Source organism: Natrinema sp. CGMCC1.2065, from assembly GCF_051225675.1.
Lineage (GTDB): Archaea > Halobacteriota > Halobacteria > Halobacteriales > Natrialbaceae > Natrinema > Natrinema thermotolerans.
The window spans coordinates 1-109858 of the sequence record NZ_JBPJSJ010000007.1 but is presented as its reverse complement, the minus strand read 5'-3'; the positions used below and the strand labels follow the sequence as shown (position 1 = coordinate 109858).

Genomic DNA, 109858 nt, shown 5'->3' with positions numbered 1-109858 from the left:
CATGAAGGCCAGCAGGTTGTCGGGTCCGAGCGGATCGACGTCCGGACCCTGGTCGAAGACGTACTTTACCCCAAGCCCCCGCGCACCGATATACTGCTTTGCATCTTCGTCGTCGATCGACTCGTATGCGACTTCCCCGTCCGAGAGATCGATGCGGGCGACCCTGTCTTGAAATCCGCCGAGTTCAGTCATGGTAACCGTTCCGTGTTAGCTACGACGCCCAGCACGTTAGTTGTTGACAGTCAAACGTAACCGGGTTCGGTTATCCGATCTCCGACACCGATCGCGAGCCGCCAACTCGCGAGCGGGGGCCGATTCGAAGGCGGACTCTCTCGAGACGGAACGGGGACTCCGACACCGTAACCGATACCGGACGGTCGGCCTCGAGCGGGGGTCAGTCGCCCGTCCCGTGGCCAGCGTCCGGGGTCGTCGGGAGCGAGGTCCCGGCGATCCGGGTCCGGCGAGCGCGGCGGAACACCGCGTCCGGACAGAGGCCGAACGCGAGGTTCCGTACTCGACAGCCGATCCTCGAGCGGATCGTCGCGATCGTGCCGAGGCGATGTGACTCGGAGCGAACCCGCTCGGCTCTCGGCATCCGCTCGGCGACGTACGCGTCGATGGCCGCGGACGGCTCCTCGCGGGCGGCAAGCGAGTGGGCCAGGGCGAGTGCATCCTCGATCGCCTGTGCCGCCCCCTGCCCGGCGAACGGATACATCCCGTGTGCCGCGTCGCCGGCGAGGACGACCGAGCCGTGAGACCACCGCTCGAGCGGCGGAACGTCTTCCAGGGCGGTGACGACGACATCGTCCGACTCGAGCGAGTTGACAACGGACGGCATCGGCTCAGGATAATCGGCGAGCCGGTTCCGAAGCGGCGACAGTTGGTCTCGAGTCGTCGCCGCGGACTCGGCCTGTCGTCCGGCCACAGTCGCGAACCAGTAGAACCGGTCGTCGCCGATCGGCGCGCCGCCCGCGTACGTGCCGTCGCCCCACACCTCGAACCCCAGCGCACGGTGTGCCGGCGGCAGTTCGATCTCGGCGACCGCCCGGTAGACGACGCTGTCGAGCGTCCGCAATTCGACGTCGGGCACGACCGCGTCGCGGACGGTCGAATGGATGCCGTCCGCGCCGACGACCACGTCCGGCCGAACGCGGGTGCCGTCGTCGAACCGAACGGTCGGCGTTTCCCCCGCGTCGACCGCTGTGCATGCCGTCCCGGTTTCGACCGTGCCGTCGAGTTCGTCGAGCAGGATCCGCTGTAGGTCGGCGCGGTAGATCGCGACCGCTCCGTACCCGAACGCGGACCGTTCGACGCCGTTCAGGTCGAACCGCGACAGGACCCGCCCGGCGGGCGAGCGGATCCGGACGTCCTCGAGCGGCTTCCCGGCCGCTCGGACCCGATCGACGATGCCGAGTCGGTCGAAGACGAGAAGCGCGTTCGCCTGCAGGAGGATGCCGGCACCGACGGGTCGGTAATCGGATGCCGCCTCGTAGACGGTCGGTTCGATGCCGCGTTGCTCGAGTGCGATCGCCGTCGTCAGGCCACAGATACCGCCGCCGACGACGGCGACGTCGAGTGTCGCTTGCATCCGGGTCATATCCAGTCTTCGAGCGCCACAGCGAAGCGCGAACTGCAGCGTATGCATTGTGCTTTAAGTTCGAGCGACGGCGATGGGCGGGTATGCGCTATCTCACCGTTCTCGTTCGCCCGACGGAGAGCGGTGCGTTCCACCCGGTCGGGGAGGCGCTCTCGGCGGCCCCCTCGATCGGTCGGGAAGCCATCCATCAGGTCGAACGACTCGCCGACGGGACGGTGCTGTTGCTCGCGGAGGGGAGCGGCGATCGAGATCGGTACGCGGAGATCATGCGGGACTCGCCACACGTGGTCGATCACATGGTCTCCGGCGAGCGGACCGGGCGGTGGATGGCGGTGAGTCAGTTCGAGCCGACGGCTCCGATGCGCCGGCTCCTCGAACTCGAGCGCGACTCGGACATCGTCATCGAAATGCCGATCCGCATTACCGACGACGGCTCGCTCCGAGTCACCCATCTCGGAAGCGAGTCGGCCCTCCGGACCCTGTTCCGGGAGGTGATGTCGGAACTCCCGCTCACCTTCGAGGTCGTCAAGACGGGGACGTACGAACCCGACGAAAGAGCGTTCACGCGACTGCTAACGGCCCGCCAGCGGGAGGTCCTCGAGGCGGCAGTCGAGGTCGGCTACTACGCCGCACCGCGGCAGGCGACCCACGAGGACGTGGCGGCCGCCGTCGGGATCGCACCGGTGACCGCGGGCGAACATCTCCGCAAGATCGAGCAGCGAGTGTTCGAGGCGCTGGTCCGCTGATCGGGGCCGGGCCGCCCGCGAGACCGCGGCTATAACAGGAGCGCGACCACGGCGAGGATGATGAAAATCAGCACGAAGATCCGTGCGATCTCCATCGAGATGCCGGCGACCCCGCGGGCGCCGACGGCGGCGGCGACGATCGCGAGGACGAAGAAGATGATCGCCCAGTACAGGAACCCACCACCCGTCTGCAGCGGCACGTTCTGCAGCGGCATCGTGAACGAGAACATGCTCATCGCTCCCACGACTGCTCACATAAACCTCCGCGACCGTCCACGACCGTTCTGGGTCCTAAGCCGTGGCTACAGGTCACGAGCGAAGACAGTCCGGGCCGGGGGTTACGCGTCCCCGAAGAACGCGCGACAGAGCTTCGCCTCCGCCGTCCGCAGGTGTTCGTGGAACGTCGGCCGCGAAACACCCATCGACTGGGCGAGTTCCTCGCCGGTCGTCGGCCGGGGCCACTCGAAGTAGCCGCCGAGATAGGCCCGCTGTAGGGCCCCGAACTGGCGGTCGGTCAACGCCTCCTCGAGCCGGGCGGCGAACTCCTGGCGGGTCTCGCCCTCGCGTTCGCGTTGCTGGAACGAACGGACGTCGGTGCCGTCGTAGCGGTCCTCTATGGCCTCGACGATCGAGCGGACGTTCGCCGAGCGGGGGATCTCGAGGGTGACCCGTGCCCGGCCGTCCTCGGCCTCGATCGCCTGCGTTCGGGCGCCCCGTTCCGAGAGCCAGCCGACGAGGCCGGAGTCGCCGGTCAGTTCGACCAGACACTCGTCGTCGTGTTCGACGACGACCCGGCAATCGACCCCCTCGAGGTCCGCGACTGCCGCGGTGAGATCCTCGCCGGTTGCACCGGCGACGGTAAACAGCGATGCCGTCTCGTCGCCGGTGCGATGAACTGACCGGCGGTACTCCAGCCGACAGTCAGCCGCCGACGAGAGTGCTGCCGGCGCGAACGACCGGTCGGCCAGCTCGAGTTCGACGGCGACGACGGCGTCGGTCGCGAGGACCCGGCTCGTTTCGCGGGCATTGACACCGCTTGCGATCGATCGGGCCAGCGCGGAGAGGATGACCGTCTCCCGCTCGTCGACGTCCCGGTCCCGGTCGGCCCGAACCGTCAACACGCCGTACTCGATGCCGTTGTACGACAGCGGCAGGGCGACACAGGTGCGGCCCTCGACCGTGCCGACGGTGGATTCGGTCGTCTCGAGGGTCTCGACGGCGGGATGGTCCGCCCCGGTCTCGAGCTGCTGGCGGTCCGCTCCGCTGCCCGCACTCGAGCGAACGTCGATCGTGCCGGTCGCGGGGTTCCGTTCTCCGATCCAGGCCCCGTCGTAGCCGTCTTCGGCGGCGATCCGCTCACAGACTTCGCTCTCGAGCTCCGATCGATCCGTCGAGCCCGCCACGACCGCGGTCACGTCCTGGATCAGCCCTTCGACGCGATCGAGGATGTACTCGAGTTCCTCGGTCCGTTCCTCGAGTGCGAGTTCGGCCTCCTTGCGCGCGGTGACGTCGTTCTGGAAGCCGACGTAGTTGGTCACCGCGCCGTCCTCGTCGCGGACGGGCGCGATGGTCACCTCGTTCCAGAACTCGGTCCCATCTTTCCGGTAGTTTTTGAGTTCGACGGTCACCGGGTAGTCCTCCGCGACGGCCGCCGCCATCTCCGCGATGGCCGCCTCGCTGGAGTCTTCGCCCTGGAGGAACCGGCAGTTCCGACCGACCACCTCGTCGTACTCGTAGCCGGTCATCTCCTCGTAGGCCTCGTTGACGTACACCAGCGGGTTGTCCTCCATGTCGGGATCGGAGATGGTGATCCCGACCGGCGCCTCCTCGAGCGCGCGGTCCTTGACGAGTCGGTCCCGAGTGCCGGCCAGTGCCCCCTCGTCGTCGGCGCCGGTCGCCCCGCGGTCGAACGTGATCGTCGCGCCGTCGACCCCGCGGTGGATCCGCGCGCCCTGCCGATCGTCGTCGAAATCGACCCGGCGAACGGTGCCGACCGTCGTCTCGTCGATCGCCGTCGCGAGCCGGTCCCAGTAGCCCGGGAGTGCGGTCGCGGCGTCGCGGTCGGCCTCGCCGATCCCGAAGGCGTCGCGCGCGGCCTCGTTCGCGTACGTGATCGTTCCGTCAGCGACCGCCACGAGCGGATCGACGACGTGTTCGAGGGCACGTGCTGCGGCCGCGGGGTCGCCGACGTTACCACGCCGGTCCGCATCCACATCGTCCATACCTCCGTATACGGACGGATCCCTAAGAACCGTTGCGATCGGACGAACAATCCCAGCCGCGTCGCAGGCTAGAGTGTTAAATACTACCACGGTGTAGTGTAACACATGCCAGCGTATCGATCACCGTTCGAGCGGCTCCGGGAGAAGTTCGACGAGGCCGAGCGTCGCTGTCCGGAGTGTGGCTACGTCGACACCGAGGGCGGCTGGCGCGTGACCACGTCCGGCGGCCGGGTCCGCTACCAGTTCGTCTGTCCCACCTGCGACGCCGTCGAAACCCGGGAACTCCGCCTCGAGTGATCGCTCGCCGGGACTCGGGCGACCGCAGCCGTTCGCGAGCGGCGACGCCGACCGTCGTGCGCCCAGTTTCGGACGGAAACCCGCCTTTTTCCGCAGGAGCCGTCGGTAACGAGGAACTGAGACCGACTGGATGGCGCAGAATCGTCGGTTTCAGTCGTCGCGGCGTCGATCCGGCGGGCACTGCCGATCGCTTGCGGTCGGTCGCAGCCGACGCAGTCGAACGGGGGTCGGATGACCGCGATCGATCGGTTCCGGGCTCGAAAGGGCTGTTTTCCCCGGTCTAATCCCGTAACAGTCGACCGGTTTTAGCCGGGGATCGCTCCTACGTCGGTCCGTATGGTTTCACGACCACGAACACTCGGTGTCGCGTTCGTCGCCGTGCTGGTCGCGCTCTCGGGGGGTCCCGCCCTCGCAGGGGCAACCGCACCGGCCGCGAACGACGACGCCGGAGACATGAGCGACACGAGCGCAACGCTACAGAACGTCCAGGTCGGGACGCTGGAACTCGAGAACGTCACGGTTCGAAACGCCACGATCGAAGAACTCAGCGTCCAGCAGTTGGACATCCAGAACAGCGAGGGGCTCCAAGACGCACTGAACGAGTCCGCGGACGACCAGTCCGCCGGCAACGACACCGCGGCCGGCAACGAGTCCGCGGGCGACGAGGTCACGATCTCGAACGTCGCGTTCGAGTCGCTCGCGCTCGAGAACGTCTCGATCGAGGACCTCGGCGGAACCGATGGCGCCAACGCGACCGACAACGAGAGCGCCGCCGGCGAGAACGACTCGTCGGCCGGCATCGCGCAGGCGATCGACGAAGAAACCACGAACGTCACCGTCGGGAACATGACGATCGAGTCGATGACCACGGAGCAACTGACCGTCGAGGACCTGACTGTCGAGGACGACGGTGGCGGCATCCTCTCGGGCATCTCCGACTTCATCGGCGGCCTGTTCGGCGGTGACGGCGACGGCGAGGCCAACGAGAGCGAGAACGCCAGCACACAGGATATCGAGGAACTGACCGTCGAGGAGTTCGACGTCGACGAGATCACGGTCACCTCGATGACCGTCGGCAGCCTCGAGACACAGGCCGACGGGAACGAGACGGCGGGCAACGAGACCGGCGGAAACGAAACGACGGCGAACGAGACTGGAGAGAACGAAACCGCCGGCAACGAGACGGCTGGCAACGAAACGGAACCGACCGGTACCGACGACGAGATGGCGGGCGAGACGATCCCGTCGCTCGAGGCCGGATCGATGACGATCGACGACGTCGCCGCGAGCAGTGTCACCCTCGGTGAAACCGACGGATTACAGGCCGCCCTCGAGCAGCCACAGAGCGAGAACGGGACGGCCACAAACGAGAGCGGAAACGAGACAGCAGCCAACGAAACCGGGTGACGCGGGACGGCGGTTGCCCCGGTCCCCGTAGCCGCTCCGCGGCCTTTCATCGCTGCTCTCCGGCCGACTATGCTTCGCCCGAGTCCCGGTCCGGCCCGAACAGTCGGTAGTACGAGAGTGCGAGGACGGTCCGACCGTCGCGGACCTCGCCGTCGGCCACCGCATCGGTCAGCGCCTCGAGCGACCGGGTTCGGACGCGAATGCTCTCGTTGTGATCGAGGCGCTGTTCGGCGGTCGGCCGACAGCCCCGGGCGACGAAGAGGTGCAATACGGCGTCGGCGATCCCGTTTGCCGGTTCGACGGTCACCAGCGGCTCCAGCTCGTCGGCCTCGTGGCCGGTCTCCTCGGCGAGTTCGCGGCGCGCCGCCGCCTCGAGGTCGTCGTCCTCGGGTTCGGTGCCGCCGACGGGGAGCCCGTGGCTGACCCGGGAGACCGCCTGTCGCCACTCGTCGATACAGACGACGTCACCCTCTGGCGTCAACGGCAGCACACAGACGCTGGCCGGCTCCGAGAGGTAATCGAAGTCGGTTTCGGTCCCGTCGGGGAGTCGAACGGACTCGTTAACGACGTCGAACCCCGGACAGGAGTAGGCTACGCGACGGTCGCGGGTCTCCCACTCGAGCGAATCGGTTGGCACAACGGCGGCTACGGCCGTCCGGGTCAAAAACGCCGCGTCGTGTCCGCGGTCGCGCTCGGGGTGCAGGCAAGCGCCGTTTGCGGCCGGTACCGATCCTACGCGGTCCGTTCCGGTTCGGTCGGCCGACGTACCCGCTCTATAACAAAGCCACAGCGAGGTGAACGTCGTCACTCAGAGGGTGATCCATGGACCAGCTAACTGGCTTCCAACGTGACCTGTTGTACGTGATCGCAGGGAAAGATCGGCCGTCCGGACAGGCCATTCTCGACGATATCAACGACTACATCGAGCAGCCGGTGACACACGGTCGGCTGTATCCGAACCTCGATACGCTCGTCGAGAAAGACCTCGTGGAAAAGGGGCAACTCGATCGCCGGACGAACTACTACGCGCTGACGCCCAAGGGCCGACGCGCACTGCAACGCCGTCAGGAGTGGGTCGACCAGTACGTCGACGTGTGACTTCTGACGCCGTGGCCGTTTTGACCCAGCCCGGGAGCCACGCCTCTCGTCGGTAGACCGATCGGCGGCCGCTGGGCGGCGATCACCGTGCGTCGTCGAGATCGACGACCGTCTCGAGATCCGCCGCGAGCCAGGCATTGAGCTTCGCCTCGGTCGACCCGTCGCGTGGCACGAGCGTACAGCGATCGCATTCCGACTCGTAGCGGACCACGACGGCCTCGAACAGGGCCGCATCGGCGGGTCCGGCTCGGTCGTTGGTCGCGTCCTCGTTGCCAGTTCCCCCGTCGGTCCCGTCAGTAGCGCCGTCCATGGTGATCTCGGCGAGCGTCGTCGCCACCGGTAGTAGGGGCTGGGCGGTAAAAACGGCTACTAGTTGGAGTATAGAGGGGTCACGTGAACTCGGTACCGTTCGAAAACGGCCTCGAGCGCGCCGGCCGTTCGCCAGCCTTCGACACGGCGACACCCCGGCGGCGGGCTCACTTCGACTCGAACGCGACCGTCTCGAGGTCGGCCTCGAGATCCCGCACGTGGTCGTTGAACGCGGTGACGAACGCGGGGACGTCGTCGACCAGTCGGCGAACTTCGGGGGCCGGCGGCGGCCCGTACTGCGAGAGGAGGTAGATCCCGTCCTCGCCGCCGACGCGCAGATAGGAGACTGCGTCGCCGTCCCACTTCAGCTCCCAGCGGGTCCCGTCGATCGTCGTCGCGTAGGTGCCGTAGTCGCCGTCGTAGCGGTGGAGTTGGCCAGCCATCGCGGTACAGACCTCGCGGATCCGCTCGAGGGTTCGATCCCGCTGGGCGGCCAGCTCCGCGGTCGATTCGACCTCGGGGAACGTCTCCGGTACGTCCGCAAAGAGGTCCTCGAACGACCGGACGTACTCGTTGAAGGCCGCGACGAAGGCGTCGTAGTCGGTCATCGCCCGCTCGAGCGCGTCGGGCTCGGGCGGCTGCTTGCTCGAGACGGCGTAGATCTCCGACCCCGACTGGGGCTCGTATCGCAGGTACTGCACGTCGCCGGCCTCGTACTTGAGCGTCCAGCTGCCGGCGTCGGTGGTGAACGTCTTCTGGCCGTAGTCGCCGCCCTGTAAAACGGCCAACTCCCGTGCGATCCGGCCGGCGTGGGTCCGCACCCGGGTCGCCAGCTCGTCGCGCTGCTGGGCGACGTCGTCCGCCCCTTCGACGTCCGCCTCGAGTCCGTCGGTCATCACTCGATCGAGGGGCCGGGGGCCGGTAACGGTTTCGCCACGGGGTGTTGGCAGGACGGTGCGACGCGGGCGGATGAGTTACTCGCTCTCGGTGGTCGTGTTCTCACTCTCGTTATCGCCGCCCGTTTCGTTGGTCGCGTTTTCGGTTTCATTGCCGGCGGTTTCATTGGGGCCGTCGTCCGTACTCGGTTCCTCGTCCTCCTCGATGTCCTGTCCGTTGCCCGTCCCCTCTTCGGCCTCGGTCTCGTCGTCGCTCTCGTTGTCGCCACCGCCGGGTCCGCCACAGCCGGCGAGGAGGGCCGTCGAAGCGACCGCTCCGGTCAGTTGCAGTACGCGTCGCCGAGTCGGGGGCCGGTCGTCGGTCATACGCAACGGGTCGGGAGCGACCCGGATAAGCCGTCAGGCGGCACGTGCGTGGTCGTCTCCGCACGCGGCCGGAACGGGCCAGTCAGGCCGTCGCCGGTCGGTAACGCCTTGATCCCGGTCGATGTAGGCATCACACCCAAGAACGGGGCCGGTGAACCGAGGCCCATGGCCTCGATCCCCGAAGAGTTTCACGACCTGTTCGAGAAGGAAACGTTCGCCCACGTCGCGACGCTGACCGACGAGGGACTACCCCACGTCACGCCGGTCTGGATCGACTACGACGCGGCCGACGACCGCCTGCTGATCAACACCGAGCGGGGCCGCCAGAAGGAGCGCAACGTCCGGAACAACCCGGGCGTCGGCGTCAGCATGACCGATCCCGACGATCCCTACCGATTCCTCTCGGTAATCGGCGAGGTCGAGGAGATCACGACCGACGGCGCTCGAGCCCACATCGACGAACTGGCCCGGCGCTATCAGGACGTCGACGAGTACCAGCCGACGATCGAAACCGAGCGCGTGATTTTGCGGATTCGGCCGGATCGGGTCCTGTGACCCGCCATGGGACGTCGCTCTCGAACGCCAGCGGCCGTCCCGCTGCGAGTCCCCGGTCGAAAATGTGAGCAGCGGAACAGCTATGTTCCTCAGTTTTTAAATATCCCGTATGACGGTGCCGGGAGCGATCGCCGACCCACAGTGGCGCGCGCCGATTATCGCGGGGCTCGCATCGGTTCCGGTCACGCTCGTTCTCCAGTGGCGGTCCGCCGGCAGCTACGTCTTCGTGCCCGTGCTTTTCGCTGGTCTGGTCGTCGGCTATCTGTTCGCCGAGCGACCGCCTTGGAGCCGCCGTGCCGGGATGCGAGCAGGTCTGGTTGGCGGACTCGCCCTGCTTGGGGGCGGGGTTCGGTTCGTCACGGACATCCCCGAGTATTCGTTCCCGATCGGTCTCTCGGTCCTCGCGGGACTCTACACGGTCCTCGTCGTCGTCCTCTACATCGGCTACTTCGGGCTCGTCGGGGGCCTCGGAGGACTCGTCGGCGGCTGGCTGGCGAACAGGATCGGCGGGTCCCGATCGGAGCCCGTCGCGAGGTGACGCGCCACTCGGTCGCGGTCGACGGCGGCTCGAGATCCCGGGGCCGCCTGCAGGGCCGGTGATTAATGCCGACGGTGTGGACGGCCGCCTATGGCAACCACCGCGGCCCTGCTGGTCGACTGTCTCGAGGCGGAGGGCGTCGAACGGGTCTTCGGCGTGCCGGGCGAGGAGATCGAGGATCTGCTGTTCGCGCTGCGGGCGTCGACGATCCGCTTTATTCCGACGCGTCACGAACAGGGCGCGGCGTTCATGGCCGACGTCCACGGCCGGCTGACCGGCGCGGCCGGCGTCTGTCTGTCGACGCTCGGCCCCGGCGCGACGAACCTGATGACCGGCGTCGCCGACGCCCAACTGGACAAGAGCCCCGTCGTCGCGATCACGGGTCAGGGCGGCCGCGAGCGGCTGCACAAGGAGAGCCACCAGGCGCTGGACGTCGTCGACGTCTTCGAGCCGATCGTCGAGTGGAACACCCAGATCGGGGAGCCCGAGATCGCCCCCGAGTCGGTACGCAAGGCGTTCAAACTCGCCGAGTACGAGAAGCCGGGCGCGACCCACCTCGAGTTTCCCGAAGACGTCGCGGCGACCGAGATCGACGCGGAGCCGATCGACCGTCGCGATCCGGTCCGGCGGCCGGATCCGGACGACGAGTCGGCCGCGCGGGCCGCCCAATTGATCGCCGACGCCGAGCGGCCGCTCCTGCTGGCGGGCAACGGCGCGGTCCGGACCCGCGCGTCGGAGCAGGTCCGGGCGGTCGTCGACCGCGTCGGACTCCCAGTCGTCGAGACCTACATGGGAAAGGGGGCGATCTCGGACCGCGAGCCCGCCTCGCTGATGACGCTCGATTCGGGCCCGGACGAGGAGGCCGCGCGGGCGATCGAGCGGGCCGACTGCGTCGTCGCCGTCGGCTACGACATCGCCGAACACGATCCACAGGGGTGGAATCCGGACCGCGAGAAGACCATTATCCACGTCGACTACGAGCCCGCGGAGGTCTATCGCCACTACAACCCCGACGTCGAGATCGTCGCCGACGTCGGCGCGGCGCTGTCGGCCATCGCCGACGACCTCTCCGCGGCGGCCTGTTCGCTGTGGTGTGACGACCTCCACGACCGGCTGCTCGAGGGCGTGACGGAGCCGCCGACCGACGGCGACCCGGTGACGGTGCGAAACGCCCTCCCGCTCCTACGCGAGGCGATGGCCGATTCCGACGTACTAGTCTCGGACGTGGGCAGTCACAAGATGGCCATCGCCCAGTCGTTCCCGACCTACGAGCCGAACACCTGCGTGATCTCGAACGGGCTGGCGAGCATGGGGATCGCCGTCCCGGGCGCGCTGGCGGCCGATCTGGCCGTCGATGCGAACGTCGTGGCGGGCACCGGCGACGGCGGGTTCCTGATGAACGCGGCCGAACTCGAGACCGCGACCAGACTGGACTGTGGCTTTACCACCGTCGTCTTCGACGACGAGGACTACGGGCTCATTTCGGAGAAACAGGAGGCCCACCGGGACGACCACACCGGGACCGAACTGACGACGCCGGACCTGGTGACCTTCGCCGAGAGCTTCGGGATCGAGGCCTACCGCCCCGACGGGTGGGACGAACTCGAGGCGGCGTTCGCCGGGGCCGTCCCGTCGGACGAACTGGCAGTGATCCAGGTCAGACTCGAGTGAGCGACGACGGGCCGCCGGCCGTCGACGGCAGGGGCGCGTCGGCCGGCGCGGACAGAAGCTACTTGAACGATTAGGCGTATCCGGACGTATGTTCACTCGGCAGCCGCGCGGCCGCGTCCCGGGGCGGGCGGCGACGACAGACGGTGACGGTACGTGACCGACGCCGACGGGAGCAACGTGGATCGGCGAACGGTACTCGGCGCGCTCGCCGGCGTCGGCGGGGCCGCCCTCGCCGGCTGTTCGGCGTTCGAACGGGAGAGCGACGCCGAAACCGAGCAACTGGACGATGACGCGGCGCGGGAGCTGGCCGAGCGGTTCGCCCCGACGTTGTACTTCGACAGCCGAGAGCCGTGGTTCCCGACGGACCCTCGGCCCTACGAAAGCGAGCGCGACGGCGACACCGTCGTCGACGGCTTCGACGCGCTCGAGGGGTACCACGCCCGGGCGAGCGACGGGGAGCCGCCGAACCCGGCCGTCTTCTACCACGCCGTCGCGTACGAGGACTCGCCGCTGGCGGCCGTCCAGTTCTGGTCGTACTCGGCGTTCGACCAGTTCACGACCAACTTCCACTGGCACGACTGGGAGGTACTCCATGTCTTCGTCGACACCGAGACCGACGAGCCCCAACTGTACGTCGCCAGCTCCCACTCCAGAAAGGTCCCCAACAACGAGTTCCTGGATCCCGACCCCGACGCCGTCCCACGGGTCCTCTCGGAACTGGGCTCGCACTCGAGTACGCTCTCGGTCAACGATGTCCCGGATCGCTTCCAGCGGGTCGCCGTCGAGGACCTGCTGGCGGACATCACGAACACGGCAATCGAAGGGATCGAGGACCTCGCCGAGATCCCGCTGGCGTACGGGCTGCCCCGCGACGAGGGCTCGCGACTCCCCTACGTCGTTCCGGAGTACGAGGGCGCGCCGCTGTACGACCACGAGGACCTGCCGTCCGTCACCCGCGACTCGTTGATCGACGCGGCGGTGACGGTCCGCTCGTTCGACGCGCTGACATCGCCGCCGACCGATCTCCCGGCCCGCGAAACGGGGCTGGTCTTCGACCACCGCGAGCGCGCCGGCGACGCCGACGTCGCGTACGACCTCGTCCCGACCGCCGACCTCGAGCATATCACCGAGTTTTCGGGGCCGCAACTGAGCTTCGAGTTCGCCGTCCCCGACGCCGTCGAGGACGCCGTCGCCGGCCACATCACGGCGACCGGTACCCCGTGGAGCCAGCCCCGCTACGAGAACCCGGCGGCGGACATCTCCGCGCCGAACCACCGAGAAGCGCTGGCCGACCGCTACGATGCCATCGGTGACCCTGCACCGATAAACACCGTCGTCAGCGAGATCACGGCGGCGGTGACGGCCGACGACGCGCCGACCGACGAGGGGCTGACGACGACCGCGACGGGGGTCGAATCGGTCGTCCTGCTCGAGAGCGACCCCGAAGCCGTACCGACCTTCGACGGCGTGGCCGTCGTGCAGGACGTGCCGGCCGGCGACCACCGGCTGACCGCCAACGGGGCCGGGACGGCACCCCACAGCGAGCGCGTCACCGTGGCCGACGACGGCGCGACGACAGCGGCCGGCGTCGACGGCGAGATCCCGCTGGTCGCCCGCGAGCGTGCGACGAAACTCGAGGTCGGCGGCGAGGAAAGCGACGCATCCCTCTCGCGGGTGGCCCTCGAGGACGACTTCGCCGGGCGGCTCTACGAGTCGGCGGTCGAGGGCGGCGACGCGGTCTACGTCCACGACGGCGGGGCCTACACGACCGAGGTCCGGGACGCCGACGACGAGATCGGTGCCTATCGAATCAACCCCGATCCCGGCACCGAGGAACCGGTCCGAATCGACCGCCCCGAGACCGGCACGGCATCGTTGGCGTCGTTCGTCGCGGAAATCGCCGCGGAGACGCAGGCGGCGGTCGCCGCGGTCGAACCCGAGGGCGATACGGACGACAACGGTTCGTCGAACCCCGTCACCGGTCTCGAGCGCGCCCTCGCGGCCGTCGCCGACGCCGCCAGCCGGGCCGCCGAGCGGGCGCGTGCCGGCGACCGCGGGAACGCCGACAAGCAACTCGAGACCGTCCGGGACCGGCTCGAGCGGGTCGGGGAGCGTCTCGCCGCAGCGGAGGAAGACATGCCCGCGTCGCTCTCGCGAGCGACCGAGAAGCGTCTCGAACAGGCCGATCGGCGCGCCGAACAGGCCCGGGCGTCCGAGACGCTGTGAGGGCGGTCGTCGCCGACAGCGTCCAGTGCGGATGTCGTTGTGCGTAGCGATCGCGATGATCGCGACGCAATCGACCCGCTGGACGGGGTCGAGCGGGTACTCGACCGCGAAGGTTTTCCGTTTGGGTGTCGTTAACAATAAACAGAGATGGGGTCGGGTCCGTGACGAAATCCGACGACGAGCGGGAGAAAGCCGCTGGTATCTGCCGACGCTGCGGGGAACTGTTTACGGTGTGGGAATCCTGCGACGGGACCGTCCGGCCAGTGAGTCCCCACAATGCCTGTTCGTGTACGGACCCGTCGCTGCGGGTCATCGACGGGGGCGAGGTCTTCGAGGACGAAGATGCGGACTCGGACGAAAACGGAACGGCACATCCCGGGGTGTGACCGCCTCGAGCGAAGTACACCAGTCGGCGGGTATGATCCTATCGCTGGCGGTGTTCACGACAGACATCGATCGCAACCGGGAAGAGGTGAATCGACGGTTTTCGGTTCTCGTCGGGTATGATTCGAGAGTCACGTCAAGCGAGGTTATTACGGGATCCGTAAGACGAACACGGGGAACCCGACTCCCGTTCGTGGTTCGGTGTCGACAGTTCAACGAAAGCGCGATTATAACTAGTTCTATACTGCCGGGAAGGGCACCAATGGTGATGATCAGTTCCGAAATAATATGTCCTGTCGGGGGAAGGCTGTGAGACGCTCTTTACCCAACCTTTACCTTATTAGTAGATATATAGGAATAATATAAAAATACAATAATTTAATTGTTTCAGGGTAGGGTGGATGGTTGATAAAAATCACCGTTTCGGACGACGAACAGTTCTGAAATCGTTAGGCGCTTCAGTCGGCGGGATAACGCTCGGCGTTGGCGCTAGCGGAGTCGGTAGTGCAGCGCCGACTAGCACGCCATACGATCCAAACTGGGTTGAGTCCGATGTCGGGAAAGAACACGAGTCGTGGGACCGAGACGAACCCAAGCCCGACATGTACATGAGTACCTATCAGGGTGTGGCAGAAGTCGGCGTAAGTGTCCATCGCGTCCTTTCGTTAGTGGGTGTCGAACACCTCGATGATCCGTTCCGCTTAAACACGAGTCACTCCTACCTTTATGCGTTTAATTTCGCATCATTCGGGGCAGGTATTTGGAAACAATACCAAAATCTGTACCAAGGCGAAGGCGGAACGATCACCGATCCAAAGACAATCCCCTCACTATTCGAGGCTGATCATACAATGGAACTGGAGGTACAGAATACGAACCAAACGGACATGCTCAACGAGGACAATGCGAAATTCGCGGCACTTGACGGCCTACTAACCCAACATGTCGATGATGTCGGCACGGGTTCCGAGTGGCTGTCTGCCACGAGTACTGAAGATATCGATTATGATCAGATAGACGCAGTAAATGACAAATTTGCGCAGGGGGCAGGACTCGCTCTCGGGATCGGTAGCACGATCGCTAGCGGCGGGGTTGCAACCCTGCTGGGTGGGGCCGGAGTCACGCTTTCGGCCGCAAATATGATCGACGAGATGAGTGATGAGGACCTCGGAATTGACACTGCTGATAACGGCCAGCACTGGCAGATGGATTTCAACGGGAGTGGTAGCATTCCTGCATACCTAGCAGGCGTTTATTTCACACTAGAAGTCCCACCAGGTGAAGGATTCACTTTAGAGGTGAACGACGATTATAGTATCGACGAACCGCTGTATTCACAGCAGTCTAAGTATTCGGAGGCCGACGAGATGTTGTCGAGTCATGATAGCGACACGTTCCTCGTTGATATCAAGCCTAATTGGACGGAGAACGAGGATTACATCAGCGAGCCAGAGGTCCTCTAACGTCAGAATCGTCCAATTGTGAGCCATACGATGGACTGATCGCATAAACGCATACATTTCACCTTCCTTTTCTATATCCTTACCTGTACAGTAGAATTGATAGCCCTCCCGGTAGCTCACTACGAGCGGCGGAACGTTACCGACACGAATTCGAACTGGGCAAGACGGTCGCGTTCACCTCGTTCGCACGCTGCGACTTACTGGCTCGAATTCGCTTGGCGAAACGACTTCCCCGCACTCGGAGCGCTTCGCTGTCGCTCGGCGTTCGTAGAGTGCGGGAACGGTAGTGGGCCGGCGCGAATTCGAATCATGCGAGACTCGCGGTACTCGTCTCGCTTGCTCTCGTTCGCTTCGTCGCCGACCTGCGGCCGGCTTCCAGCGGGACCGCCGGTCCCGCACCGCTCACGAGAACGCAGTTACGGCCACCCGACGGTCGTCACTGGACGAACGAAAGTGGGGAAAAGTGGGCCGGCGCGAATTCGAATCGCGGTTACGGCCACCCGAAGGCCGAAGGATACCAAGCTACCCCACCGGCCCGCAATCGGAACGTACGCGGCCGGGCGTTTAACGCTTGCGAAAGCCGCCGTCCGACCGCCCGAGGGGAGTCGGCCCCCGCGAGCCTCAGCACCGCTCGTAGCCGTCGGTGTCCAGATAGTGGTGCGCGACGGTGATCGCCTGATCGGCGTGCAGGAGTTCCGGCCCCAGCCGAAGCCGCTGCTCCGCGTGCGCCTCGAGCAGCGCCGCTTCGTCGGCGGTGAAATCCCGATGGTCCGACAGCACGAAGATCCCGTCGGCGAGCGTCGTGGGGTCGACGTCGACGACGGCGTCGCCCTCCTCGTGGAGTTGGATCACCGGACCGTCGTCGGCAATTTCCTCGAGGGTCCCCTCGAACCCGCGCCGGTACAGCTCGACCCCGGGGCTGGGCTCGGCCGGGAGGGCACCGATGGCGTCCTCGCGATGCTCGAGGGCGTTGCGGACCAGCGCGGCGGTACTGCGTTCGTCAGGATTGAGCCGCTGTAGCTCGCGTCCGTCGAAGGTAATGGTGAGTTCGTCCTGTGCGACCAGGTGGACGCGGACGGCCTCCCGGATGCCGTGGGAGGTAACGAACGCGGCGGTGATCGATCGACAGAGCGCGTCGAGGCGACCGGCCCCGCCCGCGAGGTCGTCCAGCGAGAAGTCGGGCTCGGTTGGGACGTCGTGACCGAGCAACACGAACTGGCGCATACCGGTGCAACGAGGACGAACGGAATAGCTGCCACGGTTCCGGATCGGCGGTTCGGCCCGACAACTGTGAAACGATCGATAACATATATCACGGTGATTCTCTAGATTGGGAATATGTCACGCTCGGACGACGAGTTACCGATCACGGACGGTGGTGCGTCGGTTCGAATGCAGTACGAAGAGCCGACGGCGATCGTCGACACCGTCGTACGGGGCGTCGAAGCCGTCGATGAACCGCCGGCTCCCGACCGGCCACTCTACGACTGGATCGAGCCGGAGGCGATGGTCGACCTGTTCGCCCACGCCGCGGCGAAAGGCGGCGACGTGCGCCTCGAGTTCGCGGTCGGGGACTGTAGGGTCGTCGTCACGAGCGCGGGGACGGTCGCGGTCCGCAACGATCCGGTCCGCATCTGCCCGACGGAGTGAGCCGTCGTAAACGGGCCTACGCGGTCACCCACCGCTCGAGCGGGGCGGTCACGAGCCCCAGTCCCGGCATGCCGTCGCGATACCAGACGACGGCCCCGACGGCGAACAGGCCGAACTGGACCCACTCGAAGGCCCCGAGTTCGTAGTAGCTGAGGATGGCATCGAGGATGCCGGCGACCGGCTCCTCCGGTGGCGGCTCGAGGACCGGCCACAGGAGATAGGTCGCGCCGGAAAAGTCACCGCCAAACACCGCCGGCGGAACGTCGGCCAGCAGGTGCGAGCCATAGCCCACGAGAAAGCCGACGCCGAGCGGGCGACGCCGCAGTCGCGTCGCGACGGCCAGCACCGCCACCACGAGGGCGGCGAGGGCGAACACCGAGTGTGAGAGGGTCCGCCCGCCGGGCAAGATTCCGACGTTCCACGCGAGGGGCTTGTCGATCAGGTCCGGCGTCTGTGAGCCGACGGCGAGGGCGATTGCCGGCAGGGCACGCGGCGGGCGGCCGAACCGGCGGTGAACGACGGCAGTGTACAGCAGATAGGCGACGGCGAGGTGTCCCCAAGGCCACATCCAGAGAGGCTACTCCGGAAACCGGCATAGGCGCTTCGACTCGCCGCCGTCGGGCTGCATAGGCATGGCCAACCGGTTTCCCCGTCTCGAGTATGGAGTGCGTATATGGCGAAATCAGAGTCGTCGCAGTCCGGCGGTAGTCGGCGGTTGCTCGCGATCCTCGAGGGGCGGCCCTGCCCGGACTGCGCCGACGGCGAACTCGAGCGGGACAGCTACAAGGACAAGCGAGCGGTCGTCTGCGACAGCTGTGGCACGCCGCGGGCGCAGGTCTGGACCGGCTAGCGCTCGAGGGACCGAGCGAGACCCGCTCACCGCGACCGCGAGCCGGAGTAGTCGTGGCCGATGACGAGCGCGAGTGCGTGAACCGCGATGAGCCCGAGAAACATCGTGAGCCGGCCGAACGAGTCGATCCCCGCGACGATGACGGGGACGTAGACGATCGGAAGCAGGGCCCCGAGCCAGAAGCCCGCCGCGGTAACGGAGCGGTGCAGCGGCATCGGTACGATCAGCGCATCGCCTCGAGGTCGACGAATCCCTCTCCGTGGGCGGTGATCCAGGTCGTCGTCAACACGCTCCCGCTGGCGTGGCGCGGGAAGATGGCACACTCGTTGGGTGCATCATCGTTTTCGATGGTGACGTGTTCGAGTTCGACTGGCGGTTCCTCGCTGTCAGTGCGGTGGACATCGGCGTCGGTCATGCGGGATCAGGCGACGGGTACGCGCGCCGAGAGTTCCTATCCGGTCCCCTACTATTGTTATCGAGTGGGTAACGCCTCGAACGCGGACGATAGCGTTCGGTTCCGTCGGGTTCAGACGGTTCACTACCCCGGAACCGACCGCAACGAGGGCCGACGTGTACGACGCCGCTATGGCACGGATTCCGGACAGTCATCGCCGTATCAACGCAATAACTGATCGTTTCCGCCGGTCGCGTGCCGTCGAACGGCCGCCGGGACGCCGCGACTCCGACGGCCGGGCCTACGCCGAGGCGGGCTCCGGCCGGGCGTCGAGCGTGAGTCGCGTCGTCTCGGATCGCCCGTTCCGGCGGAACCGGATATCGAGCGCCTCGCCGGGACTGGTCTCGAGCGCGAGGTACGTCGAGAGGGCGTGGCGGTCGGGGATCGGCGTCCCGTCGAACGCGCGGATGACGTCGCCGCCGACGGGGATGGCCTCGCCGCGGCGCTCGACGGTCCCCGAGGCCGGCTCGAGGACGCCGTCGGCCGCCGAGCCGTCGACGACGGCGGTGACGAGGACGCCGCTGGCCTCGTCGAGGCCGTTCGCATCGGCGACGAGCCGGTCGACGGATCTGAGCCCGACCCCCATGTATGAGTGGTCGTAGGAGCGGTCCGCGAGCAACGACGGGACCACGCGCTCGGTGAGCGCGGCCGAGATGGCGAAGCCGATGTTGTCGCCGCCGCCGGAGTTGACGACGCCGACGACCTCGCCGTCGAGGTTCGCGAGCGGGCCGCCGCTGTTGCCGGGGTTGACCGCGGCGTCGGTCTGGACGACGTTCGGGAAGGAGAACTGCCGCTGCGGGACGTCGAGCGTCCGATCGACGCCGCTGACGATCCCCGCGGACATCGACCCCTCGAGGCCGTAGGGGTTGCCGACCGCGGCCACCTGCTGGCCGACGACCGGTCGGTCGTCGGTCAGCGACAGCGGCGTCGCCGAGTCGGGAACGTAATCGACCTCGAGGACGGCCAGATCGCTGTGGTAGTCGCTGCCGACGAGCGTGGTGCCGGCCCAGTCGCCGGTGACGTACTGGAGGTCCGCGGCCTCGGCACCGGCGACGACGTGGTGGTTGGTGACGACGTGGTCCTCGTCGTAGAGAAAGCCCGAACCCTGGCCTCGCCCCCGTTCGCCCGTCGACGGGTTCTCGACGCCGAAGGCACGCACCTGTGTCACCGATTCGATGATCTCGTTGTAGAGGTCGGTAAACGCCGAGCCGTCGGCGAGGTTCCCGCGGTTGTCGAACGAGGAGTCGCCCTCGATCGAACTGTCGGCTCGGGGTTCGGCACAGCCGGCGACCGCAGCGACCCCAGCACTTGCGGCCGCGAGAAAGGAACGGCGATCCAGTCGGAACTCGTTCATGTCGTGACCTTGGACCCGATCCATTTGAACGTCGGGGCTAGCGATCGGCGCGTTCGAGGGTCGCCGGCCGCCGAACCGGACGGCCCCATCGTCGACACCACGGTCGGCCTCGCGAAGGGAAAACGTGTTACCCGCGGCTCCCCGAGTCCCGAGACATGATCACGGAAGACGCCCGTGCGCTGCTGTCGACGGGTGCCGTCTGCGACTCGTGTCTCGGACGGCCCTTCGCCGATCGCAGTTTCGGGCTGACCAACGCCGAACGCGGCCGGGCGCTGCGGACGACCGTCGCGCTGGCCGACGACGAGGACTTCGAGACGACCGCACCCGCGGACTGCTGGGTCTGTGAGGGGTACTGCGGCACGTTCGACGCCGTCGCCGAGACCATCGTCGACGCCCTCGAGGGAACCGAGTTCGCCACCTATCAGGTCGGGACCCGCGTCCCGCCGCTGGTCGAGGAGAACGAGCGCCTGCTCCGGGAGGACGCTGGCCTCGAGCCCGACGTCGGCGAATCGATGAAACGCGAGATGAACCGCGAAGTCGGCCGGCGCGTCGGCGCGACGACCGAGACCGAGGTCGACTTCGACCGACCGGACGTCCTCGCGGTCGTCGATCTCGCAGGGTTCGACCCGCTCGAGGCGCTCGAGGCGGAGACGGTCACGAGCCACGCGGTCGATGTCCAGATCAACCCCGCGTTCGTCTACGGCCGCTACCGCAAGCTCGAGCGGGACATCCCCCAGACGGAGTGGCCCTGCCGGGAGTGTGGCGGCAGCGGCGTCCAGCTGGGCGACGACGGCGAGGAGCCCTGTGACTACTGCGGCGGCTCGGGCTACATGTACGACACCAGCGTCGAACAGGTCGTCCGCCCCCACGTCGTCGACGCCATGGACGGCGACGAGGGCACCTTCCACGGCGCGGGCCGCGAGGACGTCGACGCCCGCATGCTCGAGGAGGGGCGGCCGTTCGTCCTCGAGGTGAAACGCCCCGCGGTGCGCGACCCCGACCCGGCCGAGCTCGAGGCCGAGATCAACGACGCCGCCGACGGCGCGGTCGAGGTCGACGGCCTGCGGCTGGCGACCTACGAGATGGTCGAGCGCGTCAAGGAACACGACGCGAGCAAGCACTACCGGGCCGACGTGGCGTTCGCCGAACCGGTCGACGGGGACGCCTTCGAGACCGCCCTCGACGAACTCGAGGGGACGACCGTCGAGCAGTACACGCCGGAGCGAGTCGACCACCGCCGGGCGGGGCTGACCCGCGAGCGGACCGTCTACGCCATCGACGGCGACCTGCGATCGCCCACCGAGGCCGAGGTCCGACTCCACGGCGAGGGCGGCCTCTACGTCAAGGAACTGATCAGCAGCGACGGCGGCCGGACCGAACCCAGCCTCGCGGGCCTGCTCGGGACCGACGCCGAGGTGACGGCGCTTGACGTGACCGGTGTCGAAGGAGAGAACGAGCCGTTCGAGCGCGAGGCGTACTTCCTGGACGAGCCGCGCGACGGCTCCGAGCCGGCGACGGGAGACGCCTGAGCCGCCGTCGGCCGCTCGGTCGAAACGGGCGGCTCACGCCCCGGCTACTGTTCCGGAGATCCGTCGACGGACGCCTCCTCGAGTTGTCGCTTGAGGAGCCGAAAGTCCGCCGCGCGTCGCTTGCCCACCAGAGCGGTCAGTTCCTCGTACGCGATCTCGTCGTCGTAGTAGGCGGCGGCGACCTCCCCTTCGAGCGGTCCCTCCCGCGCGTTCTCGAGGTAGTCCCGAAGCGCGGCGACGAGCAGTTCGGACCGGCTCGTCCCGAGCGCGGTCGCGAGAACGTCGGCTCGCTCGAGGAGCCGATCGGGCGCGTCGACCTCGAGTCCCTCGCTGTCGGATTGCACGACGCGCCGGTTTCGAGGCCACGGACAAATATCGTGCGACACGCGACGCGGTGAATCGGGGACAGACAACGCAACCGTTTAGCGCCCGGCGACGGATCCACGTCGTATGCCATTCGGCGTCGACGAGGCCGGCAAGGGCCCCGCGCTGGGATCGATGTTCGCCGCGGCCGTCCACTGCGACGCGCCCGACGATCTCCCCGACGGGATCAGGGACTCGAAGCGGCTCTCGCCCGAGCGACGCGAGGAGCTGGCGGCGACACTGCGGGGCGACGACCGGATCGCGATCGGCGTCGCCGAGATCACGCCGGCGCGGATCGACGACCCCGAGACCGACATGAACTCGCTGGCGGTCGCGGCCCACGCGACGGCCATCGAGGGCGCGCTCGCGGACCGCGCTCGCGTCGCGAGCGCGGACGAGCAGTTCTCGGGGCTCTGTGACGCCTGTGACACCGACGCCGACCGGTTCGCCCGGCGGGTCGCCGACGCCTGCTCGCTCGAGGCCCTCACCGTCGATGCACGCCACGGTGCCGACGACGAATCGCCGCTGGTCGGCGCGGCCAGCATCGTCGCCAAAGTCGAACGGGATTCCCACGTCGCTGCGCTGGCCGACGAGTACGGCCCGGTCGGCAGCGGCTACCCGGGCGATTCGACGACCCGCGAGTTCCTCGCGGACTACGTCGACGAACACGGCAACCTCCCGCCGTTCGCGCGGGCGTCGTGGTCGACCTGCGAGGACGCGCTGGCCGCGGCCGAACAGACCGGGCTCGAGCAGTTCTGACCGGCCTGCCGTTCCGATCGGCATCTATATCGTGACCACAGTCGTCCTGTCACCGTGAGTGAAATGCGCGTTCGAACGCTCGTCTACGCCGCGGCGGCAGGTCTCGCAACGTTTCTCGTCGTCTTCGTCGCTGTGTCGGAACTCCTGCTCCCGTACCTCGAGTTCTCGGTACTCGTCGGACTGCCGGCCGGAATCGGGGCCGGCGTCCTGATCGCAGCCGTCGTTCTCGTCCAGTTCGGTCGAAACGCGGACGGCACGCCCCAACCGCTCGCGCTGGGCCTCGGGACGTTCGGCGTCACCTTCCTCACCATCTTGGTCGTCGCGCTCGTCTTGCTCCGGGCGGGCGTGATCGGTTCGATCGTGAGCGCGACCGGCATCGGTATCGTTGGGGGACTCGTCGTCGGGATTCGGGCTCGACGCGAGAAACCGCCGACTGGATAGCGCGATACGCGACGAGTATGGAACGGGTTCGTCTCGGTGACAGCCGACTCGAGCGACGCCACGAGAGGATCAAACTCCCCGCGATCAACTGCGCCAGACCGCGTAGACGTAGCAGCCGACGCCGAGAAAGACCAGCAGCGAGGAGAGCGTATCGGCGGCGCTCGAGTCCGTGAGGAGGGCCACGACATTCAACAGGCCGCCGGCGACGAGGCTGCCCGCGCCCAGGGTCAGCACCGGTTCCGACCGCGACCGCTGCCCGTATAGCATTGCTCCCACCGCGATCGCGATGATTCCGAAGCCGAATTCCGTGAGCGTCACCGCTCGCGGGTCGTTCGTGGCCGTCGCGTAGGCGAAGACGGCGAAGTAGCTCAGAATCATGGCGGTGACCGCTCGAGAGCGAGCCGGTGAGCCGGCAGTCAGATCCATAGCCGGTCGACGGACTCCCGGCCCTTAGCCTTCGAGGGTTTCGGCCCACTCGAGACCCAGCCCCTCGTGGACGACGAACTCGAAGGCGTTGATGAAGTAGTGGGCGACGACGACGACCAGCAGGCTGCCGGTGACGATATAGACGGCCGCGAGGCCGAACCCGAGCAGGCCGGTGACGACGACGCCGACCGAGCCCTGCATCCCGTGCCCGAGGGCGAAGGCGATCGAGGACCCGACCGCGAGGAGCCATGGCGAGACGCCGTAGCCGGCCGCCGGGACGCCGATCAGCGCCGCCCGGAAAAGCAGTTCCTCGAAGCCGGCGATGATCGGCAACACGCCGACCAGCAGGACGAGCCAGCCCGTCGCCGAATCCGGCGAAAGCAGTTCCCGCAACGCCTCGTCGTGATCGAACCCGAACCGGGTCGCCCCCGCCGCGGCGAGTTCGTTCCCGACGTAGAATCCGAACCCGGCGATCGTCCCCAGAAGCAGGCCGGACTCGAGGTACGAGAGGGAGAACTCGACGCCCAAGGCCGACGCCGGGATCGCCGTGTAGATCGCCGCGCCGAGCAAGAGGAGCGCGAACAGCCCCTGGGAGAACGCGACGTTGGCGAGGACCATCCCCGTCGAGAGCGAGTCCGGATCGACCCCGCGATCCGCCGGGTGGTCCGCATCGAGAGCGGACGCAGCCGGGTCGCTCGAGTCGGTGTTCGTGTCCCCATCGGGCTCGGTACCGGCATCGGTGGCGCTCGGCGGCGTCGCCGATCTCTCTACCGGGCGCTCACCGTCGCTCGAGGCGTGGGTCGCCGACCCGGGCCGGCCCCGGCCGTGAGCGTCGGGTGGCCGCGACCCGTCGTCGTCCGATGACGGCTCGCGGAAGGCGTCGGTAGACGGCGGCGACTCGCCGGCCGATGCGTCGCTTCTCGCTGTCGCCGGTCCGTCAGTGACGTCGTCGGCTCCGTCGGTAAACGCCGACTGGGTGAGATGCGATAAAACGAGCAGCAACGCGAGGACGACGCCCGTGAGACCGAGGAACGTCGCCCACTGGGGCATTTACTGCGGGCTCGGGTTCGAGCCGCCGGCGGAGCCGACGGTGCCCTGATCGAACGCGGTGCCAGTGATCGACTTGAGTCGGTCGACCAGCGAGTCCTTCTTCGGTTCGCCCATCAGGGCGACGTCCAAGACCTCGCTGATGTTCGAGCAGGGGATGATCTCGATCATGTCCTCGTACTCGTCCTCGATCATCACGTCCTGTTCGTTCGCTTCGGGGATGATGACCTTCGTACAGCCGGCCTTGGCGGCGGCCTCGATCTTGTGGGTGACCCCGCCGACCGGCAGCACGTCGCCGCGCACGGAGAGCGATCCCGTCATGGCGACCGACTGGTCGACCGGGATGTTCTCGAGCGCCGAGATGACGGCGGTCGCCACGGTGATCGAGGCGGAGTCGCCGTCGACGCCCTGTTGGCCGGCCTGGACGAACTGGATGTGGATGTCCTTCTCCGAGAGGTCGACGTCGGAGAACTTCTTGATGATCGCGGAGACGTTCTGGACCGACTCCTCGGCCATCTCCTGCAGCTTCCCGGTGGCGATGACCTGTCCACCGCCCTGTGCGGGGGCGATCTCGGCCATGACCGGAAGCATGATGCCCGAGTCTTCGCCCATGACCGCGAGGCCGTTGACACGGCCCTCGACGCCGCCTTCGTTGACCTGCAGTTCGTAGTCCTTGCGGCGCTCGATGTAGTCGTCGGCGAGCTGTTGCTCGATCGACCGGGAGCGCTGCTTGGCCTGCAAGACGTCCTCGCGGGTGGTTCGGTCCCGATCCTCGGCACGGGCGATGTCGCCGGCGACGCGGACCAGGCCACCGAGGCTCCGGAAGTGCAGCGTGAGGTGGTTCTTGCGACCCGAGCGACGCTTGGCCTCGAGGATGAGTTCCTCGACGGCATCATCGGTGAAGTGAGGGAGACGCCCGTCGCGTTCGACCTCCTGAGCGATGAAGCGGGCGTACTTGCGCCGCATTTCGGGGGTGTCCTCGATGGTGTCGTCCATGTAGACTTCGTAGCCGTACCCCTTGATCCGGTTGCGCAGCGCGGGGTGCATGTTCTCCATGGCGTCGAGGTTGCCCGCCGCGACCATGATGAAGTCACAGGGGACGGGTTCGGTCTGGACCATCGCACCCGAGGAGCGCTCGGACTGGCCCGTGATGGCGAACTCGCCCTCCTGAATGGCCGTCATCAGCTTCTGCTGGGTGCGGATGTCGAGCGTGTTGATCTCGTCGACGAACAGCACGCCCTTGTTGGACTTGTGGATCGCGCCGGGTTCGACTCGGTCGTGACTCGGCGTCTCCATCCCGCCGGACTGGAAGGGGTCGTGGCGGACGTCGCCCAGCAAGGCGCCGGCGTGGGCACCCGTCGCGTCCTCGAAGGGCGCGACGCGCTGATCGCCGTTGTTGACGATCATGTTGGGGACCATCGCGTCCGAGCCCCGAGAGGTGTAGCGGAAGATCAGCCAGATGATCCCGGCTGCGAGGATACCAAGCAGGATCGGACCCGTGAGGATCGCGTACCCGATGACGATCGCGATGATGATCCACATCAGGATCGACCGCATCTGATTGCGCTTGCGGGCTTCCTCCTTGTGGGCGTCGATGATCTGCTCGCCTTTCCCAGCAGGAACGGTTCGGACTTTCGGCTCGTTACCGTCGTCCGGGTTGTGGTAGACTAAGACGTCTTGAAGATCTTCCTTCGGGAGCAGTTGGCTCATCGCCTTGGCCAGCATCGACTTGCCGGTCCCCGGGGAACCGATCATCATGACGTGGCGGCGCTGCTTGGCCGCCTTGATGATGATATCGCGTGCTTCGTCCTGGCCGATGACCTGATCGACGAGCCGATCCGGGACCTCGATGTCCTCGGTCGAATCGATCTTCAGTCCACCGAGAAGGTCGTCCTCGGCGATCTCCTCGTCGACCTCGACGCCGGGATCGACCTCGACCGTACTGCCGAGGTCCTCGACCGTCTCGAGGTCGTCGTCCTCGTCGGACGACGGGTCGAACCCGTCGATCGGCTCATCGAGGTCGTCGCCTCGGTCGCCCTCGTCCTCGAGCGGCGGCCGGTCTCCCTGACGCTCGGGGGGCTGCTCGCGCCCGTCCTCGTCGGGAGCAGCGTCCGAAGCGTCTTCGGGAGGATCGTCAACGTTCGTATCGTTACTCATAGAACTCTGTTCGGTATCTGTTTCGAAGGGATTGCGACTGATATACTTTCTCCATGCGGAGGATGGTGTCAGTTGCTGATACCGGCGGGAACAGCGCCCGACGTGGCTAATCAGGGAGCGACCGTCCCTGTTTTAATTCGGTACATATTCAACGAATGTATCGCTCGGTGATCGGTCAGCGTGACCGGCACGGGACGAGCGGGGGGCGACGGGGCGCTGTCGGTCAGTGTCCCGCGTTCGAGACGACTCGCCACGCTTAAGCGCCGTGCCCGAGCAGTTCCCGGCATGACTCGGGGGTTCTACATCGGTCGGTTCCAGCCGTTTCACAACGGCCATCTGAACATGGTCAAGCAGATCGCCGAAGACGTCGACGAACTCGTCCTCGGGATCGGGAGCGCCGACGACTCACACACCGTACGCAACCCGTTTACCGCGGGCGAACGCATCATGATGATCACGAAGTCGCTGGTCGAGTACGATCTGGTCACCTACGCCGTCCCGATCGAGGACTTAGAACGGAACTCGGTGTGGGTGAGCCACGTCCAGAGCATGAGCCCCGACTTCGACGTCGCCTACTCGAACAATCCGCTGGTCATCCAACTCTTCCGGGAAGCCGGCATCGAGATCCGCCAGTCCCCGATGTTCAACCGCGACGTCTTGGAGGGGTCGGAGGTCCGCGAACGGATGATCACCGACGGCGACTGGCAGTCGCTCGTGCCCGACGCCGTCGTCGAGGTCGTCGAGGAGATGGACGGTATCGAACGGATTCAGATGGTCAGCGATTCGGACTCGAACGGGGACTGATTTGGCCTCGAAAGTCGTAACCGAGCCCATGATCACGCTCGCGTCCGACTTCGGCTCGCCCTATCCCGCGGCGATGAAGGGCGTGCTGTTGCAACGCACCGATTCCCGGCTGGTCGACGTCGCACACGATTTCCCCCGACAGGACGTCCGTACGGCCGCCTTCTGGCTCCGAGAAGTACTGCCCTATTTTCCGCCGGCGACCCACCTGGTCGTCGTCGACCCCGGCGTCGGAACCGACCGCGACGCGATCGTTCTCCGTGCGGGCGATCACACGTTCGTCGGCCCCGACAACGGCGTCTTGGTCCCCGCGGCGACCCGACTCGCCGGATCCGAGAACCCCGAGTGCTACACCGTCGACGAGGCGGCGCTCGAGCCGGTCGAACCGACTGTCCCCGTCGAGTCGATCGACGGTGAGAGCCCACAGCGACCGCCGGGTGGCCGGAGCAACACGTTCCACGGTCGGGATGTCTTCGCGCCCGCGGCCGCCGCCGTCCACGAGGCCGATCCAGCGGCGCTGGACTCGCTCGAGTGGCTCGAACCGACGGCGATCGACGTCGAACTGACGTTGCCGACGCCGACGCTCGAAGACGGCCGAGCGGTCGGCGAGGTACTGGTGGTCGACGGCTTCGGGAACGCGATTACGAACGTCCCGGGCACCTATCTCGCGGACCGAGCGCGGATCGTCGCGAACGGCGACTCGGTCCCGATCGGCGACACGTTCGCCGCGGTGCCGGCGGGTGAGCGACTCGCGACCGTCGGGAGCCACGGCTACGTCGAACTCGACGTCAACCGCGGCCGCGGCGACGACGCGTTCGGCCTCGCACCGGGCGATCGGGTGGTCCTCGAGCCCGAAGGCGGCGAGGAAGCGGAGTAGTCAGTCATCGGCCGGCCGCGACCGCTGTCGCGCCGGATCGATCACGACCTCGCCGTCGGCATACACCGTCACGGCACACTCCGAGAACGTAAACGACACCGAACCGTCGCCGATCCGGGGCTCGTCGCCCCGCCAGTGGACGAACAGGGCGTTGAGTGCGTCCGGATCGATACACTCCGAAAGCGCCTCGAGATCGTCGGGCTCGACGCCGAGGACCGACGAGACGGTCATGAGCAGGGCCGTACTCACCGGTTCATAGGCGCGGTCGTCACACCACGTGTGGTAGGTCCCGCGGTCCTCGTCGTAGTAGACCGTCCGACCGTCAGTGTCACCGATCGGCGTCAGGGTGTCTCGCGGAGCGGTTCCGGACATACTAGACCTAGATGGTGTTTGTTAACACTTAACAGTAATGGCCATAATCGACCGGGACCGGCAGCAAGCGACACGAAAAAACGCGAACGCGGGAAACAGCGACGTTACTCGGCGGCGATGACGTCGTCGATACGGGCGATCATCGTCGCGGCCTCGGTCGCGCTCTCGACGGCCTCACGCTTGACGTCGGCGGGGTCGACGACGCCGTACTCGAAGGGATCGTCGATCGTGACCTCGTCACCGTCGGTGATCAGGCCCGCGCGGCCCTCGGAGTCGTGGGCGGCACGGAGGTCCACGAGCGCGTCGATGGGGTCGCGGCCGGTGTTGGCCGCGAGCGTCCGCGGGACGATGTCGACCGCGTCGGCGAAGGCCGTCACGGCGAGCTGTTTACGGCCCTCGATGCCGGCGGCTTCCTCGCGGACCTTGTCCGCGATCGCGATCTCGGTCGCGCCCGCGCCGGGGACGACCTCGCCGGACTCGAGCGCCGTCGCGACGACGTCCAAGGCGTCGCCGATGGCGCGCTCGAGTTCGTCGACGACGTGTTCGGTGCCGCCGCGAACGAAGACGGTGACCGTCTCGGCGGCCGCGCCGCCCTCGACGAACGCCAGGTCGTCGTCGCCGAAGTTCTCGGTGCGGATCCGGTCGGCGGAGCCGAGATCCTCGTCCTCGAGGTCGTCGAGGTCGCCGACGCGGCGCGCGCCGGTCGCGGAGGCGACCTGTCGGGCGTCGCTGTCGCCCAGCCCTTCGAAGACGAGAACGTCCTCGTTTGCCAGCGCGTTCGCGACGCGGTCGTGGACGTCCTCGGTCGTGAAGACGACGTCGGCCCCGCTATCGGCGACGGCCTCGGCGTAGCCCTCGAGTTCGCCCTCTTCGGCGTCGATGGCGGCGTTGAGCTGGTCGATCGAGTCGATGGCGTACTCGGCGTCGACGTCGCCGGTCCGGACGTCGAGTTCGACGTCCAGAATAGCGATCGACGCGTCTTCGACCGCGCTCGGCATGCCGTCGTGGGCGGGCTCCTCGTCGACGACGATCCCGGGGACGAGTTCGGTCGCGTTCGAGGAGGCACCGATCTGGGTGTGAACGGTGACGTTGTCGCGGGCGACGCCCTCGTCGGTATCGACGTGGCGGATCGCCTCGACGACGGTCTCGGCCAGGGACGCGGCGGTGAGTCCGCCGGTGCCCTTGCCGGTCATGCACGACTCGGCGACCTGTCGGAGGATTTCGTCGTCGACGTCGGCCTCGTTGACCTGCTCGTCGATCGCCTCGAGGGCGATCTCGGCGGCCTCGTGGTAGCCCTCGACGATCGTCGTCGCGTGGACGTCCTGCTCGATCAGGTCCTCGGCCTCGCCCAGCAGGTTGCCGGCCAGTACCGCGGCGGTGGTCGTCCCGTCACCGACTTCCTCCTCCTGGGTGTCGGAGACTTCGACGATCATCTGGGCCGCGGGGTGTTCGATGTCCATCTCGTTCAGGATGGTCGCGCCGTCGTTGGTGATGACGACGTCCCCGCCGGAGTCGACGAGCATCTTGTCCATACCGCGGGGTCCGAGTGTGGTACGTACCGACTCGGCCACGGCCTTGCCGGCCATGATGTTGGACGACTGGGCGTCCCGACCCTGCGTTCGCTGACTATCCTCGCTCATAATGAACATGGGCTGCCCACCCATGCGTCGCTGTTGTGCCATCGTTGATCCTCACTACCTATGTCGTTAGCACTTCTATATAAGCGTTTCCCTCCTACCACCGCTCCGTCTTGCGATTGCCCGTGTGAACCGTCGACACGACGGGTCGGCGACGAGCCGGTAGGGAAATATGGGTCCGCTCGGAATGGCCGGACGAATGCTGGAGCTGGAACACGGGTTCCGCGTCGTCGACGTCGCGACGCGGCTGCCGCCGGCGGACGGGACGGGGGTGCCCAGCGTACCGACGATCACCGCGGATCGACTCGAGCGGGAAATGCATCAGGCGGGGATCACGGGGTCGGTCGTCTTCCCACCCGCGCTTCCCGAGACGAGCTATCTCGCGCCGAACAACGGCGTCGCCAGGCGGAGCGTCGACCGCCCGTTCGTCGCCTTCGCCCGGATCAACGGGACCGAGACGCCGGGGCGGACGACCACCGACCGACTGCGCAACGCCGTCAGCGGCCGCGAGGACCACCACACCTCGCCGAGCGACATCGAGAAGTTCGCCTACGACGACCGCTTTCACGGGTTCGTCCTCGACCCCGCCGTCGATGACTACCCCGACGAGGACGTGCTGGCGGCCCTCGAGGACGTCGGCCTCCCCGTAATCGTCCGCGGCGGCGTCGATGCGCCTCCCGAAACCCTCGCCGAAACGATACTCGATCGGTCGTTCCCCGTCGTCGTCGGCCGGTTCGGCGGCCACCCGCTGAATCGGGAGCTGATGGACGAGATGATCGACCTCCTCGACGAGTACGACGACTGCTACCTCGAGACGAGTTTCGTCCGCTACCGCGAGCAGCTCGAGCGCGCCGTCCTCGAGCATCCCGACCGCGTCTTCTTCGGCAGCGGCGCGCCGGCCTGTCACCCCAACGTCGCGGTCATGGAGATCCTCACGCTGGACGTCTCCGAGGACATGCTTCGCCGTGCGTTTTCGAAAAACGCCTGTCGCGTGATCGACGCGCTCGCACCCGAGGCGGACGCCTGGAACTGAAACCGAGCGACGGCCGCGGTCCTGCCCGTTCGCGTCGGGGGTCGCGCGGTTCTCGTCGACCGCTCGGACTCCGCCCGCCGTCCGCCGACGAACGGATTTCGCCGACCTGCCACTCGACGACCGGACAGCGGCGGGTGAGCCGGCCCGCGAGGGGGCTCGCGCTTCGGGAACGAAGTGCATCGGGTTTCGACACGAGTGGTCCTCGATCCGCCTGAATTATTTACCAAATATCTCTATTCCTACGTTTCAGGTGCAAGATATTGGCCTGAATCATATACCAGGTATCACGAATTGCGTATTGATCGATAAATTCATCATCGTTCATGAGCGGGAACCGACTACATGCTCGAAGGATTTCCACTGGTACTGTTGCTCGCCGCGGCGGTGGCCTTTATCATCGTCGCCACGGCGAAGTTGGATCTGCACGCGTTCCTCGCACTGCTGATCGCCGCCTACCTGACCGGTCTCGCTGCGGGGCTCGATCCCGCGGAGGTCGCCTCGCTCGTGACCGACGGCTTTGGCGGCATCCTCGGCTACATCGGGATCGTCATCGTCGCCGGGACGATCATCGGCACCTGCCTCGAGCGCTCGGGTGCCGCCATCGTCATCGCGGAGACGGTACTGGACTACGTCGGAGAGGAGTACACCACGCAGGTGATGGCGATCACGGGAAGCATCGTCTCGATTCCGGTGTTCTGTGACTCCGGGTTCGTCATTCTCTCGGGTCTGAACCGGTCGCTCGCCGAGCGATCGGGACTCTCGCTGTCGACGCTCGGCGTCGCGCTCGCGGGCGGGCTCTACGTCACGCACGTCTTCGTGCCGCCGACGCCGGGGCCGATCGCCGCGGCCGGGATCATCGGCGCGGACATCGGTCTCGTCATGCTCGCCGGACTCATCGTCAGTGCCCCCATCGTCTTCGTCGCCGCGACGTGGGCCGACAGGGTCGCCTCGAACTACCACATCGACCCCAACCCCGAGATGACGATCGAGGAGATCAAAGCCGAGTACGGGTCGATGCCCTCGCGTGCGGCATCGTTCGCCCCGCTGCTCGTGCCGATCGCACTGATCGCCGTCGGCTCGATCGCCGCCTACCCCGAAGCGGAGAACCCGGAACTGATCACTGGAACGCTCCAGCGCTGGCTGCTGTTCCTCGGCGATCCGGCCGTCGCGCTGATCATCGGCGCGTTCATCTCCTTCGCGATCGTGCCCGACTTCACCAGCGACGTGACCGACGAGTGGGTCTCCGACGGGATCAAAAACGCCGCCGTCATCCTCGCGGTGACCGGCGCCGGCGGCGCGTTCGGCGAGGTCCTCTCGGCGCTGCCCCTCGAGAACTTCATCACCGACACGCTGGGCGGGCTCGGTATCGGCCTACTCGCCGCGTTCGTCGTCGCCGCGGCGATGAAATCCGCGCTCGGTTCCTCGACGGTCGCGATCCTGACGACGGCGGGGCTCGTCGCACCACTGCTTGGCTCGCTGGGCCTGGACACCGAGATCGGCAAGGTCTTCACCGTTCTCGCGATCGGGGCCGGCAGCATGACCGTCAGCCACGCCAACGACTCCTACTTCTGGATCATCACGGAGTTCACCGACATGGAGACGTCGACGGCCTACCAGGCCTGGACGCTCGCGACGCTGGTACTCGGCCTCTCGAGTATCGTCTGGATCGTCGTCCTCCGAAACGTCGCGGGACTGGCCTTCTAGCGGACGACCAGTACCCGCAGGTCGTTCAGGTTCGTGCCCGTCGGCCCCGTGCAAACGAGGCTATTTCTGGACTCGAGATACGGATAGACGTCGTTGTCGGCCAGCGCCGCCCGCGCCGCATCGGGGTCCTCGACGGTTGCTCCGTCGACGAGCGCGCCGGCCGCGTCGGTCGCGCCGTCGATGCCGTCGGTATCGACCGCGGCGACCGCGGCGTCGGTTCCGCTCGCCGCGAGCGACAGCGCCGCGCTCGTCGCGAACTCCTGGTTCGGGCCGCCCGCCCCGTCGCCGCGGACCGTCACCGTCGTCTCGCCGCCGGAAAGGACCACGGCCGGCGGCTCGAAGGGCGTCCCGGTGGCCCGGATCTCCTCCGCGATCGCGACGTGGGTCGTCGCCGCCTCGCGGGCCTCGCCACGGACGCGCGAGGAGAGGGTCAACGGCTCGTACCCCCGTTCGATCGCCGCGTCCCGTGCGGCCTCGAGGACGGTCATCCCGTCGGCGACGACGTGATTCGAAACGCGCTCGAACGCCGGGTCGTCCGCCCCGGGCGTCTCGGCGATCTCGCCGGCCGCGCCGCGCTCGAGGCGCTCGCGGACCGCGTCGGGCGCGTCGATCCCGTAACGCTCGAGAACGGCGAGCGCGTCGTCGAACGTCGACGCGTCGGGGGCGACCGGGCCGCTGGCGATCACGCTCAGATCGTTCCCGACCACGTCGCTGAGGATCACGCCGGCGACCGTCGCGGGGGCGGCCCGGCGGGCCAGCCGGCCGCCCTTCAGCGCCGAGAGGTGCTTCCGGACCGCATTGATCTCGCCGATGTCGGCCCCGCTCTCGAGTAAGGCGTCGGTCGTCGACTGCAGATCGGACAGCGACACGTCGCCGGCGGGCGCGGCCATGAGCGCGCTCCCGCCGCCGGTGATCGCCGCCAGCACGAGCGTGTCCTCGCTCGCCGCGTCGGCCGCCTCGAGCAGGACCCGCGTTCCCGCGACCCCGCGCTCGCTCGGCGTCGGATGGTCGCCCTCGCGGACCGTCACCCGATCCGTCTCGACGGGGTCGTCAGTGACGACCACACCCCCGTCGAGCCGGTCGCCCAAGACGTCCTCGAGCGCCGCGGCGACGTGGGCCGCGGCGTTGCCGCCCCCGAGGACGCGGACCTCGTCGTACGCACTGAGGTCGTAGGTCGCGTCGGCGACGCGGAGGGTCTCGCCCGCGAGCGAGACGGCCTCGCGGACGACAGTGCGTGGATGGCCCGCCTCGATGCCGGCCTCGACGCAGGCGAGCGCGGCCTCGCGGGCCTCGCTCGAGGCGAGTCGGTCGCGGTCCTCGATCACGTCTGTCCACCCCGGGCGGCGCGCGGTCGCGGACCGGCGTCGGCGCTCGCGGTTCGATCGGCGGCTCCCGTCGCTGTCATGTGTGAGCAGTCAGTCGCGACGGGCTAAAACTCGCGGATTCGATGCGCTTCGTGTCAGGCCGCTCGCGGGAATCGGGCGGGCGGACGTGTCGGCCGATTGTCTTTATACGGCGGGCCGCGGACTAGTCGACCATGAGCCCCACCCTGTCCCTTCGACCGCTGCTCGAGGACGAGAGTTGGCGGGCCGGACTCGTCGGTGGCGTGGCCGCCCTCCCGTTCACGACCGCCGCCTACGTCCGGACGGGAAGCGAACTCGCGCTCGGTCCGGTGTTCGTCGCCGGCCTCATCGCCGGCTATCTCGTCGCCGACCCGTCGGCGCGCGCTCGAGCCGCGAACAGAGCGGGCGTCATCGGCGTGCTGCCGGGGCTGTGGATGGTCGCCGATGTCTTGGTCTTCATCGCGACCGAAGTGGAACCGTCGGTGCTGGCGCGCGCAGCCGCCGTCGGCTTTCTAACGCTGTTTACCGCGTTGCTGTTCGGAATAGCCGTCGTACTCGCCGCCATCGGCGCGCGGGTCGGCGGCTGGCTGCGCGCGAAGACCCACTGGCTGCGCCCGGCCGGAATCACGATGTGAGAAGTGCTGGTCGCGCTCGCGCTCAGTCGTGTTTGAACGACCGCTGGCCCGTAAACGCCATCGCGGCATCCACCTTTTTCCACTCGGGTTCACTCCCGATGGTCGCTCACCCCTCGTGCAAAAATCTGGACCAAAAAGCCGCTCACTCACTACGTTCGCTCGCGGTTCTAATCGTGCCGGAACGACCGCTGACCCGTAAACGCCATCGCGGCATCCACCTTTTTCCACTCGGGTTCACTCCCGATGGTCGCTCACCCCTCGTGCAAAAATCTGGACCAAAAAGCCGCTCACTCACTATGTTCGCTCGCGGTTCTAATCGTGCCGGAACGACCGCTGACCCGTAAACGCCATCGCCATCCCGTGTTCGTCCGCGGCCTCGATCACGTCCTCGTCGTTGACCGAGCCGCCGGGCTGAATCACCGCCTCGATGCCCGCCTCGGCGGCCTCTTCGATGCCGTCCGGGAACGGGAAGAACGCGTCCGAGGCCATCACCGCGCCCTCGGCGTCTTTCCCCTCCGCGTGTTCGTCGGCCTTCATCGCCGCCAGTCGGACCGCGTCGACGCGGGAGACCTGCCCCATGCCGATCCCGACCGTCTCCGTGCCGTCGGCGAAGAGGATGCCGTTGGACTTGACGTGTTTCAGGGTCTGCCACGCGAAGACCATCGTCTCGAGTTCCTCGTCGGTGGGCTCGCGCTCGGTGACGACCTCGAGGTCGTCGACCGAGATCGACTGGAGGTCGCGTTCCTGGACCAGTCGACCGCCGACCAGCGGCTTCTCGGTGAAGCGCTCGGTCCGCTCGCCGAGTTCGCCCACGTCCAGCACGCGCAGGTTGTCCTTCTCGAAGAGGACCTCGAGGGCGTCGTCGGTGTAACCGGGCGCGACGACGACTTCCTTGAACGAGTCGATGATCTGTTCCGCGGTGGCGGCGTCGCACTTCCGGTTGAGCGCGACGATGCCGCCAAAGGCGCTCATCGGGTCCGTCGAGAGGGCCTTCTCGTACGCGTCAGAGAGCGAGTCGGCGGTCGCACAGCCCGCCGGGTTGGTGTGTTTGATGACCGCTGCTGCGGGCTCGTCGAACTCCTTGATGAGGTTCAGGGCGCCGTCGGCGTCGTTGTAGTTGTTGTACGAGAGCCCCTTCGCACCCTCGTTCAACTGGTCGGCGTGGACGACGCTGGCCTCGTCGGTGGTGTAGTCGGTGTAGACTGCCGCATCCTGATGGGGGTTTTCCCCGTAGCGGAGCGTGTCCGCGCGATCGTCCGAGACGACGCGCCGACTCGGCAAGCCATCGTGATCGGCGTCGTCGACGCCGGCCACGTCAGCATCGACGGTGACCTCGCCCGCCTCGAGGTCGACGTCTACTGCACCTTCAGCGAACCACTTGACCGCCCGCGGGTAGGCGCGGAACTCGCCCTCGTAGAGGACTCGCTCTTTGAGGTCGGCCTCGTCGTCGCCCTCGTAGACCGGGATCGGCTCCTGCGTGACGATCGGACCGGCGTCGACATCGTCCTCGACGACCGCGCCGTCCTCGTCGGTCGCGTCCGTGACGACGTGGACCGTACAGCCCGTGACCGAGACGCCCGCCTCGAGCGCGTCGCCCCAGGCGTCCATGCCGGGGAACGACGGCAACAGGGCGGGGTGAACGTTCAGCGTGGTGGGTGCTTCCTCGAGGAACGTCTCCGAGAGGATCCGCATGTAGCCGTCCAGACAAACGAGGTCGAACTCGTAGTCCGAGAGAGCCTCGAGGACCGCCTCCTCGTGATCGCGGCGGTCCATGTCGTCCTCGAGCGGGACGACTTCGGTCGGGATCCCGCGCTCGGCCGCGCCCTCCAGCACCGGTGCGTCCGGATCGGTCGCGAGGATCACGGCGAACGCGGCCCCGCCCGGCGCTCGGTCTGCGATGTTCAACAGGTTGCGCCCTCGGTTGCCGGCCATCCCGGCGATTCGCGTCATGGTCGGATGCCCGCCCGCGAGGGGCAAAGCCGTTGCGGTCTCGATCCTCAGAATATGCACGACCGTGTATTATTCCGGTAGTATTTCCGAGTCGGGCGCGCGAGATATGCACGCTCGTGGCCCTGTGTGGGTCGCGGTTTCGATACGCTTTTGCACCGCGCTGGAAAGAGTCGCACAATGACCGATACCGACGCCCTGTACGCCGTCTCGCCGCTGGACGGTCGGTACGACGGACGGACCGCACCACTGTCGCCGTACGCGAGCGAGGCCGCCTTGATGCGGGCCCGCGTTCGCGTCGAGGTCGAGTACCTGATCGCGCTGGCCGACCTCGAGGCGACGCCGCTGGAACTCGGCCTCGAGGAACGCGAGGAGCTACGAGGACTCTACAAGCACTTCGCCGAGGAGGACGCCGAACTGATCAAGAAACTCGAGACCGAGGGCCACGCCGGCTTCGAGGCGACCAACCACGACGTCAAGGCCGTCGAGTACTTCGTGCGCCACCGACTGCCCGAGGGCAGCGACGCTTCAGCGTGGATCCACTTCGGGCTGACCAGCGAGGACGTGAACAACCTCGCCCATCGGCTGCTGGTCCGCGACGCCGTCGACGAGGTGTTGCTGCCCGAACTGTACGGCGTCCGCGACACGCTGGCCGAGATGGCTCGCGACTACCGCGACCTCCCGATGCTGGCCCGGACCCACGGCCAGCCAGCGACGCCGACGACCTTCGGCAAGGAGATGGCCGTCTACGCCTCGCGGCTGGGTCGTGCGACCGGCCGAATCCGGCAAGCGACCGACGACCTGCGCGGCAAACTCGGCGGCGCGTCGGGTACCTACGCGGCCCACGTCGCCGCCTATCCCGACGTCGACTGGCAGGACTTCGCCGAGGCGTTCGTCACGGAACTGGGCCTCGAGTTCGAACCGCTCACGACGCAGGTCAACCCCTGTGACGATCTGGCGGCGCTGTTCGACGCGTTCCGCGGGGCCAACGACGTCCTGCTCGATCTCGATCTGGACATGTGGCTCTACGTCTCCGATCGCTACCTCGGACAGGAGGCCGTCGAGGGCGAGACCGGCTCCTCGACGATGCCCCACAAGGTCAACCCGATCGACTTCGAGAACAGCGAGGGGAACCTCTCGAAAGCGAACTCGGACCTGACCTTCCTCGCGGACTACGTCACCACCTCCCGGCTCCAGCGGGACCTCTCGGACTCGACGGTCAAGCGCAACATCGGCGGGGCCTTCGCCCACTGCCTGATCGCCTACGGCAAGACCGCCGCCGGCCTCTCGAAGGTCGTGCCGAACGAGCAGGTCATGCGCGACGACCTCGAGGCCACCCCCGAGATCATCGGCGAGGCCGTCCAGACGGTCCTCCGGCGCGAGGGCCAGGAAGACGCCTACGAGCGCGTCAAGGCCGTGACTCGTGGGAAAGACGTTACCCTCGAGGACTTCCGCGAGATGTTCGACGACCTCGAGGTCGATGAGAGCGTCCGCGAGGAACTGCACGCGCTGACGCCGGCCGGGTACACGGGCGTGGCCAGCGAGTTGGTCGACGGCCTCGAGTAGGTGGCTGCCGAGTTTTAGAGATTGGGCGTGCTGGATCCAGATACTGGATATTAGAAGAGTCCTCGTCGGAAATAGACGCCGTATAGTGGTTCGTTCTCTCGTTTAACAGTTCGTTTATCGATCTTATACGGACTCTCAGACGAAGTGAGGGTTTCCCTCTCAAGTTGTCATCTGGTGTATATATAGTGGGGTGTGTGGCATAGCCGTTCTCGAGTCGCCTCGAGCCTTCGGGGGTAGGACGGTGGGTCCGATCGCCGAACGCGATGGGGCGACTACAGAGAACACGACTATGACGGAGAAGAAATTCGATCTCTCGCGGCGCAAAGTGCTCGGAAGTATCGGTCTCATCGGCGCTGGCAGCGCGGCTGCCGGCGCGGGGACGATGGCCTATTTCAGTGATACCGAGGAGAGTACGGGGAACACCGTGACTGCGGGGACGCTCGATCTTACGGTTAACGGACACAATGACATCAGCGGCTCGTACCTCGATGTCTCCGGTGTCGCCCCGGGCTGGTCCGAAGACGTTGACCTCACGCTGGCGAACGCTGGGAACGTCGGCGGAAACCTGTACATCAAGATCGACGCGTCTGGTGACCTCACGGACGACCTCGATCTGACCTACAGCATCGACGGCGGCGGGTCGGGCAGCGTCGATCTGAGCAACGTGCCAACTGATTGGATCGACACTGGACAGGATATCGGCGGGAGCGGAAGCGTCGAAGGGAACCTCGGTCTCGAGCTGCCGACCAGCGTTGGCAACGAGGCGCAGGGCGAAACCGCGGAAATCGACGTTGCCATGCAACTCGTCCAGAGCGGCGGCGATCCCTAACAGCATCCGTTCCCGCGAGGGAACGTCTAAACCATGAACGACGACAACAGTCGCGTATCAGTGACCCGACGACGCCTGCTCGGCGGCCTGTCAGCGATCGGTGCGGTTGGCGTGGCGTCGGGTGCCGGAACGTGGGCGTACTTCAGCGACACGGAGGAGAGCAGCGGAAACACCATCGAAGCCGGAACGCTCGACCTAAAAGTGGCCGACACTGACGAGGGATTCGGTGACGGGGTCTCAGGTACCTGGACGATCTCGAACGCTAAACCCGGTGACTCGGTGCTGGCGGATCTCACGCTCCAGAACGCTGGCTCGCTGGAAGCGGACCACGTGGAGATCGGCTTCTCGGTCGACGAAACCGAGGCTGATGGTTCAACCGGAACCAACGAGGCGGACACCATGCCCTCGAGCGCCGACGGCATGGCCGACCAGTTCGAGGTCACCGTGTTCACGTACAACGGCACCAACGTTCGCAGCAACCTATCCGACGCCAACAGCAACGGCATCGTGGATATCGACGATCTGGTGACCGGCAACGGCGCGGTACTCGACGACTTGAGTCCGCCCCCGAGCGCGAACGGCGGCACCGAGTCGATGACGATGGAGTTCCGGTGGGCCCACGATGACGAGTTCGACAACTCGGTGTCCGGGATCAACAACGACTACCAGGGCGACGAGTTCGATCTCACGGTCACGTACGCCCTGCATCAGGACTCCGGCCAGGACCTGTAGCGTCCGCCGCTTCCATTTCTCGGCAGTTGGAGTTGGGCCACAGGTCGCGACGGACCGAACGGCTGTTGCGGCTGATTGGAAGAGTGACAGCGACAGGAACGAGACGCTACGCCGCCAGCACAGAAATGGATCGCCGGAACGGCTACCGACGGGTCGATGAGTTCGGTGTCGTCTCGTTGGTTCCCTGTCCGTTCGATTCAGTCGTCGACGCGTTCTGAGAACTATCGGCCGTCACCGCGCCGTCATTGTCGGAATCTTCACCGCTGGCATCTCCCGTTCCCGATTGATTTCCGCTCTCGTTCGCCTCGAGTCCGGTTTCGTTGCCGCTCATCTCGTCGCTGTTCGTCTCGTTGCTATCGGATTCGATTCCGTTTTCCCGGCTGGTTTCGTTCGGTTGTTCTTCGTCGGTACTCACCGACTCGTTCCAGCTGGCTTCGACCTCGCCGAGCGTCACCTCTTCCTCGTCGGTCAAGCCACCCGTCGTCGTCGACACCGTCGCCCCTGTCAGCGCGAGCGTGATCACCGCGAGCAGAAGCACGAATCTCGTTCGTTGGTTCGGTTGCATTGGTATCAATCGTCTTCCGTCGGTTCCGGAGCGCCGTTCCCCGCCGCTCGAGCCCCCGTCGAATCGCCGTCACCGTCCCTGTCGGTGGTGTCATCGTCGCCTTCAGCGCGCTTCCACGCCCGGTACAGGTCCCACACTTCCGAGACGGCCAGCAACGCACCCGGGACGATCACGAACAGCGCGAGCCCGAGCCTCGAGCCGGCGAACAGAACTACGTGACCGATGTACGGCAGCGTGTGCGTGTGCCGGCCCTCGACGGCGCTGGCCGGGACGAGGTCGCCGTCGGGGTCGTCGTTCGCGTCACCCTGCGTCCGGAACTGTCGTTCGCCGTCACGTTCGACGACCTCGACCACACGGTGGGTCGTCCGTTCGCCGCTGCCGTCCGCATACGTGATCACATCGCCCTCCTCGATCGACGCCGGATCGACATCTTCGACGAGGATCACGTCGCCCGACTCGAACGTCGGGCTCATGCTGTCGGAGAGGACGACGTGGCTCTGGCTGGCGCCCGCCAGTTGCGGGACGCCGACGATGATGAACGGCGCGACGACGGCGAGCAGTACGAGGACGCCGACGACGTTGACAATGGTTCGTCGCTCCGAGACGGCCTCGCGTATGGACTTGATCATCGTCACTGCACCTCACGCCGGCGGGTCCCCGGCCGAGCCGAGGCGGTTCGCTCGTTCGTGATATCGATGCGCGACCGCCGATCCTACGAACAGCAGCGTGACGAGAGCGGCGAGTCCGAGCCCGGGAAGTTCTGAGAACGGGAAGAGACCAACTCCCGAAAGCGTCACCGCGACCGCACAGAGACCCCCGAGCCCGAGGTAGTACGTACTCCACGGAATCTCGTCGTGCGGGACGACGTCCAGATACACCTCGAGTTCGGACGCGTCGTCGGTCAGTTCGATAACGCCGGCCGAGGAGTCGAACTCGACGATGTCGTTCTCGTCCATTTTCGGCAGGTGAGACTGCCGAAGCGCCGTATAGACGCGCATTCGCTGCTTGTGGGTCACGGCGTCGACGTCGACATCGTTCTCCCAGGCCGCGAGCTCCCTCGATAGCTCGCGGAGCGACACTTCCCGCTGTTCCCGCATGAGATAGTGCAGGCTGTACCGCCGCCGCGGACAACTCAGCATGGTGAACGCCACGTCCTGAGTCAGTCCGTCGCTCGCGTCGTCGATCCCTTCGTCAGTCTCCTCGATCGCGGTCTCGCCGATCGATTCGACGCTCATCCGTTCGACCACCGGGGTCGGCGGCGAACGGTCCCCTGTACCGTTCTCGTTCGAAGTCTCCCCCTCATACGATAGTGCGATCCGTCCTGTGGCGACTGTGATAAATAGTTATTAACCGGTTGTCTCTCGGAGAGACTTTCTAGCCAAGATTAATAATAGAATTACGAACTCGAGGATAGACCTATTATCGAACCATGGCAAATACGGCTGTTTTAACCCCATTACTGTAGCTTTCAGATATTTCCGATAGTGTTTGATTTCGGATATCAGTACCAAACGCGAATCGGAACCCGGTCAAAAACGAGCGAGTCCGAGGGCTCACCTCGAGCCGTCCGTCTGCTTCGCGATACCGGATCGCAGTACCGGAATCGTGATAGTATTGGATGCCCTCGACCGAGGGCTCATATGGAGTATCTGCTCTGGGTGATCGTCGCTCTCCTCGCCTACGGGTTGATGGCACCGCTGACGAGTTTCGTGACGAAGGAGGTTCCGCCCGCGGTCGCGCTCTTTCTCTCGACGACGATCTTCCTCTGTCTGACGGCGGTCGTCCTCCTGGTGTCCGGGACGGGCCAGCCGGCCGACGTGACGACGCCCTCGGCGGGGATCGTCTACGTCGCCGGCCTCTTCCTCTCGACGGGGATCCTCGCGTACTATCAGGCCTTAGAGCAGGGACCGGTCAGCGTCGTCGTGCCGATTTACGGCCTCTTTATCGTCGGGAGTTCGATCGTCGGCATCGCCGCACTGGGCGAGGAACTGACCGCGACGCGGGCGGCCGGGATCGCCGTCGCGACGGCGGCGATCTACCTCGCCGCGGGAGGTGAGGAATAATGCGCCGATACCTCGAGCTATCGGTCCTCGCCTGTCTGGCCTACAGTCTGGTCGCGCCGCTGCTCTCGATCGCGATGACCGATCTGCCGAGTTCCCTCGCCGTGTTCCTCTCGAACTCGGTGATGTTCGTCACCGTCGGCCTCGTCGTCCGCTATCGTGGCCACCCCGTGCGGCCGTATCTGCACCACCCCCGCACCCCGTACATCCTCGCGATGGGCGTGTTGCTGACGATCGGATTGCTGACCTACTACCGGGCGCTCGCGCTCGGCCCGGTGAGCATCGTCGTCCCGATTTACGGCCTGTTCATCGTAGTCAGTTCCCTGATCGGGATCGTCGCCTTCGACGAGACCGTCACACCGCGTAAACTCGCCGCCATCGCACTGAGCGTGGTCGCGATCGCGCTGATGTCGGTCTGACGCCGGGGACGAGACACCGTCACGACGGGCGAACAGTTCACCGAGAAAACAGTTATTGTGCGTGCCGGGCCAATTGACACACATGCGAACCGCACTCCGCTATCACGCGTCCATGGCCATTATCGGCGGCACGCTCGGTTTCATGGGATTGTCGACGCTCGCGTCGGGGACCACCTCCATTCCGGCCGTTTTGCTCTCGATCGGCGGCGTCGGGATGGTACTGGCGACGGCCTACCAGGTCACGATCGCCGACGATCCCTCGATCCCCGACGACCGGGTAGTAACCGTCGTGACGGTCGGTGCGATCCTCACCGTTCTCGGGGGACTCCTCACGTTGCTGTCCTGACGCCGCGCAGAGAATCGAATCGTACCGCCCTATTCGACCAGTTCCGATAGCGTCGCCTCGAGCGCTCGGGCAGCCTTCCGAACGGCCTCGAGCCGCACGTACTCCCGTGGCGCGTGTGCGACGGCCCCCTCGTCGTCGGCGAGGACGCCGGGGCCGAAGACGACCGTCGGGGCGTCGGCGGCGAAGTAGGACGCTTCCGTCGCCGCGGTGAACGGCCGGACCTCGCCGCCAGCGGCGTTCGCAAGCGTTCGCGCAACCGGCGCGTCGGGATCGGTGTCCCAGGCCTCGAGGAACGGCGTCGGTCGGTCGGTAAAGCGAAAGTCGAGGTCGACATCGTCGGGGACGGCGGCCCGCAGGTGCGCGGTCAGCGCTTCGTGGAACTCGTCGGCCGTCTCCGGGGGGACGCTCCGGCGGTCGACGGTCAATGCGGCGTCTGCCGGCACCTGATTCGTCGCCTCACCGCCCTCGACGACGGTCGGGGTCAGCGTCGCCGCACCGAGTTGCGGATGGGTCGGCGGCGCGTCGGCGCGCTCGCCGAAGGTCCGGACCGCCTCGAGGACGCTCTCGAGGGCGGCGACGGCATTGGTTCCGGTCTCGGGTTCGGCGGCGTGGGCGTTGGCACCCGAAAGGTGGATCGTTCCCTGGAACCGGCCCTTGGCGGCCGTACAGACGTCGAGGTCGGTTGGTTCGCCGACGATTACGGCGTCGGCGTCCGCGGTGGGCGACGCCTCGCCGGAGACGAGCGCGTACGCGCCCGTCGAGAGGACTTCCTCGTCGGGGGTGACCGCGAGCGTGACGCGGTCATCGGTCGGCTCGACCGCGAAAAAGGCCGACAACAGCGCCGCGAGCGGTCCCTTCGCGTCACAGGAGCCCCGTCCGCGGATCACCTCGCCGCCGTCGGCCTCGGGCGCATCCGGGTCGCGCTCGTAAGGGACGTGGGGCGAGACCGTGTCGATGTGGGTGTTCAACACGACGTGGCTGTCGGCGTCGGCCGCCGGCGGTCCGCGACTCGCCAGCACGTTTCCGGCGTCGTCGACGCGGGGGTCGACCCCGTGGGTCTCGAGCGTCTCACGGAGGAACGCCCGCATCGGGCCGACGTCCTCGTGGGAGGCGTGCTGGACCGCCGTCTCGAGGAACGCGATGGGGTCGAACTCGTCGTCGCCGTCGGGGCCGCTCGCGGTCGGCTCGTCCCCGCTCATCGCTGGATCCCGTTCACAGTTCGGTCGGCGATCGGACGGCTACCTCGCCGTCGAACTCGTGTTCGACGGGGCCGGCGAGCGTCGCGTTCCCCCGGTCGTTGAAGCTCACCTGCAGGTCCCCGCCCGGCGGTCGGACCTCGACCGGATCGGCGTCGGTCAGTCCGAGCCGTCGCGCGACGACCGCGATGGCGACCGCACCGGTGCCACAGGAGTCGGTCTCGTCCTCGACACCGCGTTCGTAGGTCCGCTGGTCGAAGCCGCCCTCGCCGTCGGGGCTGGCGATCGTGACGTTCGTCCCGACGGGGAACGCGTCGGCGTAGCGGACCCGCGGCGCGACGGCCTCGAGGTCGACCGCGTCAACGTCGTCGACGAAGCTCACGGCGTGTGGGACGCCGGTGTTGACCATCGTCACCTCGAGGCCTTCGATCTCCTCCTCGAAGACCGGTTCGTCGGCCCTGACGGGGACCTCCTCGGGGTCGAACGTCGGGGTCCCCATCTCGATGATGATCCCGTCGTCGGTCCGGTCCGCGCGCAGGGTGCCGGCCTGCGTGTCGATCATGACGCTGTCGGCTCCGGTCCGATCCATGGCCCAGTCGGCCGCACAGCGCGCGCCGTTGCCACACATCGGCGCGGTCGCGCCGTCGGGCTGGACCAGCGTCATCACGACGCGGGGCGGGTTGAACCGCTCCTCGAGGGCGAGATAGAGGATCCCGTCGGCACCGACGCCGTCGTCGCGGTCGCACTCGCGTTCGGCGAGCGCACCCCGATTGGGGACGTACTCGTCAGCCTGGATGATTAGAAAGTCGTTGCCGGTGCCGTGGTACTTCTGGAATGGGACGCTCATCGTACTTGGTCGTTGTCGGTGTCGGTCGCTCGGTCGTGGTCGTTCTTTCGATCCGCCGGTGCAGTATGGCTCGCCTCGCACTCTCGTGGTGACTCGCTCACGGGTCGTTCCGCCCCGCTCCATCATCGAGGCGCTCACTTCGGTCGCGCCTCGCATCGCTCGAGGTATCCGAGACGCCCCGCGCCTCGCGTTCGGGGCGGGTCACGTCGGTGACCGTCTCGCGACGGCGGGCGAGTCGCGCCTGGCCGTCCGCGAGGACGATCGACGCGGGTCGAGGTCTGGTGTTGTACTGGTTCGCCATTTCGTAGCCGTAGGCCCCCGCATTGCCGATCGCGAGGATGTCCGCACGTTCGCTTGCCGGTAGTTCACGCTCGGCACAGAAAACGTCGCCGCTCTCGCAGATGGGGCCGGCGACGGTCTGCGGAACGATCTCGCGCCCGGCGGCGTCGGTCGCATCGCGATCGCTCGAGCCGTCGCCCGCCGTCTCGGCGGTCAGGTTCCGGATCGGGTGGTAGGCGTCGTACATCGCCGGCCGGAGCAGGGTCGTCATCCCGGCGTCGACGCCGGTAACGGTCGTCTCGCGGGCTTCCTTGACCGTGTTCACTTCGGTCAGCAACACGCCCGCGTCCGCGACGAAGTAGCGGCCGGGCTCGATCGTCAGGTCGGCGTCGACCGCGCCCAGCGCCTCGCGGGTCGCCTCGGCGACGCTCTCGAGGTCGAGCGGTTCCTCGTCCTCGCGGTAGGGCACCCCGAAGCCGCCGCCGACGTCGACGAACTCGAGGCCGCCGACGGCCTCGCGCGCCTCACGGGTCGCTTCGCTCCCCGTTCGGCTATCCGAGGCGCGTAGCGCCTCGCTCACGTCCCGCGCGAGATCACCCATCCGCGCGACGAACTCCCGGTGGGCCTCGAGTTGGTCGCTCGAGACGCCGGAGCCGACGTGGGCGTGGATCCCGACGACGTCGAAGCCGCGGTCGGCGGCGTCGGCCAGCACGTCGACGGCCCGCTCGGCGGGGACGCCGAACTTCGCGGCCGCACCGGTTTTGACCTTCTCGTGGTGGCCGGCACCGATACCCGGGTTCACCCGTAGACAGAGCCGGCCGTCGTAGCCCCGCTCCTCGAGGCGATCGATCGTGTCCGTGGAGCCGGCGGTGACGGTCAGCTCCGGCTCGTCGGCCCAGGCGTCGACGATCCAGTCGAGATCCCGCGCCGGCGGGTTGACCGCCGTGTAGTGGATCTCCGACCCGGCCGCGCCCGCCTCGAGCGCGCGCTGGACCTCGCCGGCGGAGGCACACTCGAGGCCCGCCCCCGCCTCGTGGAGCGTCGAGAGAACGTCCCCCAGCGCGTTGGCTTTCACCGCGTACAGGATCTCGGCGTCGGGAAAGGCGGTCTCGAGGCGGCGGTAGTTCTCCCGGACCCGCTCGAGATCGAGGACGTACAGCGGCGAGCCGTAGTCCTCGACGAGCGTGTGTAGTTCGGCCGCGTCCCAGTCGGAGAGGCGGCGGACGGGCACCGAAGCCGCGGCGTCAGTCATTGGTACCTCAAAGTGAGCGAGAGGATTCAAGCGTTTGGGTTCTCCGCTACTCCGATTCCCGTTCTTCTATCGCGATCCGATCGTCCGTCACGTCGTCGATCGATTCGTCCGACGAAACGATCGGATCTGCCTCCGCGTAGGCGACGTGATACGCGTCGAACGCAGTGAGACCGTCTTCTTCCATATAGTCCGCCGCCTGAAACAGGACGTCCTCGTCTTCGGGGATAGTCGCGATTTCGAGCGCGGACGTGAGCGCTTCCATCCGATCGAACTCGAACCGGTCCGAGATCACGAGCAGTTCGAGCAGCGTCGCCCGCGAGGTGTAGATTTCTCCGTCGTTCTCGAGCGCGATCTCGGCTGCCCGATCCTGCAGCCAGTCGTCGTCTTTCACCAACGCGATGAAGAAGTCGATATCGGCGTATATCATCTGACCCTAGTCACTCGCGTCGTCTATCGCGTCCGTTCGAGCGTTCTCGCGTGCCTCGCGCTTGATCTCGTCGATCGATCTGCCGTCGAAGGCGTCACCGACGGCATCGCGGAGGCCCTCGATCGGGTCGTCGTTCAACGGGATCAGTTCGATCCGATCCTCGAGTTCGACGACGCGGTATCGGTCGCCGTGTCTCTCACGGATCTCGTGGGGGATGACGATGCGACCTCGATCGTCGGCTTCGGCTCGTTTGCTCATTACGATCCACTACTGGGGGAACGACTAAAAGTCCTCCCACGATCTCCTGTGGTTTCCCCGGACCGAGTGCGATCACGGCGATTCGTCCGAGGCCGTCGGGCACGGCTCGTCTATTCCCGAAGCGCGTCCTCGCGCTCGGTCGCCTCGAGCGTTTCCGTTTCTAGGTCGGTCGCCACGACGGCGGGCTTGTACGCGCCGCCCTCGAAGAGGTCGTGGTCGCTGATCGAGGACTCGACGAACCGGGTAAAGGCGCGCCGATCCGCGGGCAGTTCGCCGTAGAGAACCTCCTCCTCGACGAGGTCGTAGACGGGGATACGCGGCGTCAACAGGGTGTTCTCGCCGACGACGCTGTTCTCGCCGACGACGAAGCCGCTGGTGACGCGACAGCCCGCACCGAGCGAGACGTTGTCCTCGACGATGACCGGCGCGTTCTCGACCGGCTCGAGGACGCCGCCGATGAGGGTGTTCGCGCCGAGCTTGACGTTATCGCCGATCTGGGCACAGGAGCCGACCGTGTCACAGGAGTCGACGAGCGTGCCGTCGCCGACGTACGCGCCGATGTTGACGAACGACGGGCTCATCATGATGCAGTCCGAGCCGATGTGAGCGCCCCGTCGGACGACGGTGCCGTCGGGCGTGTTGCGGCTCCCGCGGTCGCCGTACGCGCTCGCGTCCGCAAGCGGCAGCACGTCGTTGTACGTCGTGTCGCCGTGGTCGTACTGCTGGATCTCCCGAAGGCCGAAGTTCAGCAGGATCCCCTGCTTGACCCACTCGTTTGCCTCCCACTCGTCGCCCGACTTCTCGGCGGCCCGGACCTCGCCGGACTCGAGGGCGTCGAGGAAGGCCTCGAGGGTGGCGTATTCGTCCTCGCCGGCGGTGTCAGCGCTGACGTCGCCGTCCTGTTTGCGGTCCCACAGCTCGCCGATTTCGCGTTCGAGTGCGCTCATTCTCCGATCACGTCTGCGAAGTCGTACCACCCTGCCTTCTGTCCAGCGATCCAGACCGCCGCGTCGACCGCGCCCGCGGCGAAGACCCCGCGGTCCTCGGCGCGGTGGGTGAGCCGGACCTCCTCGTGGTTGTCCGCGAGGACGATCTCGTGTTCGCCCGTAACGTTGCCCGCACGAAGCGCGTGGACCCCGATTTCGGACTCCGATCGCGGGGCCTCGCCCTCGCGGCCGTGAACGCGTTCGCCGAAGTCACCGTTGGCCTCGATCTCCTCGAGCAGCCGGTTGGCGGTGCCGCTCGGGGCGTCGCGCTTGGCGTTGTGATGGGTCTCGACGAGTTCCACGTCGTAGCCCGGCAGGTTCCGGACTGCCTCGCCGACGACGTTGAGCAGGGCCTGCACGCCGCGGGCGAAGTTCGGCGCGTGCAGGACCGGGATCTCCTCGCTTGCGTCCTCGAGAGCTTCGTACTCGTCGTCGTCGAAGCCGGTCGTCCCAGTGACGAAGGCGACGCCGGCGTCGGCGCAGGCACGGGCGTAGTCGACGGCCGACTCCGGGCCGGTGAAGTCGATCACGGCGGCCGGTTCGCGGTCGGCGACCAGCGAGTCGAACTCGGCCGCGGGCTCGATGTCGACGCCCTCGATCGTCTCGCCGTCCGGATCGCGGTTGACTGCGAAAGCGACCTCGCAGTCCTCGCGTCCCGCCGCTGCCGCGATGACTTCCCGGCCCATTCGCCCGGTCGCGCCGGTGACGCCCAGCCGGACCGTCATCGATCACCCTCCGCCGGATCGGCGACGTCCGTCTCGTCGCGCTCGAGGTCGGCCAGCACTGCCTCGAGGTCCTCGCGATACTCGTCGGCCAGTCGGGACAGCGGCGAGCGCAGGCGGGCCGGCCCGTAGCCCCGGATCCCCATGGCCTCCTTGACCGGGATGGGGTTGGTCTCGACGAACAGTTCGCGAAACAGCGGGCCGAGTTCGTGGTGCAGTTCTCTGGCGCGTTCGTAATCGCCCTCCAGTGCCGCACCGACCATGGCACACGTGCGCTCGGGTTCGATGTTCGCGGCGACGCTGATCGTTCCAGTGCCGCCGACCGAGAGGGTCGGGAGGGTCATGCCGTCGTCGCCCGACAGCACCGCAAAGTCCTCCTCACGCGTGCGTTCGACGACCTCACTGATCTGGCCCAGATCACCGCTTGCGGCCTTGTAGCCCGCGATGTTCTCGTGGCTCGCCAGCTCGACGGCGGTGTCGGGCTCGATGTTCCGACCCGTCCGGGAGGGGACGTTGTAGACGATCTGGGGCAGGTCGACGGCGTCCGCGATCGTCCGGTAATGCTCGATCAGTCCCCGCTGCTCGGGCTTGTTGTAGTACGGCGAGATGAGCAGGAGGCCGTCGGCGCCCGCGTCGGCGGCCCGCTCGGACAGTTCCAGCGCCTCGCGGGTGTTATTCGAACCGGTGCCCGCGATGACGGGCACGTCGTCGACGGCCTCGATGACGGCCTCGACGACCTCTACGTGTTCGTCGTGGGTCAGCGTCGCCGACTCGCCGGTCGAGCCGACCGGGACGAGCCCGTCGACGCCCGCGGTCTCGAGGCGCTGGGCGTCGGTCTGGAGCGTTTCGAAGTCGATCCGTTCGTCCTCGTCGAAGGGCGTACACATCGCCGGGAAGACGCCCGAAAGGTCGATAGCAGTCATGTGTTGGTGTCGTTGAGTCGTGTGTCGGACTCCGATCGGTAGGACCTATCGGTTCCGATCGGTCAGTAGTCGGTCAGGTGCGGTCACGCGCGGTCGAAGCGTGCCCGGGACGGGGGCGCTACGCCCGCCGCGAGCACTCGCAGGCGCGTTTGCGTTTCGAAAAACGAGGGGCGACGCCGCTCACGGCGGACTCGAACCTCGAGCGAGCGACGTGACGCATACCCGGGAGACCGGACCGAACCGACTTAGCCGTTGTGTCTTCGACCGAGCCGGTCGCTGTGAGAGAGGGTTTCTGACACACGAATCCGCGTAACTTATCCCGAGTCGTTGTCTAGAGTCAGCTATGACGAATTTCGGATTGAAAGTGCGAATGGCGATCGTCGGCTCGATCCTGTTCGCGTTCTACATGCTCGTCGGTGCCTTCGGCCTGGCGATGTTCGGGGTCGGCGCGTGGCCGCTCGTCGGGCTCGGCCTGCTCGTCCTGCCGGTCATCCAGTACAAGATCGGGACCTGGTCGGCCACGAGACGCGCCGAGGAGATGCCGGAAGACGGCCAGTACCGCGAGGTCCATCAGATGACGGAGTCGCTCTGTCGGGACATGGGCATCGAAAAGCCCACGCTGATGGTCATGGACATGGGCGTCCCCAACGCCTTTGCGACCGGCCGGAAGGGCAAGGGTTACGTCGTCGTCTCGACCGAACTCATCCGCCTGCTCCAGCGCGACGAACTCGAGGGCGTCATCGCCCACGAACTCGCCCACATCAAGAACCGCGACGTCCTCGCGATGGTGCTGGGGAGTTCCATCGCGATGATGGTCGGCTGGGTCGCCTACATGGTCTACATGATGGGCGACGACCGCAGCATCGGCAGCATCTTCGTCGGGATGATCATCTCGAACATCGCCCAGATGCTCGTGATGGTGTTCGTGCTGGCGATCTCGCGGTACCGCGAGTACGTCGCCGACGACGACGCCCGTCAGTACATCGGCAGCGGCGACCCGCTCGCCCGCGCTCTCGAGAAGATCTCGAAGGGCGCGCAGGGCCGGGAGTCCGAACTCGACGACAGCGTGAGCGCGCTGTGTATCTTCAACTCGGAGAAGGGCCTGCTGCAGACGCTGTTTGCCACCCACCCGCCGACCGAAAAGCGCATTCGGAAGCTCCGGAACTAATCCGGCGGCGCCCCATCGTGACCGTCCCGAACGCCGCGATTTTTTATAGCCGCCCGCGACATGCTAGTATATGACCGAAATTCACCCCGGGCAGCGCGTCGCCGTCCTCGTCGACGCCCAGAACCTCTATCACACTGCCCAGAGCATGCACAGCCGGAACATCGACTACTCCGCCCTGCTCGAGAAGGCGGTTCAGGACCGCCAACTGACTCGCGCGATCGCGTACGTCATCCGCGCGGACTCGCCGGAGGAGGAGAGCTTCTTCGAGGCGCTGATCGACATCGGCTTCGAACCGAAGATCAAGGACATCAAGACCTTCGCCGACGGTTCGAAGAAGGCCGACTGGGACGTCGGGATGAGTCTGGACGCGGTGACGCTGGCCAACCACGTCGACACGATCGTCCTCTGTACGGGCGACGGCGACTTCTCGCGGCTGTGTTCGCACTTGCGCCACGAAGGGGTCCGCGTCGAGGTGATGGCGTTCCAGTCCTCGACGGCCGAAGAGCTCATCGACGCCGCCGACTCCTTCCTCGATCTGGGCGAACGCCACGAGACGTTCCTGCTGTAGGCGCGCCGACCCGAACCACACTCGGTTCGGGCCGAGAATCAGTTCGGCTGGCGGGTCTGCCAGAGACCGATCACCAGCGCGTAGCCGGTGACAAGCAGCGTCGCACCGGTAACGAGATAGACGAGCGGACCGGTGGCGATCGCGGCCGGCCCGATCAGTGTCAGGGTCCCGATGACCAGCAGGGCGACCCCGAGACCGATTTGCGTGACGTCCATGTAGGGCCGATACTACTGAAGCGACGATAATAACGTTCTCCATCTCGTTTCGGTCGCGTCGGTGGCTGATCGAGGGGGTCACCACGGCCTGAAGCCGCTCCGGTGGCCGAATTCAGTGCCCACACGGGCTCGATCCGAGCGAATACGCCGGAACCGCAGGTCGAAGGGCTTTCGACCCGCCGGCGCAAATTCGGCCCAATGAGCGAGTCAGCAGACGGGAGCGCGGGCCTGCCCCAGCTTCGGACCATCGCGGACTACCAGTTCGGCGCGGACGCCGGCACGGCGCTGTTCCCGCCGTCGGAATCGCTGACGGTCAAACGGACCTCCTCGGGCCGACCCCAGCAGATCCACGCCGACGCCGGCCGGATCGTCTCCTTCGGCACCGACGGCCGGTTCACGCTCGGCCTCGAGGGCGGTCGCCGGCTCGCGGCCGCGCTCGAGCCGCCGGCCTATCGAGTTGTCGTCGACGACGAGAGCGAGCCCTTCGTCCGCGAGGAGAAGAACGTCTTCGCGAAGTTCGTCCTCGAGGTCGGCGACGAGATCCGGCCGGGCGACGAGGTACTGGTGGTCCACGAACGCGGCGAGTTGCTGGCGGTCGGGACGGCCGAACTCGACGCCGACGCCATCCGGGACTTCGAGACGGGGATGGCAGTCAACGTGCGCGAGGGTGCGCCCGCAGAGACGTAGCGGGGTGACGGACCGGCAGCCGGTCCGCGAGGACCGCTAGAGCTGACACTCCCGACCGATCTCGCGCTCGTACCGTGTCTTGATCGCCTCGAAGAGTCGCTCGCCGACGGGCGTCCGGAGTCGCGGCGCGGCCGTCGCGAAGAACTCGTCGAGATTCTCGTACTCGTCGAAGGCCTCGTTGCGCTCGGTCTCGTCGTAGCGCTCCCCACGTTCGTATTTGAGCGCCTGCAAACAGTTGTCGATCAGATCCATGTCCTTGACGAACCGCGCCGTCTGAGTCTCGCGGGCCTCGTACGCCGCCCAGAGGGAGCGGAACTCGTCGCCGTCGAACGGCTCGAGTAGGTCCACGATCGCGTCCCGCTCGCGGGCGACTTTCTCGTCGCCGTCGACTCGCTGGTTGTCGTCCTCGGCGCGCGTCGCAATATCGCCGATGCGGGCCTCGCCCAGATCGTGAAGCAGCGCCATCGATACCGCGCGGTCGCGGTCGACGCCGTCGGCCCGGTCGGCATAGTACAGACACAGCGTCGCCACGCCCCACGTGTGGGCTGCGACAGACTCCGGGGCATCGATCCCGCGAAGATCCCAACCGGTCCGGCGCTCGTCTTTCAGTTCGAGAGCCTCGAGCAAGGCGTCGAGTTCGTCGGTCATTACGATTGCCCACGCGCCGATCGGGATTGAAAACGTCGATCGGCGACCCGGGAGTTTGAATGGACTATTAGGGGCGGAGTGTGTGTATAGATCACGAATGCCGCAAAAACCAGATCTGAGCGGACAGACCGCGTTTATAACGGGTACCACGCGTGGAATCGGGAAGCAACTCGCACTCGCACTCGCCGAGCAGGGCTGTGACATCGTCTCGACGGGCAAGACCGTCGACGACTCGGACTCGGACCTCGAGGGGACGATCCACAAGACCGCCGAGGCCTGCGCCGAGAAAGGCGTCGAGACGCACGCGATCCAGTTGGACGTCCGCGACGAGGACGCCATCGAGGCGGCCGTCGAGGAGGCGATCGACGAGATGGGCGAGATCAACATCGTGATCAACAACGCCTCGGCCATCCAGATGGGCGCGGTCGAGGACCTGCCGGCAAACCGGTACGACCTCCTGAACGAGGTCAACGTGCGCGGCACCTACCTCGTCTCGCGGGCGTTCATCGACCACCTCAAAGGCGTCGAGGAAGACGCCTGGATCCTGACGAACGCGCCGCCGGTCGAACTCGACCGCGCCCCGGGGTCGGCCGCCTACTCCTGGTCGAAGATGGGGATGTCGTTCGTGACGCTGTCGATGGCTCAGGAACTGGCCGACGACGGGATCGGCTGTAACACCTTCTGGCCGGTCACCGCGATCGACACGCGCGCGACCCGGTACTTCGAGATGGGGACCGAAGACGACTGGCGGACGCCCGATATCGTCTCGGATACGGTCCTCGAGATCCTGGCCCGCGATCCCGCCGAGTTCACCGGGAACCGCGTCTACGACGAGGACTTCCTCCGGGAGGCCGGCGTCGAGGACTTCTCCGAGTACAACCTCACCGAGGGCGATCCCGAACCGACGTCGGCGCAGCTGTTCGATCCGGACTACTCGCGGCCGGACGACGCCTGAGACGGGTTGCTGTCCCAGTGAGACCGCACGGCGATCGCGGTCGCGCCGACAGCGACCTGCGGGCGTCCGTCTCCCCACCCTCGAGCGAACGACAAACTAAAAGGTCGCCCGTGGCCACGTGTCGAGTATGTTCGGAGGAGGCGGCGGCGGACTCAACCCGCGCAAGATGGAACAGATGATGGAACAGATGGGCATCGACGTCGAGGACATCGACGCCGAAGAGGTCATCATCCGCACCGACGAGTACGACCTCGTCTTCGACGACGCCGAGGTCACCAAGATGGACGCCCGTGGCCAGGAGACCTACCAGGTCATCGGCTCGCCCGAGGAGGTCGAGGCCGGCTCGGCCGGCGGCAGTGCCGACACCGGGGGCGACGCCGGCTCGTCGATCCCTGACGAGGACGTCGAACTCGTCGCGACCCGTGCCGGCGTCAGCGATGACGAGGCCCGGGAGGCCCTCGAGGACGCCGACGGCGACCTCGCCGCAGCAGTCGAATCCCTCGAGTGACTCGCGTGAGCGAGGACGAGAGCGCGGACGACGCCGAAAGTGGCACGGATCGTGTCCCGGTCTTGCTCGTCCGCGGCGACCGCGAGTACCTCGTCGAACCCGGCGGCGAACAGGGGACCGACCTCGGCGTTCTCGAGGTCCCCGAGGACGTGCAGTCGGGCGACACCATCGAGACGCATCTGGGCGACGAGTTCCAGGTGCGGCGGCTGCGCGGCCCCGATCTCTTCCATCACTTCGAGCGGACGGGCGCGCCGATGGTGCCCCGCGATATCGGGCTCGTCATCGGCGAGACCGGCATCGCCGGCGGCGACCGGGTCCTCGACGCCGGCACCGGAACCGGCGTCCTCGCGGCCCTGCTGGCCCGGGCCGGGGCCGAGGTCGTGACCTACGAACAGGACGCCGAGTTCGCCGACGTGGCTCGCGAGAACATGGCACTCGGCGGCGTGGCCGACGCCGTCGACGTCCGGACCGGCGACGTGACCGAGGAGATCGACGGCCTCGAGCCGTCGTCGTTCGACGTCATGACCCTCGATACGGCCGACGCGCCCACGATGGTCGAACACGCGCCCGACCTCTTGGTCGACGGCGGGTTCGTCGCGGTCTACAGCCCCTTCATCGAGTCGACCCGCGAAGTCGCACGGACGGCCCGCGAGGTCGGCCTCGCGAACGTCACCACTCGAGAGACGATCCAGCGCGAGATGCAGTTCGACGAGCGGGGCTCGCGGCCCACGACTGCGCCAGTCGGTCACACCGGCTATCTGACGATCGCGCGCAACGAGTAGTGCGGTTTCTCCTTACTCAAATTCCGTATTCAGCTCGAGAGAGCAATGGCCGAGAGCGGGCTCCGAGCAACGCGAGGAGCCCGCGATTCGGGGGAGGGTAGGCAGTCTCCCGACACCGACCGCGAGCGAGCCCGTAGGGCGAGCGAGCGGGCCGACGACTGACCCAGAAGCCGCGTTCCGCGCGGCTGACGGGGAAGGAGGAGTGCTTTTAATCGAAATTTTGCCGAGGGACATCGCGAGCGAAGCGCTCGGCGCTTCGCTCGCGATAGACCGCAGAGCAAAATTTCGTTAGTTGTCGTCCTCGCGCCACTTGTGTTCGCACTCGGTACAGATGAAGAAGCGCGTCTCGGACTCGTCGGCCGAGCGGATCTGTTGCATGTACCAGTGGGCCCGGTCGTTGCCGCATTCGGGACAGATGGCGTCGGTCTCGGGCAGCGAAGTCTCGCCGGAGGACTCGATGATTTCGCCGACCTCCTGATCGTCGGTGACGATGTACTGGTCGGCGTCGCCTTTCGGCTCCGTGTACCCACAGCTGCCACACTCCCAGAGGCCGTCGTCGGCCTTCATCATCGAACCGCATTCGTCGCAGAATTCCATATGCCTCGGTTGTCGCTCACCCCGGTTAAGTGTGTAGAAAAGAAGTCGCCCCGCGAGAGGGACGTTGACAGGGTGATAGCGTCGGTAGCGAGGCGAAAGCAACGGATCAGCCAATGGAGACCGGGCGTGACCTCATAACACTGCCCACCTGTAGGTCCGTTGGATCGCCTCGTGGATCGCAAACACGAGACCGACGATGAGAACCACCGTCTGGTAGTCGGAAAGCGAGACGACGGTGGGGTCGATGTATTCGGTGATGAGGACCGTGGATACAACCACTACAACAGAGACCGAGTCGTGTTTATCGGCGAGGACTGCCTCACCGTCATCGGTTCGGTCGTCTCGAATCGAGTTTCCGGAGAGCGCTTCGTATAGCCGTTCGATCGTCCGATGAACACCGACCAGAACGAGTACGAGGAGAACGAACGACCAGACTATCGACAGTTCGATCACGGTCGAATTGACGTACACGAGACAACATCCAGAAATGATAACCGAGACGATATCGAGACCGGTTCGTCTTCTGCTCACCGTCGATCGTCTCTAGAATTTCGTCACTCTGTTATATTTCCAACTGTAAAGAGGCAAGATCTATAGATGGATTCCCTGTTCTGTTGTGGCGGTTCCTCGGCAGGAGCCCGGGACGTCACGTCGGGACTGACAAACGAAAAGCACGTACCGAGCGACTGCAGCGTCTCATCGGTCTAACCCTCGCCTTCGGACTGGTAGGGCTCGCCGACGGCTTCCCGCGGGAGGACGTTGTTGAGTTCCGACTGGAGGTCCTCGGTCGACTCGAAGCGGTCGCTGCCGCTTTTCGCGACGAGGTCGCCCAAGTTCCGCTGGCCGTCGGCGAGCAACAGGGTGACGTCCGCGAGTTCGGTCGCCGCCTGCTCGTTGGTGATCGGGTACTCGAGGTCGGCGAGGACGGAGTCGATCCGGCTGAGTTTGACGTCGGGCATGGACGAACGGAGGCGGGCCAGCGGCTTGTAGCTCCGCGACGCTCCCGCGGACTATCCAGTCGATCGACATTTCGGTTCGAAACTATAATCGGTCGGGATCACGCAGGTGTTGCCAATGCGGAGCGTGGTGGAACGTCTCGTCGCGCCCTTCGCCGTCGATCGACGGGTCCTCGCACTGGCGGGCGCCCGCATGGCCGACGGGATCGGCAACTCGTTTCTGATCATCGTCATCCCGCTGTACGTGACCAGCGGCGTCGTCGGCGGGACGGCCTTCGGTCTCGGCGAGTCGCTGCTCATCGGGGTGATCCTCTCGCTCTTTGGTTTTCTCAACAGCTCGAGCCGGTTACCGGCCGGCTGTCGGATCGGCTCGGCCGGCGCAAGCCGTTCATTCTGGTCGGGCTCGCGGGCCTCGCGATGACCAACGTCGCGTACGTCTTCGCGGAGACGTACCTCTCCTTGCTGGTCATCCGTGGGTTACAGGGCGTCAGCGTCGCCTTCATCATCCCGTCGTCGGTCGCGCTCGTCAACGAACTCGCGACGGCAGGCGACCGCGGCGGGAACATGGGCGTCTACAACACGTTTCGGCTGGTTGGGTTCGGTGCCGGGCCGGCGGTTGCCGGCGCGGTCGTCAGTCGCGGTCCGTACGCGCTCCCCGGCGGTCTGGCAGTCTCCGGGTTCGACGCCGCCTTCTACGTCGCGACGATCACCGCGACGATCAGCTACGTCATGGTGACGGTGCTGGTCTCGGACCCCGAGTCGACGGCCGCCAACGCCGGCGCGGACCTCTCGATCCCGATCCTCGATCGGTCGGGACCGAACCTGCTCGATCCGATCTTCACCCTCGGGATCGCGTCGTTTTTCATGGCGACCGCCATCGCGCTGTTCGCGACCATCCAGCCGCAGGTCAACGCCCGCCTCGGGCAGGGGGCGACCTGGTTCGGCCTGCAGTTCGCGGCGTTTATCATCGCGCAGGTCGCGCTCCAGACGCCGATCGGGCGGGCCTGCGATCGGTACGGCCGGCGGCCGTTCATCGTGACCGGAATGGCGCTGTTGATCCCGACGACGCTCGTGCAGGGCTTCATCCTCTCCTCGGCCCCGATGTTCGTCGCCCGCCTGCTCCAGGGTGTCGCCGCCGCGATGGTCTTTGCCCCGTCGCTGGCGCTGGCCGGCGACCTCGCCGGCGAGGGCGAGTCCGGCTCGAAGCTGTCGGTGCTGACGATGGCCTTCGGCTACGGAATCGCGGTCGGGCCGCTCTCCTCGGGCGCACTGGTTCGGTTCGGCTTCGAGACCCCGTTCGTCTTCGGCACCGCGCTCGCCGCGCTCGGAACGGTCCTCGTCTACACGCAGGTCGAAGAGACCCTCGAGACGACGGTCCCGGTTCCGGTCATCGGTGACGATTGACGATACGCCTTTGTGACGCGGCCGAGTCGGAGTGGGTATGCGCATTGGTATCGTCCACAGTGACGCAACTCGAGCCGGGGACGCGACATGACGACGGACGCCGACGACTCCGTTCGACCGTTCGAGGTGTCGGTCGATCGGGACGAGATCGACGACCTCCGGACGCGCCTCGAGCGGACCCGCTGGCCGGACCAGCTTCCCGAGACGGGCTGGGCGTACGGGACCGACCGCGAGTACCTCCGGGACCTCTGTGCGTACTGGCGCGAGGCGTTCGACTGGGCGGCGTTCGAGGACCGGTGCAACGAGTTCGACCAGTACGTGACGACGATCGACGGGCAGCGGCTGCACTTCTATCACGTCCGCTCGCCCGAACCGGACGCGACGCCGCTCGTCCTGAGCCACGGCTGGCCGGGCTCCGTCGCGGAGTTTCTCGACGTCCTCGGGCCGCTGACTGATCCGGCGGCCCACGGCGGTGATCCCGCGGACGCGTTCCACGTCGTCGCCCCGTCGCTGCCGGGCTTTGGCTTCTCCGGCCCGACCGGCGAGCGGGGGTACGACGTGCCGCGGATCGCCGACGCCGTCGCCGACCTGATGGCCCGGCTCGGCTACGACCGCTACGTCGCACAGGGCGGGGACTGGGGCGCGCTGGTCGCCGCATTACTGGGTGCGAACTACCCCGATCGCGTGGACGCGATCCATACGAACATGCTCTTTTTGAACCCTTCGTCGCTCGAGGCCGACGATCCGACCGACCTGCTCGACGAACGGGGGATGGCCGACTACCGGGAGACCGCGGCGTTCCGCGAGACCGAAACCGCCTACCACGAGATCCAGGCGACCAAACCACAGAGTCTGGCCTACGGACTCACCGACTCGCCGGCCGGGCTGGCGGCCTGGATCGTCGAGAAGTTCCGGGCCTGGAGCGACTGCGACGGCGACCTCGAGTCGTGGATCGACCGCGACCGGCTGCTCGACAACCTCAGCGTCTACTGGCTGACCAGGACCATCGGCTCTTCGATGCGGCTCTACGCCGAGACGGACGTGGGCGCGGCGACGCCGGATTCGGTCGACGTGCCGACGGGCCACGCGCGCTATCCGGCCGAAGTGTACAAGACGCCCCGCGGCTGGGCCGAGGCGGTCTACGACGTCGAGTACTGGTCCGAACAGCCCGAGGGCGGCCACTTCGCCGCGATGGAGGTGCCGGAACTGTTCGTCGAGGACCTGCGAGCGTTCGCCGGCGAGTTCGGCTGAGGACGGGGCGGAGTCGCTCGAGTCGCGGCGGGACGCAACGCAAAAGTACCGGATCCCCATACGGTTCGACGATGACGCTCTCGGAGGAGGCCCAGGACCGGTTGGCGGACGTGGTGGAGCTACAGCCGACGAAGAACGGCGAACTGCAGGAGCGATGGGGGATGGAGAGCGGCAGCGAGGTCCACCAGTACCTCGAGAACGAACTCGGCGATTACTACTTCCGGGACGACAACAGTCTGATCCGAGCGACCGCCGAAGCCGCCGAGCTGGTTGACGTCGAGCCGGGGATCGAGAGCGACCCGGACGACGAGGGGGTCCCCTCGAAGGTCCGCGTCCCGGAACTACAGGCGCGGATCGTGGCGGTGCTTTCCGGCCCGGACGAGGAGTCCGAGAGCGTCGTCTCGGTACTGCACAAACTCCGGGACGAGTACGACGTCGACGCCGAGGCCGAGGACGTCCGGTCGGGCCTCCAGAGTCTCCGGCGCAAGGGCGTCGTCGAAGTCGAGTACCGCACCGTCCCCACGTTCCGGCTGGCCGTCGAGCGTGCGGACCTCGAGGTCGCCGTCTCCGACTAAACACCGAACTTTTTCCGCCTCGGGTTCGCTCGCGCTGCTCGCTCACCACTCTCTGCTCACGGGCGCTGCGGGACGGCTGCGCCGTCCCGACAGTCGCGGCGCGTAGCGCCGCGCATTGCCCGTTCGCACGGCTCGCGGGACCGGCGATCCCGCGCTGGGCGCAAAAACGTCCTCAGAAATCGAGGATTTCTGATGGGCCCGCGAGAGCAAAGCTCTCGCGGACTTCGATGAAAAAGGCCGACGGCTCGGCCTTCGGCCTCACCGCCGGTGAACCGCTCGCTTCGCTCGCGGATGCTTGTCAGAAGCTACTGACGGGCTACAGCCCTGGTCGCCGTCGCCGCCGGCGCTCCTCGAGCAACCGCCGAAGCCGTTTTCCGGGCCCGCCCTCGATCGGCCAGCCGCGGGTGCGCCAAGCGGGCGGCTCGGGCTCGAACTCGGGACAGGAGCCGGCACACTCCGCGGCCGTCTGGCACCGCTCCTTGGCAGTGCAGTACGGCAGCGCCTGTGAGCCGTCGGGGTCCCGTAGCTCGAAGTGGCGGCAGTCGGGCCGCATCGTGTCGACGAACGAGCGCCAGCCGCGCTCGTAGGCGCGCTCGGCGATGGCGAGGCGCTTGTCGACCTTCCAGTCGGTGTCGGCGTACTCGAATCGGGCCGCCGAACCGTCCCGGTCCCCGCCGTCGGGCCGCTCGAGGATGCGGGTCCCCGGTTCCGTCACCGGGAGCGAGCGGGGATACCACGCGACCTCGGCGGTCAGGTCGTCGGGCTCGAGCGCGAGGACTCCGGCTTCGACCGGTAGGTCCTCGAAGAGGACGGGTTCGACGGGTTCGTCCGTTCGACGGGTCGCGACCCAGGCCTCGTCGGCCAGCCCGACGGCCACGTCGTACTCGAGTTGTGATCCGAGCGCGCGGGCAGCGCTGGCGTCCAAGTCAGGTTTGTTCTCGATCGCGACGAGCCGCTCGAGCCAGTCGGGGTAGGCCCACTGTCGACGGATCTCGATCCGGTTGCCCGACTTGCGGGTCTCGAGGATCCCGCGGTCGGCGGCCTCGTGGATCGACTCGCGGACGTATCGCCACGGATAGCCCGGGTCGGGAAGCGCGTCGCGGTAGTAGCACCACTCGTCGGGGGCGTTTCGGACGACGTGCAGGAGGTCGCTATCGAGCCGATCAGGGCCGAACCGGGCGCGGCGGCGCAGCCCCTCGGGGTCGCACTCGAGGACGATCGTATCCCAGCGGCGGCGGGTCGTCCCGAGTTGGCGGGCGACGAGGACGGCGGTGTCAGTACCGTCGGTTTCGCCGGGCGGCCACTCGCGTTCGGCCCACCGGCAGGTCCGGAGTTCGAACCCGAACTCGGCGGTGTATGCGTCCACGCTCCCCGTTGAATTCGGAGGCGCAAAAACGCTGCCCGATCGGCCGACGATCGGGTCGAGCGAACGATATGGGCGGTGCTATCGACCGTATTTCGAGGTCGGTCGCGATGCCCGCGTCGCACGACACGAGAGAAGTGATTTCTCACCGGCCGCGACCGGCTACTCCTCGTCGTCTTCCGCCTCGCGTTCGTCGAGGAACTCGTGGGCGTCCTCGAGAATCTCTCTGGGGCCGTCCTGCGTGACGGTGTTTACCGCCTGTTCGTAGTCGCGCCACTGGAGGTCGCGATGTTCGTTCGATAGTTCCGCGCTGGCTTCGAACGACTTCGCGATGAAGAGATGAACGGTCTTGTGGATCGTCTTGCCGTTCGCCTCGAAGACGTAGTCGTAGTCCTTGCGAAAGCCGTCGAGTAGTCGGAACTGTTCGATACCTGCCTCTTCCGTTACTTCGCGGATAGCCGTCTGCTGAAGTTCTTCGTCTCCTTCGACACCGCCCTTGGGAAACTCCCAATCGCCCGGGCGGCTCTTGAGTAGAAGATACTCGCGCCGGCCCCGCGTGTCGCGGAAGAGGATCGCGCCTGCGCTCGTAGCTTCGACTGCCATTAGGTGGGCTAACAGGTGCGACGTTAAGAGAATATCGGACTGTTCGTCCTACGGACACGGATCCGACCGGATTGTCACGCACGAAACGGGCGATCGTCTGCAGTCGTTCACTGTCGTGCCGGCGACGCGTCTCAGCAGGTTTTTACGCGCCCGTCGCAGACGTATGCGACAGCACCAGCCATGACCTTCGTCACCCGTCTCACCCTCCAGAGCGGCGATCGCGCCGCGCTCGATGGCATCGTCGAGGACATCAAAACCACCGCCGAACGGAAGGGGGCGGCACTGAAAGGTCCCCACTCCCACCCGCCGGAAAAGCTGTCGGTCCCCCAGCGTTGCCGACTCCACGCCGACGACGACCGTCACTTCGACTCCTGGGAGTACACCGTCTTCACCCGCGAACTCGAGATCCACGGCCACGACGACCTCGCGCGCAACATCGCCTCACAGAACTTCCCCGACTCGGTCCACATCGAGGCCGAGGTCGAGCAGATCCACGGGGCCGGCCGCAGCAACTGACTGGCCTCGGTCGCACTTCTGCGATCGTCGGACACCGAAACCGTCGGGAGGGCTTTTGGTCGTTCACGACGAGATGATCGTATGACCGCAGACGACCTCGTTACGCTGCGTCGAGACCTGCACCGAAAACCCGAACCAGCCTGGCGGGAGTTTTACACGACTGCACGGATCGTCGACGAACTCGAGTCCCGACTGGGCGACGACCTCGCCGAACTCCACGTCGGCCCCGAGGCGATCGCCGGCGACCACCGGCTGGCGGTCCCCGAGGAAACCGAATTCACCCACTGGTACGAACAGGCGCGGGACGCCGGCGTCGACGACGCTACCCTCGAGCGACTGGACGGCGGGTATACGGGTGCAGTGGCCGTCCTCGAGCGCGGCGAAGGACCGACCGTCGGCCTTCGGGTCGACATCGACGGCCTCCCCCAAACCGAGTCCGACGACCCAGGCCACCGGCCCGTCGCCGAGGGCTTTCGCTCCGACCACGAGGGCGCGATGCACGCCTGCGGCCACGACGCCCACGCGACGATCGGGATCGGCGTACTCGAGCGGATCGCGGAGAGCGATTTCGCGGGAACCTTCAAGGTCTTCTTCCAGCCCGCCGAGGAGGTCGTCGGCGGTGGGAAGGCGATGGCCGAGAGCGACCACCTACAGGACGTCGACTCTCTGCTCGCGGTTCACATCGGCCTCGACCACCCGACCGGCGAGATCGTCGCCGGTATCGACGGCTTCCTGGCGGTCTCGCACCTCGAGGCCGAGTTCACCGGCGCGTCGTCCCACGCGGGGGGACACCCCGAGCAGGGCCGCAACGCCGTCCAGGCGATGGCGACAGCCGTCCAGAACCTCTACGGGATTCCACGGCACAACGACGGCGCGACGCGGGTCAACGCGGGCGTCGTCGAGGGCGGGAGCGCGGCCAACGTCATCCCGGCCGAGGCCCGGATCGTCGCCGAGGTACGAGGTGAGACGACCGACCTGATGGAGTACATGAAAGGGCGGACCCGGCAGGTCCTCCGGAGCGCCGCCGCGATGCACGACTGCGAGGTCGAAATCGAGATCGGTGCGGAGGCCCCCAGTGCGACCAGCGACGAGGAACTGGTCTCGATCGTCGCCGACGTCGCCGGCGAGACGCCCGGCGTCGAGCGCGTCCTCGAGCGCGACGAACTGGGCGGCAGCGAGGACGCGACCTATCTGATGCAGGCGGTACAGGAAAACGGGGGCAGTGCCTGCTACGTCGGCGTCGGCACCGACCATCCCGGCGGTCACCACACCGCAACGTTCGACGTCGACGAGGCAAGCATCCAACACGGCATCGACACGCTCGCGGGCACGATCGAGCGACTCGGCCACGACCAGTAACCGACCGAGAACGGACCCCGAATGTTCTTGGGTATCCTACCAGTACGGATCAGTGACGGTGCAGTCCACTGATCCAGTCCCCGATTCGCGATCGACGACCCGAACGGCCGCGCTCGAGGTGGCCGGTCGGTGATCCGTCCGACGCCCCTCCACCTCGGACTCTGGGTGCGGATGGCGGTCGCCGGACTTCTCGTCGGAGCCGCACAGCTCGTGGTCCTCGCACTCGAGTTCGTCGTCGGCGGGTTCGTCGCACTGTTTCTCCTCGTGGCGCTCGAGGATTTTCTCGCTTTTTTCTTCCTCGTCTCGCTACTGTTCGCTGGTGCGTTCATTTGTTGGCTCGGCATCGCGATCGTGATCCGACGCTACTATCCCGAACAGACCCTCTCGGATCGCATCGCTCACGACGGGACCGCCAACGCAGTCGAAGCCGTCGGTGAGACGCTGCTGTCCGCGGAGGCGATCGCGAGCTGGCCGAAAATCCTCGGCCTGCTCGGCGGTGTGGCTCTCGGGTCGTTCGTCGGGTTCGCGTTCACGGAGGCGGTCGCGTGGCGTTCGATCGTCGATCCGTTGTCCGCCGCCGCTGCGGTCGGCGTCCTCGTCGTCCTCGCACACGTGGCGTGGATCGCCTACTCCGAACGAACCGATGACGCCGCTGCGCTCCGCGATATCGAAGGCGTCGTCCGCGTCATCGATCGGCCCGACGAGGACCTCGAGGAACGCCGAACTGCCGTCCAACGCCGTGTCGACCGGCTCGCCAAGCAGGTCGATCTCCCCGCACCGACGGTCCGTCTTGGCGTTTCGTCGACGCCGACGGCAGCGACCGTCGGCTATCGGGCCGGATCGTCCACGATCGTCGTCTCCAAGGGCCTGCTCGAGGCCGTCGATGACCGCGAACTCGACGCCGTCCTCGCACACGAACTCGCCCACGCGAAAAACAGGGACGCGGCGGTGCTGACCGCGTTATCGGTGCCCGCAGCTTCCGCGGCCGCGCTCATCGAGCGCTACGATTTCCACCCGTTTGTGGCCGTCCCGTGTGGTATGGTCATCGTCCTCGTCCGGTGGTCCGTCGCCGTCGTCACCCGCTATCGGGAGTACGTCGCCGACCGCGGCGCCGTCGCGATCACCGGCGACCCCGCGGCGCTGGCAAGCGCCCTCGAGAAACTCGATTCCGCCCTCGAGGAACGGCCCTCGAACGATCTCCGCAAACACCGCTCGACGGCTGCGTTCTCGATCGTCCCGCCGCCGTGGGAGGAACACCGCTTTTTCGACCGTACGCGGCGGTTCCTCCACCGGCGGCTGTTCGGCACGCACCCGCCGACGGAGCGCCGGATCGAACGGCTTCGGTCCCAGCGCTGATCCGTATCGTCGATCAGGCGTCCATGACGACCTCGAGGTCGAACGCCTCGTCGGCGGGAGCCGAGCCGGGCTCGAGGTAGCCGACGGCGAAGGCGCTGTAAACGTTGCCGCCCTCCGGAGCGACGTCGAAGGTCGCGACCACGTCACCGTCGTTGGTCTCCGTCGCCGGGCGGACCTCGAGGGTGTAGTCGCCGCCCGGCACTTCGGTCGCGGCCGCGTCGCCGAAGGCGGCGTCCTCGAACAGCACGGTCTCGCCGTCGCCGACGGTGACGTCGACTGCAGGGGCGTCCGGCGACGCGTGGACCAGCCGCACCCGCGCGTCGTCGCCGGGATCGCTGACGTCGTCTTCCAGAACTGCCGGCTCGAAGGGCTGGTTCTCGTCGGCGAGTTCGCCCAGCGCCGCGATCGTGAACGACCCCTCGGCGATCTCGAGTTCCTGATCGAAGACGACGGTGTCGGCGTCGCCGGCGGCCGTGATCATCACCTCGTAGGTGTCGGGTTCGAGGTCGAGGTAGTCGCTGACGGCCCGGTAGGGCACGTCCTCGAGGACGGCGTCGCCGTCGACGGAGACGTCGACGTTGGGGGCGTCGGGCGAGAGATGCGCGACCCGGACGTTCGAGCCGGACGACTCCATGTCGTCCGACCCGGAGTCGTCGTCCATCCCGTCGTCTCCCATGCCGTTGCCCGAATCGTCGTCGCTCATCTCCTCGTCGTCCCCGTCGTCGCCCCCCATACAGCCGGCCAGCGCGATGCCGCTCGCGGTTCCGATCAGTGTCAGTGCGCGTCGCCGTGTGTGGTTCCGTGCCATCATAACCCGTTATTTGACGGATAGGAAAGCCAAGACATCCTAACAGCGTAGGGGAATATTCACGGGAAACGATACTATGGGAAGCGAATCGGTATCCGACGGCCGAACGTTCCAGTTACTCGAGAGTCAGTCGAACGGAACAAGCCGAACGATCACTGGCCGGGAGTGCGTCTCGAGCATCGGCGAGAGACGCACGACTCGGGGGAGGGCAGGCCGCCGCCCGACACCGACCGCGAGCGAGGCCGGAGGCCGAGCGAGCGGGCCGACGACTGATGTGAGTGACTGAAAGGAACGAACGGAAGGAGGAGTGCTTTTCATCGAAGCTAAGCGGGAGCTTTGCTCCCGCGAGGTCCGAGAGAGCTTTGCTCTCTCGAGATTTTGCCGAGGGCGCGGCTTCGCCGCGCCCGCAGAGCAAAAGTTCGGTGGCTAGTATTTGGGCTCGGCCCCGGTCGTCTCGTAGACCTTCTCCATGAGGTCGTCACGGCGGTCCTGCCAGCCCGCCAGCCCCTCGGGACTGGTCGGGTAGTTCTCGTAGTGCGAGAGGAGTTCGTCGGCCCGGCGCTTGGTCTTGTAGAGGTTCCAGATCGTTCCCCAGTGGCCGCGGCTCTTGACCAGCGCCTCGAGTTTGAGTTTGAGCCCGATGTCGGTACTGCCCGAGTACAGCGCCTCGGCGAGTTTGTCGCCGGGCATGGCGGCGAGTAGACTCATCAGGTCGTCGACGTCGACGGCCGTCGAGAGGATGTTGTAGACGTCCAGCGCGGCGTAGCGCGCGCCGAAGTGGTCCATCACTTTTTGATTGTACTCCCAGAGGACGTCCTCGCCGAACTCGCCCGTCTCGAGGGCCTCGATGGCCCGCTCGGCGGCGTACTTGCCGCCGTAGGCGGCCCCGGCGATGCCGCCGCCGGTGGTGGGGTTGACGTGGCCGGCGGCGTCGCCGATGGCCATGTAGCCAGGATGCACGGCCGAATCGTAGGGTCGTCGGGTGGGCAGCGCCGCGCCGAGTTTGTCCTCGACCTCGGCACCCTCGAACTCGGGGCGGTTCTCGAGGTCGCGTTTGAGGTCGTCGACCAGTTGCATCGGCTCCTCGGTCATCTGGAAGCCCAAGCCGGCGTTGATCTCGGTGTCGGTCCGCGGGAAATACCAGAGATAGCCCGCCGCGCGCTCGGTCGGCTTGAAGACCAGCGCGTCGTCCCACTCGACGGGTTCCTCGACCTCGACGATCTCGCGGTAGGCCGAACAGAAGTGGCTGTAGTCGACGTTGGTGTCGAACGTGGAGTCGGAGAAGTCGACGTGGTCTTGCAGCACCGACAGCGAGCCGGCGGCGTCGATGACGATGTCGGCCTCGTAGGTGACCGGGTCGCCCTTGCGGATCGCCTCGACGCCCGTGACGCGGCCGTCGTCGTTCTGGCGGACGTTCTGGACGACCGTATCGTAGCGAAACTCGACCCCCCTGTCCTCGGCCCCGTCGATGATCCGGCGGCCGTACTCCCAGCGGTCGATGACGGCCAGTTCGCCCGGCACCGGGATCTCGAGGACGGTGTCTTCCTGCGGGATCTCGAAGCGCCCGTGGTCGACGTCGGTGTTGGTAAAGGCCGGCTCGAGTTTGGACTTCGGGATGGCTTCGGGGAAGGCATCGGCACCCTTCAGGGCGTCGCCACAGGCGATGTGGCCCGCCTCTTCCTCGTCCTTTCGCTCGAGGATGACGACCTCGTACCCCGCTCGTGCGATGGTCGCTGCGGCGTAGCACCCTGCCGTTCCGGCTCCGACGACGACCGCGTCCGGCGACTGAGTCTTCGGCGTCGTGGCGGCCGACTGCTCCTGCGTACTCATATCAACTGTGTGGAGGCCGTGGTAAGAAAACGTTTTATGGTCGGTCCGCGGTGGTGCCGCGTTGACCGCAGCAGTACCCGGTTCGGAGCAAGCGCGACGTTGTAGTGTGGCTGTCTTTTCACTTACAGCCGTGGTCCACGGGTTCACCAATCCAGTACAGGTCTACTTCGTAATATTTTCTAGATTAAATTTATATGCGACAATATTCACTGTTCGAATGCAATGCCTGGAAACGACGACGGACGATCTCGACGAAACGTGCTGAAAACGTCCGCCGCGACGGTCGCTGCGGGTGTCGGTACGGTCGCCGCGGTCGGCACGGCCAGTGCGTCCGATTGGGGGATCGACGTGGGTGATCAAGTTCAGGCCTGGGGGGACTTCGGGTACGCTCCCGGCTGGGAGAACAGCGACAGAAGCGGTGACTGGACGGAGATCAACCACTCTTGGGCGGGATACGTTCGGGCGATCGCCGACGACGACGGCACGGAGGTTTACAAGGTCGACTGGCACAAGCTAGACGACGACTGGTGGATCGCGGAAGATTTCGTTCGGGAGATCTAGCCACCTCCCGCGGTTGGACGGAGCCAGCCGCAGCCGGCGTCCGCTGGCACATAAAACGTTTTAGGGAGGTCAGTCGTACCGAGAGGTATGACTGAGTACACCATCGAGTTCGTCGGAACGGGTGAGACGATCACCTGTACCGACAAAGAGACCATCCTGAGCCGGTGTCTCGAGGAGGGCATCGCCCAGGAATACTCCTGCCGGGTGGGGATGTGTCTGGCGTGTTCGGCCGAGATCGTCGCGGGCGAGGTCACCCAGCCCGCTGCCCGCGGACTCACCGAGGAAGAAGCCGAGAACTACGCGCTGACCTGTATGGCCCGGCCGCAGTCGGACCTGAAACTCGACCGCGGGAAGTATCCGCCGAGCATCGAGGGCGACCTCGAGGCCGTCTCGAGCGACGGCGCGGTCGCCGACGACTGACCGGTTAGTCCGCGACGGCGCAGTTGTTCGGTCCCAGCTCGAGTTCGAACGCCGTTTCGTCGTCGATCGCCTCGTGCCCGAGGTTCGCCGCCACGATGCGCTCGTGGTTGGACGGCCGCGGCGGGAGGTCGCTCGTCGCGTGGGCCAGGAACTCCCGATCGTTCATCGAGAGCGCCTCGAGCCGATCGCGGAGGTCGCCGAGCCGGGCGGCGTAGGTCCCATCCGCGCGCGACTCGGCGGCGTCGCCGTAGTGGCCCGGCGCGATCGTCGTGTCGTCGGGGAACGCGAGGACGTGGTTTTGAAGCGTCTCGTACAACGCCTCGGCAGCGGCGGCTGCGCCCTCGTCGCCGCGTTCGAGGTCCGGTCGGCCGATGCCCTCGAGGAACAAGGTGTCGCCGGTAAACAGGGGCCCGGCATCGTCGCCGGCGAGCCGAACGGAGACGGACTCGCTCGTGTGGCCGGGGGTCGCCACGACGGTCAGCGTCGCGTCGCCGACCTGCAGTTCGTCACCGTCGGAGACGGTCGCGGCCTCGAACGCCAGCCCGCGGTCGGTCGCGCCCGCGGGAACGACGGCCGTCACATCGGTTCGGTCCGCGAGCGTCCGGACGCCGCTGACGTGGTCGGCATGGACGTGCGTGTCGATGGCGTACTCGAGGGTCGCGCCCCGGTCGTCGGCGTCGGCAGCGTATCGGTCGGCGAAGGCCCGCAGAGGGTCGATCACCGCGGCTTCGCCGTCGCTGTAGATCGCGTAGGCGAGACAGCCGCTCGAGGGGCGGTCGTACTGGACGACCGTCGCGGGCGCGTCGACCGGCAGTTCGCGGGCGAGATACAGGTCGGCCCAAGCGTCCATCCCGCCGGCGAGGTTAGCCGCGTCGATCCCCGCGTCCCGGAGCAGGGAAACGGCGTGGGCGCTCGCCTCGCCGTGTCCACAGACCGCCAGGATCGGCTCCTCGAGGTCGGCCGCGAGGTCGGTCACCCCGCCGGTGGCCTGCGCCTGGACGAACTTCATATGCGGAACCTGGACGGCCTCGACGCCCTCGCCCGCGAGGTGCCAGCGCTCGAACTCGTCGCGGTCACGGACGTCGAGGACGGTCAGTTCCGACCCGGTTCGTAGCCGCTCGGCCAGCGCCACTGGCGTGATCGAGGGGACGTCGGCCGGTCCGTCGGCGTCGCTCCGGTCGGTCATGGGTTCGGATACGTGCCCGCCGCTGGTAAAGCCGCGGGCGGACGCCGCCGGCTAACGTTCAACACCCTGGCCGGTGTCGGGCCGGTATGGACGCCGACGAATTCGAAGATGCGGTCGCGGAATCGATGGCAACCGAACTCGAGCGGCTCGGCTCGTCGAAACGCCTCGTTGCGCTGACCGACGCGGACCTGACCGAAACGCAGGTCCTCCGGACCGCTGCGGACAGCGAGCGCGTCGCCGCGGCGACCCTCGCCGAGTGGACTGACGACGAGGACCACGACGGGGCGCGCGAGGCCTTCGCCGACTTCCGCGAGCAGGAGCGAGACCACTGCGACCGCATTACGGACTTGCTCGAGGACGAGTACGAAGGCGACGCCGAGAGCGTCGACCCGATGCACGCCGAACTTCGCTCGCTCGAGTCGACGGCGGCCCGGCTGGGCGGGCTCGTCGGGCGAGCGCTGGTCGGGGATCGGACCCACCTGCAGGTAGTGAGTTTCTTCGTCAACGAGGGCGACGAGGAGCGAGCCGACTGCTTCCGGGACCTGCGAACCGAGACGGTCGCACAGGGCGAGCGGGCGGCCGCGTTGCTCGAGGAGGTCTGTGGGAACGAAGACGAGTGGGACGAGGCTCGGGACGCGGCCGAGGCGGTAATCGAGGCCGCGTACGACGCATACGCGGGTTCGTTGGACAACTTAGGGATCGATCCGAAACCAATTTGCTGAGGCAGGGGCAGTGATTAAGTCTGACGGCGTACTTTCCTCAGGCCAAGCATCGTATCTGTGAGCGATCATCGAGAGCGAGTGATTTTAGAGGTCTCATCCTCACATGTCGAGGTCTTTGGTTATAATTTATAAATTATTAAACCACACACAACTATTCCACTCCAAAAAATTTATTTCTGACTAACCCTTATGGGATATATGGCCAGTTCAACAGGGATTATACTCCTGTCTATATATTTGATTCAATTTCTAATCGCTATATTCGTATACGTGGACATGTGTCGCTTTGACCTTGATGAATTTCAGCGATATGACCTAGCCATTCTCATTCCTCTTGGTGGTCTTTTGTTATTTCCCTATTATATATTTAAAAGAAATGGTTTTGAGAAAAGTAAATCTACCCAAGTCTCATATGCTAGGATCAAATCAATACTAGTGTCTACGAGAGCAAAATTGTTTGCTCTCACCCTTATAACTGGAGTTCCTTTTAAAGCAGCTGGATCTCAAGCACCAGGGTCGAAATCTCAACTTGTCCTTCTTGTGATCAGTGGAATCGGTGCGTTCCTTCTTTTTAGAATATTACGCCAGTATCATACTGCATGAATACCTTAATTTCCTACCTGATGCGCACTCACACGTCCAGCACTCAGGAACGGTCTAGTTCTGCACATTCTCGATTGATACCTTCCCAACGAGAGTTTAGTGCGGTCTCTGGCGGTTATAGTAGCGCATAAATTGTCTAAGTAACCCGCGGACACTCGATCAACTTCCCACCCACAAGTTATGAAAGCGGTCAATCCGCATGAAGGTGTGAAACCACTTTTCGATCAAGCAACACTCGATATAGCTGACCTGACTGCTCAGTCCTACTCAAGAGAGGCAGTCCAATAGTCGAATTGGTCAACGAGAAACATAGTCTCAGAAAGATCATGTTTCTCCTTGAGTTGATGCAGAAACGCAGCTGCTGGATCGGTACCATGCCGACCAAACAGTCGAAGGTGAGAATCAACCTTGTCTCGATGTCTATTGCAGCATACAACCGAAGCCATTCGCCATTAATTTTGACAGGGGTTTCGTCAACTGCGACCTTGACGACTTCGCCGTCGGCGGGTCGCAACCGCTGTCAGCCAGACGATAGACTCCATTCCAAATCGCTCCATGCGAGCCTTCAACACCGAATTCGGATAAAATCGTTGTTATTTCATTAAGGGAACAACTAGTTTCGTGGAAGTGAATGGGAACGTCCATTGAGGCGTTCACCGTCCGCTCGGTTTCCCACGATTCTTCTAAATCCGCCGAATAACTCCCGCTGATCAGGTTTAAGAGCATCCTTGGACAAGAAATTCAGCGGCCTGCTCACTTCTCAACCTGAACCAACTAGACAGTGCCGTGTTATAGAATCTACCACAATTCCTTCCACTCCTCTATGAAGCAATCGGCGGCGCATCCGGCAAGATTCGTGCAACCGGGAATATTAACGTCATCGAGTACCGCTGAAACACCGTCAGCGGAGGAAACGCCGAAGCACACAATCAGCCAACAGGCCACGGCGACTGGCGGGGCGGGGCTTCCGATCGTACACAATCCACAGTTCTTTACCTGGTTTAGACAGTAAAGTACGTCAAGGGCAATGTCATCGCCACAGCCGCCACATCCACCCACAGATGCAACCTGTACTCCACCAGACCCGTCAGCACTGCGTCCAGTCCCATAACGTTCTCTTTCTATAATCTCGGCGGTGGGGGCGGACCCCGAGGCTTTGGACAGTGTGCCACGTGCTTTCTCCACATTACTGTCCGAAATTTGAGCACGGATAACAGTCATCACGCGCTCGTCGCTGTTTATGTGTGTGACGTCGATCTCGTCTGTTTCCGGAGTCACACTCACATGAACGTCGTCGGTACGGAGGTCCGATGCACCGATAGAAACGAGATAGCGGTGCATTTCTTCGTCCGTCGTGGTTCGTTGGAACAGGGGCTCGGGATCGTCAACCGTCGCCTGCAACCGAGCGTGGGTTCCCTTGGGCCAATCGGCGTCGAGCGCAGGAACCCGCTCTTCGAAGTAGAACGCCGCCGTTCGTCCGTTCTCCGAGTCAGTGACGACCAGCGATCCGTAGTTCGCCGGAATCAAAACGATTACCGACCCGTTCTCCAGCACTATGGTGTCGTCCGACTGTAGCTCCAGTCCTGGAATTTCCTTCATGATCGACTCAACTTCCGTTCTCGCCAGCAACGAGTCGATATCGACTGTCGCGTTATTCGCTGATGCGGTGCTTACGCCAACGAGTCCGGTAGCCGATGCTGTACCGAACGCCGCGGTGCTTTTTAGTATTCTTCTTCTATTTATTCTATTATCCTTAGACATAAATTTTTATTTTACTCTTAACTATAATAAATCTTTTCATGTATCAGATAGAGGGACCGGCGGGAGCAGTCGATCCGTGTTGAAAACCGTTTAAAACCACTTTTAGACGTGGCTTCGAACCTGTTGTTGAAACGTGGAGAACAAGAAAAGTCAGATATCTACCAGCGGCAGCGAGAAACTGAGTAGTTTGTGTAATATTTAGTCTATATAAAATCCATATTTCTCGATGAAGGGCAACCAGTCAGGATTTTTAATGGACATGTGATGGAAGCAGAACTCGACCATGTGATCGAAAAGATGTAGAAGGTGAACGGGATCGTTCGGACATCTTTGTCGCAATTCTTACTTACAGTTCACGGTCCTGAAATATGAGTATAGACAGCTAGAAGTGGTGAAGATGGACCTTCCTCCCTTTGATCCGCTCTGCGGTCTAACGGCTCGCGGTCCCCATCACTCGACGAAGTCAATGTCCTCGCCGTCCGCGGGCTCGGGCTGGACCGGCTCCTCGCCGTCCGGTCGGCCGTAGATCTGGGGCGACTGGACGCCCGTGACGACGATCATGGTGCGCATGCTGCCCTCGAGGCTCTCGTCGATCGAGGTCCCCCAGATGATGCGTGCGTCGGGGTCGATACGGTCGTAGATCTCCTCGACGACGCCTTCTGCCTCCTCGATGGCCATGTCGTTGCCGCCGGTGACGTTGACCAGCGCGGAACTCGCGCCGGAGATGTCGACGTCGAGCAGTGGCGAGCGCAAGGCGGTCTTGACCGAGTCCTCGGCCTTGGCCTCGGAGTCGGCCTCGCCGAGGCCGATCATGGCGACGCCGCCCCGTTCCATGACGGTGCGAACGTCGGCGAAGTCCAAGTTGACGAGGCCGGGTTTCGTGATCAGTTCCGTGATCCCCTTCACCGAGCGCATCAGCACCTCGTCGGAAACTTTGAACGCCTGTCGGACGGGCAGTTTGCCGACCGAGTCGAGCAGGCGGTCGTTGGGGACGACGATCACGGTGTCGGAGACGTCCCGCAGGCGCTCGAGGCCGGCCTCGGCGTTGGTCCGGCGAACCTCGCCCTCCGCGGTAAAGGGCGTCGTGACGATCGAGATCGTCAGCGCGCCGGCCTCGCGGGCGGCCTTGGCGACGACGGGTGCGGAACCGGTCCCGGTACCGCCGCCCAGTCCAGCCGTAACGAAGACCATGTCCGAGCCGTCGATGGCCTCGTAGATGTCCTCCTGACTCTCGAGGGCGGCCTCCTCGCCGACCTGGGGCAGGGAACCGGCCCCGCGGCCGCCGGTCTTGTCCTCGCCCATGAGGATCTTGGTGTCGGCCTCGATTTCGACCAGGTGTTGGACGTCGGTGTTGGCCGCGACGAGTTTCGCGCCGTGGATCCCCTCCTCGTGCATGCGGTTGATGGTGTTCCCGCCGGCACCGCCACAGCCGACGACGGTGATGTCGGTCTGGAGATCCTGGAGAACGTCCTCGAGTTCGTCGTCGGTCATCGTCCCGGTCTGTCGACCGTCCGACCCAGTGTTGTCGGCCGACTGTCCGCCCTGTGGCGTCTCGTCGGGGACCGCGGCCTCCCCGTCTTCGGCCTCGTCGATTGCGTCGTCGATGAGAGAGTCCATTCTTGGCCCTGTCTAAAAGATGGAGCATAATTACCTTTCCCCTACACGTCAGCCGCCTGTCTGACGCGGTAATCGATTCATACGTGTCGAACGCAGGACACCACGAAAGCCGCGACAGGAGGGGTATAGGTATCTATTACTGTCGAGTTCCCGTTCAGTCAGATCGGAAACCGTCGCGTACGCTCTGTCAGAACCCTCTCGGGACTGACCGTTTCGCCGTCGACGGTCACCGGCTCGCCGTCGGCGAGCGTGCCGAACTTCGGCCCTTCGGGAACGCCAGCCTCGCGTGCTAACTTCGGATCGAAGGCCGTCTCCTCGGCGACGACGGCCCCGGCCTCGAGCCGGACGGCGTCGAACTTCGTCTCGAGGACCGCGGCCAGGTCGTCGACGATCGCCCGCCGCGGATCGCTCGTGTCGGCGTCGCGTTCGTCCCCGACAGCGCCGTCACGGTCGTCCGCGGCATCGCCCGCGCTCGCGGGAATCGCCGCCCGCGAGCCGACGCGTGTTCCGCCGTTGTCCGTGGTGAAGGCGACGGTGTGGTTCTCGACGATCGTCCGGACCCGGTCGGGGTCGATCCCCTGTGCGGTTTCGACGAGATCGGCCGGGAGGTCGACGACGCGGATCGCGTCCGCCCGGCAGTCGCCGAAGCGAACGCCGTCGGCGATCGGGCCGAGGTCGGCTTCGATCCGATCGACCAGTTCGAGCGGCCGGTCGTCGACCTCCCGCAGCCACGTCTCGCCGACGAGCCGGCAGTCGAGGTCGGCGAGGGTCTCCTCGAGGACCGGCCACTCGCCGTCCAGCAGCGCGATCTCGGCGTCGCTGGCGTCGAACGCGCGCTCGAGGACGTCGCGGTGGGCCGTCGGATGACCCATCGCCTCGAGGGCCCAGTCGGGGGCGACGTGGCCGACCGCCCAGTCGGTCTCGCGGACGATCCGTTCGAACCGCGGGGCGTAGTGGTTGCCGCCGAAGCCGACGACCTGTCTGGAGCGATGCGGGTCGACGTCCCGAAGCGCGAGGATGGCGCGGGCGACGGCCTCGGCACCGGCGGGGTCGTCCCACTGCTCGTCGCCGCTGCCGAGTTCGGCAAAGAGCGACGGACAGCCAACGTCGGTGGGGCCGTGGTGGGTCCCTTCCATGCCGACCTCGTACTCCTCGGGCGCGTACTCGTCGAAGGCCTCGAGCAGGCGGGCTAGCGCGTTCGGGGCGGCGTCGGCCAGCGCGTCGGGCTCGCCGCCGAACTCGGCGGGACCGAAGTTGCCCGTGAAGTGGCCGGTCAGTAGCGGACCTGTGTCGCCGGAGTGTCTCGAGGCGAACACGAGCAGGTCGGGATCGCAGTCGAAGGCCTCGGCGGGGGCCTCGAGTTCGATGTGGAGGTCGTCGAACGAGCGGAGTTCGGCCCCCTCGGTCCGGTAGTACGTACCGCCGCCGTCTTCGGCCGGCCGGGCGTCGTCCTCGCGTCGCTCCCAGTCGGCGTTCTCGCGGAGGAACTCGCAGACGTGTTCCGAAGCGCGGTCGGCGCGGCTCTCGACGATCGCGAGCGTCGTCATACCTGCCCGTCGGTCGGTGAACCCGTTAACATCGCCGGTTCGGACCCGCCGGCGGCATGGCGTGCCGCTCGAGTTCTAAAAGCTCGCAGCAAACGCGGCCCGTAGCTTTTCACCCATGGGAGTAGATGGCACGAAACACCGTGGTTGGGGAGCAATGATCGACGAGTCGCCCGACGAATCGGTGTCGGGGAACGGAAGCGATCGCGACGGGACACGGGAGGGTCGGCGTATCGCCGACCGACTCGGGATCCACGACCTGAGCGCGGTCGTCAGCGACGCTGCCATCGCGGTCCTCGATGGCGAGGGGCAGTTCACGGCGTGGAACGACGGCGCGCGAACGCTTCTCGGATACGACGCGGACGCGGCCGTCGGCTCGCGGTACCGCCGCCTCTTTCCGGCGGCCGAACGCGAGGCGGGCGACCCGGAGCGACTGCTCGAGGCCGCGCGCTCGAGCGGAACGGTCGAGTCCGAAGGGTGGCGCGTCACGAGCGATGGGGGCCGGGTGTGGGTCCGCGAGGTGCTGGCGACGGTCGAGGGCGACGACGTCGGCGTCGCGGTAGGGGCGGCGACCGAGCCGGCCGGCTACGTCTGGGTCGTCCACGACCGCACCGACGACCACGAGCGCGAACGGCGGCCTCGAGAGGAGAAGCACGTCGTTGAACGGGTTGTCGAGGCCCAGCCGGACATCGTCTACGCGTTCGACACCGAGAGGGAGTTCATCGAGTGGAGCGATCGCGTGCCGGACGTGACCGGCTACACCGAGTCGGAACTGCTCGAAATGGACCCCCTCGAGTTCGTCGCACCGGCGGATCGGGACCGGATCGCGGCGTCGATCGATCGCGTCCTCGAACACGAGACGTCCGTCACCGTCGAAGCCGCTCTCCTCACCGCGGACGGCGAGCGGATCCCCTACGAGTTCAACAGCGCCCGTGTCACCGACGACGAGGGTACCGTCTTAGGCTTTACCGGCATCGGTCGCGACATCAGCGACCGCAAGGCCCGCGAGCGCGAACTCCGCGAGGAGAAGGCCTTCACCGAGAGCGTCCTCGAGGCCCAGCCGGACATCCTCTATGCCTTCGACACCGAGGGGAACCTGATCGAGTGGAACGATCAGTTCCAGCACGTGACCGGCTACGTGTCGGCCGATCTCGTCGGCATGCATCCGCTCCGATTCATCGCGCCGAAAGACCGGGACCACATCGGGGCGGCGATCGATCGCATCCTCGAGGCCGGCGAGCGCGTGACCGCCGAGGGGCGGCTCCTCACCGCGGACGGCGAGCGGATCCCCTACGAGTTCAACAGCGCCCGCATCACCGACGACGACGGCACCGTGTTGGGCTTTACCGGCGTCGGCCGCGACATCAGCGACCGCAAGGCCCGCGAGCGCGAACTCGAGCGCCTCGAGCGGCTCAATGCGATCGTCCGGACGATCGACGAGACGATGGTCGCCGCCGAGACACGCGACGAGATCGAGCGGGCGATCGTCGAGGCGTTCGCGGCCGCCGACGCCTACCGGTTCGCCGTCATCGGTCGGGCGGACCCCGGTGGGACGGACGGCTACGCCTGGACGCCCGAAACGGGGGCGGGGATCGACCCGACGGCCGACGCGGATCTCCTCTCGTCGTTCGTCGATCCCCCGGCCGAGGCCGACGGCTCGCCGGCGCTCGAGAGTCGGAGCGTCCAGCGCTACCGGGCCCTCCCCGAGAGCGATATCGCGGCGTGGCGAACCCACGCGGCGGCCCGCGAGTACGCGTCGGTCGCGGTCGTCCCCATCGTCGCGAGCGATCGCCCCCTCGGCGCGCTCGTGATCGCCGCCCGCGAACCGTCGGCGTTCGCCGACCGCGAGCGGGAGGTGTTACAGGAGTTCGGCGGCACCATCGGGCACGCGATCAACGCGATGGCGGTCCGCCGACTCCTCTATCTCGACACCGTCGTCGAACTCGAACTCGAGTCGACCGACCGCGGGGACGTCTGTATCGATCTCTCGTGGGTGGCGGGCTGCGATCTCTCGATCGACCACGTGTTGCCGCTGACCGACGAGGTGTTCGTCTACTATCTCACCGTGTCAGGCATCGAACCCGACACGCTCCGATCGGCGGCGACCGAGGCGGCCGCGATCACGGAACTGCGTCTCATCGACGCCGACGACGACGAGAGCTACTGGGAGATCGTCGTCCGAGGCTCGACGATCACCGAGCTACTCGGGGAGTACGGGGCCCGCCTCGAGTCGAAGGTCGTCCGGGAGGGCTCGGCCGAGTTAACCGTCCAGACCAGCCCCGACTCGGATCTCCGGGAACTCGTCGGGGCGATCACCTCGGCCTACCCCGACACCCGGCTCGTCTCGAAGCGGACCGTCGATCGGCCGGTCCGGACCCGCGGGGACTTCCGGCGGACCGTCGAGTCGGCACTGACCGAGAAACAGCGCCTCGCCCTCGAGGCGGCCTATCACGGCGGCTACTTCGAGTGGCCGACGCGAAACAGCGACGCCTCGGAGGTCGCCGACCGGCTCGACATCGCCCGCCAGACCTTCCACCAGCACCTCCGGGTCGCACAGGCGAAACTGCTCTCGGCGTACTTCGGCGACGACGACTGAGCCGATGGCACCACCGAGCGATACCAGAGTATGCTGGTACAGTTCTTTCCACCGCTCGCTGTCTCTATCCGCCAATGAGTTTCCCCCCGTCCCTCGAGCTGACGACGACCGCGGCGGACGTCCTCGCGGACCCGCACCGGCGGGCCCTCCTCGCCGTGTTGCGCGACCGCGAGGGGCAAACCCCGACGGCCGCCACAGCGACGGGACCCGCCATGCCGATCGCCGACCTCGCGACCGAAGTCGCGGCCGTGGAACGGGGCACCCCGATCGTTCCCGACGCCCACTGCGAGCGCCTCCACATCGAACTGATTCACCGGCACGTCCCGCGGCTGGTCGACCGCGGTGTTCTGTCCCGGGACGCCGACGGCGACGACCCGGCGGTCTCGCTCACCACCCACCCGATCCTCGATCTCGAGTGGGTCGAGAGCCTCCTCAAGGATCCGACCGGGGACGACGTCCCCGTCGCAGGGGAGACGCTGACCCGGACCCTCGAGGCGCTCCGAGAGCCGCGGCGTCTGATCGTCTGTACCGAACTCGCGAGTCGGGGCGGACCGATCGCCGTCGACGACCTCGCCGCCGGCGTCCTCGTCCGGGAGGGCGAGGCGGACCGTCCCGCCGACGTGGTCGGCTCGCAGCGGACGGCCGTGGCGACGGAGCTGGCCCACAAACACCTCCCTGCGCTCGCGGCTGCGGGGCTCGTGGCCCACGACGACGAGTCGGGACGGGCCGCGCTCGAGACCGACGCGCCACACTGGGACGTCGACTGGCTCGCCGACGGGCCGCTCGCCGAAGCCGCCGCGCTCGTTCGGTCCGACTCGACGCGACGAGCGCGACCCGAGAGCGAGCCGTCGGTCCCGGCGCAGCCGATCGCTCGGGACTCGGACGAGAGCGGACGGACGGGGACGGATGTCGAGAGCTGCTGGACGCTCGAGGGCGAGGCGAACGTCGCCGAGCGGGGCGACGAGATCGCCGCCGGGGCCGACGAGGAACTGTTCGTTATGGCGCCCAGCGCCGTGTTACTCGGGTCGACCTGCCTCGAGAACCTGCGGGATGCCGCCGACCGTGGAGTCGACGTCTACGTGGCGTCGCGGTCGCCCCGCGTTCGCGACACGGTCCGGTCGGCGGTACCGACCGCGACGGTCTGTGAACCGCGGTTCGACTGGTTCAGTTTCCCGGTGGACGCGCCACAGTGCGGATACGTCCTCCTCGCGGACCGCGAGGCGGCCATGCTCGTGACGGCCGAGCGCGACGTGGGCGACGAGTCAGTACGAGCGGGCGCGATCACCGGCGAGGGCCGCGAGAATGCGGTCGTGTCGGTCGTCCGCACTCAGCTCGGACCACGGCTGGACCGGCTGCCGACCGCCGGCGACGAAACCGACGGGACGCCCCTGCCAATGTGACGGCTCATACGGTTTGCTGTAACTGACGGACAGTAGACCGTATCAAAGGACCAGCAAGGCTATGAAGCCGGCGTAGCCGACGACGAGAGCCGCGCCGTCGAGTCGCGTGAGCCGCCGGCCGTAGCTCATCATGCCGACTAACACGAGCGTAAAGGCGACCATGACCGGGAGTTCGAACCGAAGCGTCGCTGGCTGGATCTCGATCGGCGTGATCAGCGCCACGACCCCGAGTACCGCGAGGACGTTGTAGATGTTCGAGCCGACGACGTTCCCGACCGCGAACTCCGTCTCGCCGCGGACGGCACCCACGACCGAGGCCGCCAGTTCGGGCAACGACGTCCCCAGCGCCAGCACCGTCAGCCCGATGATGAGGTCCGGGACGCCGAGCGCCGACAACAGCCCCGTCCCGCCGGCGACGAGCCACCGCGAGCCGACCACCAGCGCGATCAGGCCGGCGACGACGAGCCCGATATCGCGGATCGAGACGCCCGCGTCGGCGTCCGGATCGTCGGCCACCGACGGCGGATCCGCGTTCACGTAGTAGAGGAGAAAGGCCGTGAATCCGGCCAACACCAGCAGGAAGATCGCGCCCTCGAGGCGACCGATCCGCCCGTTTGCCCCCAGCCCGACCAGGAGCAGGGCCGCGAGTACCATTGTCGGGACGTGCCGGCGGAGGACCCGATCGCCGATCGGAAGCGGCTTGATCAACGCGGACACCCCCAGCACGAGCCCGATGTTCGCGATGTTCGAGCCGACGACCGTTCCCAGTCCCACGTCGCTCGAGACGTTCAGCGCGCCGATAGTCGAGACGAACAGTTCGGGCGCGGTCGTCGCGAAGGCGATGACAGTCACGCCGACGGTCGTCGCCCGCAGCCCGATCCCGAGCGCCAGCCGCCCCGCCCCCGAGACCAGTAGCTCGGCACCGCCATACAGCGCGACGATACCGGCCGCCAACAGGAGGAGATACAACGGCGTTCCCGAAAGCATGGCGGCGGCTACTCACGAGGGGCCTAAAAGCGACGCGAAACAGCTCGTCGCCGCGTCGGCACTCGTTGCGCACGCTCGGCCTGTCTCGCTGCAGTGGCGCGCACTGTCGGCTGGCCGAACGGTAGTGAGGACAGCCGACGAAACTGCGCGAGGGGTGAGCGAAGGAACGGAGTGACTGAGCGAATCGGCTGGGGAGGGCGTGGCCGCTCCCTGCAGCCACGATAGCAGGACGCTTGTCCGTAGTCGCTGTCGGCAATCCGGACCACCCATCGAAGGCCGCTACTGTGATCAAAGCGAGCCACGAGTCCCTGCCGGAGCCGGTCCCATTATAGGTCCCCCGTGCCGACTACCGGGAAACGATGGCAATGGACGTGTACGGGCTCCTCGGCAACCCGGTGGGACACTCCCTGTCCCCGCCGATGCACGAGGCGGCCTACGACGAACTCGGCCTCGAGGCCCGCTACGTGACCTTCGAACCGGATCAGGACGCCCTCGCGGCCGCGATCGAGGGGGCCGACGCCCTTGGGGTCGCGGGGCTGAACGTGACGATCCCGTTCAAACAGGAGGCGCTCGAGATCGTCGCACCGGAGGACTTAGCGACCCGGATCGGCGCGGTCAACACGATCGACTTCTCCGGCTCCGGGCCGCCGACGGGCTACAACACCGACGCCGTCGGCGCGTTACGCGCGCTGCGGGACCACGACGTGGACCTCGAGGACGCGCGGGCGGTCGTCGTCGGGGCCGGCGGGGCCGGGCGGGCGGTCGCGTTCGGGCTGGCCGACGCCGGCGCGACGGTCGCGATCGCCAACCGTACCGAGCCCAAGGCCCGCCAGCTGGCCGAGGCAGTCCCCCGGGCGAGCGGCCACGGGCTGGCGGACGTCGAGCGGCTGCTGTCCGAGGCCGACGTGCTGGTCAACGCCACCAGCGTCGGGATGGAGGAGGACGCGACGCCGGTACCGGCCGACGCGCTCCACGGCGATCTGGCCGTCCTCGACGCGGTGTATCAGCCCCTCGAGACGCGACTGCTGCGCGACGCGGCCGAAGCGGGCGCGACGACGGTCGACGGCGCGTGGATGCTGCTGTATCAGGGCGTCGAGGCGTTCGAGATCTGGACCGGCCGGGACGCACCGGTCGAAGCGATGAACGAGGCACTGCGCTCGCGGCTGTAACCCAGCGCCAGCACCGCGGGACCGACAGTATCAGGCGAATTTAAGTGTTGGAACCGACTACGATCAGATAATGGCAATCCTCCAAAAGCTGAAGTCCCTGTTGGGGTTCGACGAGTCGGACTCGGAGCGCGGGGGCGCTCGAGAGGTCGGGGTAACGGTCGAGCGGGAACGATCGAACGACGACGCCGGGAGCGACGCGGGCGCGGCGGACGAAGGGGCCGCCGAGCCGCCCCAGTCGGCCGCGACCGGCTCGACGGCGGCGGCGTCGACGGAGTCGCTGACGGACGAGCCCGATCGCCCGGAGGAGGCCGCCGAAGCGGCGGAGGCGACCGGGCCGGAGACCGAGGACGCGGCACCGACGACCGAGAAAACGGCCGAACCCGGGTCGCCCGTCGAGGAGGCCGAACCCGACGCCGACGCGGCGGCCGAGTCCGAGTCGACGGAACCCGAGCCCGAAACCGCAGCCGAGACCGACGACGCCGAAGACGAGGAGGACACGGCGGTCGAAGCCGACGCCGCGGACGAAAGCGCCGCCGAACCCGCGCTCGAGGAGTCGGTCGCCGAAGCGGAGACCGACGACGAAGTTGACGACGCCGAACCCGACGCCGAGCCCGAACCGGAAAATCAGGAGCCGGTCGACTCCATCAAGGGGATCGGCCCGGCCTACGCAGACCGGCTGGCCGGCGCGGGCGTCGAGACCGTCGGCGAACTCGCCGTCGCCGACGCCGCCGACCTGGCCGAGCAGACCGACATCTCCGAGAAGCGCATTCAGGGCTGGATCGACCGCGCCGAAGTCAGGTAACGACCCCACGGATCTCTCACTCTCTCGCCGTCTCGAGGCGCTGTCTCTCCCCGTTCTCCGAGCCGACCCAGTTTTGCCGGTCGACCCCGCCGACCGGCGGCCCGTGACCGCCGGCGTCCCCGCCCGCGTTCGACGGTCGGCCGACTGCCGAATCGCAAGAGGATTATCGATCCGTTCCGTTCCGTGCCACATGAGCGACCCGCGCGTCGTCACGACGCTCGACTCGTTTCGCGCCGCCGCTCGGGACCCCGAGCCCGGCGCGTCGACCCCCCGTGACGCCCCGGCGACGCGCTCCGGACGCCGCGTTCCCGTCGAAGTGCGACTCACCGTCGACGACCCCTTTGCCGCCTACCGTCGCGCCCGCGACGGCGAGGGCGACGCCTTCCTCGAGACGACCGGCGGCCAGCCCGGCTGGGGCTACTTCGGCGTCGATCCGGTCGACCGGCTCACCGTCGGCCCCGACGCGGTGTCACGAGCCGAGGGTGATTCGCCGACGCTGGCCGCCCTCGAGGGCCTGCTCGCCGCCGACGGACTGGCGCGGGGCGACTGCGACGTCCCCTACCCCTGCGGGGCCGTCGGCTGGCTCTCCTACGACGTCGCCCGCGAACTCGAGACCCTCCCCGAGTCGGCCGTCGACGACCGGGGGCTGCCGCGGCTCGAGGCCGCGGTCTACGACCGGCTGGCGGCGTGGGAGGCACCGGTCGACGGCGAGACGACGCTGCGGATCACGGCCTGCCCGCGAGTCGGGACCGGCGACGCGGACGAAGCGCCGGCCGACGACGCCATCGAGCCCGCCTACGAACGCGGCCGCGAGCGGGCGCTCGACCTCGCCGAGCGGATTCTCGAGGGCGATCCGACGGTCGGCGACCCGCCGGTCTCGAGCCCCGAAGCGACCTTCGAGAGCGACTGCGGCCGTGAGGCCTTCGCCGACCGCGTGCGCCGGGTCAAGGCGTCCGTCCGCGACGGCGACACCTTCCAGGCGAATATCTCCCAGCGGCTGGTCGCGCCCGCCGCGGTCCACCCCGTCGCCGCCTACGACGCCCTGCGGCGGGTCAATCCCGCGCCGTACTCCTGTCTGCTCGAGTTCCGGGCGGCCGATCTGGTCAGTGCGAGTCCCGAACTACTCTTGGAGCGCGACGACGAGTTCGTCCGGACCGAGCCGATCGCGGGCACCCGGCCCCGCGGCGAGACGCCGGCCGAGGACGACGCGCTCGAGGCCGACCTGCTGGACGACGAGAAAGAGCGGGCCGAACACGCGATGTTGGTCGATTTAGAGCGCAACGACCTCGGGAAGGTCTGTGCGTACGGCTCCGTCGACGTGGCGGAGTACCGCCGGATCGACCGCTACTCGGAGGTGATGCATCTCGTCTCGAACGTCACGGGCAGACTCCGGCCCGACGCCACGCTCTCGGACGCCATCGGGGCGGTCTTCCCCGGCGGGACGATCACCGGCGCGCCCAAACCCCGGACCATGGCGATCATCGACGAGCTCGAGGCGACCCGGCGGGGTCCCTACACCGGCAGCGTCGGAATCTTCGGGTTCGACGGCCGCGCCACACTCGACATCGTCATCCGGACGCTGGTCCGGCAGGCCGACGAGTACCACCTCCGGGTGGGTGCGGGGATCGTCCACGACTCCGACCCCGAACGCGAGTACGACGAGACGCTGGCCAAGGCCCGCGCGCTCATCACGGCCGTCGACGAAGCGCTGGGCGAACGGGCTGAGCTGGACCTCGAGGACGAGAGCGACGAAGCGAACCCGGAGACGGCCGGCAGGGGTGAGCAGGGTGACTGAGTCGCGGACCCGCGTCCTCGTCGTGGACAACTACGACTCGTTCGCGTACAATCTGGTCCAATACGTGGGCGAACTCGCGGACGACGTCGTGGTCCGCCGGAACGACGAGATCGATCTCTCGGGGGTTCGGGCCCTCGAGCCGACGGGGATCGTCGTCTCGCCGGGCCCCGGAACGCCCGAGGAGGCGGGGATCTCGATACCGCTGTTCTCCGAGACCGAGTACCCGATTCTGGGGGTCTGTCTGGGCCATCAGGCGCTGTGTGCGGCCAACGGTGCGCCGGTGGGCCACGCCCCCGAGGTCGTCCACGGGAAGCCGTCGACGATCACCCACGACGGGACGGGACTCTTCGACGGGCTGCCCGAGACGTTTCGGGTCGGCCGGTATCACTCGCTGTCGGTGGAGCGCGCTGGCCTGCCGGACACGCTCGAGGAGACCGCCCGAACGACCGACGAGCGCGGCGTTTTGATGGCGGTCCGCCACCGCGAGAAGCCCCAGTTCGGGGTGCAGTTCCACCCCGAAAGCATCCTCACGCGGGCGGATCCGGGCGCGGCCGGCGAGGACGGGAGCGGCGAAGAGATCTCGCTCGAGGTGGGCAAACAGCTGATCGCGAACTTCTGTCGGCTCGCCGCCCGCGCCGACGCGTGATCGAGCCGCTCGAGCGGTCTCAGCGATCCCGTTCGATCACCGTGACCGCGTCGGGGTCGGGACCCACCACGACGCGGTAGCCCGCGTACTCGAAGCGGACGGTAGCGGTCGGGTTCGACTCGAGGACGGCGGCAAGCGCCTCGGTGTCGACCGCCTCGGAGAGGGGCGGCAGGCCCGTCACCGCACGATCCTCACGGGCCGCAATATACGTGAGTGCCGTGGCGAGTGCTGGGTGCATGGGGATCGGTGGGGCGCTCGAGGAGCGTGAGTTCGAACGTCGTCTCGCAGTCCGGACACGTGGTCGGACCGTCGGTCGGTACGATACGGTTGTCAGTTCCACAGTCGCAGTGGATGGTGATGCTCGAGACCATAGGTCGTTCTGTGTGTCCCCGAGACGGCGGTTCACAACCCAGCGAGGGAGTCGGCGACGGGCGCGACCGGTCGGCGGACGTCGGCAGGTCTTTATTTCGCCAACGTCAATGGTGGATTGCTCCCGCGACGCGGGGGCGATAGTTGAGCCGGAGTGCTAGCTTGGTGGCAGGACTCCGGCTCAGCGCACTTTCGTGCGCGTCTGTGCGTTACGCAATCTATCCTAAAGAATGTTAGGATATTTACTGGTTGAGTGTGTGGTTGGTGACTCGAGAGATAGGGTTGCGGCCGCGGTTCGTCCGTACTATCTGCAAAATGGAGTGCCCCTAAGGGGGCAGGGCAATTGCGCGGCGCGCAGAGCGCGCGCCGCGCTAGCGAAAATTGGACAGGACGATACTGGACGTTGCAGAGACGCTACCCCGCTGGTAGGCCGTGGCAAGACCTCGATAACCCCGCTTGTCAGATACGCTTACGGGGTTTTATCCGTGATGCCAAGGCCAGAATTACCGTCATGCGCCAACCTCAAGATGACCTGTTGATTGTTTTAGCCCTGGTTGAACTTGCACGACAGCATAAGCGAACTCCAACGGAAGCTTATGCAAACGACCTTGCTGCCGAGATCGCTAACCAGCATGGACTGACTACAGCTGAAGCAATTCAGTAATTCGAGGGAAGGAGTAGGATCAGTGTTGAGATGGAAATTGAGGCTAAGGTCAAATGATAATGGTTCGATTATTAGAATCTCTGTATACTCTTTTCATTTATATACTTTGACAAAAGAATCATATCTGATCGTCAATATCCAATATATATGGCAGAACCCACTTTTTCTAATGTGCGCGAATATGTTGCGAATAGATTAGACAAAGCAAGTATTGATCCAAGAGAATCACCTGAAGACGCGTTTAACGTGATGATTGATGCATGCAACGATTATATTGTTAGTGCCAATCATGCTAAAATTGAGGACCATGAATACCACTATATTACTTCTATAAGAATAGCGGATATGGTGAATGCCAGCCACAGAATGTATTTAGAACAAGTTAGCGAAATAGCGTCTGAAGCTGAACAGTTTTCGGTTTCCAAGGATGCTGTAATGGGGTTTGCAGAACGATCGGGGAGATATACTATTGGAAATACAGTCACACTTATATATTCGATGGCGTATGAGCTAATATATGATATGTTAGGTAAACTGGTGAGGAAGTTAGTTGATGACGATTTACCCGATTCAGGAAAGAATGCTATCGTTTCACAGATCGGGTCCTACGAGGGCCGGGCAGAGACATTGGTTGCATGCGATATAGTCGATTCAGATAGATTAGATGATATTAAGCATGTAGCAGATGTACGAGCGGCGTTAGTACACGATGTAGAGGAACGTTTTACACTATCTGTCCTTGATGACCTAAACAAAATAAATATACTATCAGAATTGATAAATGATCTTTACAATATGGTTTATACTATACCGATTTTCAAATATCATGACGACCTTGAGCTTGAGGACCTAATTGATAATCAGTAATTTGCTATTCAGACCACATTCTCTGATCCACCCCCTGGGGTTGCACATCGAAGAAACTGATCTCCGAATATGCACACGAGTTGCGACTCGTCGTGTGCATATCAACCGATGATCGCCTCGAGAGAACAGTCGGTTCTCAGATCGGGTGATGAAAAGTCCCCCTCAGGGCCGCATAGGTTACTCGAGAACGTAAAAAACGACGACGTGGAGGTTCGTGTGTACGAACACAAGAAGCCGAACGACAGGCGGATCGAGGGCGTATCGATGGACGAAGTCGGCGCGCTCGAGCCACAGCCAGCAGTTTCATACACCTCCGAGTGCCACGACGAGACGATCGCACCGCCATGACCGACGACCCCATCTACCACGTCGACGGCGACCTCGAGCCCGCCAGCGAGGCGACCGTCAGCGTCGACGACCGGGGCTTTCGGTACGGCGACGCCGCCTTCGAGACGCTGCGGGCCTACGGCGGGCGGATTTTCGCGTGGGACGCCCACCGCGAGCGCCTCGAGCGGACCTGCGAGGCGCTCTCGCTCGAACACGGGCTCGCCGCCACCGACCTCCGGGAACGGATCGACGAGACGCTGGCGGCCAACGACCTCGCGGACGCCTACGTCCGGCTGTCGATCACCCGCGGCGTCCAGCCGGGGAAGCTCACGCCCGACCCCGAGGTCGACCCCACCGTCGTCGTCTACGTCAAGCCCCTCCCGCGGGGCGGGCTCGAGGGCGAGCCCGTCTGGGACGGCCCGGCGACCGTCGAAACCGTCGAAACGCGCCGGGTACCCGACGAGTCGATCCCCGCCGCCGCCAAGACTCACAACTACCTGAACGGCATTCTCGCGCGCACGGAACTCGAGCCCGGAAGCGACGAGGCGCTCATGTGCGATCTCGAGGGCCGAGTGACCGAGGGGGCCACGAGCAATCTGTTCTTCGTCCGCAACGGCACGCTCCACACGCCGACGACCGACGGCCCGGTGTTGCCGGGGATCACCCGCGAGATCGTCCTCGAGTTGGCCCGTGAGGCCGGCCTGTCGGTCCGCGAGGGGCGATACGAACCGGACGCGGTCCGCGCGGCCGACGAGGCGTTTCTCACGAACCGAACGTGGGAACTCCGGCCGATCGGGACGCTGGACGGCCACGCGATCGGCGGCGGGTCGGTCACCGACCAGCTCGCGCGGCTGTACGACGAGCGGGTTGAGCGAACCTGTTACGAGTAACGGCGGTCGTCAGCGGTCCCGTCGAATCGCCCACGACAGCGACCAACCGCCGAGGCTGGTCACGCCGAAGGCGATCGCTGCGCGGTGGGTCGGGTCCTCGGTCAGGACCCCGGCGAGCAGATAGATGCCGGCGAACAGCCCGAGCGCGACGGCGGACGCGGCGACGGTCCACAGGACGTCGGTCGACCAGGGCCACTCCTGTGGCCAGTGCGCTTCGTGAATGGACGGCACGATCACACCGAGCAGCATGAGTAGCATGAACCCGCCGGCGAACTCGTCCCAGTACCACGTACTCCCGAGCCCGACCGCCATCGCGATCGGCACCGCGGTCAGCAAAACCGGCAGCGAGCCGGTCCGGAGATCGTCCCTGAACCGCTCGCGAAGGGTGGGTCGATCGGAGGACATCGATAGCTACCGGCTCGAGCCGGACGCACAAAAGTGTGGTTGGTTATCCAAGAGGTCCGCAGTCCTCGGGACCGCCTCGCCGGGACTCGCCGCTCGAGTGCCATCGGAAAACGTGGCTCCACTCCCGCCGAACGGATCGATTCACCGCGGCTCGACCGGCGACGGCCGCTCGGACTCGCCGATCGCCGCCGCTTGCCCGCCGGACTCGGCCGGTGCCTCGACCAGTTCCCGCTCGGTCGCCGACAGCTCGAGGACGAATTCGCTGCCGAAGGCCGATGCGGGCGTCTGGAAGCCGGCCGGGACCCGGCCCCCCTCGAGGACCCGCTGTGCGGCCGCGACCGCCGACTCGGCCGTCAGGGCGTAGGGATTCGGCGTGCGGATCCGGGCCTGTGCCCGTCGGCCGGTCGCCTCGTCGACGACCTCGCCCCAGACGACGGCGCTGCCGGTCGCCAGTTGGCGGTCGTCCGGCCCCTCGAGTCGGGCGTCGATCAGTCGCTTCAGGACTCGCTCGGCGGGGCCGCGCTCGAGGAGCCAGCCCAGCGAGTCGACCGCCGAGAGGGCCCGGTCCGCCCACGACGGCGCGGCGGCGTAGACCTCGATCGATTCGATCCCGGTGCTGTGGGCGGCGGTGACGACGTCGCCCCACGGGATCGTGACGGCGTGTTCGGGGCCGTCGCCGAAGTCGATCTCGCGGCTCCGGAACGCGGTCGGCACCTGAATGAGCCGGCCGTTGCGGCGCACGACGCCGCCGTCGCCGAGGTGTTCGAGCATCGTCCGGGCGGTGCCCCGCGAGAGGCCGCCCCCGCCCTTGATCCCGAGTCGCAATTGGTCGGCGGCCGGTAGCTGCTCGTTGAGAAACGCCGCCAGACAGTCCGAGGGAACGACGTCGAAACCGACGCCGGGCAACAGCGTGATCCCCGCCTCGCGGGCTTGCTCGTCGCGCTGGCGGAGCCGCTCGAAGACCGGGAACTCGCCGGTGATGTCGAGGTAGTCCGTCCCCGTCTCGAGGCAGGCGTCGACCAGCGGGCCGGCCGTCTCGACGAACGGACCGGCACAGTTGAGGACGGCGTCGAAGGGGCGGAGTCGGCGCTCGAGGTCGTCGGCCGCGAGGTCGACGGTCCGGCCCTCGACCCGGAGCGCGTCGGCCTGTTCGGCGACCGCGCGGCCGTCGCGGCCGGCGACGACGGGCGACCCGCCGCGAGCGACCGCCTCGCGTGCGATCAGTCGCCCGGTGTAGCCGTAGGAGCCGTAGACGAGAAGGGAATCCATAGGCGGCGTTTGGCGGAGAGGCGGTTAAAACTCCGTCAGACATATGCACGCTCGTTGTCGAAACGTTCAGGACGGGCGACCGGTAATCGGGGTCCCATGGACGCAGGACGGATCACGACGCTCGCGGACGTGCCCGCCGACTCGACGGTGCTGTTTCGCGTCGCCGACGACGCGGGCGACGAACGGGAGGCGATTCTGGTCAGGACCGACCCCGACGGCGACGATCCCGCCGACGAGGTCGCCTGCTGGCTCAACTACTGTCAACATCTCACGCACATCAAACTGGACAAGGGGTCTGGCGCGCCGATCCGGAACGGCGAACTCGTCTGTGCGAACCACGGCGCGTACTTCGAACCCGACTCCGGCCGCTGTACCTTCGGCCCCTGCGAGGGGGCCTACCTCACCGACCTCGAGGTCACCGTCGCGGACGGCGACGTCTACCTGACCGACGACGACTACGAGTTCGTCGGCCCCGGCCCGCTCGAGACGGACGATTTCGACCGGACGTCGACCTCGAACGTCGAGTTCTAGATGTCGCCGGGGGCGACGAGGTCCCGCTCCTGATCGTACGCGAGCAGGCCGGCGTCGACCAGCCGCGGCAGGTGATCGTGATAGAGCGAGAGATAGACCTCGGTGACCCGCTCGGCCGAGATGTTCGTCACGCTGTGGCCCGTCTCGCGAATGGCGACCTCCTCCGCGGCGTCGGGCAGCGTCACCTCCTCGCCGTAGGTGCGCATGACCCGCAACAGTAGCCGGCGGCGCTGGTCGGCAAGCAGCGCGAACGCGTCGTCGATCGCCTCCGCCGACGCGTCGGGTTCGTCGAGCCATTCGAGGACGGCCTGGACGAACTCGGCGCGATCGGGTTCCGAGTGTGGTGCGGGACTCATATCTGTTCGATGGGCTCGAGTCGAACGGCCGAGACGGTGCCCAGACACGCGGGGGTTCGTCGACCGGGACACGACCGCTCGCTCGAGGGGACTACCGGGTTTGCTCTTGCGCGCTAAATATTAGTGTCGAATCGGAGACGAAATTAGACACCGGCGATGACAGTCCTCGAAGGTGGACTGTCAAGTCACTCGATCGTAAACGTCGGTTCGTCGACGGACTCGCTCTTGCAGTCGGGACACCGCGAGGGGAGGTTCAGCAGGTCGTCGTAGTCGTCGAACCCGCAGTTCCGACACGTCGGCGGGGCGACGAGGAACTGCTCGTCGCCGTCGGCTACCGACTGGGAGACGTGTTCGACGTGGCCCACCACCGCGTGGGGCGTGAGATCGAACTGCGTCGCGAGTTCGCTCGGCGTCGCCGGCTCGGCCCGGAGGGCGTCGGCGAGTTTCTGTCGGGTGGTTTCGTCGGCCTCGCGCATACCGGGGGTAACGGCGGGTGCGCTTTTACCGTTTGCTCTCCGCTCGCCGCCGCGAGTCCGTCCGCGGCCGCCGCTCGCCCGACCCCCATGAAAGGACAACTGACTTAGACCCCGCAGGAGAACACCGCCCTATGAAGGCCGTCGTCCTTGCAGGCGGGTACGCGACTCGGATGTGGCCGATTACCAAACATCGGCCCAAGATGTTCCTCCCGATCGGTGAGTCGACTGTCGTCGATCGCATCTTCGCGGAACTCGAGGCCGACGAGCGAATCGACGAGGTTTACGTCAGCACCAACGAGCGGTTCGCCCCCGACTTCGAGGCCCACTTGGCCGATAGCGAGTTCGACAAGCCCCGACTCTCGGTCGAGGAGACGACCGAGGAAGACGACAAGTTCGGCGTCGTCGGCGCGCTCGCCCAGCTGATCGACCGCGAGAACGTCGACGACGACCTGCTGATCATCGCCGGCGACAACCTGATCAGCTTCGACGTCGCCGACTTCCTCGACGCGTTCGAAGCGCGGGACGCGCCGACGCTGGCCGCCTACGACGTCGGCTCCCGCGAGAAGGCCTCCTCCTACGGCCTGGTCGACCTCGAGGGCGACCGCGTCGTCGACTTTCAGGAGAAACCCGACGACCCGAAGAGTACGCTCGTCTCGATCGCCTGCTACGCCTTTCCCCAGGAGTCGCTCGATCTCCTGCCGACCTACCTCGAGGACGGGAACAACCCCGACGAGCCCGGCTGGTTCGTCCAGTGGCTCCAGAACCGCGAGGCCACCTACGCCTACACCTTCGAGGGCGCGTGGTTCGACATCGGTACGCCCGAGAGCTATCTCGACGCCGTCGCCTGGCACCTCGACGGCGACTCGCTGGTCGCCGACTCCGCGACGCTGGAAGACGCCACGATCGGCGAGAACGTCCACGTCATGGACGACGTGGCCCTCGAGGGGACCGACCTCGAACACACCGTCATCTTCCCCGAGGCGACGGTCCGCGACGGCGACATCCGCCGCTCGATCATCGACCGGGGGACCACCCTCGAGGACCTCGATCTCGCAGGGGCGCTCATCGGTGCCCACACGACGATCACGAACGGCGGCGCGTAGCGAGGGCCGGCCGTCGATCGCGGGAATCGGGCGATACACCTATGGGCATGCCGTGTGTCACCCGTGACCAACGGACATGAGTGTCGACGAGACGGCCCGGGCGGCCCTCGAGTCCCGCGCCGACGGCGTGCCGGCCGCGGACCTCGCGGCCGCGTTCCTCGAGTTCCGGCGCTGGACCGGCTCGGACCCGCTACTGCTCGTCGCCGAGGCCGCCGCGGCCGCGACCGGCCAGGGTTTTCTCGACGGGGTCAAGCCGGCCGTCGAGCGGTTTCGCGACGCGTTCGTCGCGACCGGTCGCGTCACGTCCTTTTCGGACCTCGCCGCCCTCGAGCGCGATGACGACGACCTCGTGGCGGCCCTCGGTGCCCGGCGCACGCGCGCAGTCTGTTGTGACATCGCGGCCGTCCTCGCCGACTCCCCGGCGGAAGACGACCTCGCGGCGCTGATCGACTGGGCCGAAACCGCGGATCACTACCGCCACGAGTCGGACCCGATCGGGTCGATCGCCGGCGTCGGGCCCGGGACCTTCCAGTACCTGCGACAACTGGCGGGGGTCGATACCCCGCGACCGGATCCGACCCTCGAAAAACTGCTGTCGGCCGTCGACGACGACTGCGAGTCGTCGCCGATCGACACCGCGACGGCGCGCCGGACGATCGCCTCCTGTGAGTGGCTCGCCGTCGTCTCGGGGTATCGCCCGCTCGAGATCGATCGGATCGCGTGGTGGCGAGCGACGGAGCCGGCCGAACGGGAGGCGGTCCTCGAGGCCGCTCGTCCGTAGAAGCGACGGAAGTCCCGCTGAACCCCGTCGAACCGCCGCTACGGACCGGGTGGACCACCTTGTTCCGCTCGGGTTCGCTTCGCTCACCGCTCGCGCAACACTCTGGACCGAAAAGCCGCTCGCTCACGCCGTTCGCTCGCGGAACGATTCCTACTCCAACGTCGCGTCCGTGATTCGCAACCGGCCGCGCGTCCCCTCCCACTCGCGCTCGTACTCGAGGTCGATCCGCCGATCCATATGTGGCCCATCCACGACGAAGGTCTCGAACTCGCCGCCCTCACCCAAGATGTGGACGCCGTACTCCTCGTGCAGCGCCTCGAGGTCCGCGATGGCCTCGCGGTCGAGCGTCCGCCCGAGCCACGACTCGTCCAGCCCGCGGGCCGCGACCTGGATGATCGCGATCTCGAAGCCGGCCTCGAGCATCGCGTCGGCGAGTTCGCGGGGGTCTTCCTGCCAGAGCGGGGCGAACAGTTCACAGCCGAGGCGGTCGCACAGCCCCTGAATGCGGCTCGTCTGGTACTCGCTCTCGACGGCACCGGCGGTGACGCCCGCGATCCCGCCGGGGAGATCGGCGTCGAGGTCCTCGAGGGCGGCCTCGAGCGGTTCGAGTTCGGCGTCGCCCTGCGTCCCGGAGTCGACGGCCGCGTCGGCCGCGAAGTCGTCCGGTTCGACGTCGATCAGTTCGATGCCGATGCTCTCGGCCGCCAGCGTCGCCAGTTCCGTCGCGGGGACGTGATACATATACGAGTCGCCCGCGGGGTGGACGGTCACGAGCCGGTCGACGGGCAGTCCCGCCTCGAGGGCCCGGTACAGCGCCCACGAGGAGTCCTTGCCGCCCGAAAAGAGACTCACCCACGCGCCGTCTGCGTCGCTCATGGTCGGTCGTCGGCCGGCGCGGGTAAATGAATACCGAGTCGGAACGGTCAGCGGTCGCGATCGGCGGGCGAGTCGGCGCCGGCGGCCGCACCGCCGTCGGTGAGTTCGGGATCGCTCCGGTCCGGGACCGCGCCGGAATCGGGGGTTGCGGCCGCGGACTCGCCGTCGGCCGTCGCGCCGTCTTGTGGACCCGCATCGGAGCCGCCGTCGCTCCGTTCGTCCTCGCCGCTCGAGCCACTGAGCGAGGCCGCGATCTGTGCGCCGACGAGGCTAATGACGATCGCGGTGACGACGTAGAGCGCGAGGCGTTCGCCCGCCCCCATCACGAACCGCTCGTTCGAGAAGATGAGGAACTCGTTGGCCGGGACGACAAACGACTCCATCTGACCCTGTTGCTCGAGGAAGTACGCGGAGAACCCGCGGACGACCAGCCCCACCGCGACGACGATGAACGGGAGGTTGAGAAAGGACGTGCGGATGGGCTCGTCGCTGATCGCTTCGTCGAGCAACCGGCCGGCGCTGGCCGTCAACGCGGCCATCGCCAGCCACGGGACGCTGTCGAACGCGAAGCGGGTCGCCGGGATCACCACGCCGGGGGTGTCCTCGAGCCCCGAGACACCGAGCGCGCCCACGAACAGGCCGACGAAGGTCAGCCCGGCCGCGACGACGTAGGTGACGACCGACACCTGCCCGGAGTACAGCGACTCGCGGGTCCCCCGGGCGAGTCTGGTCAGGCGTTCGTCGATGTTGAAGCCCTTGTAGAGCAGGAAGAGGCCGATGACGGTCGTGATCGCGGCCGCGCCCTCCGCCGGCCCGACGGTCGTCGCGAGCAGCGGAAAGACCAGCAGTGTCAGCCCGATCGGGACGAGGATCGTCTGGCGCAGCTCCTCGTCGGCGAGGAACTGCTTGAGCAGGTAGTACGTCGACTCGATGTCCCGTGCCTGGCGGACGACGACCCGGTCGACCGAATCGACCTGCACGCGGCTCTCGACGATCGGAATCAGCCGTTCGTCCTCCGCACTGTCGGTCACGACGACCGCCGAGTCCGGATCGTAGTCCGCGATGAGGTCGTCGAGCTGCTCGGCGACCGCCCGGTCGGCCGACACCATCGACTCGTGGTCCCCCGAGACGACCGCGACGACGACCTCCTCGTTCTCGTCGCGCAAGTCCTGGGCGACCCGCAACGACTCGAGCAGGGTGTTGACTCCCGAGTCCTCCGGATCCGCGAGGCCGACGTCGGTCACGAGCGCGCGAACTGCCTCCCAGCCGACGACCGGCGAGCGCAGGCCGGTCTTGCGGCCCACGTCGTCGGTCCGGTCGAGACAGACGACCAGCGTTGTCACGGTAGCCGATGCATTCTGTGCAACGATAAAACCACTTACTCGTTCGACCGCTCCCGTGGCGGTCTCGACCGGGGGACGGGGACTCGAGCGGGCGACCCCGCGCAGTTAGCTCCGCAGGCGGAACCCGCGGCCGTCGCCGAGGCCGGCGATGCCGGCTCCGAAAGCGTAGGCGACCTTCTGGGCGCCCGCGCCGACGCGGGCCATCAGCGGACGCTCGGGCTCGAATTCCTCGACGACGACCTCGTCGGTCTCGAGCCGGTCGGCCAGTTCGGTCTCGATCTCCCGGCGGGTGCCGAGGTGGTCGACCAACTCCAGCTCGTGGGCCTGCTCCCCGAGGTAGATCCGCGCCTCGGTGTCGCGGACGAACTCCGGCTCTAAGTCGCGGCCGTCGCTGACCCGTTCGACGAAGGTGTCGTAGTAGTCGTCGATGATCCCCTGCAGGTACTCGCGTTCGTCCTCGTCCATCTCTTTGAGCGCCGTGCCGGCGTCTTTGTACTCGCCGGCGGCGAAGCGCTCGTAGGAGAGGCCGACCTTTTCGGCCAAGTCGCTGGCGTTGACCCGGGAGCCGATGACGCCGATCGAGCCGACGATCGACCCCTCGCGGGCCCAGAGTTCGTCGCAGCCGCTGGCGATCCAGTAGCCGCCGCTGGCACAGACGTCGGTCGCGTAGGCGACGGTCGGCCCGTCGAAGCGTTCGGCGGCCAGACGAATGTCGTCGCTGGGGACGACCTCGCCGCCGGGCGTGTTCAGCTTCAACAGCAACGCGTCGACGCTGTCGTCCTCGTCGGCGCGATCGATCTGGTCGACGACGTCGTCGGCCGGCGTCGCACCCGGGCTCGTCGGCAGGGGCCCACCGCCGCCGTCGCGGCTGATCGGCCCCTCGACGGCGACTTCGGCGACGTCGTAGCTCGGGTACAGCGAGCCGGCGATGTTGCTCGTGAATCGCAGCCCCACGAGGACGGCGGCGATCGCGAACAGCACGCCGAACAGGTCCGTCAGCGTCTGCGGATAGACGACGAACAGCGCGACCGCGACCGCCGCGGACGCGAACCCGCCGAGCGCGACCGTCAGGAGTCGCTCGGTCCCGTTACTGACCATCGGTGACACCTCGAGTCATATTGATAGCTGCGTGTGCGCTCCGTTAAGCGTTGGTGGTCCAAACTGAAGTACAGTCAGTAACTATAGTAAGAACCGGTACCGATTCAATTTCCATATATTTAGGGTCATAAAGGGTTTATAATAGTTACTATCGGTTAATAGGGTAGAAAATAGCACCCAACAGATTACTTACCATCCATGGTATTTCAGGCCGCAATATGAGAAAAAGAAGAACGGTATTGCGCACGTGTGCATCGGGACTTACTTTGGGCATCGCCGCAGTCGGAAGCGGCGCAGCGCAATCAAACGACGAATGCGATGAGTGTAGTGTTGAAGTGGTCTCGGAAACAGAACAACAGAAGATAGTGGACGTAAGTATTGAAGGTGAGACATACAGATACCGAATTGATAAGAAGAGTACTTCGGTTCACCTCATAGAAGTGAACCCCCGTACCAATATTGGTACTCAACAAGTCGACACTGATCTCGAAATACTCCGAGAAACCGATCCTTGGGGAGACACTATCGGTGAATACTCATTTCCTAACGTCAAAAAATACGAAGTCGGAGTTGCAGCAGTCGCAGGAGAAGATATTGGACAGGCAGCTGGGGGTGCAATTGGGGGTGTAATCTGTGCGGCTCTCCCCGGTGCAGGGTGGGGTGCAGCAGGAGTCTGTGGGGCCGCTGGGAGCGTTCTCATAGACTTCGATACGGCCGGGGACGAATTCACCGTGGGCCTTTGGGACGAAGCCAGCGACGGTCCAGTCGGTACCCCCCAAATTCGTATTGGTACTGCAGCAGGTCATGAATATTCGCATGAAGATCTCGAGGAAGCAGAGAGCGTTCCGGGATATCTCGCACTCGCCGACCCTAGTCCATAAGTCAGGGCTGAAATTAGATGACAAACCACAGACCACAGACAAGAACTACGTTCATTATGATTTTATCGGGGGTGGTGGCAACGGGGCTATATACGATCGCTACGGGGCAGGTAGTCGAAGTGGTGACGCCACTGCCTTACTTACTCGTCGCGGCCGCGCTCGGAACTCTCGGCGCTCTTATCGAGTATACACGGGAGAGTACGATCCTGAAAGCAATATGGGCAGTCGTAGCCGGCGGGACGATAGGCGTACTCATTTCCGATGAAACATGGTCCGAACTCCTTTTTGCGTTCTTTTTCGGCGGTCTACTCGTCATGACTACGCTGTACGTGTTCGACGTACGGCGCTCGAACTCGTCTCCGAGTACGACTGACTCCTGAGACTCCCGCTTCGCGATCTATTTTACTGTGAACTCGAGTCAGTTACGAATTCCGTAATTCGGAGTGTGATGTGTTGCTGGTCTGGGACGGTTACATCGACGTTTCGCGCTGGCAACGTGTCGGTCACCGCGTCCCGTCGTCCGAACTCCCTGACTGCGGTCCGGTTGGGCCGCCGTCGGTCTGTGCCGGCTCCGATGCCGGGCGGTCGATCGTCGGCGTCGCGCCGGTCGGCTCCGTCCCGTCGTCCCCCGTCTCGGCCGTCGCCGACCGATCCCCCAGCCACGTCCGCACGAGGTTGACGCCGTCCTGCACGAACGGCACCGGGTCGTCGGCGACGGCGTAATCGAACCGTGGGTGAGCGACGAGCGACGTCGCAACCTCGCGGACGGCGGCCCCGAGCGATGGCCGCTCGACCAGCGGATACTCCTCGGTGGCGACGCTGTGTACGTAGCTGAGTTCGCCCCGCAACAGATGGCCGCCCATCCCGACCTCGTAGGTCGGCTCCGACGTGATCGGCTCGCCGGTCGCCAGCTGCCAGTAGTAGGCGGGAAAGTCCGCGCCCGCCCGGACCGAGAACGGCAGCGAGGACCAGAACCGCGGGTTGATCTCCATCAGCTTGAACTCGCCGTCGGACGGGTCCCGCAGGAACTCCACCATCGCGAGCCCGTGCCACTCGAGTTCGTCGAGCAGTGCCCGCCCCGCGTCCTCGAGTTCCGGGATGAAGACCGATTCCCGGTAGGCGCTGGGTCCGCCACAGTACTTCCAGCCTCGTCGCTGGCAGTGCTGGAAGGTCGCGACCGGGTCCCCGTGATCGTACAGCGCGAAGAAGCCGTACTCCGGCGAGTCCGGGATCCGTTCTTGGACCAGCGGCACGTGGCCTCGCGTGTCGATCTCGGCCTGCCGGTCCGGTTCCGTTCCCGGAGGCTGGTACTCGGTCGAGCCGATCGTCGCGTGTGCCGCGCTCGAGCCGAGGTAGGCCGGTGCCGCGACGGTGTAGCGCGGTTTGACGATCGTCTCGCGGCCCCAGTCGTCCCACTCGTCGAGGAGGGCGGTCTCGGGGGCCGCGACGCCGGCCGCGTCGGCGGCGGCGAAGAGGTCGACCCGGTCCTGGACGCGCCGGAGCGTCTCGAACGCCGGCCACGGGGTCGCGACGGCCGTTGCGAACTCGTCCCTGCGGTTCGCGAGGACGTAGACGTCTTCCTCGCGGACCGGGACGATCGTCTCGATATCGGTCCGTTCGGCGAGCGAGCGGAGGGCGTCGCCGTACGCGGCGAGGTCGGTCTCGGGGTCGGGCAGCCCCACGAACTCGTCGCGATAGGCCGACGTCGCCGCCGGCGTCGATCGCGACTCGGAACCCACGACGGTCCGAACGCCGCGCGGTCGAAGCGAGCGGCAACAGGCGACCGTACTCGGGGCGGCGATTCCCGGCACGAGAACGCTCGCGTCCTCCCTGTGACGTTGCATGAGCAGCGACTGAGGACGGCCGGTTCCATTGTTATAGATCGGGTACAGCGGCGGGACGACGACACCACCGGCCCGGCTCCCGACCGGTGGCTGTAGGCGCGGGCTACCCACGGCCGGCACCGAGACGCCAGTGCGACCGGCCGCCACGAGTCGAACCCGTCGATTCCGGCGGCCGACAACGGATAGCAGACGCTAGGACGGCGCTACAGGACACGTATGTCACTCCTATCGATCGGACACCGGACCGGCCGGTCGCGGGTGAGACGAGCCGCCGGCCGACGAGGCGGGAGCTGACGGGGACGAGTCGGCCGGTTGAGACACGGTCACGGTCCCGCCGCGCTCGAGCGACCGGAGCCGATCCCGGAGCGACTGTCGGCCCGCCAGCGCCGTCGCTGGACGGACTCGAGAACCCCGAAGACTCGGGGGAGAAAAACCGCGGGGTAGACGGAATCGACTTAGAGCAGTCCCGTCTTCTGGAGCTTCATCAGGTCCTCGGTGTCGAGGGTTTCGCCTTCCTTGAACTTCTGGTAGATCTCCTCGGCCTCCTCTTTGGCCTCCTCTTTCTTCTTGTCGCGCTCGGACTTGCGCTCTTCTTCCTCTTTCTTGTCCAGTTCGCGCAGGCGCTTCTGGACGCGGACGAAGTCCTCGTGGTGGCGGTCAGCGGCCTCCTGGGCCTCGACGAACTTCTCGTGCATCTCGTCGGCCTCGTCACGGATGTCGTCGGCCTCCCGATAAGCCTCGATCATCTGGTTGTGATGTTCCTGAGCCTTGTCGGCGAGTTCCGTGACCTTCTGGTGGTGCTGGGAGGCTTCCGATCGCACTTCCTCGGCTTCCTCGACGAGTTCCTCTAAGTCCTCGTTCTGATCGAGTTTCTGCTTGCGCTCCTCGTACTCCTCGCGCTTGCTCTCGATCTTCTCGATGAGTTCCTGCTCTTCCTCGCTCGAGAGGACCTCGGTCTGCTGTTTGAACTCGAGGTCTTCGATCTCCTCTTCGAGTTCCTCGAGGTCCTTGCCCTCGTCGAGCTCCATATCCGATTTGAGCTGCTCGACCTTGTCGAACAGTTCGTTGGCCTCGGCGTTGAGCTCGTTGCGGCTTTCCTTGTGTTCCTGGACCTGCTCGTTGAGTTCGTCGCGTTTCTCGCGATGCTCCTGGGCTTCGTCGACCTTCTCGCGAGTCTTCGCGTTAAGGTCGTCGCGTTTGGAAGCCCGGTCAGAAGCCATCTGGTTCAGCTCGTTGCGCCGGTCTCGCAGTTGACCGGCCATCTTGATGAGCTGTCCTTTCGATTTGTTTTCTAGGTCGTCCTCTGTCAGTTCGATGTTCTTCGATTCGTCTACCATGTTAGTCAAACCTCTGTGCCATACCCGCACCGGGAAACCGACCGGCCGGCCGTCCGAGCCGATCGCCGGCGATTCGGCGATCGGTTCGGCAGTAGCCAACCAGTCGTTCGAAGCGACTGCTCACGATCTGCGAAACCTCGGTGAATAAGATTTCCTGTCATCGATCGTCGAGCGATACGCGCCCCGGTGGCGTTCTGGTGACTGGTACTATTGTCGCCTCTAATTTAAAGCTACCGGTACCCCAACCCCTGAAAACGGTTCGCAGGGGCCTCGTCTCGCCCCGTTAGGCCGTGACATGGAGAGCCGAACGTAGTTATAAATAGTACCGGTTACGGACCGTCCGCCCGTCGACGGCGACCTCGAGGTCGACCCGATCCGCGTCGGGCGGAATCCGGGCGGTCCCGGCACTCGTCGTCTCGAGGGGGTCGACGTCTACCGTCGTCGCGGCCGTCTCCTCGCCCGCCCGCCAGCCGACGGTCGCCTCGACGGCCTCGTGGCTGTCGTTACAGAGCGTGATCCCGGCGGTCCCTGGCGTCGGCGGCCCGTCGAGGACGGCCTGAATCGGCTCGTAGGACTGCGCGATCCCCTCGGCGGCCCGCTTCGGATCCCCGTCGACGGTGTGAACGCCCATGCCGCCGCCCGGTCCGGGGTCGCGAAGCGTCGACGCCGCGAGGACGCCACACTCCCGCCGGCGGAGCGTCTCGGCGACCGTTTTCAGGATCCGTGCCTGCTCGCGCTGTGAGTCCGCGGCGTCGGCCCCGCCGGCGAGCAGGGACGGCTCGAGTCCCGCCACTTCCGCCGGGTCGGCCTCATCGGTTGCGAGCGATCCGGCGCCGAACCGGCCGACCGCCTCGCCCAGCGACGGATAGGTCTCGAGCAGCCAGTCGATGTCGGCGGCCGCGAGGTATCGCCAGCCGGGGAAGAGATGCGCCGCGTCGGGGTCGGTTCCCGGTGGGCCGGCCACCGACACGGCCGGCAGCTCGTCGGGGAGGTTCTCGGCGATTTCGTCCGCCGGTTCCCGGTCGGCCGACGCTCGCCACGCCCGGTACCGGACGGCGAGTTTCGCGAGCAAGCCCTCCCCAAGCGGCTCCGCGTACGGATCGGCCGGCCAGTCCTGAACGCCGTACATCGCGAGGCTGGGGTGGCCGCCGTACGTCTCGGCCAGCGCCGTCGCCAGTTCGGTCCCCCGCTCGACCGGGAGATCGGCCCCGCAGGCCGGCAGGTCCTGCCAGACCAGCACTCCGGCCTCGTCGCAGGCCTCGTAGAACGACCGGGGCGGGACGTGACCGCGCGCCCGGAGCAACGTCGCGTTCGCGTCGACGGCCCGGTCGACGTCCGCGCGGGGATCACCGCCGGGAAGCCGCGTGAACCCGCGGGCCCGAACCCGTCGGCCGTTGACCAGCAGTCCGTCGCCGTCGCGCTCGACGCGGCGCAGTCCGACCGTCCGCTCGAGGGTGTCGCCCTCGAGTTTCGCCCGGACGGTGTAGCGGTCCTGCGGGCCGTACTCGCGGGGCCACCACAGCGAGGGCTCCCTGATCGTGAGCGTCCGCGAGACGGTGGTCCGTTCCCCCGCCTCGGCCCGCACGGGCACCCGTTCCATGGCCGCGCCGCCGCGAAAGCCCTCGGGCCGCAGCGACAGCGTCACCGCGTCGTCGACGGCCGCGCCCGCGTCGACCTCGAGGGTCACGTCGATCGCGGCACCCGCGCCGTCGGGAGCCACGTTTGCGGCCGACGCGGCCCCCTCGCTCGCGTCGCCCGCCGACACCGGTCCCAGTCGCGGACGGGCCTCGAACGCTCGCAGGAACGTCCGGGGACGGGACTCGACCGCGACGCCCCAGCGGATCCCGGGCGTGTCGAACCGGTCGGGGACCGCGTCGGTCGCGTGAATCCCCGCGAACGAGTCGGGGGGCTCGCAGACGACGAGCAGTTCGTTCTCCGGGCGGGGCTCGAACTCGAGGCGGGCCGGGACGAAGGGGACGTTCTGGGTCCCCAGTCGCGTGCCGTTGACCCAAATCTCGGCGCGGCCGTACGCGCCGCGGACCTCGAGCAGCGCCCGTTCGGACGCTTCGTCTCGCGGGTCCGGAACCGTCGTGCGATAGGCGATCGGGCCGTCCGCATCGGCAACGGCCGCAGGGTGGCCGGGCACCGATACCGGTCGCCACCCCTCGACGGTCGGCGGGTCGTCACCGCCGGCGTCGGTGACGACGCCGGCAGTCCACTCGTCGGTCATTACCCCCGAGAGTGAACCCGAGATAAAAATCACTTCCGACGGTTCAGACGGTTTGGTGTACCGATTTCCGGTGCCAACCACAAAGCGGTCGTGGTCGCACCGATACTGACGGCAGGAGACCGTCTCAGAACAGGTTCTCGAGCCGGTCGTCGGCGAACTCCTCGGCGTGGTCTGTCGATTCTTCCTCCTGGGCCTCCTTGGCCTCGCGGGCCCGTTCCATGAACGCCTGGACCCGGTCGGAGCGCTCGGCACCGCCGAGTAACACCAACGCCCCCAGCCGGTCGCTGTCGAGCGGGAAGTCCCCGCCCCGGACCTGCATGCTGCCGGTCTCGTCCTCGAGCCAGCGCCGGGCGCGCTCGACGCCCTTGCGCGGGATGGCGTCGGGCTGGCCGGCGATGACCAACAGCGCGGAGTCGGCCGTGGTGGCGTCGGGCAGGCTCGTCCCGGTCAACAGCGCCTGGCGGGAGACTGTCATGGCGGTGTTGATGTTCTCGGCGCTGTCCTCGCTTGCCACCTCGGTCGCGTAACCCAGCGCCGCGACCCCGCCCGCGCGGAGGGTGTTGATGACCTCGCTCGAGTCCACCACGCTCTCGCCGACGCCCTCGACGGCCTCGCCGGAGGCAAAGAGCAGGCCGACCCGCTTGGCGATCCGGTCGTTGATCGTCTCGAAGGCCCCCTCGACGCTCTCGCCCTGTTCGTGCCAGGCGTCGTTGTCGATCAGCAGCGTCGAGTCGGCCTCCCGCAGCAGCGTCTTCAGCGAGCGGCCGGCGTTGGCCTGATACAGCGCTCCCTCGTTGCGCCCGGGCAACACGCCCAGCGCGTAGACGGGGACGTCGTAGACCTGCTGAAGGTTGTGGACCAACACGGGCGCGCCGCCGCTGCCGGTGCCGCCGCCCAATCCGGCGACGACGACGATCGCTTCGGCGCTCGAGGTCACGCGGCCGTCGAGCGCGCCGAGGACCTGCTGGATGTCGGCCTGCATCACTTCCGTGCCGAGTTCGTTGTCGCCGCCGACGCCGTGGCCGTTGACGCGGTCGGCACCGATCAGCTTCGTGTCGACGAACTCGAGGGACTGGAGGTCGGGTTCCGCGGAGTTGACGGCCAGGGCACCCTGGACGGCTCCGAAGTCCATGTTCGCGTCGAACTTCGCGAGCCGCTCGGTGATCTTCCCACCGGCCTGACCGACCCCGATCAGGGCTACTTTCATATCACTTGCATATGGGAGGGGGCTGTTTAACGTTCCGGTAATTTGAGACGTGGATCGTAGTGCGGCGACCGCGCGACCGATGCGCCCGAGACGGGGGATATCGACGGACCGATCGCCGCAGTTCACAATACATTTGTGGGACATTCCCGTCGGATCCGGTATGTTCCACGAACAGCGGATGACCGTCCCCGATTCGCCCGCCGCGCTCCGGGCCGAGTACGCGGACGACCTCGCGTCGATCGTCGAGGAACGGGGTCCGGCCGAGGCGGCCGCCGAAACCGACCTCGAGCGGGAGCGCCTCGAGGCGGTCGCCGCGGGCGAGCTGCCGGAGCTGACCCTCGAGGAGGCCGCACGGATCCAGTCGCTGGCCGAGGGCGCGCCCGATCCCGAGACGACGAAGACGATGGCGCTGGAACACCTGCTGCTGGGGATGTCGACGGCGGTACTCGACGTCGACGCCGTCGAGAGCGAACTCGAGATCGACCTCGACGCCAAGGAGATCCAACAGAAGATCGAGAGCCGCGCGCCGATGTCGTTCGAGGAGTTCGTCCACGTCCAGTACGTGATCGCGGACGGCGCGCCGTAGCGCGGGACGCGATCGTGGGCAGTGATACCACGCCCCGTGATTTATCCTCCTCGGCGGTGTCTCCCCACCATGTCGAACACGGAACGCGGCGAGGACCGCCGACGGGAGACGGACGAGATTCTGGCGCGCAAACCCGGGACCGAGGCCGTCACCGATCTCGCGGACCGGTATCGAGTGGTCGGTGCCGCGGACCGGGGGACGTACGCGAACTGGCTGACGCCCGTCGCGGAACACTACGTCTGTCACCGCAACGAGACGCTGGACCCCGCGGCCGAGGAGTGGATCGTCGAACTCGGCGGCGCGGTCGAGCGGGCGGCCGACCTCGAGATGGCGGCGATCCGGGAGGAGTATCCGACGGTCGCCGTCGCCCACACGATGGAGTGTGCGGGCAACGGGCGGGGCTACTTCGAGCCCGAGACGGGGAGCGTCCAGTGGGAATACGGGGCCGTCAGCACCGCGTTCTGGACCGGGACCCCGTTGCGGTCGATCCTCGCCGACCACGGCGCGGCGACCGACGACGACATGTGGCTCACCGCGGTCGGCGGCGATCGGCCGGAAGTCGACGGCGAGAACGACCGGTTCGCCCGCTCGATCCCGATGGGGAAGGTACTCGAGGACTGCATTCTCGCGTACGAGGTAAACGGGGAGCCGCTGCCCCCCGAACACGGGCACCCGGTTCGACTGCTCGTCCCCGGCTGGTACGGCGTCAACAGCGTCAAGTGGGTCACCGAACTCCGCGTGACCGAAACCATGGTCCACGGCGAGGAGTGGACGGACCGCGACGGGGAGGACTACACGCAGTGGCAGCAGTCGTCCTATCGCATCCACCCCGAGGGCGTCGACCCCGAGTCGAACGCGACGGTCTCGACGTTCGACACCTGGGACCAACTCGAGTCGGCCGAGATCGACCACCCCTACACCTTCGACCAGAACGTCAAGTCGACGATCGGCGCGCCCGAGGACGGCGCGACCGTCTCGAGCGAGGACGGGCCGATCGCGGTCGTCGGCGTCGCCTGGGCGGGCGACGACGCGGTGACGAGCGTCGAGGTCTCGACCGACGGCGGCGAGGACTGGGCCGAGGCCGAGCGCTTCGGCCCGGACTACGACTGCGCCTGGCGGCTGTTTCGCTACGACTGGGAGCCCGCGCCCGGCAGCTACACGCTCGTCTCGCGGGCGACGGACGAGCGCGGTCGCCGCCAGCCCGTCCGGATCGCCGGTCCGACCGAGGACGCCGACGACGCGTATCCGTGGAACGAGGGCGGCTACGCCGAAAACGCCTGTCTCCCCCACGCGGTCGCGGTCACCGTCGAGTGACACCGGTCGCGCCTCGAGTCCCCGATCGAATATTCGCGGGAATCGGCGCGGAGACGGGAGAAAACCGCTCTCGAGCGGTGAAATTATGTGCGACCGACCGCGAGTCGAGGTATGAAGGTTGCAATCTTGGGCTGTGGACACGTCGGCCTCGAGCTGGGCCGCCAGCTCGCGGCCCGCGGCCACGACCCGATCGGCGTTCGCCGCTCGGCCGAGGGCGTCGAGCGGATCGAGACGGCCGGCTTCGAGGGGGTTCGGGCGGACGTCACCGACCGCGAGGCACTGGCGGCGGTGCCCGACGTCGACGCCGTCGTCTTCGCCGCCAGCAGCGGCGGTCGCGGTGCCGAGGCCGCCCGCGAGGTCTACGTCGAGGGGCTGCGGACCGCGATCGAGGCCGTCGGCGAGCGCGAGGACGCGCCGGATCGGCTGGTCTATACCTCCTCGACGGGCGTTCACGGCGACCACGACGGCGACTGGGTCGACGAGGAGACGCCCCTCGAGCCGACGACGGAGAAGACCGAGGTGCTGGCCGAGGCCGAACGGATCGCCCTCGAACTGCCCCCGGAGTACGGCGTCGAGGGGACCGTCGCGCGCTACGCCGGCCTCTACGGTCCCGGCCGGTATCGGCTCGAGCGCTACCTCGAGGGGCCGGTCACCGAGGGGTATCTCAACATGGTCCACCGCGACGACGCCGCCGGCGCGGTCCGGTACCTGCTCACCGAGGACCTCGCGCGCGGGGAGGTCGTCCAGGTCGTCGACGACGAGCCGGCATCGAAGTGGGCGTTCGCGGACTGGCTGGCCGAGGAGTGCGGCGTCGACCGGCCACCCAAGCAAACGAAGGCCGAGCGGCTCGCGGACGACGATATCAGCGAGGCGGGCCGGCGGCGGATCCTGACGAGCAAGCGCTGTTCGAACGGGAAGCTGCGCGACCTCGGCTACGAGTTCGCGTACCCGACCTTCCGCGAGGGGTACCGCGACGCGATCGAGCGCTATAGTAGCCACTGAAACGATTCACACACTGATCGCAACGCTGTCGTGCGATCAGGTGTGCAATGACTTTCAGTGGCTGCTATATTGCGGGGCCGAGGAGTAACAGCGCGCCGGAATCGGGGGAAAATTCTTGAGGGTTCGATCTGATTTCCGGGTATGAGCTATCGGAGCGCCCCGATCGACGGTGGGGTCGTCGGGGCGACACCGCTCGCGACCGAGTCGATCGGCGACTCGGTGCGCTCCCTCGAGCCGCTCGTTCTCTCCCTGCTGGTGCTTGCCGTCGTCGGGCTCGCCGTCGGCGGCTGGTGGGTCGTGCGGTGGTTCCGGCGGCCGCCGGGCGCACAGTTACAGCGGTTGCTGGCGACCCACGACGAGGTGACGGTGTTGATGCACCCGAACCCGGATCCCGACGCCATGTCGTGTGCGATGGGCGTCGCGGCGATCGCCGACGCAGTCGACACCGACGCCGAACTGCAGTACGCCGGCGAGATCCGCCATCAGGAGAACCGGGCGTTCCGGACCGTTCTCGAGTTGGAGATGGAATCGATCGACGCCAGCTCCCAGCTCGCCGCGGACCCGGTCGTCCTGGTCGATCACAACACGCCGCGTGGCTTCACCGGGGCCCAGACCGTCGAGCCGGTCGCGGTCGTCGACCACCACCCCGGCAACGGTGCCGGCACGAAGTTCACCGACGTCCGGACCGACTACGGCGCGGCCTCGACGATCATCGTCGAGTACTTAGAGGAGATCGGAGCGACGCTGGACGACGGGGAGGGCAGCGGCCCCGACGTATCGCCGGAACTCGCGACCGGGCTACTCTATGGCATCCAGTCGGACACGAACCACCTGACCAACGGCTGCTCGCGGGCCGAGTTCGACGCCTGTGCGACGTTGTTTTCCGGGATCGACGAGGACCTGCTCGATCGGATCGCGAACCCGCAGGTCAGCGACGACGTCCTTCGGGTCAAGGCGACGGCGATCACCGAAAAGCGGATCGAAGGCCCCTTCGCCGTCTGTGACGTCGGCGAGATCGGCAACGTCGACGCGATCCCCCAGGCCGCCGACGAACTCATGCACCTCGAGGGGGTGACGGCCGTCGTCGTCTACGGCGAACACGACGGGACGATCCACCTCTCGGGGCGCTCCCGGGACGACCGGGTCCACATGGGCGAGGCGCTTCGCCACGCCATCAGCGACATTCCGATGGCGAGCGCGGGCGGCCACGCGCGGATGGGCGGCGGCCAGCTCTCGATCGATCACATGAACGGGATCGGCCCCTCCGACGGGATCAGCCGCGAGGAGTTCGAAGAACGTCTTTTTTCCGCGATGGCCGGCGAGCGCTAGTCCTCGAGCAGCGCCCGGACGGCCGCCGGATCGGCCGTGTCGCCCGTCCCGACGAAGTGTGCCGCACAGGCGTTGGCGAGCGACAGCGCCGACTCGAGGGAGTACCCGCGAGCCAGCGCACAGGTCAGCCCGGCCGAGAACCGGTCGCCGGCACCGGTCGTTCGGCGCGGGTCGCCGACGTCGTACATCTCCGCGACGGCGGTCTCGGCCCGCGTCGCGCCGACGGCCGCGTCCGCGCCGTGGGAGACGACGCC

117 protein-coding genes, 1 tRNA gene and 2 pseudogenes (1 of these 120 cut by a window edge) are annotated in these 109858 nt (G+C 66.5%); 59 read left to right on the top strand and 61 right to left on the bottom strand.

All coding sequences use genetic code 11. From position 1 onward, the window contains the following. Both ACSBP4_RS09545 and ACSBP4_RS09540 read right to left on the bottom strand, forming a co-directional pair. On the bottom strand, positions 1-192 hold the start of the coding sequence (locus ACSBP4_RS09545; protein ID WP_373631339.1) for an aldehyde ferredoxin oxidoreductase family protein. Its footprint begins 1734 nt before the window's first position; only the first 192 of its 1926 coding nucleotides appear in the window; its start codon is at positions 190-192; its stop codon lies beyond the left edge, outside the window. Positions 193-394: 202 nt separating this feature from the next. Then, positions 395-1588, bottom strand: a complete 1194-nt coding sequence (locus tag ACSBP4_RS09540) for an FAD-dependent monooxygenase (RefSeq protein ID WP_435552075.1) — start codon at positions 1586-1588, stop codon at positions 395-397. A 92-nt stretch (positions 1589-1680) separates the two neighbouring features. Between ACSBP4_RS09540 and ACSBP4_RS09535 the strand changes: the two genes are divergently transcribed. Then, complete coding sequence (locus ACSBP4_RS09535; protein WP_006650179.1) at positions 1681-2343, top strand: helix-turn-helix domain-containing protein; 663 nt, start codon at positions 1681-1683, stop codon at positions 2341-2343. Between the two features lie 29 nt (positions 2344-2372). Here the strand turns inward: ACSBP4_RS09535 and ACSBP4_RS09530 are convergent, their stop codons facing one another. Further along, the gene (locus ACSBP4_RS09530) at positions 2373-2573 is read right to left on the bottom strand and encodes a DUF1328 family protein (RefSeq protein WP_006650178.1); all 201 of its coding nucleotides are present in this window, start codon (positions 2571-2573) and stop codon (positions 2373-2375) included. Positions 2574-2681: 108 nt separating this feature from the next. Next, positions 2682-4565: a bacterio-opsin activator domain-containing protein gene (locus ACSBP4_RS09525; protein WP_435552074.1), complete on the bottom strand. Its 1884-nt coding sequence runs from the start codon at positions 4563-4565 to the stop codon at positions 2682-2684. A 105-nt stretch (positions 4566-4670) separates the two neighbouring features. Between ACSBP4_RS09525 and ACSBP4_RS09520 the strand changes: the two genes are divergently transcribed. Next, positions 4671-4862 carry an HVO_0649 family zinc finger protein gene (locus ACSBP4_RS09520; RefSeq protein WP_435552073.1) on the top strand — a complete coding sequence of 64 codons (192 nt, stop codon included), beginning with the start codon at positions 4671-4673 and terminating at the stop codon, positions 4860-4862. 336 nt (positions 4863-5198) lie between these two features. Next, a complete protein-coding gene (locus ACSBP4_RS09515) occupies positions 5199-6269 on the top strand; it encodes a hypothetical protein (protein WP_435552072.1) in 1071 nt (356 codons plus the stop codon). 67 nt (positions 6270-6336) lie between these two features. On the opposite strand, the gene ACSBP4_RS09510 is transcribed toward ACSBP4_RS09515, so the two are convergent. Beyond that, the gene (locus tag ACSBP4_RS09510) at positions 6337-6906 is read right to left on the bottom strand and encodes an NUDIX hydrolase (protein WP_435552071.1); all 570 of its coding nucleotides are present in this window, start codon (positions 6904-6906) and stop codon (positions 6337-6339) included. A gap of 185 nt (positions 6907-7091) precedes the next feature. Between ACSBP4_RS09510 and ACSBP4_RS09505 the strand changes: the two genes are divergently transcribed. After that, the gene (locus ACSBP4_RS09505; RefSeq protein ID WP_006181375.1) at positions 7092-7367 is read left to right on the top strand and encodes a PadR family transcriptional regulator; all 276 of its coding nucleotides are present in this window, start codon (positions 7092-7094) and stop codon (positions 7365-7367) included. Positions 7368-7449: 82 nt separating this feature from the next. Here the strand turns inward: ACSBP4_RS09505 and ACSBP4_RS09500 are convergent, their stop codons facing one another. The 3 genes from ACSBP4_RS09500 to ACSBP4_RS09490 all read right to left on the bottom strand — a co-directional run bounded on the left by ACSBP4_RS09500 (position 7450) and on the right by ACSBP4_RS09490 (position 8938). Beyond that, a complete protein-coding gene (locus ACSBP4_RS09500; protein ID WP_435552070.1) occupies positions 7450-7704 on the bottom strand; it encodes a DUF7511 domain-containing protein in 255 nt (84 codons plus the stop codon). 139 nt (positions 7705-7843) lie between these two features. Beyond that, entirely contained in the window at positions 7844-8572 is a 729-nt protein-coding gene (locus tag ACSBP4_RS09495; RefSeq protein ID WP_049905808.1) for a hypothetical protein, read from the bottom strand. 78 nt (positions 8573-8650) lie between these two features. Next, positions 8651-8938: a hypothetical protein gene (locus ACSBP4_RS09490; RefSeq protein ID WP_435552069.1), complete on the bottom strand. Its 288-nt coding sequence runs from the start codon at positions 8936-8938 to the stop codon at positions 8651-8653. A gap of 165 nt (positions 8939-9103) precedes the next feature. Between ACSBP4_RS09490 and ACSBP4_RS09485 the strand changes: the two genes are divergently transcribed. From ACSBP4_RS09485 to ACSBP4_RS09460, 6 genes are all read left to right on the top strand, one after another. Continuing rightward, positions 9104-9493, top strand: coding sequence for a PPOX class F420-dependent oxidoreductase (locus tag ACSBP4_RS09485; RefSeq protein WP_435552068.1), 390 nt, complete (start codon positions 9104-9106; stop codon positions 9491-9493). A 109-nt stretch (positions 9494-9602) separates the two neighbouring features. Then, positions 9603-10031, top strand: a complete 429-nt coding sequence (locus tag ACSBP4_RS09480) for a DUF5518 domain-containing protein (protein WP_435552067.1) — start codon at positions 9603-9605, stop codon at positions 10029-10031. A 90-nt stretch (positions 10032-10121) separates the two neighbouring features. Continuing rightward, entirely contained in the window at positions 10122-11702 is a 1581-nt protein-coding gene (locus ACSBP4_RS09475) for an acetolactate synthase large subunit (protein ID WP_435552066.1), read from the top strand. Positions 11703-11855: 153 nt separating this feature from the next. Beyond that, complete coding sequence (locus ACSBP4_RS09470; protein WP_435552065.1) at positions 11856-13928, top strand: hypothetical protein; 2073 nt, start codon at positions 11856-11858, stop codon at positions 13926-13928. Positions 13929-14089: 161 nt separating this feature from the next. Next, the gene (locus ACSBP4_RS09465; RefSeq protein WP_006650166.1) at positions 14090-14314 is read left to right on the top strand and encodes a hypothetical protein; all 225 of its coding nucleotides are present in this window, start codon (positions 14090-14092) and stop codon (positions 14312-14314) included. 399 nt (positions 14315-14713) lie between these two features. Beyond that, positions 14714-15775 carry a hypothetical protein gene (locus tag ACSBP4_RS09460; protein WP_373631357.1) on the top strand — a complete coding sequence of 354 codons (1062 nt, stop codon included), beginning with the start codon at positions 14714-14716 and terminating at the stop codon, positions 15773-15775. A gap of 464 nt (positions 15776-16239) precedes the next feature. Here ACSBP4_RS09460 and ACSBP4_RS09455 read toward each other — a convergent pair. Together ACSBP4_RS09455 and trmY are read right to left on the bottom strand one after the other, a co-directional pair. Further along, a tRNA-Pro gene (locus ACSBP4_RS09455) sits at positions 16240-16312 on the bottom strand. Between the two features lie 84 nt (positions 16313-16396). Further along, a complete protein-coding gene (gene trmY, locus ACSBP4_RS09450; RefSeq protein WP_435552064.1) occupies positions 16397-16999 on the bottom strand; it encodes a tRNA (pseudouridine(54)-N(1))-methyltransferase TrmY in 603 nt (200 codons plus the stop codon). Positions 17000-17113: 114 nt separating this feature from the next. On the opposite strand from trmY, the gene ACSBP4_RS09445 reads away from it, so the two are divergent. Then, positions 17114-17425: a HalOD1 output domain-containing protein gene (locus ACSBP4_RS09445; protein ID WP_049964926.1), complete on the top strand. Its 312-nt coding sequence runs from the start codon at positions 17114-17116 to the stop codon at positions 17423-17425. 16 nt (positions 17426-17441) lie between these two features. Here the strand turns inward: ACSBP4_RS09445 and ACSBP4_RS09440 are convergent, their stop codons facing one another. Further along, positions 17442-17993: a metal-dependent hydrolase gene (locus ACSBP4_RS09440; RefSeq protein WP_006650163.1), complete on the bottom strand. Its 552-nt coding sequence runs from the start codon at positions 17991-17993 to the stop codon at positions 17442-17444. Between the two features lie 105 nt (positions 17994-18098). Between ACSBP4_RS09440 and ACSBP4_RS09435 the strand changes: the two genes are divergently transcribed. Continuing rightward, a complete protein-coding gene (locus ACSBP4_RS09435; protein WP_006181385.1) occupies positions 18099-18275 on the top strand; it encodes an HVO_A0556 family zinc finger protein in 177 nt (58 codons plus the stop codon). 26 nt (positions 18276-18301) lie between these two features. Here ACSBP4_RS09435 and ACSBP4_RS09430 read toward each other — a convergent pair whose 3' ends face one another. The 3 genes from ACSBP4_RS09430 to ACSBP4_RS09420 all read right to left on the bottom strand — a co-directional run bounded on the left by ACSBP4_RS09430 (position 18302) and on the right by ACSBP4_RS09420 (position 20083). Then, positions 18302-18490 carry a hypothetical protein gene (locus ACSBP4_RS09430; protein WP_006181386.1) on the bottom strand — a complete coding sequence of 63 codons (189 nt, stop codon included), beginning with the start codon at positions 18488-18490 and terminating at the stop codon, positions 18302-18304. 8 nt (positions 18491-18498) lie between these two features. Further along, the gene (locus ACSBP4_RS09425) at positions 18499-18690 is read right to left on the bottom strand and encodes a DUF7511 domain-containing protein (protein ID WP_006181387.1); all 192 of its coding nucleotides are present in this window, start codon (positions 18688-18690) and stop codon (positions 18499-18501) included. A 280-nt stretch (positions 18691-18970) separates the two neighbouring features. Then, positions 18971-20083 carry a S1C family serine protease gene (locus ACSBP4_RS09420; RefSeq protein ID WP_435552063.1) on the bottom strand — a complete coding sequence of 371 codons (1113 nt, stop codon included), beginning with the start codon at positions 20081-20083 and terminating at the stop codon, positions 18971-18973. A gap of 155 nt (positions 20084-20238) precedes the next feature. Here ACSBP4_RS09420 and ACSBP4_RS09415 point away from each other — a divergent pair, with 155 nt between their 5' ends. Then, positions 20239-21612, top strand: coding sequence for a tRNA pseudouridine(54/55) synthase Pus10 (locus ACSBP4_RS09415; RefSeq protein WP_435552062.1), 1374 nt, complete (start codon positions 20239-20241; stop codon positions 21610-21612). Between the two features lie 44 nt (positions 21613-21656). Here the strand turns inward: ACSBP4_RS09415 and ACSBP4_RS09410 are convergent, their stop codons facing one another. Beyond that, positions 21657-21956, bottom strand: coding sequence for a ribbon-helix-helix protein, CopG family (locus ACSBP4_RS09410; RefSeq protein WP_006650160.1), 300 nt, complete (start codon positions 21954-21956; stop codon positions 21657-21659). Between the two features lie 106 nt (positions 21957-22062). Between ACSBP4_RS09410 and rnhB the strand changes: the two genes are divergently transcribed. Together rnhB and ACSBP4_RS09400 are read left to right on the top strand one after the other, a co-directional pair. Next, the gene (rnhB, locus tag ACSBP4_RS09405) at positions 22063-22734 is read left to right on the top strand and encodes a ribonuclease HII (RefSeq protein ID WP_435552061.1); all 672 of its coding nucleotides are present in this window, start codon (positions 22063-22065) and stop codon (positions 22732-22734) included. Positions 22735-22797: 63 nt separating this feature from the next. Continuing rightward, positions 22798-23175 (top strand): hypothetical protein, encoded by a 378-nt coding sequence (locus ACSBP4_RS09400; RefSeq protein WP_435552112.1) that lies wholly within the window; start codon positions 22798-22800, stop codon positions 23173-23175. A gap of 84 nt (positions 23176-23259) precedes the next feature. Here ACSBP4_RS09400 and ACSBP4_RS09395 read toward each other — a convergent pair whose 3' ends face one another. From ACSBP4_RS09395 to lonB, 3 genes are read right to left on the bottom strand one after another with little or no spacing between them, the layout of a single operon-like run. Beyond that, a complete protein-coding gene (locus ACSBP4_RS09395) occupies positions 23260-23601 on the bottom strand; it encodes a hypothetical protein (protein ID WP_049964928.1) in 342 nt (113 codons plus the stop codon). Between the two features lie 24 nt (positions 23602-23625). Then, complete coding sequence (locus ACSBP4_RS09390) at positions 23626-24651, bottom strand: CPBP family glutamic-type intramembrane protease (protein ID WP_435552060.1); 1026 nt, start codon at positions 24649-24651, stop codon at positions 23626-23628. Continuing rightward, positions 24652-26805, bottom strand: coding sequence for an ATP-dependent protease LonB (gene lonB / locus ACSBP4_RS09385; protein ID WP_435552059.1), 2154 nt, complete (start codon positions 26803-26805; stop codon positions 24652-24654). It lies immediately after the preceding gene. A gap of 285 nt (positions 26806-27090) precedes the next feature. On the opposite strand from lonB, the gene ACSBP4_RS09380 reads away from it, so the two are divergent. Next, positions 27091-27609: a nicotinamide-nucleotide adenylyltransferase gene (locus ACSBP4_RS09380; protein WP_006650155.1), complete on the top strand. Its 519-nt coding sequence runs from the start codon at positions 27091-27093 to the stop codon at positions 27607-27609. Positions 27610-27637: 28 nt separating this feature from the next. After that, positions 27638-28483 (top strand): SAM hydrolase/SAM-dependent halogenase family protein, encoded by an 846-nt coding sequence (locus ACSBP4_RS09375; RefSeq protein ID WP_435552058.1) that lies wholly within the window; start codon positions 27638-27640, stop codon positions 28481-28483. Here ACSBP4_RS09375 and ACSBP4_RS09370 read toward each other — a convergent pair whose 3' ends face one another. Next, positions 28484-28855: a HalOD1 output domain-containing protein gene (locus ACSBP4_RS09370; RefSeq protein ID WP_049964932.1), complete on the bottom strand. Its 372-nt coding sequence runs from the start codon at positions 28853-28855 to the stop codon at positions 28484-28486. Between the two features lie 104 nt (positions 28856-28959). Beyond that, on the bottom strand, positions 28960-30504 hold the full coding sequence (gene thsA / locus ACSBP4_RS09365) for a thermosome subunit alpha (protein WP_049964933.1): 1545 nt from the start codon (positions 30502-30504) through the stop codon (positions 28960-28962). A 187-nt stretch (positions 30505-30691) separates the two neighbouring features. Here thsA and ACSBP4_RS09360 point away from each other — a divergent pair, with 187 nt between their 5' ends. Both ACSBP4_RS09360 and ACSBP4_RS09355 read left to right on the top strand, forming a co-directional pair. Next, positions 30692-31525 (top strand): amidohydrolase family protein, encoded by an 834-nt coding sequence (locus ACSBP4_RS09360; RefSeq protein WP_435552057.1) that lies wholly within the window; start codon positions 30692-30694, stop codon positions 31523-31525. A gap of 342 nt (positions 31526-31867) precedes the next feature. Beyond that, complete coding sequence (locus ACSBP4_RS09355; protein ID WP_435552056.1) at positions 31868-33229, top strand: GntP family permease; 1362 nt, start codon at positions 31868-31870, stop codon at positions 33227-33229. Here the strand turns inward: ACSBP4_RS09355 and ACSBP4_RS09350 are convergent. Continuing rightward, on the bottom strand, positions 33226-34554 hold the full coding sequence (locus ACSBP4_RS09350; protein ID WP_435552055.1) for a glycerate kinase type-2 family protein: 1329 nt from the start codon (positions 34552-34554) through the stop codon (positions 33226-33228). The two genes, ACSBP4_RS09355 and ACSBP4_RS09350, sit on opposite strands and share 4 nt — an antisense overlap. Before the next feature lie 212 nt (positions 34555-34766). Between ACSBP4_RS09350 and ACSBP4_RS09345 the strand changes: the two genes are divergently transcribed. Further along, complete coding sequence (locus ACSBP4_RS09345; RefSeq protein ID WP_373631380.1) at positions 34767-35207, top strand: DUF5518 domain-containing protein; 441 nt, start codon at positions 34767-34769, stop codon at positions 35205-35207. Positions 35208-35519: 312 nt separating this feature from the next. Here the strand turns inward: ACSBP4_RS09345 and purH are convergent, their stop codons facing one another. Then, positions 35520-37157, bottom strand: a complete 1638-nt coding sequence (gene purH, locus ACSBP4_RS09340) for a bifunctional phosphoribosylaminoimidazolecarboxamide formyltransferase/IMP cyclohydrolase (protein WP_435552054.1) — start codon at positions 37155-37157, stop codon at positions 35520-35522. A 177-nt stretch (positions 37158-37334) separates the two neighbouring features. Here purH and purB point away from each other — a divergent pair, with 177 nt between their 5' ends. From purB to ACSBP4_RS09325, 3 genes are all read left to right on the top strand, one after another. Beyond that, complete coding sequence (gene purB / locus ACSBP4_RS09335; protein WP_435552053.1) at positions 37335-38720, top strand: adenylosuccinate lyase; 1386 nt, start codon at positions 37335-37337, stop codon at positions 38718-38720. A 289-nt stretch (positions 38721-39009) separates the two neighbouring features. Further along, positions 39010-39549 carry a TasA family protein gene (locus tag ACSBP4_RS09330; protein WP_435552052.1) on the top strand — a complete coding sequence of 180 codons (540 nt, stop codon included), beginning with the start codon at positions 39010-39012 and terminating at the stop codon, positions 39547-39549. A 60-nt stretch (positions 39550-39609) separates the two neighbouring features. After that, the gene (locus tag ACSBP4_RS09325; RefSeq protein ID WP_435552051.1) at positions 39610-40281 is read left to right on the top strand and encodes a TasA family protein; all 672 of its coding nucleotides are present in this window, start codon (positions 39610-39612) and stop codon (positions 40279-40281) included. Between the two features lie 142 nt (positions 40282-40423). Here the strand turns inward: ACSBP4_RS09325 and ACSBP4_RS09320 are convergent, their stop codons facing one another. The 3 genes from ACSBP4_RS09320 to ACSBP4_RS09310 are packed head-to-tail and all read right to left on the bottom strand — an operon-like array spanning position 40424 to position 42081. Continuing rightward, complete coding sequence (locus tag ACSBP4_RS09320; protein ID WP_435552050.1) at positions 40424-40846, bottom strand: hypothetical protein; 423 nt, start codon at positions 40844-40846, stop codon at positions 40424-40426. A 5-nt stretch (positions 40847-40851) separates the two neighbouring features. Then, positions 40852-41475, bottom strand: coding sequence for a signal peptidase I (locus tag ACSBP4_RS09315; protein ID WP_435552049.1), 624 nt, complete (start codon positions 41473-41475; stop codon positions 40852-40854). A gap of 12 nt (positions 41476-41487) precedes the next feature. Continuing rightward, positions 41488-42081, bottom strand: a complete 594-nt coding sequence (locus tag ACSBP4_RS09310; protein ID WP_435552048.1) for a DUF7344 domain-containing protein — start codon at positions 42079-42081, stop codon at positions 41488-41490. A 405-nt stretch (positions 42082-42486) separates the two neighbouring features. On the opposite strand from ACSBP4_RS09310, the gene ACSBP4_RS09305 reads away from it, so the two are divergent. From ACSBP4_RS09305 to ACSBP4_RS09295, 3 genes are all read left to right on the top strand, one after another. Further along, positions 42487-42909 (top strand): EamA family transporter, encoded by a 423-nt coding sequence (locus tag ACSBP4_RS09305; protein WP_435552047.1) that lies wholly within the window; start codon positions 42487-42489, stop codon positions 42907-42909. Then, complete coding sequence (locus tag ACSBP4_RS09300) at positions 42909-43325, top strand: EamA family transporter (protein ID WP_006181407.1); 417 nt, start codon at positions 42909-42911, stop codon at positions 43323-43325. The genes ACSBP4_RS09305 and ACSBP4_RS09300 overlap by 1 nt, the downstream gene beginning before the upstream one ends. 82 nt (positions 43326-43407) lie before the next feature. After that, positions 43408-43671, top strand: coding sequence for a hypothetical protein (locus ACSBP4_RS09295; protein ID WP_006650144.1), 264 nt, complete (start codon positions 43408-43410; stop codon positions 43669-43671). Positions 43672-43700: 29 nt separating this feature from the next. Here ACSBP4_RS09295 and ACSBP4_RS09290 read toward each other — a convergent pair whose 3' ends face one another. The 8 genes from ACSBP4_RS09290 to dapA all read right to left on the bottom strand — a co-directional run bounded on the left by ACSBP4_RS09290 (position 43701) and on the right by dapA (position 50561). Beyond that, the gene (locus ACSBP4_RS09290; RefSeq protein WP_435552046.1) at positions 43701-44870 is read right to left on the bottom strand and encodes a M20 family metallopeptidase; all 1170 of its coding nucleotides are present in this window, start codon (positions 44868-44870) and stop codon (positions 43701-43703) included. A gap of 13 nt (positions 44871-44883) precedes the next feature. Beyond that, positions 44884-45714: a diaminopimelate epimerase gene (gene dapF / locus ACSBP4_RS09285; RefSeq protein ID WP_435552045.1), complete on the bottom strand. Its 831-nt coding sequence runs from the start codon at positions 45712-45714 to the stop codon at positions 44884-44886. 97 nt (positions 45715-45811) lie between these two features. Further along, entirely contained in the window at positions 45812-47245 is a 1434-nt protein-coding gene (gene lysA, locus ACSBP4_RS09280) for a diaminopimelate decarboxylase (protein ID WP_435552044.1), read from the bottom strand. A 46-nt stretch (positions 47246-47291) separates the two neighbouring features. Further along, positions 47292-47672, bottom strand: coding sequence for a type II toxin-antitoxin system VapC family toxin (locus tag ACSBP4_RS09275; RefSeq protein ID WP_435552043.1), 381 nt, complete (start codon positions 47670-47672; stop codon positions 47292-47294). 6 nt (positions 47673-47678) lie between these two features. Continuing rightward, on the bottom strand, positions 47679-47930 hold the full coding sequence (locus ACSBP4_RS09270; protein WP_049964964.1) for an AbrB/MazE/SpoVT family DNA-binding domain-containing protein: 252 nt from the start codon (positions 47928-47930) through the stop codon (positions 47679-47681). A 110-nt stretch (positions 47931-48040) separates the two neighbouring features. Then, positions 48041-48877 (bottom strand): 2,3,4,5-tetrahydropyridine-2,6-dicarboxylate N-succinyltransferase, encoded by an 837-nt coding sequence (locus tag ACSBP4_RS09265; protein ID WP_435552042.1) that lies wholly within the window; start codon positions 48875-48877, stop codon positions 48041-48043. Next, positions 48874-49641 (bottom strand): 4-hydroxy-tetrahydrodipicolinate reductase, encoded by a 768-nt coding sequence (gene dapB, locus ACSBP4_RS09260; RefSeq protein ID WP_435552041.1) that lies wholly within the window; start codon positions 49639-49641, stop codon positions 48874-48876. Before dapB ends, ACSBP4_RS09265 begins: the two co-directional genes overlap by 4 nt. After that, the gene (gene dapA, locus ACSBP4_RS09255; protein ID WP_435552040.1) at positions 49638-50561 is read right to left on the bottom strand and encodes a 4-hydroxy-tetrahydrodipicolinate synthase; all 924 of its coding nucleotides are present in this window, start codon (positions 50559-50561) and stop codon (positions 49638-49640) included. The genes dapB and dapA overlap by 4 nt, the downstream gene beginning before the upstream one ends. A 343-nt stretch (positions 50562-50904) precedes the next feature. Here dapA and ACSBP4_RS09250 point away from each other — a divergent pair, with 343 nt between their 5' ends. Together ACSBP4_RS09250 and ACSBP4_RS09245 are read left to right on the top strand one after the other, a co-directional pair. After that, positions 50905-51729 carry a M48 family metallopeptidase gene (locus ACSBP4_RS09250; RefSeq protein ID WP_435552039.1) on the top strand — a complete coding sequence of 275 codons (825 nt, stop codon included), beginning with the start codon at positions 50905-50907 and terminating at the stop codon, positions 51727-51729. Between the two features lie 70 nt (positions 51730-51799). Beyond that, positions 51800-52297, top strand: coding sequence for an NYN domain-containing protein (locus ACSBP4_RS09245; protein WP_006181418.1), 498 nt, complete (start codon positions 51800-51802; stop codon positions 52295-52297). A 38-nt stretch (positions 52298-52335) separates the two neighbouring features. On the opposite strand, the gene ACSBP4_RS09240 is transcribed toward ACSBP4_RS09245, so the two are convergent. After that, a complete protein-coding gene (locus tag ACSBP4_RS09240) occupies positions 52336-52512 on the bottom strand; it encodes a hypothetical protein (RefSeq protein ID WP_006181419.1) in 177 nt (58 codons plus the stop codon). Between the two features lie 198 nt (positions 52513-52710). Here ACSBP4_RS09240 and ACSBP4_RS09235 point away from each other — a divergent pair, with 198 nt between their 5' ends. Then, on the top strand, positions 52711-53199 hold the full coding sequence (locus ACSBP4_RS09235) for a PUA domain-containing protein (protein ID WP_435552038.1): 489 nt from the start codon (positions 52711-52713) through the stop codon (positions 53197-53199). 36 nt (positions 53200-53235) lie between these two features. Here ACSBP4_RS09235 and ACSBP4_RS09230 read toward each other — a convergent pair whose 3' ends face one another. Then, the gene (locus ACSBP4_RS09230) at positions 53236-53847 is read right to left on the bottom strand and encodes an HD domain-containing protein (RefSeq protein ID WP_049964968.1); all 612 of its coding nucleotides are present in this window, start codon (positions 53845-53847) and stop codon (positions 53236-53238) included. Between the two features lie 97 nt (positions 53848-53944). Here ACSBP4_RS09230 and ACSBP4_RS09225 point away from each other — a divergent pair, with 97 nt between their 5' ends. The 3 genes from ACSBP4_RS09225 to ACSBP4_RS09215 all read left to right on the top strand — a co-directional run bounded on the left by ACSBP4_RS09225 (position 53945) and on the right by ACSBP4_RS09215 (position 56092). Then, positions 53945-54802, top strand: a complete 858-nt coding sequence (locus ACSBP4_RS09225) for an SDR family oxidoreductase (protein ID WP_435552037.1) — start codon at positions 53945-53947, stop codon at positions 54800-54802. Positions 54803-54929: 127 nt separating this feature from the next. After that, positions 54930-55310 carry a nascent polypeptide-associated complex protein gene (locus ACSBP4_RS09220; RefSeq protein ID WP_049964970.1) on the top strand — a complete coding sequence of 127 codons (381 nt, stop codon included), beginning with the start codon at positions 54930-54932 and terminating at the stop codon, positions 55308-55310. Next, complete coding sequence (locus ACSBP4_RS09215) at positions 55307-56092, top strand: methyltransferase domain-containing protein (protein WP_435552036.1); 786 nt, start codon at positions 55307-55309, stop codon at positions 56090-56092. Before ACSBP4_RS09220 ends, ACSBP4_RS09215 begins: the two co-directional genes overlap by 4 nt. A gap of 288 nt (positions 56093-56380) precedes the next feature. Here ACSBP4_RS09215 and ACSBP4_RS09210 read toward each other — a convergent pair whose 3' ends face one another. The 3 genes from ACSBP4_RS09210 to ACSBP4_RS09200 all read right to left on the bottom strand — a co-directional run bounded on the left by ACSBP4_RS09210 (position 56381) and on the right by ACSBP4_RS09200 (position 57648). After that, on the bottom strand, positions 56381-56689 hold the full coding sequence (locus ACSBP4_RS09210; RefSeq protein ID WP_006650129.1) for a transcription factor S: 309 nt from the start codon (positions 56687-56689) through the stop codon (positions 56381-56383). 132 nt (positions 56690-56821) lie between these two features. Then, a complete protein-coding gene (locus ACSBP4_RS09205; RefSeq protein ID WP_435552034.1) occupies positions 56822-56968 on the bottom strand; it encodes a hypothetical protein in 147 nt (48 codons plus the stop codon). Between the two features lie 425 nt (positions 56969-57393). Further along, positions 57394-57648, bottom strand: coding sequence for a DUF5789 family protein (locus ACSBP4_RS09200; RefSeq protein ID WP_435552033.1), 255 nt, complete (start codon positions 57646-57648; stop codon positions 57394-57396). 115 nt (positions 57649-57763) lie between these two features. Here ACSBP4_RS09200 and ACSBP4_RS09195 point away from each other — a divergent pair. From ACSBP4_RS09195 to ACSBP4_RS09185, 3 genes and pseudogenes are all read left to right on the top strand, one after another. Then, positions 57764-59049, top strand: a pseudogene (locus ACSBP4_RS09195) (MFS transporter). Between the two features lie 87 nt (positions 59050-59136). After that, on the top strand, positions 59137-60300 hold the full coding sequence (locus ACSBP4_RS09190; protein WP_435552032.1) for an epoxide hydrolase family protein: 1164 nt from the start codon (positions 59137-59139) through the stop codon (positions 60298-60300). Positions 60301-60371: 71 nt separating this feature from the next. Beyond that, positions 60372-60875 carry a DUF5797 family protein gene (locus ACSBP4_RS09185; RefSeq protein ID WP_006650126.1) on the top strand — a complete coding sequence of 168 codons (504 nt, stop codon included), beginning with the start codon at positions 60372-60374 and terminating at the stop codon, positions 60873-60875. Between the two features lie 316 nt (positions 60876-61191). Here the strand turns inward: ACSBP4_RS09185 and ACSBP4_RS09180 are convergent, their stop codons facing one another. Beyond that, positions 61192-62241 carry a DUF5787 family protein gene (locus ACSBP4_RS09180; protein ID WP_435552031.1) on the bottom strand — a complete coding sequence of 350 codons (1050 nt, stop codon included), beginning with the start codon at positions 62239-62241 and terminating at the stop codon, positions 61192-61194. Between the two features lie 159 nt (positions 62242-62400). Continuing rightward, positions 62401-62841, bottom strand: a complete 441-nt coding sequence (locus tag ACSBP4_RS09175; RefSeq protein WP_006181432.1) for a bis(5'-nucleosyl)-tetraphosphatase — start codon at positions 62839-62841, stop codon at positions 62401-62403. Positions 62842-63021: 180 nt separating this feature from the next. On the opposite strand from ACSBP4_RS09175, the gene ACSBP4_RS09170 reads away from it, so the two are divergent. From ACSBP4_RS09170 to ACSBP4_RS09160, 3 genes are all read left to right on the top strand, one after another. Beyond that, positions 63022-63357 (top strand): uS10/mL48 family ribosomal protein, encoded by a 336-nt coding sequence (locus ACSBP4_RS09170; RefSeq protein ID WP_006181433.1) that lies wholly within the window; start codon positions 63022-63024, stop codon positions 63355-63357. 81 nt (positions 63358-63438) lie between these two features. After that, positions 63439-64716, top strand: a complete 1278-nt coding sequence (locus ACSBP4_RS09165) for an amidohydrolase (RefSeq protein WP_435552030.1) — start codon at positions 63439-63441, stop codon at positions 64714-64716. A gap of 129 nt (positions 64717-64845) precedes the next feature. Then, positions 64846-66072 carry a M48 family metallopeptidase gene (locus ACSBP4_RS09160; protein ID WP_435552029.1) on the top strand — a complete coding sequence of 409 codons (1227 nt, stop codon included), beginning with the start codon at positions 64846-64848 and terminating at the stop codon, positions 66070-66072. A 13-nt stretch (positions 66073-66085) separates the two neighbouring features. Here ACSBP4_RS09160 and ACSBP4_RS09155 read toward each other — a convergent pair whose 3' ends face one another. Next, complete coding sequence (locus ACSBP4_RS09155; protein WP_373633046.1) at positions 66086-66880, bottom strand: DUF4397 domain-containing protein; 795 nt, start codon at positions 66878-66880, stop codon at positions 66086-66088. Between the two features lie 426 nt (positions 66881-67306). Continuing rightward, a complete protein-coding gene (locus ACSBP4_RS09150; protein ID WP_435552028.1) occupies positions 67307-68710 on the bottom strand; it encodes a geranylgeranyl reductase family protein in 1404 nt (467 codons plus the stop codon). Positions 68711-68932: 222 nt separating this feature from the next. On the opposite strand from ACSBP4_RS09150, the gene ACSBP4_RS09145 reads away from it, so the two are divergent. Together ACSBP4_RS09145 and ACSBP4_RS09140 are read left to right on the top strand one after the other, a co-directional pair. Then, the gene (locus tag ACSBP4_RS09145; protein WP_049905800.1) at positions 68933-69271 is read left to right on the top strand and encodes a twin-arginine translocation signal domain-containing protein; all 339 of its coding nucleotides are present in this window, start codon (positions 68933-68935) and stop codon (positions 69269-69271) included. Between the two features lie 87 nt (positions 69272-69358). Beyond that, complete coding sequence (locus ACSBP4_RS09140) at positions 69359-69691, top strand: 2Fe-2S iron-sulfur cluster-binding protein (RefSeq protein ID WP_049964979.1); 333 nt, start codon at positions 69359-69361, stop codon at positions 69689-69691. 4 nt (positions 69692-69695) lie between these two features. Here ACSBP4_RS09140 and ACSBP4_RS09135 read toward each other — a convergent pair whose 3' ends face one another. Next, positions 69696-70877 (bottom strand): MBL fold metallo-hydrolase, encoded by a 1182-nt coding sequence (locus ACSBP4_RS09135; RefSeq protein WP_435552027.1) that lies wholly within the window; start codon positions 70875-70877, stop codon positions 69696-69698. An 86-nt stretch (positions 70878-70963) separates the two neighbouring features. On the opposite strand from ACSBP4_RS09135, the gene ACSBP4_RS09130 reads away from it, so the two are divergent. Next, positions 70964-71599, top strand: coding sequence for a rubrerythrin family protein (locus ACSBP4_RS09130; RefSeq protein WP_435552026.1), 636 nt, complete (start codon positions 70964-70966; stop codon positions 71597-71599). Between the two features lie 198 nt (positions 71600-71797). Then, a complete protein-coding gene (locus tag ACSBP4_RS09125; protein ID WP_136396861.1) occupies positions 71798-72202 on the top strand; it encodes a hypothetical protein in 405 nt (134 codons plus the stop codon). A gap of 96 nt (positions 72203-72298) precedes the next feature. Here ACSBP4_RS09125 and ACSBP4_RS09120 read toward each other — a convergent pair. The 4 genes and pseudogenes from ACSBP4_RS09120 to ACSBP4_RS09105 all read right to left on the bottom strand — a co-directional run bounded on the left by ACSBP4_RS09120 (position 72299) and on the right by ACSBP4_RS09105 (position 77127). Beyond that, positions 72299-72928 (bottom strand): annotated as a pseudogene (locus tag ACSBP4_RS09120) (DDE-type integrase/transposase/recombinase). A gap of 72 nt (positions 72929-73000) precedes the next feature. Continuing rightward, positions 73001-73963, bottom strand: a complete 963-nt coding sequence (locus ACSBP4_RS09115) for a hypothetical protein (RefSeq protein WP_373633037.1) — start codon at positions 73961-73963, stop codon at positions 73001-73003. A 450-nt stretch (positions 73964-74413) separates the two neighbouring features. Beyond that, a complete protein-coding gene (ftsZ, locus tag ACSBP4_RS09110; protein ID WP_373633035.1) occupies positions 74414-75580 on the bottom strand; it encodes a cell division protein FtsZ in 1167 nt (388 codons plus the stop codon). Between the two features lie 158 nt (positions 75581-75738). Beyond that, on the bottom strand, positions 75739-77127 hold the full coding sequence (locus tag ACSBP4_RS09105) for a D-aminoacyl-tRNA deacylase (protein ID WP_435552025.1): 1389 nt from the start codon (positions 77125-77127) through the stop codon (positions 75739-75741). A 154-nt stretch (positions 77128-77281) separates the two neighbouring features. Here ACSBP4_RS09105 and ACSBP4_RS09100 point away from each other — a divergent pair, with 154 nt between their 5' ends. Continuing rightward, the gene (locus ACSBP4_RS09100) at positions 77282-79720 is read left to right on the top strand and encodes a PAS domain S-box protein (RefSeq protein ID WP_435552024.1); all 2439 of its coding nucleotides are present in this window, start codon (positions 77282-77284) and stop codon (positions 79718-79720) included. A 74-nt stretch (positions 79721-79794) separates the two neighbouring features. Beyond that, positions 79795-81120 carry a DUF7344 domain-containing protein gene (locus tag ACSBP4_RS09095; protein ID WP_435552023.1) on the top strand — a complete coding sequence of 442 codons (1326 nt, stop codon included), beginning with the start codon at positions 79795-79797 and terminating at the stop codon, positions 81118-81120. A 42-nt stretch (positions 81121-81162) separates the two neighbouring features. On the opposite strand, the gene ACSBP4_RS09090 is transcribed toward ACSBP4_RS09095, so the two are convergent. After that, positions 81163-82107: a calcium/sodium antiporter gene (locus ACSBP4_RS09090; protein ID WP_435552022.1), complete on the bottom strand. Its 945-nt coding sequence runs from the start codon at positions 82105-82107 to the stop codon at positions 81163-81165. Between the two features lie 365 nt (positions 82108-82472). On the opposite strand from ACSBP4_RS09090, the gene ACSBP4_RS09085 reads away from it, so the two are divergent. The 4 genes from ACSBP4_RS09085 (at position 82473) to ACSBP4_RS09070 (ending at position 86519) form a co-directional block, all read left to right on the top strand. Continuing rightward, complete coding sequence (locus ACSBP4_RS09085) at positions 82473-83276, top strand: shikimate dehydrogenase (RefSeq protein ID WP_435552111.1); 804 nt, start codon at positions 82473-82475, stop codon at positions 83274-83276. 70 nt (positions 83277-83346) lie between these two features. Further along, a complete protein-coding gene (locus tag ACSBP4_RS09080) occupies positions 83347-84078 on the top strand; it encodes a helix-hairpin-helix domain-containing protein (protein ID WP_435552021.1) in 732 nt (243 codons plus the stop codon). Between the two features lie 190 nt (positions 84079-84268). Then, positions 84269-85873, top strand: a complete 1605-nt coding sequence (gene pabB, locus ACSBP4_RS09075) for an aminodeoxychorismate synthase, component I (protein ID WP_435552020.1) — start codon at positions 84269-84271, stop codon at positions 85871-85873. Further along, the gene (locus ACSBP4_RS09070) at positions 85866-86519 is read left to right on the top strand and encodes an anthranilate synthase component II (RefSeq protein ID WP_435552019.1); all 654 of its coding nucleotides are present in this window, start codon (positions 85866-85868) and stop codon (positions 86517-86519) included. Before pabB ends, ACSBP4_RS09070 begins: the two co-directional genes overlap by 8 nt. A gap of 19 nt (positions 86520-86538) precedes the next feature. Here the strand turns inward: ACSBP4_RS09070 and ACSBP4_RS09065 are convergent, their stop codons facing one another. Then, positions 86539-86757 (bottom strand): HalOD1 output domain-containing protein, encoded by a 219-nt coding sequence (locus ACSBP4_RS09065; protein WP_435552018.1) that lies wholly within the window; start codon positions 86755-86757, stop codon positions 86539-86541. Between the two features lie 942 nt (positions 86758-87699). Here ACSBP4_RS09065 and ACSBP4_RS09060 point away from each other — a divergent pair. The 3 genes from ACSBP4_RS09060 (at position 87700) to ACSBP4_RS09050 (ending at position 89636) form a co-directional block, all read left to right on the top strand. Beyond that, a complete protein-coding gene (locus ACSBP4_RS09060; protein ID WP_435552017.1) occupies positions 87700-88419 on the top strand; it encodes a hypothetical protein in 720 nt (239 codons plus the stop codon). Positions 88420-88527: 108 nt separating this feature from the next. Beyond that, positions 88528-88767, top strand: a complete 240-nt coding sequence (locus ACSBP4_RS09055) for a hypothetical protein (protein WP_435552016.1) — start codon at positions 88528-88530, stop codon at positions 88765-88767. Further along, entirely contained in the window at positions 88764-89636 is an 873-nt protein-coding gene (locus ACSBP4_RS09050; protein WP_435552015.1) for an aminotransferase class IV, read from the top strand. Before ACSBP4_RS09055 ends, ACSBP4_RS09050 begins: the two co-directional genes overlap by 4 nt. 9 nt (positions 89637-89645) lie before the next feature. Here ACSBP4_RS09050 and ACSBP4_RS09045 read toward each other — a convergent pair whose 3' ends face one another. Then, entirely contained in the window at positions 89646-90041 is a 396-nt protein-coding gene (locus ACSBP4_RS09045) for a hypothetical protein (protein ID WP_006650105.1), read from the bottom strand. A gap of 141 nt (positions 90042-90182) precedes the next feature. Beyond that, positions 90183-91310, bottom strand: coding sequence for a saccharopine dehydrogenase family protein (locus tag ACSBP4_RS09040; protein WP_435552014.1), 1128 nt, complete (start codon positions 91308-91310; stop codon positions 90183-90185). 96 nt (positions 91311-91406) lie between these two features. Between ACSBP4_RS09040 and ACSBP4_RS09035 the strand changes: the two genes are divergently transcribed. Beyond that, positions 91407-91841: a Rieske (2Fe-2S) protein gene (locus ACSBP4_RS09035; RefSeq protein ID WP_435552013.1), complete on the top strand. Its 435-nt coding sequence runs from the start codon at positions 91407-91409 to the stop codon at positions 91839-91841. Here the strand turns inward: ACSBP4_RS09035 and ACSBP4_RS09030 are convergent. Next, complete coding sequence (locus tag ACSBP4_RS09030) at positions 91838-92197, bottom strand: DUF7344 domain-containing protein (RefSeq protein ID WP_435552012.1); 360 nt, start codon at positions 92195-92197, stop codon at positions 91838-91840. The two genes, ACSBP4_RS09035 and ACSBP4_RS09030, sit on opposite strands and share 4 nt — an antisense overlap. A 185-nt stretch (positions 92198-92382) precedes the next feature. Then, positions 92383-92673, bottom strand: coding sequence for a transcriptional regulator (locus ACSBP4_RS09025; RefSeq protein WP_049964997.1), 291 nt, complete (start codon positions 92671-92673; stop codon positions 92383-92385). 131 nt (positions 92674-92804) lie between these two features. Between ACSBP4_RS09025 and ACSBP4_RS09020 the strand changes: the two genes are divergently transcribed. Beyond that, a complete protein-coding gene (locus ACSBP4_RS09020; protein WP_435552011.1) occupies positions 92805-93776 on the top strand; it encodes a sugar phosphate nucleotidyltransferase in 972 nt (323 codons plus the stop codon). Between the two features lie 76 nt (positions 93777-93852). Further along, the gene (locus ACSBP4_RS09015) at positions 93853-94557 is read left to right on the top strand and encodes a hypothetical protein (protein ID WP_435552010.1); all 705 of its coding nucleotides are present in this window, start codon (positions 93853-93855) and stop codon (positions 94555-94557) included. Between the two features lie 150 nt (positions 94558-94707). Here the strand turns inward: ACSBP4_RS09015 and ACSBP4_RS09010 are convergent, their stop codons facing one another. The 3 genes from ACSBP4_RS09010 to sppA all read right to left on the bottom strand — a co-directional run bounded on the left by ACSBP4_RS09010 (position 94708) and on the right by sppA (position 97874). Further along, a complete protein-coding gene (locus ACSBP4_RS09010; protein WP_435552009.1) occupies positions 94708-95433 on the bottom strand; it encodes a diphthine--ammonia ligase in 726 nt (241 codons plus the stop codon). Positions 95434-95480: 47 nt separating this feature from the next. Further along, positions 95481-96776, bottom strand: a complete 1296-nt coding sequence (locus tag ACSBP4_RS09005) for a DUF373 family protein (protein ID WP_049965001.1) — start codon at positions 96774-96776, stop codon at positions 95481-95483. 105 nt (positions 96777-96881) lie between these two features. Then, positions 96882-97874 carry a signal peptide peptidase SppA gene (gene sppA / locus ACSBP4_RS09000; protein WP_435552008.1) on the bottom strand — a complete coding sequence of 331 codons (993 nt, stop codon included), beginning with the start codon at positions 97872-97874 and terminating at the stop codon, positions 96882-96884. 266 nt (positions 97875-98140) lie between these two features. On the opposite strand from sppA, the gene ACSBP4_RS08995 reads away from it, so the two are divergent. Beyond that, positions 98141-98755, top strand: a complete 615-nt coding sequence (locus ACSBP4_RS08995; RefSeq protein WP_136396866.1) for a hypothetical protein — start codon at positions 98141-98143, stop codon at positions 98753-98755. Between the two features lie 503 nt (positions 98756-99258). Here ACSBP4_RS08995 and ACSBP4_RS08990 read toward each other — a convergent pair. The 4 genes from ACSBP4_RS08990 to ACSBP4_RS08975 form a co-directional block, all read right to left on the bottom strand. Further along, a complete protein-coding gene (locus tag ACSBP4_RS08990; protein ID WP_435552007.1) occupies positions 99259-100599 on the bottom strand; it encodes a carboxylate--amine ligase in 1341 nt (446 codons plus the stop codon). 455 nt (positions 100600-101054) lie between these two features. Then, positions 101055-101936, bottom strand: a complete 882-nt coding sequence (locus ACSBP4_RS08985) for a coiled-coil protein (protein WP_006650092.1) — start codon at positions 101934-101936, stop codon at positions 101055-101057. A 313-nt stretch (positions 101937-102249) separates the two neighbouring features. Further along, the gene (locus tag ACSBP4_RS08980) at positions 102250-104166 is read right to left on the bottom strand and encodes a glycoside hydrolase family 2 (protein ID WP_435552006.1); all 1917 of its coding nucleotides are present in this window, start codon (positions 104164-104166) and stop codon (positions 102250-102252) included. A gap of 124 nt (positions 104167-104290) precedes the next feature. Further along, a complete protein-coding gene (locus ACSBP4_RS08975) occupies positions 104291-105373 on the bottom strand; it encodes a tubulin/FtsZ family protein (RefSeq protein ID WP_435552005.1) in 1083 nt (360 codons plus the stop codon). Positions 105374-105533: 160 nt separating this feature from the next. Here ACSBP4_RS08975 and ACSBP4_RS08970 point away from each other — a divergent pair, with 160 nt between their 5' ends. The 4 genes from ACSBP4_RS08970 (at position 105534) to ACSBP4_RS08955 (ending at position 109604) form a co-directional block, all read left to right on the top strand. Further along, a complete protein-coding gene (locus ACSBP4_RS08970; protein WP_435552004.1) occupies positions 105534-105959 on the top strand; it encodes a DUF5791 family protein in 426 nt (141 codons plus the stop codon). Positions 105960-106028: 69 nt separating this feature from the next. Then, positions 106029-107273 carry a sulfite oxidase gene (locus ACSBP4_RS08965; RefSeq protein WP_435552003.1) on the top strand — a complete coding sequence of 415 codons (1245 nt, stop codon included), beginning with the start codon at positions 106029-106031 and terminating at the stop codon, positions 107271-107273. A gap of 111 nt (positions 107274-107384) precedes the next feature. After that, positions 107385-108275 (top strand): SDR family oxidoreductase, encoded by an 891-nt coding sequence (locus ACSBP4_RS08960; RefSeq protein WP_435552002.1) that lies wholly within the window; start codon positions 107385-107387, stop codon positions 108273-108275. Between the two features lie 141 nt (positions 108276-108416). Further along, the gene (locus ACSBP4_RS08955; protein ID WP_435552001.1) at positions 108417-109604 is read left to right on the top strand and encodes a DHH family phosphoesterase; all 1188 of its coding nucleotides are present in this window, start codon (positions 108417-108419) and stop codon (positions 109602-109604) included. Here ACSBP4_RS08955 and ACSBP4_RS08950 read toward each other — a convergent pair. Beyond that, positions 109601-109858, bottom strand: a 258-nt coding sequence (locus ACSBP4_RS08950) for a PfkB family carbohydrate kinase (protein ID WP_435552000.1), incomplete at its 5' end; no start/stop codon positions are given. The two genes, ACSBP4_RS08955 and ACSBP4_RS08950, sit on opposite strands and share 4 nt — an antisense overlap.

Coding starts and splice junctions, on each gene's coding strand:
- ACSBP4_RS09400 (WP_435552112.1), top strand. CDS start 22,798: ATGCGCGTTCGAACGCTCGTCTACGCCGCGGCGGCAGGTCTCGCAACG.
- ACSBP4_RS09345 (WP_373631380.1), top strand. CDS start 34,767: ATGAGCCCCACCCTGTCCCTTCGACCGCTGCTCGAGGACGAGAGTTGG.
- ACSBP4_RS09370 (WP_049964932.1), bottom strand. CDS start 28,855: ATGTCCGGAACCGCTCCGCGAGACACCCTGACGCCGATCGGTGACACT.
- ACSBP4_RS09060 (WP_435552017.1), top strand. CDS start 87,700: ATGGCAGAACCCACTTTTTCTAATGTGCGCGAATATGTTGCGAATAGA.
- ACSBP4_RS09085 (WP_435552111.1), top strand. CDS start 82,473: ATGGACGTGTACGGGCTCCTCGGCAACCCGGTGGGACACTCCCTGTCC.
- ACSBP4_RS09165 (WP_435552030.1), top strand. CDS start 63,439: ATGACCGCAGACGACCTCGTTACGCTGCGTCGAGACCTGCACCGAAAA.
- ACSBP4_RS09210 (WP_006650129.1), bottom strand. CDS start 56,689: ATGGAATTCTGCGACGAATGCGGTTCGATGATGAAGGCCGACGACGGC.
- ACSBP4_RS09330 (WP_435552052.1), top strand. CDS start 39,010: ATGACGGAGAAGAAATTCGATCTCTCGCGGCGCAAAGTGCTCGGAAGT.
- ACSBP4_RS09360 (WP_435552057.1), top strand. CDS start 30,692: ATGCTGGAGCTGGAACACGGGTTCCGCGTCGTCGACGTCGCGACGCGG.
- ACSBP4_RS09475 (WP_435552066.1), top strand. CDS start 10,122: ATGGCAACCACCGCGGCCCTGCTGGTCGACTGTCTCGAGGCGGAGGGC.
- ACSBP4_RS09225 (WP_435552037.1), top strand. CDS start 53,945: ATGCCGCAAAAACCAGATCTGAGCGGACAGACCGCGTTTATAACGGGT.
- ACSBP4_RS09140 (WP_049964979.1), top strand. CDS start 69,359: ATGACTGAGTACACCATCGAGTTCGTCGGAACGGGTGAGACGATCACC.
- ACSBP4_RS08985 (WP_006650092.1), bottom strand. CDS start 101,936: ATGGTAGACGAATCGAAGAACATCGAACTGACAGAGGACGACCTAGAA.
- ACSBP4_RS09095 (WP_435552023.1), top strand. CDS start 79,795: ATGAGTTTCCCCCCGTCCCTCGAGCTGACGACGACCGCGGCGGACGTC.
- ACSBP4_RS09425 (WP_006181387.1), bottom strand. CDS start 18,690: ATGACCGACGCCGATGTCCACCGCACTGACAGCGAGGAACCGCCAGTC.
- ACSBP4_RS09445 (WP_049964926.1), top strand. CDS start 17,114: ATGTCACGCTCGGACGACGAGTTACCGATCACGGACGGTGGTGCGTCG.
- ftsZ (WP_373633035.1), bottom strand. CDS start 75,580: ATGGACTCTCTCATCGACGACGCAATCGACGAGGCCGAAGACGGGGAG.
- ACSBP4_RS09535 (WP_006650179.1), top strand. CDS start 1,681: ATGCGCTATCTCACCGTTCTCGTTCGCCCGACGGAGAGCGGTGCGTTC.
- ACSBP4_RS08960 (WP_435552002.1), top strand. CDS start 107,385: ATGAAGGTTGCAATCTTGGGCTGTGGACACGTCGGCCTCGAGCTGGGC.
- ACSBP4_RS09245 (WP_006181418.1), top strand. CDS start 51,800: ATGACCGAAATTCACCCCGGGCAGCGCGTCGCCGTCCTCGTCGACGCC.
- ACSBP4_RS08955 (WP_435552001.1), top strand. CDS start 108,417: ATGAGCTATCGGAGCGCCCCGATCGACGGTGGGGTCGTCGGGGCGACA.
- ACSBP4_RS09200 (WP_435552033.1), bottom strand. CDS start 57,648: ATGCCCGACGTCAAACTCAGCCGGATCGACTCCGTCCTCGCCGACCTC.
- ACSBP4_RS09135 (WP_435552027.1), bottom strand. CDS start 70,877: ATGACCGACCGGAGCGACGCCGACGGACCGGCCGACGTCCCCTCGATC.
- ACSBP4_RS09115 (WP_373633037.1), bottom strand. CDS start 73,963: ATGTCTAAGGATAATAGAATAAATAGAAGAAGAATACTAAAAAGCACC.
- dapB (WP_435552041.1), bottom strand. CDS start 49,641: ATGACGGTCCGGCTGGGCGTCACCGGCGCGACCGGGCGAATGGGCCGG.
- ACSBP4_RS09495 (WP_049905808.1), bottom strand. CDS start 8,572: ATGACCGACGGACTCGAGGCGGACGTCGAAGGGGCGGACGACGTCGCC.
- ACSBP4_RS09020 (WP_435552011.1), top strand. CDS start 92,805: ATGAAGGCCGTCGTCCTTGCAGGCGGGTACGCGACTCGGATGTGGCCG.
- ACSBP4_RS08965 (WP_435552003.1), top strand. CDS start 106,029: ATGTCGAACACGGAACGCGGCGAGGACCGCCGACGGGAGACGGACGAG.
- ACSBP4_RS09440 (WP_006650163.1), bottom strand. CDS start 17,993: ATGTGGCCTTGGGGACACCTCGCCGTCGCCTATCTGCTGTACACTGCC.
- ACSBP4_RS09275 (WP_435552043.1), bottom strand. CDS start 47,672: ATGATATACGCCGATATCGACTTCTTCATCGCGTTGGTGAAAGACGAC.
- ACSBP4_RS09015 (WP_435552010.1), top strand. CDS start 93,853: ATGAGTGTCGACGAGACGGCCCGGGCGGCCCTCGAGTCCCGCGCCGAC.
- ACSBP4_RS09150 (WP_435552028.1), bottom strand. CDS start 68,710: ATGAGTACGCAGGAGCAGTCGGCCGCCACGACGCCGAAGACTCAGTCG.
- ACSBP4_RS09530 (WP_006650178.1), bottom strand. CDS start 2,573: ATGTTCTCGTTCACGATGCCGCTGCAGAACGTGCCGCTGCAGACGGGT.
- ACSBP4_RS09040 (WP_435552014.1), bottom strand. CDS start 91,310: ATGGATTCCCTTCTCGTCTACGGCTCCTACGGCTACACCGGGCGACTG.
- ACSBP4_RS09080 (WP_435552021.1), top strand. CDS start 83,347: ATGGCAATCCTCCAAAAGCTGAAGTCCCTGTTGGGGTTCGACGAGTCG.
- ACSBP4_RS09250 (WP_435552039.1), top strand. CDS start 50,905: ATGACGAATTTCGGATTGAAAGTGCGAATGGCGATCGTCGGCTCGATC.
- ACSBP4_RS09025 (WP_049964997.1), bottom strand. CDS start 92,673: ATGCGCGAGGCCGACGAAACCACCCGACAGAAACTCGCCGACGCCCTC.
- ACSBP4_RS09185 (WP_006650126.1), top strand. CDS start 60,372: ATGACGCTCTCGGAGGAGGCCCAGGACCGGTTGGCGGACGTGGTGGAG.
- ACSBP4_RS08990 (WP_435552007.1), bottom strand. CDS start 100,599: ATGCAACGTCACAGGGAGGACGCGAGCGTTCTCGTGCCGGGAATCGCC.
- ACSBP4_RS09030 (WP_435552012.1), bottom strand. CDS start 92,197: ATGAGTCCCGCACCACACTCGGAACCCGATCGCGCCGAGTTCGTCCAG.
- ACSBP4_RS09290 (WP_435552046.1), bottom strand. CDS start 44,870: ATGAGCGGGGACGAGCCGACCGCGAGCGGCCCCGACGGCGACGACGAG.
- sppA (WP_435552008.1), bottom strand. CDS start 97,874: ATGGTCAGTAACGGGACCGAGCGACTCCTGACGGTCGCGCTCGGCGGG.
- ACSBP4_RS09035 (WP_435552013.1), top strand. CDS start 91,407: ATGGACGCAGGACGGATCACGACGCTCGCGGACGTGCCCGCCGACTCG.
- ACSBP4_RS09105 (WP_435552025.1), bottom strand. CDS start 77,127: ATGACGACGCTCGCGATCGTCGAGAGCCGCGCCGACCGCGCTTCGGAA.
- ACSBP4_RS09050 (WP_435552015.1), top strand. CDS start 88,764: ATGACCGACGACCCCATCTACCACGTCGACGGCGACCTCGAGCCCGCC.
- ACSBP4_RS09190 (WP_435552032.1), top strand. CDS start 59,137: ATGACGACGGACGCCGACGACTCCGTTCGACCGTTCGAGGTGTCGGTC.
- ACSBP4_RS09540 (WP_435552075.1), bottom strand. CDS start 1,588: ATGCAAGCGACACTCGACGTCGCCGTCGTCGGCGGCGGTATCTGTGGC.
- ACSBP4_RS09295 (WP_006650144.1), top strand. CDS start 43,408: ATGCGAACCGCACTCCGCTATCACGCGTCCATGGCCATTATCGGCGGC.
- ACSBP4_RS09305 (WP_435552047.1), top strand. CDS start 42,487: ATGGAGTATCTGCTCTGGGTGATCGTCGCTCTCCTCGCCTACGGGTTG.
- ACSBP4_RS09155 (WP_373633046.1), bottom strand. CDS start 66,880: ATGGCACGGAACCACACACGGCGACGCGCACTGACACTGATCGGAACC.
- ACSBP4_RS09265 (WP_435552042.1), bottom strand. CDS start 48,877: ATGAGCGCACTCGAACGCGAAATCGGCGAGCTGTGGGACCGCAAACAG.
- ACSBP4_RS09395 (WP_049964928.1), bottom strand. CDS start 23,601: ATGGATCTGACTGCCGGCTCACCGGCTCGCTCTCGAGCGGTCACCGCC.
- lysA (WP_435552044.1), bottom strand. CDS start 47,245: ATGACTGACGCCGCGGCTTCGGTGCCCGTCCGCCGCCTCTCCGACTGG.
- lonB (WP_435552059.1), bottom strand. CDS start 26,805: ATGAGTAACGATACGAACGTTGACGATCCTCCCGAAGACGCTTCGGAC.
- ACSBP4_RS09125 (WP_136396861.1), top strand. CDS start 71,798: ATGGCCAGTTCAACAGGGATTATACTCCTGTCTATATATTTGATTCAA.
- ACSBP4_RS09480 (WP_435552067.1), top strand. CDS start 9,603: ATGACGGTGCCGGGAGCGATCGCCGACCCACAGTGGCGCGCGCCGATT.
- ACSBP4_RS09310 (WP_435552048.1), bottom strand. CDS start 42,081: ATGAGCGTCGAATCGATCGGCGAGACCGCGATCGAGGAGACTGACGAA.
- purH (WP_435552054.1), bottom strand. CDS start 37,157: ATGACGCGAATCGCCGGGATGGCCGGCAACCGAGGGCGCAACCTGTTG.
- dapA (WP_435552040.1), bottom strand. CDS start 50,561: ATGACTGCTATCGACCTTTCGGGCGTCTTCCCGGCGATGTGTACGCCC.
- ACSBP4_RS09390 (WP_435552060.1), bottom strand. CDS start 24,651: ATGCCCCAGTGGGCGACGTTCCTCGGTCTCACGGGCGTCGTCCTCGCG.
- ACSBP4_RS09375 (WP_435552058.1), top strand. CDS start 27,638: ATGATCACGCTCGCGTCCGACTTCGGCTCGCCCTATCCCGCGGCGATG.
- ACSBP4_RS09230 (WP_049964968.1), bottom strand. CDS start 53,847: ATGACCGACGAACTCGACGCCTTGCTCGAGGCTCTCGAACTGAAAGAC.
- rnhB (WP_435552061.1), top strand. CDS start 22,063: ATGCCATTCGGCGTCGACGAGGCCGGCAAGGGCCCCGCGCTGGGATCG.
- ACSBP4_RS09010 (WP_435552009.1), bottom strand. CDS start 95,433: ATGAGCGACGCAGACGGCGCGTGGGTGAGTCTCTTTTCGGGCGGCAAG.
- ACSBP4_RS09100 (WP_435552024.1), top strand. CDS start 77,282: ATGATCGACGAGTCGCCCGACGAATCGGTGTCGGGGAACGGAAGCGAT.
- ACSBP4_RS08980 (WP_435552006.1), bottom strand. CDS start 104,166: ATGACCGACGAGTGGACTGCCGGCGTCGTCACCGACGCCGGCGGTGAC.
- purB (WP_435552053.1), top strand. CDS start 37,335: ATGACCGATACCGACGCCCTGTACGCCGTCTCGCCGCTGGACGGTCGG.
- ACSBP4_RS09300 (WP_006181407.1), top strand. CDS start 42,909: ATGCGCCGATACCTCGAGCTATCGGTCCTCGCCTGTCTGGCCTACAGT.
- ACSBP4_RS09520 (WP_435552073.1), top strand. CDS start 4,671: ATGCCAGCGTATCGATCACCGTTCGAGCGGCTCCGGGAGAAGTTCGAC.
- ACSBP4_RS09130 (WP_435552026.1), top strand. CDS start 70,964: ATGGACGCCGACGAATTCGAAGATGCGGTCGCGGAATCGATGGCAACC.
- ACSBP4_RS08970 (WP_435552004.1), top strand. CDS start 105,534: ATGTTCCACGAACAGCGGATGACCGTCCCCGATTCGCCCGCCGCGCTC.
- ACSBP4_RS09065 (WP_435552018.1), bottom strand. CDS start 86,757: ATGCACCCAGCACTCGCCACGGCACTCACGTATATTGCGGCCCGTGAG.
- ACSBP4_RS09145 (WP_049905800.1), top strand. CDS start 68,933: ATGCCTGGAAACGACGACGGACGATCTCGACGAAACGTGCTGAAAACG.
- dapF (WP_435552045.1), bottom strand. CDS start 45,714: ATGAGCGTCCCATTCCAGAAGTACCACGGCACCGGCAACGACTTTCTA.
- ACSBP4_RS09045 (WP_006650105.1), bottom strand. CDS start 90,041: ATGTCCTCCGATCGACCCACCCTTCGCGAGCGGTTCAGGGACGATCTC.
- ACSBP4_RS08975 (WP_435552005.1), bottom strand. CDS start 105,373: ATGAAAGTAGCCCTGATCGGGGTCGGTCAGGCCGGTGGGAAGATCACC.
- thsA (WP_049964933.1), bottom strand. CDS start 30,504: ATGTTCATTATGAGCGAGGATAGTCAGCGAACGCAGGGTCGGGACGCC.
- ACSBP4_RS09355 (WP_435552056.1), top strand. CDS start 31,868: ATGCTCGAAGGATTTCCACTGGTACTGTTGCTCGCCGCGGCGGTGGCC.
- ACSBP4_RS09460 (WP_373631357.1), top strand. CDS start 14,714: ATGGTTGATAAAAATCACCGTTTCGGACGACGAACAGTTCTGAAATCG.
- ACSBP4_RS09430 (WP_006181386.1), bottom strand. CDS start 18,490: ATGCCGCTGCACCGCTCCGTTACCGCGGCGGGCTTCTGGCTCGGGGCC.
- ACSBP4_RS09320 (WP_435552050.1), bottom strand. CDS start 40,846: ATGCAACCGAACCAACGAACGAGATTCGTGCTTCTGCTCGCGGTGATC.
- ACSBP4_RS09435 (WP_006181385.1), top strand. CDS start 18,099: ATGGCGAAATCAGAGTCGTCGCAGTCCGGCGGTAGTCGGCGGTTGCTC.
- ACSBP4_RS09415 (WP_435552062.1), top strand. CDS start 20,239: ATGATCACGGAAGACGCCCGTGCGCTGCTGTCGACGGGTGCCGTCTGC.
- ACSBP4_RS09420 (WP_435552063.1), bottom strand. CDS start 20,083: ATGAACGAGTTCCGACTGGATCGCCGTTCCTTTCTCGCGGCCGCAAGT.
- trmY (WP_435552064.1), bottom strand. CDS start 16,999: ATGCGCCAGTTCGTGTTGCTCGGTCACGACGTCCCAACCGAGCCCGAC.
- ACSBP4_RS09270 (WP_049964964.1), bottom strand. CDS start 47,930: ATGAGCAAACGAGCCGAAGCCGACGATCGAGGTCGCATCGTCATCCCC.
- ACSBP4_RS09235 (WP_435552038.1), top strand. CDS start 52,711: ATGAGCGAGTCAGCAGACGGGAGCGCGGGCCTGCCCCAGCTTCGGACC.
- ACSBP4_RS09240 (WP_006181419.1), bottom strand. CDS start 52,512: ATGGACGTCACGCAAATCGGTCTCGGGGTCGCCCTGCTGGTCATCGGG.
- ACSBP4_RS09380 (WP_006650155.1), top strand. CDS start 27,091: ATGACTCGGGGGTTCTACATCGGTCGGTTCCAGCCGTTTCACAACGGC.
- ACSBP4_RS09485 (WP_435552068.1), top strand. CDS start 9,104: ATGGCCTCGATCCCCGAAGAGTTTCACGACCTGTTCGAGAAGGAAACG.
- ACSBP4_RS09525 (WP_435552074.1), bottom strand. CDS start 4,565: ATGGACGATGTGGATGCGGACCGGCGTGGTAACGTCGGCGACCCCGCG.
- ACSBP4_RS09505 (WP_006181375.1), top strand. CDS start 7,092: ATGGACCAGCTAACTGGCTTCCAACGTGACCTGTTGTACGTGATCGCA.
- ACSBP4_RS09490 (WP_435552069.1), bottom strand. CDS start 8,938: ATGACCGACGACCGGCCCCCGACTCGGCGACGCGTACTGCAACTGACC.
- ACSBP4_RS09175 (WP_006181432.1), bottom strand. CDS start 62,841: ATGGCAGTCGAAGCTACGAGCGCAGGCGCGATCCTCTTCCGCGACACG.
- ACSBP4_RS09315 (WP_435552049.1), bottom strand. CDS start 41,475: ATGATCAAGTCCATACGCGAGGCCGTCTCGGAGCGACGAACCATTGTC.
- ACSBP4_RS09515 (WP_435552072.1), top strand. CDS start 5,199: ATGGTTTCACGACCACGAACACTCGGTGTCGCGTTCGTCGCCGTGCTG.
- ACSBP4_RS09090 (WP_435552022.1), bottom strand. CDS start 82,107: ATGCTTTCGGGAACGCCGTTGTATCTCCTCCTGTTGGCGGCCGGTATC.
- ACSBP4_RS09055 (WP_435552016.1), top strand. CDS start 88,528: ATGATCGCCTCGAGAGAACAGTCGGTTCTCAGATCGGGTGATGAAAAG.
- ACSBP4_RS09170 (WP_006181433.1), top strand. CDS start 63,022: ATGACCTTCGTCACCCGTCTCACCCTCCAGAGCGGCGATCGCGCCGCG.
- pabB (WP_435552020.1), top strand. CDS start 84,269: ATGAGCGACCCGCGCGTCGTCACGACGCTCGACTCGTTTCGCGCCGCC.
- ACSBP4_RS09220 (WP_049964970.1), top strand. CDS start 54,930: ATGTTCGGAGGAGGCGGCGGCGGACTCAACCCGCGCAAGATGGAACAG.